Genomic DNA, 115343 nt, shown 5'->3' on the forward strand with positions numbered 1-115343 from the left:
GCGACTGACTGTGTTCGATACTTTCATAGCACGCAAGTGGCGCTACCTATCACGTGTCACGTGTGGTTTCGTGCAAGTAATTCTATCACAAGTGAGTCGGTTCGAACGGACTGCTGCACGGACGGTCTCGGACTGCTGCACGGACTGCTGCACAGGAATAAAGCTGATGCAGCGATGACACATTATCAGAACAGGCTCTCAGCACTGAGAGGTCTTTGAGTAGCCAAAAGCGGTAACGCGCGAACGGAAAAAATGTCGCTGCAGCGCAAAAATCAGGCCCGTAGCGACATTTTCGACACTTCAGCGGACGCGACAGGCCCATCAGCAGTCGATTAACGACGCTGGCGTCGTTACCGCTCGGGGTTTGTGTGTTTGCGGCCCTCGCGAACGCTGTTCGGCCAAGGCCCGCTATGGGGCGTGTTAGGGCTCGCTCCGCGAACTTAACATTCGTGGCCGACACTCGCCGGCAAAGTTAGATTGGCATTTCACTGAGATAAGAGAGGGGGGAGCGCGGTGCGCATGCGTCCCATCGGCACGGCTCTCGCGTTGGTTGTGAGCCTCACGCTCACGGGTTGCACGCAGACAGCGGGGGCGTCGAAGGTGATGGTAGTCAACGCGATCGACTCACACGTGAGTAACCGGGCGACGGCACCGTCCACAGCTGCGGGATTTGCGGTACCACATGTCCCGGGTGCTTCGGGTGCTTCGGGACAGCGGGCATTCCACGCAACCGCTGTTGGCATGGGTGGACCGTTCGCGGTGACGTCAGGTAGCGCACATGTGGGGACAACGTACGCGCGGATGTTGTTGCGCCCCGGTGGCCTACCGGGATCTCGTCTAAGTGGGGACGCCACGTTCGTACTGTCAAGCAAAACTCACGACCTTACCGTCACACTTCGCTTGTCTGGGCTCGTTCCCGGAGTGCGGTACCGCGCTGCTATTACCGACCCTTCGGGGCGAGTGCTCAGCAATTTGGCTCCGGTTGCGGCCGCCCGTGGCAAACCTGACCAGGGCTCCTCAGTCACACTGATTCGCCATGTGGTCGTGATTCAACCGTCCTGGCGAGTCGTGATCGACCAAGTGTGAGTGGAGAAACGGATGCGGATTGTCCAAATTCGTATGTGAAGTTGCCCGCGTGTGGGCGAAACCCACGGGTGCGGCGACGTCGAGCATAAGGTTAGACAGGCGGGCGGAGGAGATTGTTGATGACCAAAGTTGGATAGGCGACACATCGAGGACCTGCAGCGGCTGTTGTCGGGCGTGGCGGTTAGCGTGACACAGTAAGGCCACGGGGGTGAGCGTGGAGGCCGGCTTTAGGCAGCAAAGGAGGGAAAGGACATGAATCCAATCATTGAGAGGTTGACGGGGCCGGCTGCGCTGACGGACGAGATCATCGTGACCGACTTACTGATGGCGGCAAAGACTGGCGTTCGCACCTACGCGCGGGCCTTGACCGAAACGGCAACACCTGCGGTCCGCGAGACTTTGCACAGGCATTTGGATGACGCTATCGCGGCACACGGGCAGATTTTTCAGTACATGCTCGACATGGAGTGGTACGACGCGTACGTCGTGTCGAAGCAGGTGGAGCTAGACATCCAAAACGCTCAGACCGCACTGGGGTTGCAGTAGGGCGCCGGGGGGTGCCGCGGCACCACGGAGATGACGCGTCCAGGCGTCCAGAAGGACTCGTAACGGAGGATCACGGTCGTCGGCAGCCGCGGACTTGGGCTTGGGATGGTCTTGGACGGCTGCAACCGGCCCGTTGCTTACGTCGATAAGGAAAATGTCGCTCCCGGCCCATGCGAGGGCGGAGCGACATTTTTGGCCTTCTCAGGACGTACAGCGGCGATGCAATCGTTGCGAGTTGCTCATCGACGCGAACTTAAATTGGCACGTGCCAGGAGAGCGGGATGAAGTCGAGGCCATCGGGATCGTTCAGATAACCCGTCTTCGAGCTAGCGACACCTTTGACACCGTACTGCCAGACGATTTTGCCGGTCTTCGGGTCGATGATGACGATGCGGTCGTTGAAGTCGTCATTCAAGACAATGTCGCCGTTTGGCAGCGGCATTGCAAGCGATGGGCTGTTCAGCGCGCCAGGGCCGGACGTCTGGTAGTAGTTGAAGACCACTTTACCCTGCGGTGTCACTTCAATGACGCGCCCCGGCGTGCTGTAGTCTGCGACGAGGAGGTTGCCGTTTGGAAGTAACTGCGTGTCGGATGGGTACGCGACAAGCGGGAGGTTCACGCTATAGCGCATCGTACCGTTCGGGTTAATGTAGTCGGCGTAGCCTTGGCCCGTGTAGCCCGAGCCGATCTCGGTGACGAGAGTACCGCCATTTGGCAGCGGGGTGTCGCCGTTTGGCGCTTCGAATGACTTCGGCGGGTTGTGGTAGCGATAGCCGGTGATGCCGTACTGTTTGACAATCTTGTTCGTCTTCGGGTTGATGAACAGGATGCGCTGGTTCTTGATGTCGGCGACGCTGACCAGGCCGTTTGGCAGCATGTAGGCGTCGTCAGGTGTATTCAGGTAGCCAGGTTGTGAGCCGGCGACACCCGGGTGTCCGTACGTCCAGACGATTTTTTTCGTTCTGATGTCGATGAGTGCGATCACGTTGTTGTTCTCTTCGTTGATGATAATGTGCCTGTGATCAGGTGTGATGAACGAGTCGTCCGGCCCGAGCGAGTTGACACCAAACACGCCACCTGGATTGATCGTCATCTGCCACAGCACTTTCTTCTGCGGATTGACGATGAGGAGACGGTCGTTGCCGCGATCGGCGATGAGCAAGTCACCCGGCAGTGGACCCTTCGGGACGGCGACGGGCTTTGTGTTGTTGGCGCCTGCGGAGTTCGATTTCGCTGCGTTCGACCCATTGGCACTGCCCGTCTTGTTCGAGTGGGTTGCGTTGGTCGAGCTGGTGTTCAACCCGGTGCTGCCAGAGGGTGCCTGGCCGCAGGCGACGAGTCCGATGCAAGCTGCGACGGTGGTGAGCGCGAGAAGGGGGCGACTCCAACGGTTTTTCATAACTTGGCCTCCAGTGGTGCGAAAAATTCTTACAGACTCAACTTCCACGCGGCGTTTGTCGCCTGTGTGTAGCTCGCGGTGGGCTCGCCTCCGGTTATGTAGCCGGTGTTGCCAGACTGCGCATAGCCCATGTCTGCGAGCGGCGACGGCAATTGACCGATGACCTGGACTTGCTTTGTCACCAGGTCGATCCCGTAAATTGTCGTGCTTGGCTGCCCGTTCGCGAGTAAGCCGCCCGCGACAAGCAGGTAGCGACTGCCGACGTGAAACGCTGCGGCTTTCTGCAATGCGTGCGGCAAGTGCGCAATCAGTTGGACACCGTGGCTTGGTGACCACAGGTACACAGTGTTTGTAATAGATCCGCTAGTTGTCAACCCCCCAGCGTACGCGACAGAATTGCCTAGTGCCGTCGCGGCGATGTAGCGCAGCCCGACGGGCATGGTAAACACGTCCTGCAACGTGAGACCGCTGCTGCCAACACTTGCGAAGCGGACGGTACGGTTAAAAGCCTGTCCATTGTACCCGCCAACTATGAGTAGACCGCTCTGTCCTTGCCAACGATAGGGCACGGCGGTTGCGTCAGACAGGTAGTCCGGCAGGGTGCCAGCGGAGGATACCTGGCCGTGGGAAACTTTTGTGATGGAGTTGTAAGAGGCGTTCTGGCCGCCGCCGAACACGTACAAGGCGGATCCGATGTAGCCTGCCGCGGCGTCGTGTGTCGGTTGTGGCAGGTTGGCGAGCACCACGGGGGCACCAGTCGGGTTGACGCGGACGACGCCAGTGAGCGAATACGCGCCTGTGTAGCCGCCGGAGATGACCGGGTTGCCGGCGGGATCGATAGCCAGGGCATCGCCGAGCATGTCGACGGGCAGGGTGTGCAGCGCTGTGAAGTGGACGGTGGGCCAGACGGGGGCCGTCGATGTGGCGGCGCCGGATTTCTTCGCCCCGCCACTGGCCGTCGATGCGCCATTAGACTTCCCGCTCTGACTGGTGTTGGTGGCCGCAGTGCCCGTTGTGTTGTTCGGGAAGACGGCCTGCCCACAACCGGACAACATGCCGGCGAAGGTGAGGGTGGTGAGCGACAAGAGAGAGGTTTTCAGCAAGGTGCCAGGTTTCATGTGGCAACCTCCTTCGTGTCATGGTCTACTTACAGTTTTGCTGTCGGGCGGCGCGGTACGACGACTGTAAACGTCGTCCCGACGCCCACGGTGCTTGCGACTTCAATGGTGCCGCCGTGCGCCTCGGCAAACCCTTTCGCAATCGCGAGGCCAAGACCCATGCCGCCAGTGGTGCGTGAGCGGTTGTTGTCTGCCCGGTAGAAGCGGTCGAACACGTGCGGTAGGTGCTCGGGCGCGATTCCTGGACCCGTATCAGAAACGGCGACGGTGACAGTGTTTGCGGCGGATGAGAGAGTGACGGTCACGCGGCCGCCGCTCGGTGTATGTGTGAGCGCGTTGTCGACTAGGTTTACCAAGACCTGCGTCATGCGGTGCGGGTCGCCGAGAATTTCTCCAGCGGGCTTGTCCAGGTCAGCGCTGTCCTCTACGTGCATAGCGAGATCGACCTGGCGAGACTCGGCTTCGAGTGAAAAGTTCTCGACCACGCGCTGCACGATGTCCGTGAGGTCGGTCCGCTGACGATTCAGCGTCAACTGGCCTGCGTCTGCCAAGGAAAGTTGATGCAGGTCCTCAACGAGCCCGGACAGGCGGATGACTTCGTCGAGCATCGGCACAAACGTTTCAGGCGAGGCGCTCTTCAGGCCTTGCTGAACAAGTTCGAGCTGACCCTCGAGAATTGTCAGCGGGGTCCGCAACTCGTGCGCGACGTCGGCGACCAACTGTTTGCGCACGTGTTCGCCTGTCCGCAGTTGATCTCGCATTTGGTGAAAGGCCTTCGCCAGTTGCCCGACTTCGTCGCGGCCGCTGATGTTCACTGGTACATCCCAGTCACCGCGGCCCATCTGCAGAATCGCTTGGGACAGGCGGTGCAGCGGGCTGGTGAGGCGCCTCGAGAGAAAGTAGCCGAGTGTGAGCGCAACGGCAGTCGCGAGGAGCATCCCCCAGACAATTGCGAACGTCATTGAGCGCATGACTTGGCTCTCCATGCCGAGCAAACCGCCCGGGCCGCTGTCGCCGATGTAAAGCGTTCCAGAAAACTGGTTGCCAATCTTGAGCGGGTAGCTGACCATGTGGACTGAATCGGCGTCGGCACTCTTCTTAGTGGCAGGGGTATCACTGTCGCCGCTGGTTACGTCGAGCACCTTGTGGCCGTTTGAGTCCACGATGACCAGACGGCTTACCTGTTCGTCCTGGTCAGCTGACTTGCTGTTTGTCGCAGGGTGGGCGCTCTGAACTGTCGGACCATCGGGAGGGGTGACGCCAGACCCGGATACAAACCCATTCCCGCTCACTTGAGCCCCCTTCGTAGCGCTTGCAGAGGGGCCCAAGTTAGCGACGGTTCCATCTGTGTGGTCCTCGCTGGAGCTTTGTTCCCGCAGCAAATCCTGCAAGAGCGGCGCGGTTTGGTTCCAACTGTTGCCGCTGCTTGTGTAGTAGAAGCGGATGACGCGTGCCCACTGCGCGGCTTCCTCTGACTCTGCAGTGGTCGCGTACTGGCGGAACTGGTGCACGAGGTAGCCGCGCGACAACGTGAAAAAGGCGCCTGCCATCAGCAGGACCAAGAGTGCCATCGATGCCAAAAGTTTTGTGCGAACCGTCACCGTGTTCACCCGCTCGCCTGTCCTGAGTCCGCTTGCGCTTTGCCGCTTAGCCCTCGCCAAACCGGTACCCGACACCGTACACAGTCTGGACGATGCGAGGGTCTGCCGGGTCGTCTTCCATTTTCCTGCGCAGGTGACTGATGTGTGTGTCTACTGTGCGCTCGTACTGCAAGTAGTCCGTGCCCATGGCTGCTCGTGAGAGCTGTAGTCGACTGTATATCACGCCCGGCCGCTCGGCTAGCGTCAACAAGATTTTAAACTCGGTCGGGGTCAACTGGATTTCTTGGTCGTTTCGCCAGACCTTAAACCGTTCGACGTCAATCGTCACGTCGCCGCGCCGCAAAACCTGTGGTTCTTCCTGCGTGTCTTGTGCACGCCGGAGCACGGCGCGCACCCTAGCCGTCAATTCGCGCAGACCGAAAGGCTTGACCAAGTAGTCGTCGGCGCCAATCTCGAGGCCGACGACGCGGTCGGCTTCATCGGAACGAGCTGTCAGCAGGATAATGGCGACCTTGGAATCCTTGCGCAGTTCCCGGCAGACGTCAAGTCCAGAAATTTCAGGGAGCATCCAGTCCAGGACAATCAGGTCCGGATCCCACTCTTTCGCCAGAACGAGCGCCCGTTTTCCGTCGACTGCGGTGCGCACCTGAAAGCCTTCCCGTTCCAAAAACGGTTGAATCACATCGAGTACTTTTCGTTCGTCATCGACGACCAGAATTCTTTGTGCCACGGAATGCACCTCCGTCAAGGCGAGACTGAAGATGTCGCGTTGCTCGCCGCTGCTACGTGAACGCCAAGGCCATGGTCGTACACCATCGATCCGCCGATAAACCCAGTCACACTGACCATCGCCATCGCACCAAGTGTCACGATAAAGGAGAGGAAAGACACATTTTGCAACCTCGCCAAGAACACTTGCAAGCCAAACGAGATCACAAGAAGTACTCCGGTCAGTTCTCCGTCACGCTTGTGAATTGCGAGTGTTCCCGCCACACCGTTCGCCTGCGGATTCACGTAGAATTCACTAATGACCCCGGCAACTCCGGCTGCGATGGTCGCGATGATCGAGAGAATCAGCAGCATAAAGTAGAGTTTCGAAAAAAAGTTGTCTCTACGCCAGAATAGGCCGATGAAACCTGCGAGTCCCGTCAAGTAAATGATGGCGATTGTAAAGTGAATCACCATTGGGTGAATCGTCGGAGGGAACAGGTGATAAAGAGTCGCGAGCAAGTTAATCTCCCACCTCATGCTGAGTTTGACGTGCCTTGTGTTCTGAGTCGAGACGACACGAGACTAGTCGTCTGGAGTCGAATCGAGTCGCAAGACAGGCAATGATACTTTCAAAGAGCAAGCATACTCGACTGCCGATTCGTTCGGGTGAACAAACATTGGACAATCCATGGAAAAGTTATGGAGGCTCCATGGCTGGGAATGAAGTCGAAAAGCAACGGGTGTTCGCTACCGCATGTCCTGTGTTATGTTCATTCTAAGGGATAAACAGGCTAGGTCCAACTACGGGAGCAATGCGACATCCTCTGAACTGACTGTTTCTGGTGCAAACGCGATGGTGACGGACTCCGGAACGATGACAGTGTCGCAGAAACGAGGTCTGTGAATTGTGGAAGGTCATAAGGCAGACGGCTGCGTACCGATGGATTGGACTGGCCGTTGCCTGTATCGTGTTTGGTGTTGACCGGACGTTAAAAATCCTGACGAACCAGGGTCGCCTGCACGGCACGTTTGGCCCGCTCCAGCTGATCCCGTTGCACAACACCGGCGCAATGGGGGGCTCGTTTGCCCACGCCACGCTGTTGCTTGGTTTGATTGGCCTTGTCGTCGTCGGTGGACTGCTTGTGCTGTTCGTGCGTTATCGCCCGCGGGCTACGCGCTCGCTGTACGGTGTGGCGTGGGGGTTTTTGTTCGGGGCTGCGGTCGGCAATACGTACGGGCGCATCGTCAACGGATACGTCACTGACATGTTTCACTTCCCAGGCAATCACGGTATTTTTAACTTTGCAGATGTATCGCTGCAGCTTGGCATCGTGCTGTTGCTGATACACGTCTTTTTTGGACAGCCAAAGGCTGTCGACGAGAAGCGGGAGTACCAGGAGCGTAAGAGCGGCTAAAGTTGGGCTATCACCCAAATGTGCGCTTAGTACGGGGCAAATACCGCCCCCGCAGCGCAGACGCGTACATATTTTGCAGCATGCCAGTGAGAAGGGAGTGCATGCAGAATGTACGGTGGAACATTTGGTGGCTACACCCGTTGGGCGGTCGTGTTTTTGATCATCTTCGTCCTGTTCTTCCTGCTCGTGCCGGGCTACTATGGCGGCGGAAGCTGTGCCGGAGGCGCAGTCGGTTATTGATCGACCCCCAAAGTGTGCAGGTGGACCGGCAACCGGTTCACCCGCACACGCTTGCCCCTCGATGATTTCCTCAAACTCCCTCTCTAGATAAAACAGCTTTCGATGGAAGTGGAATAGTATACTAGACTGCGTATGACCACGACTTCGGAAGAGATGCGAGGGGGGTCCGCGATGAAGCGGCGGCTTCGTCCGCGCTCCGGCGGCAGACGGTTATTTAAGCGCAACACTGCGAGAAGGATGCGAGCGCGCTCGGTCGAAAAGGCGAAACTTGAGAAGCAGCGTCGAAACCTGCAAGTATTTCGGTCGAGCACCGTGTTTGTGACGGTGTTCGTCGCGATGTCTGCTTTGGTGTTTCGACTTGGCTACATTCAGATCACGAAAGGCAGCGCCTTTCGTGCGAGTCAAAACGTGACGACTGTCCAGCGGATTCCAATCATCCCCGCCCGCGGACGCATCTACGACTCGACTGGGCAGTTGTTAGCGTACGATCAGCCGAGTTACAGCGTGTACTTTACACGCATTCAGAAGATCAACACGACGAATTCGGAAATCCAGAGCATGGCGACCCTGCTTGCGCCGCAGTTTCATCAGACAACAGCACAGGTAGTGCAGTTACTAAAGTCACAACAGCAGTATTCCACCATCACATTATTCAAGAATGTCACCGAGGCACAGTTGACGTTCGTGACTGAGCACCAGGGTAACCTGCCAGGTCTGAGCGTGCAGCTAGACAGTCAGCGGACATATCCGTATGGCGATCTGCTTGGACAGGTACTCGGTTATGTAGGGCCGATTACGCCTCAGAACGTCACCTACTACCTCAATCATGGATATATGGAGAATCAACAGGTTGGGGTTGCCGGCCTCGAGTTGCAGTATGAAAACCTGTTGCGCGGCAAAAACGGGTATCAAGAGGAGCAGTATAGCCTGACCAGTGCCGCGGCAACGCATGTTGGCACAGTTCCGCCCGTCGCTGGCAACAACCTTCAGTTGACGATTAACGGACGCGTGCAAGCCGTGACCCAGCAGCTGATGATGACGACGATTCAGAACTACGACCGACAAAACAACATCAAGATTCCGACGGCGGCCGCCGTGATGATGAACGTGCACACTGGCGCCATCCTCGCGATGGTCAGCTACCCGTACATGGACCCGAATTGGTTTGTACCTGGGAACAACTTCACAGCGCACGCGCAGTATCTGTCAACGTCCGGGGCGGAACAGAACAGTGCGATCCAAATGGCACTCCCGCCAGGGTCAACGGCAAAGCCGAGCAACCTAATTACAGCGCTCGACTACGGCATCGTCACGCCAAACACGACGTTTAACGACAACGCCCCGTACCAGATGATTGGTACGTACCTGATGCACGAGGACGCCAACTACGGTATTGTCAACGACGTCACGGCGCTCGCGGTGTCTGACGACCGCTTTTTCTACAACGTCGGGCTCAATTTTGGCAAGTGGCTTGGCAGTACGACGACCAACGGCGGTTATCCGATGGGCGGCCACTTGCAGAAGTGGCGCGACACGTACTTCATCCGCGGATTGACCGACATTGCGGCGGGAGAACTGCGGTTTGGGCTCGGGCGGATAACGGGCATCGACTTGCCGGGCGAAGTGGCGGGCGCTTTTTACATCGAAGACCAGCAGCAAAACAGCTCTAAGACTGTGCTGTTGACGCAGCAAGATATTGTAAACATTCGCGCGCAATTGAAGAAGACGGGGTCATACACGAACTACGGTTCTCCATACGACTTGGCGGCTATGGCGTTCGGCCAGGGGCAGCAGTTCACGCCGATTGAGCTCGCTCAGTATGTATCGACGATCGCGAACGGTGGCAAACGTCTGACCCCGCACCTGCTTGAGGCGATTTACCCGCCGGGTCTGCACCAGACCCTCGCTGGACAAACGCCGGTCAAGGTCATCCCGACACAGGTTCAGGCCAATCTTCATCTCAACCCGACCTACCTGAACTTGGACCACCAGGGCATGTATCAAGCGGCTCACTATCCGCTCGGTACCGTCTACGGCGGATTTGTCGGCGCACATTACGCCGTGGCTGGTAAGACGGGAACGGCCGGGATCTACCTGCCAGGCATCGGCAAAACCAACAACTCGGTGTTCATCGGTTTTGCACCGTACAACAACCCGCAGATCGCGGTGGCCATCATGGTCCCGGGCGCCGGCTATGGCGCCACAACTGCTGTGCCGCTCGGCCGCCAGATGATGGACGCCTACTTCAACAGCGTGCACGCGAGCTTCATGCCGAAGAGCGGCTGGACGAACCAAAATGTGCCGTCAAACTGGACAACGATGCCCGCCTACACGCAAGTGGAGCAGGCGAAGTAGGGCGCGGCGACGGGGCGACGGGGCGACGGGGCGACGGCAGTCCGGTGACGTCGAGCACCACAGGCGCAGCGGGGGACGGATGGCGCCAAGATGGCGGTATGACCGTCGCGATCGCGTTGGGTAGCGCCAGAATGACGTTATAGTCACGCACATTGCGCCATATTGGCGGTATCAGGTCCGGCTGGACCTCAATAGCGCCAAATTGGCCGCGTGAGGGTGTTGACGTGCTGCTGATAGCGTCAAATTGGCGCAAAGACGGTGAATAGCGCCAATATGGCCGCGTGAGGGTGTTGACGTGCTGTCGATAGCGCCAAATTGGCGAAAAGACGGTGAATAGCGCCAATATGGCGCAAAGCGAGCGGGATCATGTTGCGGATAGCGCCAAATTGGCGCAAAAGCGGTGAATAGCGCCATTCTGGCGCAAAGCGAGCGGGATCACGTTGCGGATAGCGCCAAATTGGCGCAAAGACGGTGAATAGCGCCAATTTGGCGCAAAGCGAGCGGGATCACGTTGCGGATAGCGCCAAATTGGCGCAAAAGCGGTGAATAGCGCCAAATTGGCGCAAAAGCGGTGAATAGCGCCAATTTGGCGCAAAGCGAGCGGGATCACGTTGCTGATAGCGCCAAATTGGCGCAAAAGCGGTGAATAGCGCCATTCTGGCGCAAAGCGAGCGGGATCATGTTGCTGATAGCGCCAAATTGGCGCAAAGACGGTGAATAGCGCCAATATGGCCGCGTGAGGGTGTTGACGTGCTGTCGATAGCGCCAAATTGGCGCAAAGGCGGTGAATAGCGCCATTCTGGCGCAAAGCGAGCGGGATCATGTTGCGGATAGCGCCAAATTGGCGCAAAGGCGGTGAATAGCGCCAATATGGCGCAAAGCGAGCGGGATCACGTTGCTGATAGCGCCAAATTGGCGCAAAAGCGGTGAATAGCGCCAATATGGCCGCGTGAGGGTGTTGACGTGCTGTCGATAGCGCCAAATTGGCCCTATAGTCACGCGCATTTGCGCCAAATTGGCGGAATTGTAGTATTATCGCTGTACCGATTGGCCACCAACGGACTCTTTACTACGCGGGAGTAATCTCAACATGGGCACACCGCCGAGCGTCACACCGCCGAGCGTCACACCGCCTGCCGAGCGCCCGACCCTGTGGCGGCATGTCGACTTTTTGAAGCTGTGGTTCGGCCAGACCGTGTCCGAGTTCGGGTCGCAGGTCACAGGACTGGCATTCTCCCTCACGGCCGTCACATGGCTCCATGCCAGCGCTCGCCAGATGGGTTATCTTGAGGCACTGCAAACTCTACCATTCCTGCTCATCGGGCTATTTGCAGGTGTCTTTGCCGATCGCGTCCGCCGTCGCCCAGTGCTCGTCAGCGCGGACATTGGCCGAGCGTTGTTGCTCGTCGTTGTGCCGACTCTCGCGATCGTTCACGGTCTGACCCTGTGGTGGCTGGCGGGCGTCGCCTTTGGCGTCGGCTGCTTGACCGTGCTGTTTGACGTCGCCTATCAAAGCTACCTGCCGAGTATCGTGACGAGCAGCGAACTCATCGAAGGCAATGGCAAACTTGAGGGGACGCGGGCGGTGAGCGGTATGGCCGGTCCTGCCATCGCAGGCGTGCTCGTGCAAGTGCTGACGGCTCCGGTGGCGCTGCTGGTCGATGCAGCATCGTACGTTGTGTCCGTGCTGTCTCTGCTCTCCATCCGGCGCATCGAACCGAGTCCTCAGCCAGCCAACGGGCAACACATCTGGCGGCAGATTGGCGAAGGTCTCTCGTATGTGCTGCGACACCCATTTTTGCGGTCCGTGATCGTCTCGACCGCGTTCTCCAACTTTTTTGCCGGTGTCACGAGTGCGGTGATGGTGTTGTTTGCGGTGCGCGATCTCGGCTTTACCGCGTCGCTGCTCGGCCTCGTCTACGCTGTCAACGCGGTCGGCGCAGCGATTGGCGCGATTGCGGCCGCTAAGATGGCAAAGCGCCTGGGGGTGGGCTGGGCGATTGTCACCGCATCGATGATCGCGATGCTCGGCACCTTCATTTTGCCGCTTGCGATAAGGCCGCTGCCGCTTGCGTTCGGGTTTTTCGTCGTCTCTGGCATGCTGACCAGCTTTGGCGCTGTCGCCTACAACGTCAACCAGGTGAGTGTCCGTCAGGCGATCACGCCGCCGCACATGCTCGGCCGCATGACCGCGAGTATCCGCTTTATCATCTGGGGAATCATGCCGTTCGGCGCGCTGACCGGTGGCTTACTCGGCTCGCATATCGGCCTGCGGCCTACCCTCATTACCGCTGCCGTCGGCAGCATCGCCCCAGTTGTGTGGTTGCTGTTCTCGCCGCTGCGTCCACTGAAGCGCGTCGATGGCAATCCTTCTTACGAAGCCGATTCCCTCTCGAAGGCGTCTCAAAGTGATGGCGCCGACACTCCCAATTGAGATCAACTCTCGTGAATCCTCCGTGCAATTACCAATTTTAGACCAGCGCTGGCGCGGGAATAGGGGGCGTATGCTGTATAATAATGAATCATAGTATTCAATCAACTCTGTCAAGTTGGAGGTGTTATGATGCCAAGCATTGGGGTCATCCTGGAACGCAATGCCAGACGGGTCCCGGACAGACTGGCCTTGGTCTGTGACGAACGGCGGTACAGCTACCGAGAGTTCGATAACGTCGTCAATCAAGCCGCGCGCGTGCTGAGTGACTTCGGGGTCCGTCACGGCGATTGCGTCGCAATCATGGGGGCGAACAGCGATACGCTCGTGATTGCCTACTACGGGTTGCTGAAGCTCGGCGCAATTACAGTACCGACTAACATGCGCCTTGCGCCGCCGGAGTTGGCCTATCAGCTGGAGGATGCGGCGGTGCGGTTGATTTTGCACGATCCCGAACTTACCCCGGTGGTGACGGCCGCGATCGATCTGGTCGAGACCCAGGCGGCGGCCGACGGCAAATCACCGCCCGTCGTGAAAGCGCTTGCGTTCGAGGAACGCGAGAACGCTGCTGCGGAAACTAGCGGGATGGCAGGCGCGATGACGGGTGGGATGGCAGGAGCGATGACGGGTGGGATGGCAAGCGCGATGACGGGTGGGACGACAGACGCGATGACTAGCGGGATGGCAGGCGCCGGGACCGATGGGGACCCAGCCGCCATCGCGGGGGTACATAGCCTGCGGACGCGGATGGCGCGCGAATCAACCGAATCGCTTGGCGTCGATGTGGGGGAAGACGATGACGCGCAAATTCTGTACACTTCTGGCACGACGGGGCGGCCCAAGGGAGTGCTGCTCGATCACCACCGGATTGTCTGGACCGGCATCAACGCCGCGATGGGCGTGGGTCTTCGGGAAGGCGACGTCCTGCTGCATGTGGCGCCGCTGTATCACTCAGCCGAACTCAACCTGTTTTTGATGGCGGGCACTTACCTCGCGGCAACGCATATCGTGGTCCGCACGTTTGATCCCGCTCTTGTCCTGCAAGCGATGTCGGAACACCGGGTGACAGCGTTTTTCGGCGTCCCGACGATGTACCAGTTCATGCTCCGCAATGAGAATCTGCTGCGGACGGACTTGTCCGCCTGGCGCATCGGCATGTTCGGCGCTGCCCCGATGGCGCCGTCCCTCGTGACAAAACTGGCAGAAACGCTGCCAGAGCTAGAACTCTATAACTTGTGCGGACTGACCGAGATGGGCCCTGGTGGCGTCTTCGTCGGTGGGGATGAACTGCGTGATCATCCGAGCGCTGCCGGTCGTCCGACCCTGAATACGGAGGCGCGGGTGGTCAACGACGACTTCGCGGACGTGGCACCCGGGGAAGTGGGCGAATTGCTGCTGCGCGGCGAGACACTCATGAAAGGCTACTGGAACAAGCCGGAGGCGACGGCCGACGCCATCCGCGATGGTTGGCTTTTTACTGGCGACCTCGCCACGGTGGACGATACGGGTCTGGTCTACCTTGTGGATCGGAAAAAGGACATGATTCTAACAGGCGGCATGAACGTCTATTCGGTGGAGGTGGAAAACGCCGTAATTACGCACCCGGCAGTCGCCGACTGCGCGGTCGTCGGCGTCCCACACCCGGACTATGGCGAGACGGTCACAGCCATCGTGTCGGTTGCCCCCGGCGCGACGCTGACGACTGAGGAATTGCGGGAACATTGTAAGGCGCTGATCGCCGACTACAAGGTTCCGCGCATCCTGGTTGTCGCCCCGATTCCACGCAACGCGTCCGGGAAAATTCTGAAGTACCAGATCCGCCAGCAACTTACCGAGGCGGCGGCGAACTAGGGCGCCGATTGGCGCGCGGCTGGCACAAGCGAACTACGGCTTCGATTGGCGCGCGGCTGGCACAAGCCGACTACGGCGCCGGCAGGCGCGCGCTGGACTAGGGTGCCGGTTGCCGGCAGGTGGACTGATTTCGGGGGCCTCAGGTCTCTTGGAACTAGGCGGGATGGAACTGGCGGCTTTGTTTCGCGAGGGGTATAGTACGAAGGGATACAGAGTCGCCAGGAGGTTCTTCATATGCAAGGTTCCGAAGGGACTCGCTGCCAGGCGTACGTTCGTGACAATCGGCTCGTAGCGCATGTAGGAGATTGGCTCTACCACTTTGATGAGACCGGGCGGCTACTGATGGCGGCTGGTCCGCGGCAGGTCGTTCGCCGCGGGTTTGACAACCGCCTGCTGCAAGTGACAACGCCGAGTTTTGCTGCGCAGCGTGAGTCTGTAGTGGCAGGGGCGGTTGGCGCTGCGCAGCGTGAGTCTGTAGTCGCAGGGGCGGTCGCTGCCGCGCAGCCCGGTGTTGGCGCTGATGAGACCGATGCAACCGCGGTCGGCGCTGCTGAACCAGGCGGGCTCATGCCCCGGGCGACGGCCGTGATCGACCCGACAGTGGGGGCGCTTGTCTACCGCGCGTATCACGAGTTAGACACAGGCGCGGCGGCTGATTTTTATCGCAGTGCCTACGGTGCCGCGCGTCGAACGCTGCAGACGATGATGTCCGCAGCCGATGGCGGCGTGGACCTAAACCATGAGCAGTGGGTGGAGTGGGCACGGCGGCTCGCGCAGTGGTCGCCCGAGGCCTTGGCAACAGATGCCGCAGCCTTTCGCACGGTGTACTCTCCGATCAGCATCCTGCCGCCCGATCAGTACCACTCCCTCGTAGTCCAAGTCACACTCGGCTGCTCGTATAACAAGTGTCTGTTTTGCGACTTCTACCGGGATCGCCGGTTTCACATTCGCTCTGAAATCGAACTCGAAGCGCATCTCGATCACCTCATGGCGTTTCTCGGCCCTCGTGTCGCTGACCGGAAGACTGTGTTTCTCGCGGACGGCAACGCCTTCGTGGTGCCGACCGAGCGCTTGATTCGGATGATCACGCAGATTCGCCGCCGCCTCTCTGCAACCGCGGGAGCTTCGGGATCGACCGGGAACGCGGGCACGGGGGGCTTGCTCGATGCGACCGGCGGCATCGAGTTTAATGCGTTTATGGACACCTTCACATTGGAGTACAAGACGCTGGACGACCTTCGGCGGATCTACGAAGCTGGACTGCACACGGTGTACTCTGGTTTGGAAACGGGATCGAATCGGCTACGCCAGTTCCTCGCGAAACCTGGATCTGCGGAGGAAGCGGTAGAGGCACTGAACACGCTGAAGGCAGGCGGCTTCCGCCTCGGCGTGATTTTGCTCGTCGGCGTAGGAGGGCCTGCGGCAGCGGATGAGCACCTTGCGGACACGCTCCAGGCCCTGCAGCAGATTAAGTTTACGGACGGCGACCTGATTTACCTGTCCCCCTTTGTCGATCCCGACGCCATCACGGGTTACCGCGCAACTCTCACGGCCGGTGGTTTCGACTCGTTCACGCAGGATGGGCTGGCGCAGGAACTCGTGCGTTGGCGGCGAGCGCTCGCCGCTATGCAGATGCCGGATGGCGACGCCCGGCCGCTGCCGGCCAAAGTAACGCTGTACTCCATCCTTGAGCACATCTACGGCTGAGCGTGACGGCTGAGCGTGACGGCTGAGCGTGACGGCTGAGCGTGACGGGTGAGGCGGGTGCAGGCAAACTGTCCACCATCCGTCCCTAATCCCATCGTCGCCTGTCCCAAGACATGAAAGGCCTGTAAACCACAGCTATCCCTAGGTTTCCGCCGCTTCCCAATTGGTGCCGAGATACTCGCCGATACAACCTGTGGCCGCCTGTACGTACCATAGCGGTGGGTGCATTCAGCCACTTGGGAAGGAGGTGGGCAGCGATGTATCATCCGCTGTACTATCAGGCGACTCGCTACATGGGCCGGCCGGTGTACGTTCATCACATGAATGGGCGCACGTACCATGGGACCATCACGGGCGTGAACTCAGGAGGGATCTACGTGGTGCAGCATCCCCCTGGCGCAAACCTGGCCGCAACCAATGCTAAACAGTTTGCATGCGATCACGCATTACACGACGGTGACCTCGCCCTAGACCTCGTCTACTCACCCGGCGCGTACTTTGGCTTCGGCGCACTGACGGGGCTTACGCTCGGGGCGATGGCGGGCGGCCTGTGGTGGTAGTGTAAGGTGGTCTTGACGCTTCGGCAATGATGGACGAATGAGGTCCACTTGCAGGCAGTAGCCAACCGACCATCCGCCGCCCATCTAGTCGGATAATCGCCGGCCCTGCGCCGGCGATTTCCATTTTCAGTGCGGGAAGCACGCGGTGCCGTAGCGGCAACCTCGACCTCAGCATGGGACCCTGGCAGACGGCTGACGCGATAGCACGGCAGGCACGCTAGCAGACGATGGCAGGCGATGCCGCGATAGCACGGCAGGCACGCTGGCAGGCACGCTGGCAGGCGATGCCGCGATAGCCGCGCTGAACGGCTTATCCTCGGATAATCCCGGCTCATCGCGTCGATTAGGCGGTTCGAAGCAGCTTATGACGCTATAAACGCCCCGAATTGAGCGGAAAAGTGGCCCATAGGCGGTTTTGGACCGTCTATGGATCGCTGATTGGGGTGTTTTTTGGCGGATAAGCGGTTCTCTGCGGTTATTCCGGCGCAACTCCGCCCGCCGCCATCCGCGGCCCATCTAGTCGGATAATCGCCGGCCCGGCGCCGGCGATTTCCATTTTCAGTGCGGGAAGCACGCGGTGCCGTAGCGGGAACTTCGGCTTCAGCATGGGACCCTGGCAGACGGCTGACGCGATAGCACGGCAGGCACCCTGGCAGACGATGCCGCGATAGCACGGCAGGCACCCTGGCAGACGATGCCGCGATAGCCGCGCTGAACGGCTTATCCTCGGATAATCCCGGCTCATCGCGTGGATTAGGCGGTTCGAAGCAGCTTATGACGCTATAAACGCCCCGAATTGAGCGAAAAAGTGGCCCATAGGCGGTTTTGGACCGTCTATGGACCGCTGATTGGGGTGTTTTTTGGCAGATAAGCGGTTCTCTGCGGCTATTCCGGCGCAACTCCGCCAGCTCCGCCCCCTGCGCCCGCCGCCATCCGCCGCCGCTCCGCCCGCCGCCATCCGCGGCCCATCTAGTCGGATAATCGCCGGCCCGGCGCCGGCGATTTCCATTTTCAGTGCGAGAAGCACGCGATGCCGTAGCGGCAACCTCGGCCTCAGCGTGGGACCCTGGCAGACGATGCGGCAATAGCCGCGCTGAACGGCTTATCCTCGGATAATCCCGGCTCATCGCGTCGATTAGGCGGTTCGAAGCAGCTTATGACGCTATAAACGCCCCGAATTGAGCGGAAAAGTGGCCCATAAGCGGTTTTTGACTGCCTATGGAGCGCTGATTGGGGTGTTTTTTGGCAGATAAGCTGTTCTGTGCGGCTATTCCGGCGCCAGCTCCGCCCCCTGCTCCCGCCGGCGCAACTCCGCCAGCTCCGCCCCCTGCGCCCGCCGACGCAACTCCGCTCCTCCGCCCCTCCGCCGCCCGCGGGCCCATCTAGTCGGATAATCGCCGGCCCGGTGCCGGCGATTTCCATTCAAGTTCCATTACAGCTCCGGGTTCTCGTGCTTCGCGCGCAGGCGGCGCCAGCGGCGGTCGACCTCGCCCTCGAAGTGCGCGAGCGTCTCGGCGTTCTCCGGCTTCAGCATGTGGCGCGTCTTGCCCATCGTCTGCAACCAGTCGGTAACCGGGATGCGCTCGTTTTTGGCTGCCGGGTCGTAGGTGATGTTCGTAACGCCGTGCTCGACCTCGTATAGCGGGAAGAAGTTGCACTTCACGGCCGCACCGACAATGTTGTTGCCCTGGTCGTCCGCCGATTTCCAATTTAAGGGGCAGGCAATCAAAATCTTGCCGTACACGAGGCCTTCGTGCGTCGCGTAGTACTGCGCCTTTGCAGCCTTCTTGATAAGGTCCTGCGCGAACGCCTCCGTGCCCGTAAAGACGTACGGGATGTTGGTCGCCGCCATAATCTGCGCCGTGTCCTTGTGCGGGAACGTCTTGCCGGCGCCTTTCGGGCCGACGCCAGACGTCGAGGTCATGTGACCTTCCGGCGTCGAGTACGAGAGCTGTGCACCTGTGTTCATGTAACCCTCGTTGTCGTACTCGAGGATAATCATCTTGTGGTTGCGCAGCGCAGCGCCAATTGCCGGGCCCATGCCGATGTCCATGCCGCCGTCACCGGTGACCATGACGAAGGTGATATCGTCGCCGATCTCGATTTCTCCGCGGCGCTTCTTCTCCCAGAACATCTCGACGAGGCCGGACAGCGTCGCCGCGCCATTTTGGAACAGGTTGTGCAAGTACGTCACGCGGTGCGACGTGTACGGGTAGCCGGTCGTCGTGACCATGCCGCAGCCGGTTTGGTAGAGTACGACGACGTCACCTTCGATGCCCTTCAAAAACGTCTCGACCCCTGGGAAGATCCCGCAGCCCGGGCACGCCCCGTGTCCCGGCGCGATGCGCCGTGGTTTCGCGGTCAAGGCACGCAGGTTCGGCACCTTCACCTGCAGCCCGCCGCCGTCTGGGGAAGGTGTCACCGACACGAACCCGCTCATCTCTTCTTTGGTCAGGGCCGGCAGCCCGCCTGCGAACACAGCGTTCGCTGCGGAGTCAGCACCGGAGTCAGCACCGGGATCGACACCGTAGTAGTCAAAGTCCGCGACCATCTCGCCGCGCAGCCAGGCGAGCGCGTGATCGAACAGGTGGAGCGCGTCTTGCGGGTAGAACTCCTTGCCGCCAAGGCCGAACACGCGGGACATGACATGCGCCCTCGAGTGCACATCCTGCAGCGCTGCCTTGACCTCGTGCGTTAGGTTCGGACCATGGCCGCCGTAGGAGTCGGCGCGCTCGGCCACGAGTACGACCGTCGCGTTCGCCAAAGCTGCCTGAATCGCTGCGGCCGGGAACGGTCGGATGATGTTCGGCGAGACGATACCAGCTTTGATGCCTTGGTCGCGCAGCTCATCGACCGCGTCGCGCGCGGTGTCGGCGGCGGAGTTGAGCACGAACAAGACGACGTCGGCGTCGTCCATCCGGTACAGGTCGAGTGCTTCGTAGCGGCGGCCGGAGACCTTTTCGTACGCCGCCGCGACTTGCTCAAACACCGCCGCCGCGTTGTACATCGCCTGCGACTGCTGGTACTTGTTGTTCATCTGGTCGGGATCATTCATATACGGGCCAATTGTCACCGGGTGGCGCGGGTCAAGCGCAGTCACCGGCGGCGTCGGCATCGGGCCGACAAAGCCCTGGACAGTTTCGCGATCGCGAAAGAAGTTCACCCGGCGCTTGGCGTGCGAGGTGAAAAAGCCGTCGTACGCGACCATCACCGGCAGCCGGACGTCGCTGTGTTCGGCGAGGCGGAGGGCCATCAGGTTCATGTCGTAGACAGCTTGCGGGTCGCGCGCGAGTAAAATTGGCCAGCCGATGTTGAGGCCGTAGTACAAGTCTGAGTGGTCGCCTTTGATGTCGAGCGGGCCGGACACAGCGCGCGTCACGAGGTTCAGCACCATTGGGAAGCGGGTGCCGGACTGGACCGGCAGGTTCTCGAGCATGTACAGGAAGCCTTGTGACGACGTCGCGTTGAAGACGCGGCCGCCGCCTGTCGAGGCGCCGAAGCAGATGCCGGCCGCCCCGTGTTCGCCGTCTGCCGGCACCATCGTGATGTTGTGCTCGCCCTTCACGCGCATCTCGTCGAGGTACTCGGCGACTTCGGTCGACGGTGTGATTGGGAAGTAGCCCATCAGGTGGTAGTCAATCTGCGCCGCCGCCCTCGCAGCCATCTCGTTGCCGGAGTGGAACTCCTCCATCTGCTGCGGCAGCTCGGTGTTCTGCGTCGGACTGGTCGCGCGGTTTGGCGCTGTATCCTCAGATGCGGATGGTCGTTCTACAACATTCATGCTCATCGTACTTCAACCTCCTTCGCAAAGTGGTGCACGACACGGTGTGCGAGCACGTACTCTTCATCGTCAGCAATCGTCGACAGCGCATCGGTCGGGCAGGCGACGACGCATTTTTGACAGCCCTTGCAGTATTGATAGTCGATCCCGGTCAGGTACTGGAACTGCCGCCCCTTGCCGTTGTCGCGCGTCTCCCAGACGAAGCAGGCGTCCGGGCAGACCTGTTCGCAAGCGGCGCAGTGGATACAGCTGTCGACGTTGAATGCTGGAATGAATCCGTTGCGCGAAGCGGTCAAGTCCTTGTGGTAGGAGTTTCCCGGCGTGGGAATGGTACCGCCGATGAACGCGGTGTCGTAGCCGAGTGCCCGGTGCTTATGCTTCTTGGGTGTCACGCCAGGGTGAATCGCGACGGCGTCTTCGCCGTCGACGTCGAGTTCGTGCAGCGGCGCTTGCTCGATGACTTCGTCGCGCCCGGCGTCAAAGGTGCGCAGGTTGGCGTCGAGCAGGTGCTGATACTTGGCGGAGAACGTCTGGGCGATGCCAGTGCGGACAGCTTCGACGTCGAGTAACGGAATGACGTGACACATCGCCCCGAGCATCGCCGTGTTGATACGCGTCTTTTCACGCACCGAGATACCGAGTGCATCCACACACGCGATGGTCACATCGTCGCGGCCGACTTGCGACCGAATTTGCGCGGGTGCGCGCTTGGTGTTGACGAGCAGCGTCCCGCCTTCGCGTAGCCCTGCCAGCGTCGACGGCTCGTGCAGCAGTTCCTCGTGGAAGACTGCGATGACGTCCGGTTCGTCGACTGGATAGGTTCCGCGGATCTCGATTTCTTTTGGCGCAAAGCGGATGAACGCTTTGACTGGTGAGCCCTTCTTCTCGGACCCGTAGGAAGCCGCGTACCAGCCGTTCAGACCTTGCCGGAGCACGCCTGACTCAGAGAGGATCTTGCCCGCGAGGTTTGCCCCGAGACCGCCGATGGACTCCATCCGGACCTCGAGGAATCTGTGTGATACAGTAGTGTGTTCGTGTTGCATAACAGCTTCACCCCCGAACCGATTTCCGTTCTGTCACAACAAACTATAGGTTGGTCTCTGTGTTAGTGAGAGTGGTGCACGATATTGCAACAGCTACACGTACAGCTTATATCTCTCGCATAAGTTTACAGAAGGTTCATATGCGTGATTCCGCCTAGTCTATTTGGATTAGTCCATCTCTACATGTGTAGAAGGACTCTTCAGACATCGTGTCGAAATGAGTGCGGAATTCATCAAAAGAAGAACGGATAGAGGGAATTCAGAAGGGTGATGGAGACTGTGGGGAAGACAATCTTGGCAATTGGAGCAATTGCTGGTGCTGCAGGTCTGCTCATGGCACCAGCGGCACCTGTAGCAGCCGCGGCTGGTGCAGTTACGAATGCCCCAATGATTCGCGCGAACACTGTGGTTGGCGTTTTTGGACGCAATTTCCGTCTAGGCGGACCGGGATATGGAAGAGGTGGACCCGGTGGCGGAGGACCGCCTGGCGGAAGACCACCTGGTGGAAGACCACCTGGTGGAAGACCACCTGGTGGAAGACCACCTGGTGGAAGACCACCCGGCGGAAGACCACCTGGTGGCAGACCGCCTGGTGGCAGACCGCCTGGTGGCAGACCGCCTGGTAGCGGAGGACCGGGATGGCCCATTTATACCAAACCCGTGCTCGGATGGGAGTCAAGCAACTGGTCAGGCTACGCTGTTACTTCTGGACACTACAGTGGGATCACGGGGAATTGGGTTGTACCTGCCGTACAGGCCAGTCGACAGACGCAATACTCTTCTACGTGGATTGGGATTGACGGGTTCAGTAACAGCAATCTAATTCAAACCGGCACTGAACAAGACGTTGTCAATGGCGTACCGCAGTACTACGCGTGGTGGGAAATACTTCCGAGTCCTGAAACGCCAATTATGGTCACTGACCAGAACACGCAAGCGACGGTACAACCAGGTGACCATATGTCAGCTTCGATTCAAAACCAAGGAAACGGCTACTGGAAGATCGAAATTGCGGATACAACTCGGGGGTGGACATATACAACTACGCAAGCCTACTCGGGTTCGGCCACGTCCGCAGAGTGGATTGAAGAAGCACCGATGGTTAACGGCATCATCACGCCTTTAGCGAATTACGGCAGCTTGACCATCAACCCGGGCACTGTGAACGTGAACGGGAACCCCCGGTTGGTTGTGGCCGACGCAGGGGGCCTTGTCCAAGGCAGGAGGTTAATTTCCGTGCCGAGTCGACCGGATACTGACACCGATGGCTTTGCGGCTCAATATGGTGCAAGCCAGCCACTTGCGCCACAGTCATAAATTCGTCTGATATGCATTAAAACAGCCCACTTCGCCTCCGTTCGAGGATGAAGTGGGCTGTTTTCGACATGCGTCCCGTCGGGCAAGACTAGGTCTCAGGTGTCTCGATATCGTGAAATAACGGCGGTATGTGGTTGGTCATGGACATCAGTCTCTCCTCCCAATGCGCAACAGTGGGACTGCGATGAAGATTGCGATGACAGCCAACACGATGCCGACAGCAAAAGGTGGAGACACACTTTGAGCGTATTGGAAATGGCGCCAAGGAGTCGATACCGGGATCATGAGGATAGCGGCAATGAACCCGACGATTAGGGAAAAGATATTCAGCGCAACTCGTCCGTTTCGTCCTGATACGTGGTAGCCGGGGCGCTTCGTTAAATCATGTGCCACCAGGCGGGGGACTTTGCGAAAATGGGCAAACACATGAACGGCGACAAGCGGGATCCATAGCGCGACACTAGCGGCGTGGATGTCAAAGAAAAGCCCCATCCGGCTTGGACCTAAGATCGCCAAGGCAAAGCCGCTGGCAAATACAATCAGGGTCAGAAGCACCATAAACGGAGCGACAAGACGAAGCAACCAATGCGGCGGTCCTTTCTCGACAAACACTGGCGAACCGGTGTAGTAGCGAGCAAAGCGGTACCCAGTACTCAACATCTTCACGGTGAGTGGGCCGGCTAAAACGATGCCGAGGAAGATGTGCACGGAGAGTAAAGTGTGTAATTTGGCGGTGACGACGAGTTCGACCAAGAGCAACACAAACAGTGCCAGACCAGCCATAGCAGTTAGCCGTTCGTTGCGCAAAATGGGCAAGTGTTTACGGCTGCGCGTCGCCCGACGACGTGTATACCTTTGTTCGAAATCGATCAATCCACTTCGCTCCACTCTTTCTATCTATGTTGGTGTGTTGTCGTATGGAGAATACCACGCCTAAGTCCAAGAAAAATTGAAAGGTCGTTGAGAAGTTGTGGTGATCCCTTTAAGGTTCGCCGTATAGCAGTTCATGGGCGTGCAGAAAATATCCGCCGGACATGCGAGGGAGGGCGTTTGTGGCACAGCTATTTGTTGGCGCATCGATTGTTTGTTTTGTACGTCATTCGCACAATCAGGCGCCGCGAGGCTCACTGAACCGTCGCGGCGCCTTTTTTGTTAGTCAATCGGCTTCAGGTTTGCCACAATTTCCTCGCGTTGCGGCTCGAGGAACGGTGCCAGTACGACTTTCTCGCCGAGCGTGTCGATGTCCTCGTCGACGCCAAAGCCAGGTTCGTCGGTCGCGATCTCGAACAGGATGCCGTTTGGCTCCCGGAAGTAGATGCTTCGAAACCAGAAGCGGTCAACTTCACCGCTGTTCGGGATTTTGTACGACCGCAGTCGTTGCAGCCAGTCGTTGTACTCGGCCATCGTCGTGCGGAACGCGACGTGATGCACACTGCCTGCGCCGGGCTGTGCCGGAGGCAAATCGGGTTGCTCAGCGACGTGCAATTCGGCGCCCGCCCCACCTTGGCCCATTTCGAATACGTAGATGGTGTCTGAAAGGCGCTGCGGGTGCGGGTACTGGCGGACGAGCCGCATGTTCAGCACTTCCGTCAGGACGGCGGCCGTGTAGTCAAGTTTCGGGACGCTGAGTTGAATGGGGCCCTCTCCGCGAATCTGGAACTCGGCAGGGACGGAGCTCTTTTCCCACGCGTTGAGCGGTTCCTTCGGACCGCCGGGTTCGGCGGTGCCGCCATCGTCGATGAGGGCGAGGCGCTGACCTTCCGGATCGTCGAAGAAAATCGTTGCACGTCCGTCGATCACGGCCGTCTCCGTATGCAGGACGCCTTGTTCGGTCAGCCATTTGTCCCACCACGCTAGCGCCTGTGCACCGTGAACGCGCAGGTAGGTGCGGGTGATGCTGTGGGTGCCGCGGCGCTCACTTGGCACGTTCCAGTCAAAGAATGTGAGGTCGTTGCCTGGCGCCCCACGTCGGTCGCCGCTGTAGAACAGGTGATACGCGCTGACGTCGTCCTGGTTTACGCTGCGTTTGACGAGGCGCAGACCGAGGACTTTCGTGTAGAATTGGTAATTATCGCGAATGCGTGCCGATACTGCCGTTAAGTGGTGGATCCCGATGAGGTCCATGCCACACCCCTCCTGACGTGTATGAAGCTTAGCTTACCCTAGCTGTTTGAAGACTTGTTCATACACATACTATAACACAGTTAGTGAAAAAAAGTAAGTATGATGGAGGTTGACTGATGGAGACTATGGATCTCGGCTTCGTACATAGGCTGGTGCAAGCGCCTGGACAAAGTCGGCGGACGTTGGTCCTGCTACACGGGACGGGCGGAGACGAGTCGGATTTGCTGCCGCTTGGCCGCGCGCTTGATTCAGACGCCACCTTGCTTGGCATCCGCGGCAAAGTGATGGAAGGGCCGATGCCGCGCTTCTTTCGCCGGCTGGAGGAAGGTGTGTTCGACGAGGAGGACCTCGTCTTTCGGACGCACGAGTTGGCTGATTTTCTGCGCAAAGCTGTTGCGGCGTACGACCTGGATGCCTTGGAGCTAGTCGCGGTCGGCTACTCGAACGGTGCGAACATCGCAGCGAGTCTGTTGTTGCTCGAGCCGAACGTGCTTGCACACGCGGTGCTGCTGCGGTCGATGGTGCCGGTCGTGCCCGCTCAACTACCAAATCTGGCAGGGCGTAAGGTGTTCATGGCGTCCGGGTTGCACGACCCGATTCTGCCTGCCGACAACGCGCAGCGTCTGGCAGATATGCTGAAGCAGGCGGGGGCAGAGGTGGACCTGCAGTGGAGCAACGCTGGCCACGGACTGCTGCAGCACGAGGTGGAGCAGGCTCGGTCATTTGTGGCGAGCCTCGGTTGAACGAATTCGCAACGGCCATTGTCCTTTATAGGTTGCTTCGGCTGAACAACCTGTCCAAGGTTTAAGCGGCCGAGCAACCGCGGATTGTGGTAGCATGGGTTGTGTGAAGGGTGTGATCAAAGAGCGTGAGTGCAGCACAGAAGACCAAGGAAGTGCTTAGCTGGATTTGGCCGATCCTCATTGGTGTCTTGATCGCACTTGGTATCCGGGAGTGGGTTGCGGAACCTGTTCGTGTCCCCTCCGCCTCCATGTATCCGACCATCCCGGCGCTTGATGCGCAGAAGCAGTCGTATGTGTTGGTCAACAAGATTCCGGTCGAGTTCGGACACCTCTACCGCGGAGAAGTTGTTGTGTTTCACTGGCCAGACAACCCGAAGAAGCTGTTCGTGAAGCGCATCGTGGGGATGCCAAATGACACCATCACGGTGACCGAACATGCGGTCTATATCAATGGAAAGAAACTCGTTGAGACCAACCCGGGGATTGCGAAGTCAAACGGACCGTACCTCGGGACGTGGCACGTGCCAGCGGGGCACTACTTTATGTTGGGCGACAATCGGCCGATTTCAGACGACAGCCGTCTGTGGGTACATAAGTACGTGGCGCGCAGCGCTATTGTCGGTGAAGCGGAGTTCGTGTTGCTGCCGATTAACAAGATGACGTTCATCAATCAGTCCTTGCAAGGGTGACGATGCGGATGCGAACGGGTGGCGTAGTGGTGCGGGAGTGGCTGGAGTCGAGCGGGATCGGCCACTTCTTCCACGTTCCGGGTGAGACGTTTTTGCCGATTCTCGACGCGCTTGTGGATTCGTCGGTGACACTGGTCACGTGTCGCCACGAGTCTGGCGCCTCGTTTGCCGCGACGGCCTATGCGCGCCACGGCCGTCAGCTTGGTGAGCGTCGGCCTGGTGTCTGCATGGGCACTCGCGGCCCTGGCGCGAGCAACCTCACGATTGGCTTACATACGGCGATGTATGAAGCGCTGCCGCTCGTAGTGCTGCTCGGCCAGGTGCCGACGACAGTTCTCGACAGCGGCGCTTTTCAGGAAGTCGACATGAAGTTTCTCTACGCGCCGGTCTCGAAGCAGGTGCTCTACGTGGCGGAGGCGGAATCGCTGCCAGGTGTGCTTCGGCAAGCAGAACTGACAGCACTCACCGATCGGCCGGGACCGGTCGTCGTGGTCTTGCCGCAAAACCTGCTCAGTCACGCGGTCGCTGCGCCTATGCCGCCGCGCGCCACGTTCGTGACGCCGGGCCATGTGTCGGCTGCTGACATAGCCCCTGTGATGGATGCACTTGTGTCCGCAGAGCGGCCGCTGGTTCTGTCCGCGGTTGACTGGAGCGATTCGGAGCAACACGTGTTGGCAGACGCTGTGTCACGGCTCGGCCTGCCGGTGATGAACGCCTGGCGCTACTACGCATCGTTTCCGAACCAACACGACAACTTCTGCGGCAATCTCGGGCTCGGCGCTCCGTCGGCGGTGGATGCCGCGCTGCGTGCGGCGGACGTCATTGTCGGGCTCGGCCCTGTCTTGGAGGACGTCAACTTGGGCGGCGGCGCTAAGCTGCACTCCGACGCGCACCTGACGGTGGTCTGCCCCTACACGGACGCGGCCGGTACGCGCCGCACAGGCAGTGCGGCCGTGCGCTTTGTCACGGTGCACCCGGCAGCATTTGTTGCGGGACTTGGGGGTTGGGTTGGGGCGAACCCGGTGGCCGCGCAGATGCTGCGCGACCGCTTCGCTGGGTACACGGCCTCGCTACATGAGGGGACTATGAGCGAGGGCGCGGGGGCTGGTGCGGTGGCTGGTGCGGGGGCTGGGAATGACGTGGCGGTCGGGAAGGCTGGCGGGCTTGGAGCGGTGGCGATGGATTTCGACGGCTCCGACGCGGGGGCTTCTCGGATTGGTTCTGATGGCCATGGCGAGAGTGAGGACGCCCATCATGGCGTCGAAATGGACGAGCTGTTCCGAAGGCTAGAGGTCGTGATCCCGAAACACGCCGTCGTCTCTAGCGACGCTGGCAACTTTGCGCAGTGGCTGCTGCGACACCTCCGCTTTGGTGAGCGCAAGTTTGTCGGCCCGGTCAACGGGGCGATGGGCTACGGGTTACCGGGGGCCATCGGCGTGAAGCTGGCTGACCCGTCACGCCCGGTCTGGTGTATCTCCGGGGACGGCGGATTTCTGATGACGGCCGCTGAGTTGAATACGGCGGTGCGACTGGGCTTGGATCTCGTCTGCGTCGTGGTCAACAACGGCGTCTACGGCACGATTCGCGCGCACCAGGAACGACAGTTCCCAGGGCGACCAGCGGGCACTGAACTCGGCGATGTCGACTACGCGGCAGTCGCCCGCGGCATGGGTTGGCAAGCCTGGACTGTATCGACTGCGGATGAGCTGGCGGCCGCGCTGAGAGTGGTCGCGGAAACGCCGGGGTGCCGGTTGATCGACGCGCGAGTGCGGCGCGACGTGCTCGCGGTCGGGCAGTAAGTAGGGGGGCCACGGGAGGTTTCGCGGGAGGCGCCATTCCGCCCACCTGGGCTATCAGGTAAAAATGTCGCTAATGCACGGATAAACCGCGATTAGCGACATTTCTTCATCTCAGAGGTCAAGGCGCTACCTCCGGCCTCGTATTCAGGTGGCCGAAGTCGCGCGCAGCTTACTCAGGCTGCTTGAGGACGTCGTGATCGACATACCGTGATCCGGCCAATTCACTCAACAGGTTAATCGCCACGCGTGCACCATCTCCGGCGGTGACGATGGTGTGAACGCTGACGCCTGCGACAGTGCCCGCAGCCCACACGCCCGGCACATTCGTGCGGCCCTCGGCGTCGACGTCGATGATCGTCTTCACACGCGGCTCCGTGCCGTCTTTCGTCTTGACGCCGAGGTTGTCGGCGAGGTCGGTCCAGAACCCTGTCGCGACAATCACGTTCGCCGCCTCGTACTCGCCGGACTCTGTCACGATTTTAAAGCCGTCACCGGACTTGCTCACGCTGGTGACCTTGGCTTCCACAGACTCTGTGCCAAACTGCTGAGCCTGCTGCTTGCCCGTCGCAACCAAGTTTGGCCCATCAACATCGACCACACCGTAGTGGTTGCGCACCCAGGCGCGCTTGGTCACACCCAAATCGCCGTCAAACATGACGGTTTTCTTGCCTGCTTTTGCCGTGAAGATCGCGGCACTTGCTCCTGCCGGACCGGATCCGATTACTGCTACGTCGTACATGTGCACCCTCCTCCACTCTTGCGTGATCGCACTCCCCATTGTACCAATTTACTGGTGTGATGCGAAAGCTTCCGGCAGGGCGGCGGTGACGGGGCTGGGGCTAGCAGGGCGCGTAGCAGGGCGGGTAGCAGGGCGGGTAGCAGGGCGGGTAGCAGGGCGGGTAGCAGGGCGGGTAGCAGGGCGGCGATGCGGACAGCGACCGGGATCAAATAATTCATGGGCGGATAACGGAAGGGATTACGATTCTCCGGAGAGTCATGGATGGGGAGCGCGATTGAGATTGCATTTGGAAGGACGGCACAACCAGCCTGCAGCCTAGTAGTGGGACGGTGTGACATGGACTTCGACGAAGCATATTCGGCGTTGCTGGAGGATACTGCGAGGGAGCGAGTCGGATTCTCAGCAGACCGGGTTGCCAATGGCCTCGGCCATGCGGAACGGTTGTTCCTGCAGACCGTTTGGTGGCCGGCCTTTGGCCAGTTTGACAACTTGTACCCAGAATACGAAGTGCACGACTTTGCGGACCGAGGTCGCTATATCGACTTTGCATACATCAGGCCGCACTATCGGATCGCGGTCGAGATCGACGGCAAAGGCACCCACTGGCAGAACATCACGTTGGAGCAGTTTAACGATCACGCTCGCCGCCAAAATGACCTGCTGATCGATGGGCGGCACGTCTTGCGCTTCACATACGACCAATTGACACGGTTGCCGAAATCGTGCCAGCAAACGGTTGTCCAGTTGATTGGCCGCCTCTCGGGAGACGTCCGTCAGGACTGGTTAGGGATCCCGGCGCTTAACCAAGGCACACTGGACCTCGCGGCCCATCTTGACCGCCCCATCCGAGCCAAAGACGTTGCAATTCGCTTCGGTGTCACGTCGCGAACCGCCACCCGGCATCTCCGGGAGTTGGCTGAATCTGGGTGGCTGGGTCCTGAGACGCGAGGGCGGCGCGTTCACGGATATCGGTTGGCGCGAAGGCGGCGCAGGTAGGGCCGCGCGGTAGCGACCGCGTGACTGCAAAAGCCTATCGGTAGCGACGCTGGCGTCGCAATCACTGTACTCCGTTCGCCCACCAATCTTGTCACTTTCTTCGGCTAGCTCTTCTTACAGTTTGTCTGAAGTCTACACGAGTCGCATGCCTTATGATTGCATGAGATGCGAACGTGGCCGATTGTAGCCTCGCCTACAAAACATACGTGGGGGCTTTTAATCGGGTGCGCCCAACTGACCCAGGCCAACGGCCCGCACCCGGCCAGTCGGTTGCACCCGACCTCACATTGCACCCGTTCGCTTGGTTCATCCATCTTAGGAGGTTGCTCATCGATGCACATTGGACTGCCGAAGGAAATTAAGGCACTAGAGTCGCGTGTCGGTCTGACGCCCGCAGGCGTCAAAGCCCTGGTGGATGCCGGGCACGCCGTACATGTCGAACACAACGCTGGCGATGGCAGCGGTTTCAGTGACGCTGACTACCAGGCTGCAGGCGGCATCATCACAGACGCCGCGACAGCGTGGGCGAGCGACATGGTGGTCAAGGTCAAGGAGCCGCAACCGGAGGAGTACCCATACTTCCGCGACGACCTTAACTTGTTCACCTACCTGCACCTCGCGGCAGACGAACAGCTCATGCGGGCGATGATGGCGTCGGGGATGACCGGCATTGCGTATGAGACCGTGCAGCTCCCAGATCGCAGCTTGCCGCTGCTCGCGCCGATGAGCGAAGTGGCCGGGCGGATGTCCGTGCAAGTCGGTGTGCACTTCCTTGAGAAGCCGCACGGCGGACCGGGTGTGCTGCTCGGTGGTGTGCCAGGCGTCCTGCCGGGGAAAGTCGTGATCCTCGGTGGAGGTATGGTCGGGACACAGGCGATGCGAATTGCCGTTGGACTTGGCGCGGATGTGACCGTGATTGATGTGAGCAGCGCGCGGTTGCGCTACCTCGACGATGTCTACGGCGGCCGCGTGAAGACGCTGATGTCGACAGCGTATGCGGTGGCGGAAGCGACACGGGATGCCGATCTCGTGATTGGTGCGGTGCTCATTCCGGGCGCGCGCGCGCCGAAGCTGCTCACCCGCGAGATGGTGGCGCAAATGAAGAAGGGCAGCGTGATTGTCGATGTCGCAGTCGACCAAGGCGGTTGCGTCGAGACGGCCGACCGCGTGACGACCCACGACACCCCGACCTATCTCGTCGACGGCGTGACGCACTACGCTGTGGCTAACATGCCGGGAGCCGTGCCGCGCACATCCACATTTGCACTAACGAACGCAACTCTACCCTATATATTGAAAGTTGCAAACCTCGGCGTAGTGAAAGCGGCGGAAGACCCTACCATCCGCGGTGGCCTCAACATCGTCAATGGCCAAGTCACCTTCCCGGGTGTTGCGCAGGCGTTTAACCTGCCATATGTCGATCCCGCTCGCGCCCTGCACCCGACCGTCGTCGCGTAATTCAATCTGCACGCCATCGGCCCGCGCATCTGTGCGCGGGGCCACAGCCTGACTTTCCGGAATTCTCTGTACTTGCCAGGTGATGGCGACCACATCCCACTCTTTGTGATAGGAGACGAAGACTATGTCTATCAGCGAACCGACTCAGACAACTGGCAGTGAATCGTGGCGCCAACGTGATCGCGAAACTGTCTGGCACGCGATGTCACCGTATTCCGCGAGCCAAAACCCGATGGTCGTCAGCCGTGGCGAGGGACCCTACATCGTCGACGAGGACGGCAACCGCTATCTTGACGCGATGTCAGGCCTGTGGTGCATGAACCTTGGTTACTCCGAACGTGAACTGGCCGATGCCGCCTTTGCGCAGATGACCGAGATGCCGTACTACCCGATGAGCCACACGAACAAGCCCGCCATTGCGCTCAGCGAGAAGCTGAACGAATGGCTTGGCGGCAAATACCGCATCTTTTACTCGAACAGCGGTTCCGACGCGAACGAGGTTGCGTTCAAAATCGCGCGGCAGTTCCACGCGCAAAACGGGCAGCCGCAGCGGTGGAAGGTCATCTCCCGCTACCGCGCCTACCACGGCAACTCGATGGGTGCGCTCGCTGCGACCGGGCAGTTCGAACGCAAGTACAAGTACGAGCCACTCGCACCGGGTTTTGTCCACGTACCACCCCCGGACTGCTACCACTGCCCGTTCGGGAAAAAGCCTGACGGCTGCGGGATGGAGTGCGCGGAAATCTACGACCAAGTGATCAACTGGGAGACTCCGGAGACGGTCGCGGCTGTCATTCTCGAACCCGTCATCACCGGCGGCGGCATGATTGTGCCACCAGACGGCTACCTGAACCGGGTGCGCGAAATCTGCGACAAATACGGCGTCCTGATGATTGTCGATGAAGTCATCTGCGGCTTCGGCCGGTCCGGCAAACCGTTTGGCTTCCAGCACTTCGACGTGGTGCCGGACATCGTCTCGATGGCAAAAGGCATTACAAGCGGTTACTTGCCACTCTCCGCCACCGCCGTGCGCGCCGAGCTGTTTGACGCCTTCCGCTCAGACGATGCGTACGCGCACTTCCGCCACGTCAACACCTTCGGCGGCAACGCCGTTTCTTGCGCCGTCGCGGTGCGGACGCTGGAAGTCATGGAAGAGCGCAACCTGGTCGACCGCGCCGCAGAACTCGGTGCACAGCTGCAGGCGAAACTGCTGCCACTGACCGCGCATCCAAACGTCGGCGACGTGCGTACCTTCGGGTTCCTCGCCGGCATTGAGCTAGTCAATGACAAAGCGACCCGCGAGCCGGCGGACGGGGCACTGCTGGCGAGCGTGATCGCAAAGTGTAAACAGATGGGCATCATCATCAGCAAAAACGGCGACACGGTGCGCGGACAGGGCAACGTGTTGACACTGTGCCCGCCGCTCGTGGTCACGGATGAAGAGCTTAGCCTGATTGTCGACACCGTTGTCGCGGCGATTGAGTCGGCGACGGCCGACGCGCAAGTCGCAGCAGGAGGCAACTGATAATGGCGGACTGGCGCGACAACCGACCGGCGCGCGAGTCAATGTGAGCGTGAGTCGATGTGAACGCGATCGACCACACGGAGATAATTTTCACCGAGAGGAGACGAACGAATGACGACATCCACGGACGTAAAGGTGTTGCAGAACTACATCGGTGGCCAGTGGGTTGACGCAGAGAGTGAGGAGCGCCTTCCGGTGCCCAATCCGGCCACGGATGAAGTGCTGGCGTACGTGCCTATCTCCAATCGAACTGACCTCGACAGCGCCGTGGCAGCGGCCAAAGCCGCATTCCCCGCTTGGAGCCAGACTGCTGTGCCAAAGCGCGCGCGTATTCTGTTCCGCTACCAACAGTTGCTCGTCGAGCACTGGGATGAACTAGCTCGGCTAATCACGCTGGAGAACGGCAAAAGCTTCAAAGAGGCGTACGGTGAGGTACAGCGCGGCATCGAGTGCGTCGAGTTCGCTGCCGGCGCGCCGACGCTGATGATGGGCACGCAGTTGCCAGACATCGCGACGGACATGGAGTCCGGCATGTATCGTTACCCGGTGGGGGTCGTTGGCGGCATCACACCGTTCAACTTCCCGATGATGGTGCCTGCGTGGATGTTCCCGCTCGCGATTGCGTGCGGCAACACGTTTGTGTTGAAACCGTCGGAGCGGACGCCGCTTTGCGCGATCCGTTTGGCGGAGTTGTTCTCGGAAGCAGGGCTGCCGGACGGCGTGCTGAACATTGTGCACGGCGCGCATGAGGTTGTAAACGGCATTCTGGAGCACCCGGACGTCACAGCGGTCTCGTTCGTCGGGTCGCAGCCGGTCGCAAAGCACGTCTACACGACTGCGGCGGCAAACGGCAAGCGCGTGCAGGCACTGGCGGGGGCGAAGAACCACACCATTGTCATGCCGGACGCTGACATGGACGCCGCCGTGAAGGAGATCATCGGCGCCGCGTTTGGCTCCGCGGGCGAGCGCTGTATGGCCTGCTCTGTCGTGGTTGCAGTCGGTGACGCAGCCGACGCACTGGTCGACCGCCTGGTCACTGCAGCAGACGACATTCGCATGGGCAACGGCCTCGACGAAGACGTCTTCCTTGGCCCGGTGATTCGTGCCGAGCACCGCCAGCGCACGATTGGCTATATCGAGGCAGGCGAGCAGGAAGGCGCGACGCTGGTCCGCGACGGCCGCTCGGACGACCTCGCGGCGGCGGGCAGCGGCTACTTTATCGGCCCGACGGTGTTCGATCACGTTCGCCCCGGCATGAAAATCTGGCGCGATGAAATTTTCGCCCCGGTGCTGTCTGTGGTGCGTGTGGAGAGTCTGACGGAGGCGATTGAGACCACGAACAAGTCGGAGTTCGCCAACGGGGCCTGCCTGTTCACGGACAGCGCGTCAGCCATCCGCCAGTTCCGTCAGACGATTGATGCCGGGATGCTCGGTGTCAACGTCGGCGTCCCGGCGCCGATGGCGTTCTTCCCGTTCTCGGGCTGGAAGAGTTCATTCTACGGTGATCTGCACGCCAACGGCCGCGACGGCGTCGAGTTCTACACGCGCCGCAAGATGCTGACCGCCCGCTACGCGCCGAAGGCGTAAGGGGCGGGGACCTGGCGCTGGCTGGCGCTGTCGGGCTGGCTAGCGGGTCGTCTGGCTAGCGGGTCGTCTGGCTAGCGGGTCGTCTGGCTATCGGGCTCGCTGGCTAGGCGGGTCGACGTCTGGAAGCGTGTGAACGTCTGAGAATGTTTGCACGTCTGAGCGTGTTTGAACGCTTCAGAGCTATCGCTTGGGAGAATATTTTATCGATAGGATAGGCCGGGGGCTGTTTTGTGCCCTCGGCCTTCCGAATGTTCTGGGGTGTGTCGGTGGTGTACAACGGGACGGCTCGGCTTAAGGAGCTTTTTGCCGCTGCAGCTACGCGGCAACCTGGCCAAACCACTTCGACCCGCCCGAAAGACCGACATTGACAGGAGAAAATCGCCTGGAGGCGATTTTCATCAACTGTAGGAGAACTGCAAAGGCGCGGTGCAGGAGCTCATTTCCCGCGCATAGCGCCGACTCGCGCTAAGCACTCATTCGCGCCAAGCACCCACGCGAGCCACCCGCGCGAACCACACCCACGCGAGCCACGCATCAACTCCCGGTCCCGCGTGAACCCAGCCCCATCTCAGCACCTACCTCAGCGCGACGCCGGTGATGAAACTCAGCACCAGCGTCGTCACGACGCGGACGGTGAGGTCGCGGAAGTCGCGTTCGGGATCGACACAGACAGTGTCCATCGCCAGCACATTCGGTTGCTGCCCGAGCCACTCAACCGCCTCAATCGCGTCCCACACGTTGAGGCCGCCTGTGCTTGGCGCAGGCACGCCTGGCACGAAACTCTGGTCGAGCCCGTCGATGTCGAAGCTCACGTAGACGCCGTCCGTGCCATCGCTCGCCATCGCAAACGCCTGCTCGACGAGCGGCACCAGGCCGCGCCGGTGCACCTCGCGCGCGGAGTAGACCGTCACGCCTTTGTCGCGTACGTACTCGAAGTACGGCTTCGAGTTGGCGAAGTCCTTCAGCCCAAGTTGCACGATGTTCCGACCGTCGACCGCGCCCGACTCGAGGATGGTCCGAAACGGCGTCCCGTTGTGCCGCCCGCCGTCCTCGAGGTTGCGGACGTCGTGGTGGGCGTCGAAGTGGACGATCCCGATTTTCCCCGACCGCCCTGCCGCGTGCCGTCCCGCAACCAGACCGAGCACCGATGCGCCGGTAATGCTGTGATCGCCGCCGAGCACCACGAGCGGTTTGTCGTGCGCCTGCCAGTACGACGTGGCTGCGTCTTCGATCGACTGTTGGCATGCCGCCAAATTGGTCAGGTGCATGCGCGCGTTGCCGATATCGACGAACCGCAGCTGCTCCGACAGGTCAAGCGCGTGGTGCACCGAAAACGGCGTGAACGTCTGAAACTGCGCGCGCACGCTGTCCGGCAGCCGAAACGCGGCCGAGTGGCTAATCGACGTCTTGCTCAGCGGCGCCCCAAGCAGCGCCACGTCAAACGGCTCGTCAGATTGATACGGCCGAATCCAGTCGGCGACTTTATTGTCCAGCCGATCGCGAAACCGTCCCCCAGGCTTCTCGACGCTCGTGATGTCTTGCCTTTGTATGGCGTTGTCACTCATGCTGCCACCTCCAAGTCGCTTCGCTCACCAAGACGCGGGCGGCCCTGGCTGCACGCAGAGCCGCCGCCGAGGTCACACGCGCCGCCGCACAAACTCTATCGGTACGCCTCGGCCGCCAACGGTTCTACTAGTTGGCCGCGCTGGACCACGAGCTGGCCGCGCTTCCAGACCGAGTGGATGTGGTTGATGCCGAAGTGATACACCAAATACGCCGGATTGGTCGCTTCGAACAGGCAGAAGTCCGCCTGTTTGCCGACTTCGATTGAGCCGACGACGTCGCCGCGACCGACCGCGTATGCCGCGTTTCGCGTGGCTGCGGTCAAAATCTCTTCTGGTGTCATACGCAGCTGGTTCGCGGCGAGCGCCATGATGAGCTGCAGCGACTCCGTTGGGCACGACCCCGGGTTGTAGTCGGTCGCAAGCGCCACCGGCGCCGCGACTTCGTCGATGAGGAAGCGGGCGTCGGCGTGCTCCGATGTGCGTAGATTCCACGATGTGCCCGGCAACAGAACCGTCACCGTTCCTGCGTCGGCCAAGGCGCGTAGGCCGTCCTTCGACGCCTGCAGCAGGTGGTCGGCCGACACCGCGTGCAGCTCTGCTGCAAGTTCAGCGCCGCCGAGCGGTTCAATCTCGTCAGCGTGGATTTTCAGGCCAAGGCCGTGATGGTTCGCCGCCTGCAAAAACCGCCGGCTCTGCTCGACCGTGAACACGCCAGTCTCGCAGAAGATGTCCGCAAACTCCGCGAGTTGCTCTGACTTTACTTCAGGGAGAAGCGTGATCATCAGGTCGATAAACGCGTCCGGGTCAGCTTTGTACTCCGGCGGAATCGCGTGTGGGCCGAGGAATGTCGACACGACGTCCATCGGCAGTTCGCTGCCGAGTCGCTTCGCGACGCGCAGTTGCCGGAGTTCGGTGTCGCGATCGAGCCCGTAGCCACTCTTCGCCTCCACCGTCGTCGTGCCGCAGAGTAGCATCCGCAAGGCGGACCGCTTCGCTTGGGCGAGGAGTTCGTCCTCCGACGCTGCGCGGGTCGAGCGGACCGTGGAGAGGATGCCGCCGCCTTCCGCTAAAATCTGCAGGTACGGCACGCCGGCCAACTTCTTCGCGAGTTCGTGTTCGCGCGACCCGGCATGGACGAGGTGCGTGTGCGGGTCGACGAGGCCCGGTGTCAGCAGCCGGCCGCCGGCATCGACCGTCTCGCGCGCCGTCACACCGGCGGCAGCGGCCTCACGTGCGCTGCCGACGTAAGCGATGTGGCCTGCTTGCACGCCGACGACCGCGTCCTCGAGCAGACCGATGTCTTGCATCTCGTGACCCCGTCGCGGGCCAGCAGGCCCTTGCATCGTGGCGATGTTCGCGTGCGTGATTAAAAGGTCGAGTTCCACCTCTGCCATCACTCCTTTGCGTCATGGATTACGTCATCAAATAGGAGCGCCCGGTCCCAGCCGGGCGCATCGAATCAGCGGCCGCTGGCGCATTGCTGCGCCGGGCGCTGCTATCGTTCCAATCGGAAACTCTACTCGCGCATCGGGATGTGCACGCCGCGCTCCTTGGCGACTTCAATCGCGCGGTCGTAGCCCGCGTCCGCGTGACGGATGATGCCCATGCCCGGGTCGCTGGTGAGCACGCGGCGGAGTTTGCGCTCTGCGCGCTCCGAGCCGTCTGCGACGACGACCATACCGGCGTGGATGGAGTAGCCCATGCCGACGCCGCCGCCGTGGTGCACGGAAATCCAACTGCCACCTGCGGCCGTGTTCACGAGCGCGTTCAGGATTGGCCAGTCCGCGACCGCGTCACTGCCATCTTGCATCGACTCTGTCTCGCGGTTCGGGCTGGCGACCGAGCCAGTATCAAGGTGATCACGGCCAATCACGATTGGCGCCGAAATTTCGCCTGTTCGCACCAACTCGTTAATCGCAAGGCCGAACTTGGCGCGCTCACCGTAGCCGAGCCAGCAGATGCGCGAGGGCAGGCCTTGGAACGCGACCTTCTCGCGGGCGAGCGTGCTCCACCTGCGCAAGTGCTCATCTTCAGGGAAGAGCTTCAGCACGAGCTCGTCGGTCTTGTAGATGTCTTCCGGATTGCCGGACAGAGCGGCCCAGCGGAACGGACCTTTGCCTTCGCAGAACAGGTTGCGGATGTAGGCGGGCACGAAGCCTGGGAAGTCGAATGCGTTGGTGACGCCTTCGTCGTAGGCGACTTGGCGGATGTTGTTGCCATAGTCGAACACGGTCGCGCCTTTCTGCTGCAAGTCGAGCATCGCTTGCACGTGCACCGCCATGCTCGCTTTCGAGCGCAGGACGTACTCAGCCGGGTCACGCTCGCGCAGTTCTGCCGCAGCTTCGAGCGAGAGCCCCGTCGGGACATAGCCGATGAGCGGGTCGTGTGCAGACGTCTGATCAGTCACGAAATCCGGCACGAGTCCACGTCGTACAATCTCCGGCAAGATCTCAGCGGCGTTGCCGAGGAGCGCGACGGACAGCGGCCGCCTGTCGTTGACCGCCGTCTCCGCGAGTTTGAGCGCCTCGTCGAGCGACTCGGCCTTGACGTCGCAGTAGCGGGTCTCGAGTCGGCGGTCGATGCGGTGCGGGTCAATCTCGATCGCGATGACCACCCCGTCGTTCATCGTGACAGCAAGCGGCTGCGCACCGCCCATGCCGCCAAGTCCTGCGGTCACGGTCAGCGTCCCGGCGAGCGACGGGAGTCCTTTCTGGCGCGCCGCCTCCGCGAACGTCTCATACGTCCCTTGCAAAATTCCCTGCGAGCCAATGTAGATCCACGACCCGGCTGTCATCTGCCCGTACATGATGAGGCCCTTCTGCTCGAGCTCACGGAAGTGCTCCCAGTTCGCCCACTTCGGCACGAGCATCGAGTTCGACAGGAGCACGCGCGGCGCGTCTTCATGCGTGACGAATTTACCGACCGGCTTGCCCGACTGAATGAGCAGCGTCTCGTTGGACTCGAGGTTCTCGAGGTTGCGCACGATGGCGTCAAAGGCTTCCCAGTTGCGTGCCGCCTTGCCGATCCCGCCGTACACCACCAACTCTTCCGGCTTCTCGGCCACAGCTGGGTCGAGGTTGTTCATGAGCATCCGCAAGGCCGCTTCTTGCTCCCAGCCTTTGCAGCGGAGTGTTGTCCCGTGTGGCGCGTGGATCTCGATGCCTGGCCGCCGCGTCGTCCCACGCGGATCATTCGTGGCAGACGTTGCTGCCGCTGCCACTGCCTCCGCCGTCTTGGCGTCCGGCGTATTTGTAGCCATTTGCTTCATCCCTCTCGTCGGGTTTTGCGCGTAAGCACTTTCATCTTCCTTTTCTTCATTATAGGGTCTTTGCGCCTTCCACCCAAGTGGACATTGAAGGAAGTAGCGCGACCGGGGTTGGCGGGTGCGGGGTGCGGCGGGTGGAAAAATCCTAAGTGGAGGTGCGGATATGCAACGGGATCGCCAAGGGGATTGGTTTTTCACCTAGACGTCATGGACGTTAATCCGGTCTGGAGATACGCTCGTCTCAGAGTGCTTTCTGAGAGGATGAGGCATGGTGCAAACAGTTGCTCCCGAAAGTGGCCTTCCCGATTTCGAACAAGCCTATGAAGCGTTTATTGATTTGCACTCACGGCAAGGGGTACCTGGCACTCGGGCGCGGGTGAAAGATGGAGTTGGGGCGGCTGAGAAGGCGTTTCTCGAGAGGGTGTGGTGGCCTGCGTTCCGCAACTTCAACTTGCTGTTCCCTGAATATGAGGTGGACGACTACTTTGATGGACACCGATATATCGATTTTGCATATATCCGTCCGGACTTTCGCATTGCAATCGAAATCGAAGGTTTCGGCCCGCACTGGAAGGACATCACGACTGACCAGTTCACAATCCAGTGCCATCGCGGGAATCACCTCGTGATTGATGAGTGGCGTATGCTCAGATTCTCTTATAAAGCTGTGACGGAGCGCCCACGTTTGTGTCAACAAACAGTGGAGCATCTGATCGGCCGTTTGACTGGACATCCGCCGGGAGAGTGGGGTGAGAAATTGCAGAAGCTTAAGCCGGTTGATCGCGACATCGTCCAGTACGCTTACCAACTCCGCCAGTCGTTCGGAATCGATGATGTGATGAAGCATCTGCACATTTCACGGTCCACTGCCATTCGACATCTGCATGCGCTGATCGAGTGGGGATGGCTACAACCGGCTGTAGAGCGTCAACGCGTTCACAAATTCCAGATTCACCAGCAATTGATACATCTGAACTTCTGAATTCGTCGGTGGGTTGGGTGCAGCGGTCCTGTAGGTGTCAAATTGACACTTAGCGGGGGTGCGCCTGTCCTGTAGGTGTCAAATTGACACTTAGCGGTGGTGCAGCGGTCCTGTAGGTGTCAAATTGACACTTAGCGGTGGTGCAGCGGTCCTGTAGGTGTCAAATTGACACCTAGCGGTGGCGTGTCGTTCCTGTAGGTGTCAAATTGACACTTAGCGGTGGCGTGTCGTTCCTGTAGGTGTCAAATTGACACTTAGCGGTGGGCTGCCTGTCCAGTAGGTGTCAAATTGACACTTAGCGGTAGGGTGCCTGTCCTGTAGGTGTCAAATTGACACTTAGCGGTGGTGCGGCGGTCCTGTAGGTGTCAAATTGACACTTAGCGGTGGGTGCCTGTCCTGTAGGTGTCAAACTGACACTTAGCGGTGGTGCAGCGGTCCTGTAGGTGTCAAATTGACACTTAGCGGTGGTGCAGCGGTCCTGTAGGTGTCAAATTGACACTTAGCGGTGGTGCGCCTGTCCAGTAGGTGTCAAATTGACACTTAGCGGGGGTGCGCCTGTCCTGTAGGTGTCAAATTGACACTTAGCGGTGGGCTGCCTGTCCAGTAGGTGTCAAATTGACACTTAGCGGTAGGGTGCCTGTCCTGTAGGTGTCAAAATGACACTTAGCGGTGGTGCGCCTGTCCAGTAGGTGTCAAATTGACACTTAGCGGGGGTGCGCCTGTCCAGTAGGTGTCAAATTGACACTTAGCGGTGGTGCAGCGGTCCTGTAGGTGTCAAATTGACACTTAGCGGTGGGCTGCCGACCCTGTAGGTGTCAAATTGACACTTAGCGGTGGGGTGCCTGTCCTGTAGGTGTCAAATTGACACTTAGCGGTGGTGCAGCGGTCCTGTAGGTGTCAAATTGACACTTAGCGGGGGTGCGCCTGTCCAGTAGGTGTCAAATTGACACTTAGCGGTAGGGTGCCTGTCCTGTAGGTGTCAAATTGACACTTAACGGTGGCTCGGTGGTCGGACACGTGGTTGTCAATCTCTAATCCGCCGCCCGAGTCCCAGGCATCCCTTGCCATAAAAAGGTTCGGCCCCGCACCAGGCGGGGCCATCCAATGTCATCCAATCAGTCATCAAGCTCTTTGCGCGACCTTCGTCTCATTTGCCATCGCCACGAACTTGTCGACGACCGTGTCGAGGAAAGTTAGGGTGGACTCATCCGTCAGGCGGTCGCCCGTGAATTTGTCTTTGGCGAACGTAATGAGGATCTCGTTCCCGCCCGCCGGCAGTGTTTTTGCCGCTATCCCGGGGCTCATCAGCACATCGCGCAGATGCTGTTGCGCGCGAAGCGTGCCCATCATGAAGGGGGAGACGCCAGCAGCCAAGGTAGGCTTGCCCGTCATTGGCCGATCATTACGCGACAGCCAGTCCAGCGCGTTTTTCACCACGGCTGAAAACGACCAGTTATACTCCGGGGTGACGATGATGACGCCGTCCGCTTCTCTAACCTGTGCGGCTAACTCTGCCACGGAAGACGGCGCTGACTCTTCTTCGTCTTGATCGTAGTGCGGCAGGCTGCGAATGTCCGCATATTCGATGGAGAATTTGTCCTTGTACCGCTCCTCCATTGTCTGCACCAAATGAAGGTTGTAGGAGTCTTTACGCAAGCTCCCGATGAGAGCTACCAGTTTCAACAACATTCTCCACCGTCCTTTTGCCTGTTGCTTGTAATATGTTAGTAACATTTTTATTGTAACGATTCGTCGCTTTGTGTCAATCGGTCGACGTCCTCTCCAAGCTTGCGCAATCCCCGCAATCTCATGCCAGAATCCAGGTATCCATAAAATCCAGTTTGGCAGATTTCTAGGTTCCTCGGCCAAACGTTGACTGACGGCTCATCTCTAATCCAGCTTAAACGCCTTGAGGTGCTCACAAGTTCCAACCGAATCCGAACCCGAATCTTCATCCCAATCTTAATCCAAATCTTAATCCAAATCCACGCGGAGAATCAGCCGCTGGTTGCTAGGTTGACCAACACGGTGAGGGCATGCTGGCGGCTCGAGTAGTTGACAGCGTGCAACTGCACCGAGTGTGTGGGTAGAGATGATAAGTCGATCTGTAGGGAGTCGGTACCGGGATCAAACTGCACATAGTGAGGCAACGGCAGAATCTGCACGATGTTGATGAGCGTAGATGTGACTGTGGTAGGGCCCATGGCAGCATTCGCGATGTGCAGGTCTAGGTTGCCGTTTGAGACGGTCGGAACAAAGGTGACGTTGAAGGGAACCACTTGAGTACCCACGCGGATCCCGATGTCTGCATTCCAGACGTGGTTGCCCATGGTGACGTCGGCGTTGGCGAGGATGCGGCCGACTTCCGGCTGATTCTTCAGCGCCTGTGCGAGAAAGGCGTTGACGGCTTGCTGACCGACTTGCACATCAATGCCGGAGGATGCGCTGGTGACGGGAGCGAGGGCTGGCAAACTCGAAGCGACGCTGTTCGCGCGGGGGAGGCGAACATACCAAGTTGCTGCAGCCGCTAGCATCAGCAGGTGCAGTGATAGTAGGACGCCAAACAGCCGCTTCCACATCCGAAGTACCTCCTCGTCCACGTTCTCTATCACTCTATTCACGAGTTCTTGTATTCAGTATGGCTGCAAGTAGGCCAAGGCAAACCCGATCTATCCGACATCGCAACACATAGTGCGCATCGCCCCAGCCATCGCCCCAGCCATTGCTCTGCACGTTGACGGTCCGGGCAAGTCCGCAGAAACTGCGACTTCAATGCCCGCCCAAACCTGCCCGCCCAAACCTGCCCGCGCAAAACCTGCCCGCGCAAAACTTGCCCACGCAAAACTTGCCCACGCAAAACTTGATTGAACACCAGTCTCGGTATAAATCACCCGTCTGTTCCGGACACTTTGGGCATCACTTGTCAAGGCGGGAGGTGAACGGCTATGCCAGATGCAACGAATCGCAGCGGACGTGGAAGTATCGGCCCAGTTGGTGTGCGCAGCGACAGCGGGGGCATTCCCAACAGTCGTTTTGATGGCGCGGTTGGACACATGGGTGGTGCCAAAAGTCATAACACTGGGCAAGGCTCGCTCGGAGTGGCTGGGCTCGTGTTGGTCGGGGTCGGCGGCATTATCGGCGCCGGCTTCTTCCTAGGCGCTGGGTTGCCCATTCACACTGCCGGACCGTCTGTACTCATCTCTTTCGTCATCGGCGCCCTCGTCACCGCGCAGGTGACCGGGGCACTCGCGTCCATCGCCTTGCGCGACAAAGGGCGGATTTCGTTTGTCGGCGCCGCAACGCGCTACATCGGTGAGTTTGCAGGATTTCTGCAGGGGTGGGCTTACTACATTTCGAGTATCATCACCGTTGCGAGCGAAGCCGTGGCGATGTCCATCTTTACCCGGCTATGGCTCCCCGCCATCCCCGCGTGGATGATGGCGGCTGCGTACGCTTTGGTGGTCATCGCCATTAACGCGTTTGGAGTCCGCAACTTCGGGCGTGTGGAGTCGCTGATGAGCGTGGTGAAGATTGGGGCGCTCGTTGGCTTCGTCGTGTTTCTCGGCTATGAAGTGATCGCGCTGCCTAGTGTATTTGGCGCACACAGCCCACACTTCGGTCCGCACATCGCTTCCGGCCTAGCTGCTACCACAGCGACGCATGGCACAGCAAGTGGCACAGCAGGCGGCACAGCAGGCGGCACAGCAGGCGGCACAGCAAGTGGCACAGCAGGCGGCACAGCAAGTGGCACAGCAGGCGGCACAGCAGGCGGCACAGCAAGTGGCACATACTCGTTCCACGGCTTGTTCCCACATGGCTGGGACGGCGTGTTTCAGTCGATGCTCATTGTCATCTTCTCGTACGCGGGCATTGGTGTGTTCGCGACAGCCACGACCGAGATGCGCCGGCCGTCAGACGTCAACAAGGCTGCGTGGTTGACGGTGCTGATTCTGGCAGTGCTGTACTTGCTCTCGGTAGGACTCCTGCTGTGGGTGCTGCCGTGGCAGGTTATGAGCACATCCGTCAGTCCGTTTGTGGCGGCGCTACACTTGACGACTCTGCCAGTGTTGGCGCAGGTGTTAAACGGAATCATCCTGGTGGCGTCGTTTAGCGTCATGGCGGGGGCGGTGTTCTCGGCGAACCTAATCCTTGAGGGACTTGGACGCGACGGAGACGCGCCAGGTTTCGTGCTCTGGTCAATCCGGAAACGGACGCCGGCGGGGGCGCTTGCCGTGACAACCTGCGTGATCGCGGTGGTCATGTTCGTTGCCCATGTATTGCCCGCCAACGTTTACAATTTTATGATCAGTGCATCGAGTTTTCTGACGTTTCTCAGTTGGTTCATCATTCTCTGGACGTTTCTCGCGTGGCGTCGGCGCGACAGGGAAGGGCATTGGGCCATCTCGTCGTTGGCGTTCGGGCAACCGTGGTCGAGTGTGCTGACGATGTTGTTCATTTTGTTTATGTCTGGTTACGCCCTCCGCCAGCACGACCAGCGGTTCGGTTTTTACGCGGCTGTGGTGATGTTGGTTGCCATCGCACTTGCGTATTTCGTGCGCGCGGTGGTGTACCCGCGGTCTCGAAAGCAACGACCACGGCTGCCCCAAGCAGGAGCAGAAAGCTGACGATGTAAATCCAGAAGGTCAGTAGCATAATGAACGACAGCGCCCCATACATCGCCTCGTAGTTGCGGAGGTGATGCGTATAAATGAGGAACAGGCTGCGACTGACAAAGATCCCGGCGGTTGCCACTGCGGCCCCAATGAGGCGAGCGAGCAGCGGTGGGACATGCGTGGGCAAGAGTGTGTAAATGACGAAACAGGTGCCGAACAGGAGCACGGGGAATCCGGCGACTGCCACGCCGTGTATGAACGGCAAGAGTGCGCGCAGTTCACCGCTCGTCAAGCCGATGGAGCGCAGAAGCAAAGCACTAGGCTGCGTCGCCAACAGCCGCACAGCTTCCGCTGCGAGGGCGCTGACCACAGTCAGGGCGGCAAGTACGGTCAGCATAATGAAGCCGACCAAGTACTGGCGCAGGAAAGACCGGCGCTTCTTGATGCCCCAGATTGTGTCGAGAATCCACTGCAGAGACACGAATCCGCCAATCGTGTTCCACGCGCTGGCTGCAATGCCGATGATGCTGATCTCCGGACCCACCTTATCCAACCGGTGTACGGTCGCACTCACGAGCGACATTTCTTGCGGGAGTGCGGGCACGTAAGCGTGCAGCAGGTCGGTCACTGCCCGCTCGACGTCTGTAGCCGGAACGAGGCGCGAAGCGGCGTAGACAAGCAGGAGTAAGACCGGGATCATTGAAGAAAATGCAAAGTAGGAGACAATTGCGGCGAGTCCCCCAAGGTTGTGTCGGACGACGGTGCGAAATAACTGGACAAGAAACGGTTTCATGGGTACAGTATTTCCATTTACGCCGTTGTCTACCACGCGCGTTTTCACGGTCTCGACTTCGTCGGTTTGACATTTGTCAACCGTTGCATTTTACTTCCCAGCGCTCTCGCGGAGCAGCGCTGACCTGCTTGAACCAAAACCCGACCCGCCGCGTCTGTATCATGAAAGTCGTGGTGGCGCCCTGCGGAGGTGGTGGCTTGGAGCCCGATGACTTAAAGCTCATCCGCGACGCCAAGCAGGGGGACGCGCAAGCGTTTACCAATCTGATTCGCAGCTATCAGAACTTCGCTTATAAGACAGTGCTCGGTGTTCTTAACAACGCTTCCGATGCGGACGACGCTTTGCAGGAGACGTTCATCAAGGTCCACCGGGCACTCCCAAACTTACGCGATGAACGGACGTTCCCGTCCTGGCTGGCGCGAATTGCGACACGAACGGCGCTAGACCTCGTCCGGTCGCGGGCACATGCCAGAACGAGTTATGACGACGAGATCGACAGGCACACATTTGTCGATCCCGGGCCACAAGTTGACCTTCGCCTCGACCTGCAGCAAGCGCTAGGACGCCTGAGCCCGGAACACCGAACCGTCCTGGTGCTGCGAGAGGTCCAGGGATTTGACTATGCGGCCATTGCGGACATCCTGCATATCCCGCTTGGTACAGTGCGGTCAAGACTGTTCAATGCGCGCGCACAGTTGCGGTCGCAGCTTGAAAGCGACGGCGCGAGCGAGAATGCAGGGCGTAGCACGAAAGGTAACAAAGGGGGAGCTCGAGATGACTGAACACACGAACTTCCACGGCGGTTGCGAGGTGAGCCAGTCGCCGACCCTATCCGTCTACTACGACGGGGAGTTGTCAAAAGCTGAGATGTCACGCATCGAAGCGCATGTCGCTAGTTGTGCAGACTGTCAGGCGGTGCTTGCCAGCATGCAGTCGGTGTCGGCGTGGACGAAGACAGGGTTTGCCAGTGTCTTCGCCCCTGCTGATACTGTTGATCGAGTACTGCGGCAGACTGCTGCACAGTGGCACGAACTAGGGCAGGCGCGGCGCGTGTCTGAACTCTACGCGGCCATCCTTTTGATTGGGTTGGCCGGCCTTGTATCGTTTGCCTTGTCACCATTTGGCATGGCCCTGCGGGCGCTTGGCCGCTTGCTGGTGGCGGTGCTGCGCGGCGGTTTTCACGTCTTGTCGACGTTTGGCAGCGGGTCGGCCGTGTGGGTGGTGGGTGTCGGTCTGTTTATCTGCGCCGTCAGCATTGTTGGAGCGTGGCGCGTCTTGCGAAGCACACTGGGTGAGGCCACAACATGAAAACTAAGCTTTCCACTTCTGCGTTTACGGCAAGTTTGGTGCAGAAGGCGACCTTTGTAGCCCTGCTGGCGCTGTTTCTCGCCTGGCTGTGGCCAGGCGTTTCAGCGTTCGCGGCGACGAAGCCGGTTCCTCGCGTGCATACTGTCGTCAGCGAACGAGCGACGTCAATCGCTTCCGATGAGACGTTCGAGGATGTCGTCGTGATTGGTCACAACGCGACGGTCGGTGGGCGCGTCAAGGAGATTCTGGTTGTCGTCAGCGGTGATTTGCACCTGCAACCATCGGCCAATGTCGGCACCGTGATTGACCTTGGCGGTAGTGTTCAGCGTGACCACGGCGCACGGGTGCACGCGCTCTACAGTATCTCCGTGCACTCTCCCTTCTGGGGCGGAGCGCTGTTTGGCGGTACGCTTGCGCTGCTCGCCTGGGCCGGTATGCTGGCTGTCGATGTGGCACTCGTCGTGCTGTCCCTGCTCATCACCTTTGCTCTGCGTAAACAACTGCACCGCGCATTAGCCCAAGTTGAACGGTCTGTTCGGCGCGTCGGTCTCGTGGGCGTGTTCACGACGCTCGGACTGCTGGCGGTTGTAGCCGTGCTTACGGTCACTGTGGTCGGAGTGCCGATCGCGGGCTTGCTGCTGCTTCTGTACGTGGTGACCGGTGTCGTTGGCTTCGCCATCTTGAGCCAGTGGCTCGGGAAACTGGCGCTCAGTCATACGCCGATTGACAGACCACCGTGGTTGCGTTCGCTCGTTGGCTCCATTTTGGCGCTCGCTTTCACCAACATTCCGTACGTAGGCTTGCTGCTCTTCCTGCTCTTGTGGTTCGCAGGAGTGGGCGCTGTAACGGCTTGGTTGTGGACGATCCGCAAGTCGCGACGCGCCAGTCACCCGCTTGAACGCTGATTGGCCAGTGGATGTGGTTCAAGCGTAGTCCCCCTGTTAGCTCAACTGTGCCTTTGAAGTGGTGACTGTGTATGGCATCATCAAGGTATAGTTCGGCCTATTCGAGGCATGAATAGAGTTGAGAGCGTTCTGTGAGGGAGGGGCATCGTGCACATCCACATTCAGGCTTTTATCCAACAGTACGGTTACTTCGGAGTATTCCTTATCTTGGTGATGGAGAACATCGGCATTCCGTTTCCGGCTGAGACGACGCTCACGATTTCCGGGATCGAGTGGACGCGCGGTGTGTTCCACCTGTTGCCGTTGCTATTGTCTGCCGCCATTGGCAACATCATTGGCTCGACTGTGGCCTACTTCATTGGTCGTCTGCTCGGTCGTCCGGTGATTGTGCGTTTTGGGCGCTATGTCGGGATTACCCATGAGCGCCTCGACAAGGCGAACGAGTTGTTCGCCCGCTACGAAGGCTTTGTCGTGCTGTTCGGTAAGTTTGTTGCAGGGGTGCGCGTAGTCATCCCGTATTTGGCTGGCATCAACAAGTTGCCGTTTGCCATCTTCACTGCCTACAACGCGGTCAGCGCGTTTTTGTGGGCCGCGTTTTTCATCATCATCGGCCGCTACATCGGGATTGAGTGGACGCGCTATCACGCGGTCATCCAGCGCTATCTAATCCCGCTTTTGATTGTGCTCGCGCTCGGCCTCATCGCCTACGTTCTCCTCCACATTCGCCGCCGACGAAAGTAACTCGCAGAGTCTCCCACGCCTACATATGTCCTGTTACCACACTTCGAAGAGTGGTGTTTTCTGCCGTTGACACCGATTCGCATTCACCCATTCGTTGCGTTAGACTCGGGGTGGAAGAGGCGCATGCGCGCCTCATAGCGCAAGGGAGGCTATGCGTATGACACTCATGCCGTATCGCAATGAACCCACCATTGATTGGACCGAGCAAAGCAGAAAGGCAGACCTCGAAGCCGCGCTTGCGTCCGTGAAGGCGCAATTTGGCAAGACGTATCCGCTCTATGTGGGCGGCCGCGACATCACCACAAACAACACCCTCGCATCGCAGAACCCGTCGAAGCACAGCGAAGTCGTAGGCTTCGTCAGCCAGGCGGACAAGGCTGTCATTGACGAGGCCATCACGGCGGCTGAACGTGCGTTTGACACGTGGCGGCTGACCTCGTTTCGCGAACGCGCGATGTACCTGGTGAAAGCCGCCGAGGTCATGCGCAAGCGCAAAGCTGAGCTTATGGCGTGGCAGATTTACGAGTCCGGCAAGAACTGGGCGGAGGCGGACGGAGACGTCAACGAGGCAATCGACTTCCTCGAGTTTTACGCGCGCTCTGCGCTCGAACTCGACAAAGGCCAAGAACTCTTTCCGTGGCCGGGCGAAGACAACCGGATGATGTACCTGCCGCTCGGGGTCGGCGTCATCATTCCGCCGTGGAACTTCCCGCTCGCCATTCTCACCGGCACGACCGTGGCCGCGATTGTCACGGGCAACACGGTGCTGGTCAAGCCCTCGCCGCTGTCGTCGGTGATGGCGGCGAAATTCGTCGAGATCATGAAAGAACTGAAGCTTCCGGACGGCGTGTTGAACTTCGTGCCGGGCCCGCCGGAGGACATCGGCGACTACATGACCACGCATCGCGACGTGCGCTTCATCTCGTTCACGGGCAGTAAAGCGGTTGGCGTGCATATCGACGAGGTGGCGCACCAGACGCAGGCTCGTCAGCGCTGGATAAAGCGGGTCGTCGCTGAAATGGGTGGCAAGGACGGAATCGTCGTCGACGAGACAGCCGACCTCGACGCAGCAGCCGCCGCCATTGTCGCGTCGGCATTCGGGTTCCAGGGGCAGAAGTGTTCTGCTGGCTCACGCGCTATCATCCACGAAGCGGTGTACGACGAAGTGGTCGCGAAGGTCGTCGCAGGCGCTTCCCGTCTCACGGTCGGTCCGGCCGACGAGAACCACAACCTCGGCCCGGTCATCGATGAAAAGGCTTTCGCGAAGATCACGAAGTACATCGGGATCGGCAAACAAGAAGCTAGACTCGCCCTTGGCGGTGAGACGGACGACTCGGTCGGCTACTTCGTCGAGCCGACAGTGTTTGTGGACGCGGACCCGCGCTCGCGTATTATGCAGGAGGAAATCTTCGGGCCGGTTCTGTCCGTCACGAAGGTCAAAGACTTCGAAGAAGGCATCGCGGTGTTCAACGATACGGAGTACGGCCTCACGGGAGCCGTCTTCAGCGCTCACCGTGACCGCCTCGAGTACGCGCGCTGGAACATGAACTGCGGCAACCTGTACTTCAACCGCAAGTGCACGGGCTCGCTCGTCGGTGTGCAGCCGTTCGGCGGCTTCAACATGTCCGGCACGGACGCAAAAGCTGGCTCGCGCGACTATCTGTTGAACTTCGTCCAGCCGAAAACAGTCACTGAGCAGCTGTAAGTTTCTCCGGGCACGCTGGCGCGGGGCGGGGCGGGGCGGGGCGGCCGCGCTGCCGCGGTTGCAGGGCGGTCGCGGTTGCAGGGCTGCGGTGGTGGCCGTGACGGTCTTACAAAACTTAAATCGGTGGCGGTGGCTGAGGCCACCGCTTTTCCAATTAGCAGTGTTCGGCCCGCCAATCGCCTTCTGGTCCACACCGGTGCTAGCCGCTTTGTAACCAATCCGGTAGAATGAAGCCAAATGGGTTGCGAGGAGCGTGAGCATGGGAAGCTATCTGATCTTCTTCGTCATCCTCAACCTCATCTTTCACAACCCGATTCTGGCGATCATCGTGCTGGGGATTGTCTACTACTTCGTCGATCGTCGGTTTATCGGGCTCACACCGAGTCTCACGAGGCCGTTTCGACGGCAGATGAGAATCTCACAGTTGCGCCGCGCGATTGCCGCGAACCCACACGATGCACCCGCAAGATACGACTTGGCGCGAACTTATCAGGAGCGAGGACGGTACGGGGACGCGCTGGACCTGATAAAATCGCTTCCTGCCTCACAGCAGGAAGCGGCAGACGTACAGGTGGACTGGGGCCTCTGTGAACTTGCCACCGGGCGCGCGGAGGACGGGGAAGCGAGGGTGCGCAAGGCACTTGAGGCGAACCCATCGCTGCGCCGGGGAGAACCGTATCTGCAGATGGCGACACTGTTGTCTGACTCGGCGCCTAATCGCGCACTCTCGTACCTTCGCACCTTTGAACAGTACAACGTCTCGTCGTGCGAATCGCAGTACCGCCTTGCCCTCTTGCTGTCGAAGTTTGGCGATGTGCGTGGGGCGCGCGACGCGCTGTACGAATGCCTGCGTACGTACTCCATGCTGCCGAAGTTTCGTCGGCGCGTTGAACGGCGGTGGGCGACACTGGCGCGGCTACGGCTCATCAGATTGCGCTGAGCAGTCCCAGGCCACACGGGTCCCAGGCCACGCGGGTCCCGGACCACGCGTGTGATCGACGCCGGCGGGTCCTAGGCCACACGGGCAGTCGGGGCGCTGCGGCGGGTTGTGCACAATTGTCGCGCCTAGGCCACACGAGTTCCAGGTCACCGCAGGAGTTCCTTGCCACCTCGACCGTTCGTGCTGTAAGGTGCTTGACCAACTGACTTTATCCGCCCCGTCTCGGGGTTGTAGTTTTGGAGGGACGTTTATGTTGTTTCGATCCCGGTCGCGAGTACCGAGCTCAGCATCTCGGCGCCGCCGTTCACTCATTCAAGCGACTGTTGGTGTCGTAGTCGCTGCTGTCGTCGTTGGGGCGCTTGTGGACGTGCTGTGGATCGCCCACGCCCCCGGGCCGCGCACCGTCACGATCGACGGGACTCCTGTGATGTCGGCGGACGGCATCAGCATTCGCTCGAACGTGTGGTTGTCTGAACCAGACATGCAAGTTCTGTTCGAACGCCTCGGCTTGTCGACTACCCCGCTCAAGGGATTGAACACGCGCGGGTATCACGGCACACCGTACGTGCGCGCGACGGAAGTGGCGACGCTGCTGTCCACTAAAACTGCCAGCACGCAGTTCGCAGCGAACAAACTGACGCTGCAGCTACGCACGAATCAGCACTACACTTACAAAACTGTGGGCGGTACAGTCCGTCTGCAGCAGATCACGGTGAACGACAAAGCGGTCGCCCATGTGCTTGGCTTGCAGCACGACGAAACAGCCTACGTGCCAGCTTCCGCAGTGGCAGCGGCGCTTGAAGGCGCCGGTCTGCACAGTGCGTGGACCGGACAAGCCCTCCAGATAGCCCAGACCAAGGCGCCAAGCAAGGCCGTAGCGGGCGGGATCCAAAACCTCGCGGCCGTTACGCCGATTCAGTTTGGCGCGGGTCAGGCGATCGCCGGACCGCAGTTTGTCTGGCAGGGCGCAGACTACGTCCCGGTGAACAGCGTAACGGCTGCTTTGCAGCAACTCGGTTGGACAGGCAGTATGGCGACATGGCAGTGGACTGTGGCTGTGGGGTCAAAAGGAACCACCGCAGCAGGTAATGCCGTGACGACTGCGCAGACACCGATGACGATGGCCTTCGTGCCGTTCTACTCAGGCAACCTCAGTGCGTACCAGGATGTCATGCAGCACAAGAGCGCATTTAACGCGATGGCCGCCGACGCCTGGGAGATTACGGGCGCTGGCACCATCACCGGTTCGGCGCCAGCAGGGACCAACAGCCAAGCGCTCGGGTCGGGCGAGCCTGTCTACGCGACCGTCGCGAACATCGGCGCGAGCGGCTTCAATGGCCAGTTAATGGCGGCGATTCTGAACTCGCCAAGCAAGAGCAAAAGCCTGCAGAGCGCCGTCGTGAATCTCGTCAACCGGCAGGGCGACACGGGCGCTGTGCTTGATATCGAGTCAATCCCGCCAGGAAGCCGCAACGCCTACACCCGCTTTGTCGCGACCTTGGCGCAGCAGCTGCATGCGGCCGGGAAGGAACTGTGGGTGGTCGTACCGCCCGACACGGGCTACAGCAACGAGAGCTGGAACGGCGCCTACGACGAGGCGATGCTTGGTCGGGTGGCGAACGGAATCATCGTGATGGCTTACGATTACTCCTACGCAGGCGGCAAACCAGGCCCCATCGCTCCGTTGCCGTGGGTGCAGCAGGTGCTGGCCTACGCGGTGTCGCAAGTCCCGGCAAACCGGGTGCTGCTTGGCGTTGATGTCTACGGCTACGACTGGGGGAACCAAGGCGGTGTCGCCGTCAGCCTGCCGAACGTCGACAGCTTTATTGCTACGCACCACATCAAGCCGAAGTGGGACGCGCGTGATGAGGCGCCCTGGTATACCTGGACGGACTCGGCTGGTGTCACGCACACCGTCTACTACGAGAACAAGCAGAGCACCAATGCAAAGCTTGCGTTGGCCACGATGTACGGGATCCGTGGAGTCGCCGTCTGGCGGGCTGGCCTTGAGAACGCCCCGGTGCTCAGTGCGCTACAGGCGTACGCGCATAAGCAGTGAGCTCCAGTCACGTGCCTCGCGGGCCATCGAGGGTGTACGCAGGCAGCTAGTGCGCCGAAATCAGGATGACCGATGCCTGCCTTGCGACCATTTCCGCGACAAAGGCCGGACATGCTATCATAAGAGCAACCATTTTCGAATTGGAGGGACTTGGATGCGCAAGGTCGGGTTGTGGGCGGCGTCTCTCGCTGCCGTGACATTCCTCACGGTAGGGTGCGGCGTTGCCAACTCTACAGGCAACACCAGCGGCGGGAAAGCTGCTGTAAATAGCACAGCGACAAGCGGAAATCAGACTGCTGGCACCGGAAACACCGCAAGCACTGCCGGAAACAGCACAGCGAACAACAGCACAACCACTGCGAACACGACCGGCGGTGTCTCCAACGGCAAGACTGGGCAGGCACAGCGCTGGACCGCCATGCCGAAGATGACGATTAACCCGAACAAGCAGTACACGGCGGTCGTACAGACGAACTACGGAACCTTCACGATGGACCTGTTCGCCAAAAAGTCGCCAATTACGGTGAACAACTTCGTGTTCCTCGCCAATCAAGGCTTCTACAATGGCGACACCTTCTTCCGCATCATCCAGAACTTCATGATTCAGACTGGCGACCCAAACAATAACGGTACGGGGGGGCCGGGATACACGATTCCGGACGAACTGCCGCCGTCCGTTCCTTACACAGCGGGCGTGGTCGCAATGGCGAATACCGGGCAACCGCATTCCGGAGGGAGCCAGTTCTTCATCTGCACCGTCAACGACACGCAGAAGTTGGCCCCGAACTACACGGAACTCGGCAAAGTCGTGAGCGGGATGTCTGTGATTGGGCAGATTGCAGCAATCCCCGTGACGGCCAACCCGCAGATGGGCGGAGAGATGAGCAAGCCGTTGAAGAAGGCCGTGATTGAGAAGGTCACAATTCAAGTAAAATAGTTTCTGTCGCAGCCCCGGGCAAATAAGCCCGGGGTTCGTTGACGAACCAGCTAGAGTGAGACTGATTGTTTGGGAAACCTGTAGTATAATAGGGTTGTGAATAAATCCGAGTAAGAAGGGATGATTTTATGGGAAATACGAAGATTGCACAAAGCATCCTGGAACTCGTCGGGCACACCCCACTTGTTCGTCTCAACAAAATCAGTGATGAGACTGGCGCAGAAGTGCTTGCCAAGCTCGAGTACTTTAACCCCATGAGCAGCGTCAAGGACCGCATTGGCAAGGCGATGATTGAAGCTGCTGAAGCTGCCGGGCAGATCAACAAAGATACGGTCATCATCGAGCCGACGAGCGGCAACACAGGCATTGCGCTGGCGTTTGTGTGCGCCGCCAAGGGGTACCGCTGCATTCTCACAATGCCGGAGACGATGAGTGTCGAGCGCCGTAAGCTCTTAAAGGCGCTTGGCGCAGAACTCGTCTTGACGGAAGGTGCGAAGGGCATGAAAGGCGCCATCGCAAAGGCCACGGAGTTGGTGGAGCAGACGCCAAACTCGTATATGCCGCAGCAGTTTGAGAATCCGGCGAACCCGGAGGTTCATCGCAAGACGACCGCAGAGGAAATCTGGACTGACACTGATGGCAACGTGGATATCTTTGTCAGCGGGATTGGCACGGGCGGCACCATCACCGGCATTGGCGAAGTGTTGAAGGAGCGCAGGCCCTCTCTGCGCGTGGTCGCGGTGGAACCGACTGACTCGCCCGTGTTGTCCGGGGGCAATCCTGGCCCGCACAAACTGCAGGGCATGGGCGCTGGTTTTGTGCCCGATGTGTTGAACACAAAAATTTACGACGAGGTCGTACAGGTGTCCGGCGACTCAGCGTTTGAGACAGTCCGTCGCGTGGCGCACGAAGAAGGAATTCTGCTCGGCATCTCGTCTGGAGCCGCCATCTATGCAGCGTATGAGGTGGCAAAGCGGCCGGAAAACAAAGGCAAGACGGTAGTCGTCATCGCGCCAGACACTGGTGAGCGCTACTTGTCCACGCCGCTCTTTGAGAGCTGAGCGAAACGTACGGGCAGTCCTCCGCAAACGAAGTGGAGGCAAACCCTCAAAGCTTCGTGAAATTACCCTTGCGAGCGAGGTGTCGGGGCAGATGCGCACATTCATTGGTTAGGGTGTGCGCATCACCCACGAGGTCCTGACGTTTTACCGAGATGCTCCGCTCGACCAAAGCGAACCAAGAGCGACGGGCGTCCGTCGAGCCCGACAATCTCGTCGTCACGAACGAGGATTTCGCGGTAAAACCGCTCTCGCAAGACGGATTTGTACCGAACGCGAATTTTCAGGTTCGGTGAACAGGAGTCGGCGTGAAGAGCAAGTTCCTCCGATTCGTTTGTGGCGATGTTGAGAAACGTCACACGCTGCTTGTCTTTGTAAGCCATATAGTAGGCCGGCCGACCGTGGACGTACAAGGTCAACTGGACGTCAATCGCTGGGCCCTGTCCGTAGTTGCGCAATTTGACGTATACTGTTTTGCCATCAACCTGTACATACTCCGGGTATACGAGAGGCTGCACAGAGTTGCGGCTACCTCTGCGAACTTGATAGAGTGTAATTGCAGCGATGGCAATGGTGCCGACGGTGGACAGCGCGCTAGAGATCTCGAGCAAGCTGAGTGTCTTCAAATCCAAGTGTCGACCTCCTTCAAGCCGTCAACAGTTATTCTATAGCGTAGTGGTTGAAAAATACGTCTGTATAGCGCCATCTCTTTTCGTTCACCTTAGAAGAACAGCCGAGGAGGGGGTGCGATTTGGTGTGGTTGCTTGCGCTGTACGCCGCCCACAGCGTGCTCGTCTTGGCGCTCGCCCTTCGTTCTGTGTATCGGCCGACCAACGCTCTTGCCTGGGTCATCTGTTGCATGTTTATTCCAGTCATCGGCCTTATCCTCTATGTTGTGCTGGCGCGACCCGTATCCATCCGCCGCGCGCGGCTCGCAGATGACTCAAGTGAAGAGTCCCTGGCGTTACTCTCGACCCCCGCGAACAGTGCGCTGCGCGGGTTAGTCGGGGTGGAACAAGCGATGTCAAAGTTGTCCGGAGGAACGGCTACTCATGGTACTGTCCGCATCCTACCGAACGGCGAAGAGACGTATGCCGCTCTGTTTGAAGCGCTAGAGTCTGCGGCTTCCTCAATTACCGCAGAGTACTACATTATTCGCAATGATCCCGTCGGTCAGACGTTCCTCTCCATCCTCGCCCGAAAAGCTGCCGCTGGCGTTAGTGTCCGTCTGCTTGTCGACGGCATTGGCAGCCTAGGTGTCGTCCGCAGTCAGCTACCGAAGTTGGCGGGCGTTGGTGTGGACTGCCGCGTGGTGTTTCCCTTGCAATTCCCATGGTTGCGACCGGGCATCAATCACCGCGACCACTGCAAAATTGTCGTGATCGACGGAAGTATCGGGTATATCGGCGGGATCAACATTGGGCTTGAGTACACCGGCCACAAACCGGGCGTCGGTGCTTGGCGCGACACGCATGCGCAAGTCACCGGACAGGCTGTGCAAGGACTTGCGCGCGTCTTCGAACTGAACTGGTCGGTCGGCAGGCAAGTGTCTGCGGGCCGCTCGTCTAACCGCACTCAGGCAGATAGAGTGCAGTTGTTAAACGGAATTCCAGACTACCGTCCGCCAACGTCGCGGCAAGCGGACGCGATTCCGGCTTTGATGCAAACTGTCGAAAGTGGCCCAGACAGGCCCGTGCGCACGGTTCAGGCGCTGTATTTCATGTGCCTCACACAGGCAAAGCGCACAGTGGATATGGTGACGCCGTACTTCGTGCCCGACACCGACCTGACGATGGCGATGAAGCTCGCGGTGGCGAGAGGGGTACGCGTGCGACTGCTTGTTCCGGAGCACTGTGACCATCGCGTAGTCGGTCTTGCTGCGCGGACGTTTTTCGCTGAACTGGCCAAAGCAGGCGTCGAACTGTGGCTGTACGGCGCACAACTTCTGCACGCGAAGGTTGTGGTGGTGGACGGAGCGTTATCTGTGCTTGGCGCATCAAATTTCGACCTGCGCAGCTTCCGTCTGAACTACGAAGTTTGCCAAGTCGTGTACGGTGAAGCAGCGGCGGAAGAACTGACGAAGCAGTTCGAGGCGGACTTGGCCGACGCACACCACGTAAGCGTCGAAGAGATTCAGGCGTTGCTTCCAGTTGGCATCCTCGAGCGCGGTGCGCGGCTGCTAGCGCCCCTGTTGTGAACCTGAGCAGTCAAGGCTAGGGCGAACCGGCCGGGCCAGCCCCGGCTCGGCTCGGCGCAGCGCAGCGCATCCCAGCCCAGCGCCCAGTGCATCACAGCCCAGCCCAGCGCATCACAGCGTAGCCCGGGACAAATTAGACAGATGCCCGTGCACATCAGCGCGATCTCGCATACCCTGACAGCACGACACCGGTATTGCCGCCAGGAAACGCGCGCACAGGCGGTCGGGGTCGTGGCACGACAAAACGGACGGTTTTGCAGAAGGTGGCTGGAAAGCGCACGATGTGTGCTGAAAGGTGTACCGAGCAAACTGCTCTCTCATAGCGGGTGATGGAGTTCACCTGAAAATGCCCTCGTGCTGAGTGGTTAATGACTCCTGTCTATCGCGGAAGCGGTTGGCAGGAGTTTTTTGATCTCCAGTCGCTAGGACGGGTTACTCGCGCTGAGCATGGACAGCTGTCCATTTTTGCACCCAAATGCCCCTGTGCACTTGTCCACACTGGACATGTGCCTTTTCCCATGTCTGTGAAGCCACGTACAGTAACGCACCGAGACGAGAGTGGTTCTCGCCGGACAATACGAAGCTTGGTGCAGGTGAAGGTGGGAGACACCGCGTCACACTATGCACCGACTCCTCGGGAGGGGGATGTTCATGTTTAGTTTGAGTGGGCCAGACCTCGCGCGCTTCTTCTTCGCTGTCGTCGCGCTGTTGGTGGCCAGCAACGTGCTCGGCTACGTCGCCGAGCGTCTGACTGTGCCGCGCATCATTGGTGAAGTGGCTGGTGGCCTGGTACTCGGGCCGACGTTGATGGGGTTCTTCTTTCCCCACGTGTTTCACTGGCTGTTTCTGGGGTTTGGGTCGGAAAGCAACTTGTTCGGATTTCTGTCGGAACTCGGGCTCATCATGCTGATGTTCAACTCGGGCCTCAAGTTCCAGTATCGATTTCAAAAGAGTGACGCGAAAATCGGGATCTCGATCATCGTCGCCTCCACTGTGATTCCGTTTCTCATCGGCTGGTTGTCGACGTACGTGTTCAATCCCGCGCAGTTCCTTGGCCCGGACAGCAGTGTGATGGCGCTCAAGATTGTCGTGGCAATTTCGATTGCTGTAACGTCCATTCCGGTCATCTCGAAGATCTTTGCGGACCTCGGCATTATGCACACGCGGTTCGCCAAGATTATCGTCGGAATTGCAGGCGTACACGACATCATCCTGTTCGTTGCCCTTGCGATTGCCTCCGGCATTGCGATGTCGCACCATGCAGTCAACGGTGCGGTACTTGGGCAGAGTCTCGGTATCACCTTCGCATTCCTGTTGGTTTGTCTCTTCATCGTGCCCTGGGTGCTCAAGAAGGTCACGTCGAAACGGGCCAACATCCTGTTCCGCGCATCGTTTCTCGGCTACTTCCTATTCGTATTGTTCGGACTCTCCGTCGTTGCAGGCTATCTGAATGTCGACATGATGTACGGATCGCTCTTGGCCGGCGTTGCGACCAAGTTGGCCCTGCCAGAGCGGTTGTGGAAGCGGGTGCAGAGCAGCGTACAGGAGATCTCGTTCGCGTTCTTCATACCGTTGTACTTCGGTATCGTCGGTCTGACGCTTAACCTCGCAACTAACTTCAGCGTCGGGTTTTTCGTACTCTACCTGCTGTTCGCGACGGTCGTCCAGACGGTTGTCGTGTACTTCACGTGTCGCGTCATCAAGAACGACAAGTTGACCAGCTTCAACCTTGCGGCGGCAATGAACGCTCGCGGCGGTCCTGGCATCGTGTTGTCGCAGATCGCCTATTCGGAAGGGATTATCAACCAGAATTTCTACGCCATCCTGGTCATGCTCGCACTGTTCACCTCCTGGATGGCTGGTTCGTGGATCCGCTATGCCTTGAAGCGCGGCTTGCGGCTCATGCCTGGCGACGAAAACCTCGTGATTCAACCTGTTCAGGAAGAAGTGGTCTGGGATACTCCAGCGATCCCGCAGACCGAATAAGGAGGCTGAGTAAGGAGGCTGAGTAAGGAGGCTGAGTAAGGAGGCTGAGTAAGGAGGCTGAGTAAGGAGGCTGAGTAAGGAGGCTGAGTAAGGAGGCTGAGTAAGGAGGCTGAGTAAGGAGACGCTCATTGGCTGCGAGGGGCAGCAACCGAATGGGCAGATGGTGTAGTGGAGTCTTGCTACCTGATGCGAGTAGCTAAGATGTAGGGGGTGCCGTCTTTGGCACCCCCTGAAATCATGGTACGTCACCTGTGGTCTGAGTAGCGACGGTCGTGAGGGTAGCTAGCAAGAACACGCCCCGTTCCGCTGGAATCCGACCAGCCAGCAAAGGTTGGCGGTCTTGTCGGGATAGACCATTGGGTAGGATGTGGTGCCGCAACTCCGGGGTCGACCTGCAGCGGAGCCAAAATGGTGTGACGAGGGCGATACCGCCAAAATGCCGCAAGGGGACCGTTCTCGCCACTGTCGGGTAAATAGACGTTTGTGCCATATTCATCATAATTTACGCTTCGCAGGAGCATGAAGGAATTATGGGCGTATTGGGGAATTTGACCGTGGTTAGCGCCAAATTGGCGCAATGTGTGAGATAGCGACGCCAGCGTCGCTATCGATAGGCTTTTGCGGTCATGCGGCCCGCGCGAACGGAAAAAATGTCGCTACAGCGCAAAAATCCGGCGTGAGCGACATTTTCGACACTTCCGCACCCAGCCAAGGCCCGCATCCTGTCCATTAGCGACGGCAGCAATCGCTGCCGCCGATACTAGAGTTTTCCCGCGGCTGCAATGCCGGACTGCATAGGGGACGAACCGTGCAATTCTGGCAGTAGGTGCTTCTTCACTTTACCAGTGGGTCCGACTGGCAGGCTGTCTACGATATGGAAGGTCGTCGGACATTTGAATTTCGCCAGTGATGCTCTGCAGCGCTGTTGGAGGTCTGCGACCAGTTCGTCCGGGCACACCGCAACGTCAGGTGCCGGAATCACCCAGGCAACAACCTGCTCGCCGTATGTCACATCAGGAATTCCGGCGACGGCGGCCTTCCCCACAGCCGGGTGTTCGTAGAGTACTTCTTCGACTTCGCGCGGGCTGAACTTTTCTCCAGCACGGTTAATGATTTCCTTCGCTCTGCCGGTAATGAACAGGTAGCCGTCCTCATCGAGGTAACCAATGTCGCCAGTCGGAAGCCACGGCTGCTGGTCCGAAGTTGCGCTGGGGTCAGCTGCGAGGGATTCCACTTCAACCGTTTCACTGCTGCCCTCGGCGCTTGGCTGCTGCAGTAGATAGGAGCGAATGATATTGTCGCCAAAGATCTCGATTTCGCCCGTCTGCCCAGCTTCGAGTGGACTCCTGTGCTCATCGACGATGCGCAGATGGAGTTTGTGCGCAAGCCCAGCCGACCCGGCTTTGCGGACACCAGGTGGGAGGGGATTAATGCATATTTGCCCGCCTGCTTCGGTCATACCGTACGACTCAATGACGGGTATATGAAACCGGGTTTCAAACTGCTTCAGAACAGCGGTCGGGAGCGGCGCTGAGGCACTGCGAATGAATCGGAGCTTGCGACTAGGCACCAAGGACTCCTCTGTTTTGCTGAGGATCGTGAGAATGGCAGGCACGGCGGACACCCACGTGATCCCGAAGCGTTCAATGGTCTGCCAAAACGTCGAGGCATGGAATCGCTCCGCCATGATGATGCGGCCGCGTGAGACCAAGGTAGCGAGCAGGACGATTACCTGTGCATTGATGTGGAACAGTGGCAGCATACAGAACGTCACGTCTCTTGCTGTCAACTCGTGGCTTGAGATCACGTTGTTCGCCGCGGCAAACAAGTGGCTGTGGCGAAGCATGACGCCCTTTGGTTCACCGGTGGTCCCAGACGTGAACATGAGCACTGCAGATTCGTCCTCGCTCGGCTGAGCGTCCTTGTCGCACAATGGGTACTGGTGGGCGTCTACAGTCCAGCCCGACTCCTTTCGCCAGACGGAGAGTTTGCCGAAGCGGTCTACAGGCAGCACCGCCGCGATACCCTGCTGAGCGTTGTGCATACCGTGTCTCAGCAATACGTCTTGCCACCCTTCGGATGCCGACTGTCTCATAAAGGCGGCTTTGGCGCGGTATCGGCGCATAGCGCGTTCAAGCTCGGGAGCCGGTGTATTTGGGTTAATAGGCACAGCCACGACTCCGCTAAACAGACAAGCAACGTAGATGACGGCGAACGCATACGAGTTCGGAAGCGCGATCAAGACGCGATCTGCTCGGCGTAACCGTAGGTCAGCGAACACTTGTCCCACAGTTTCTGTGTCTTGGAGCAGGTCTGTTGAGCTCAACCAGTGCTCTTGATCATGCATGTATTCCGGTACTGTGCGTTCCAGAGAACCTCGTATGGCCTCCGTCAGTCTAGACATCCAAACGCCTCCGTTTGACTAATGAGATGCTTGCAACTCCGCGCCCTTGACGGGGAAGACGGATTGAGTACCGGCTTGCTCCATCTGCATTCCTGCGGTCTCACGGGCGAACAGGAAATACGGCAGGTTAAACGCGATGAGCACGACCGCGATCCCGATGAAAATCACTGTGCTGCCGGACGCTGTTAGGACAAACGGGATGAAGTACGTGGTCACGATGCCACTCAGTGTGCGAGCCGTCATTTCGTTCAAATATACACCACGTCCGCGCAACTCCGTCGGATATTGTTCAGCTGAACTGAGCTTGGACACTGGAAAAATGCCAAGTCCGAAAAATGATGCCAAGAAGCCGGCGACCACCATCCAGGCAGGTACGCTCGACGCCGCAAACAGAATGCAACCGGTAGCCGCGAGTATCGCGTACACGATGAGTACGCGTTTGCGTCCCACGCGGTCAGACAAATACCCTTGCACGACAGAACCGACTCCGGCTGTCACCATCATCATGCCTGCGTATAAGATGCTGCTGCCGGTGCCAAACCCGCGCGTGAGGAACAGCGAAGGCCCGAATACCTGAACGATGTAGAACAAGATGAGTGCTGCAGTCAATTGCAGTATCACGAGAACACTGCGTGCAAAATAGGGTGCCCGAAGCATCGATTTTGCTACCATCCAACTCGTCGGCGGAAGTTCAGCCAAGGCTGCTGCAATTTGCTCATCGTATAACGTCGTGTCGTGCGGCAGGTGTGCTTGCGCCTCTAATTTGGAAACCATTGCTTCCACCTTGTCCTCAGCGCCATTTTTCAGTAAAAACCGCGGTGACTCCGGTAACCACAGATACAGCGGGATGAGCACCAGAAGTGGGATACCGCCGAGCAGGAAGGGAACGCGCCACGCCACATCTGGAGCAAACGTGTGCAAAGCCCACAGCGATGCGAGACTCGGCACTACGTACGCCGCCGTCAGAATACCGTTGGAGTAACCGACGGACGCAGCGCGGCGACCTCGGTTGACAAACTCAGACAAGAACAGGTACGGCATTGGCAAGACAGCGCCTTCACCGATGCCTGCAAGTACACGTACCCCTAGCAACATGCCGTAGTTCGCTGAAATGGCGCCGAGGAGCGTCAGCACTGAGAACCACAGGATGCCCCACAGAACGACCTGGCGCCTGCCGATTCGGTCAGCGAGCCACCCTGCAGGGATCATCCCAATGACAACACCGAGTGTGGACGCCACAGCTAGAAGGCCAGATTGCCAATTTTGCAGCGACCACGCCTTCTCCAGCGTTGATAACACTGGTCCAACAATACCAATATCGAAAGCTTCAGCCAGCCAAACCAAGGCAAGCAGTGTAATCAGTCCCAGGACACTTTTCGTCAATGGGATCCGGTCGAGGCGTGTCAACAAATTCACTTGTGTTTGTTCTCGTTTCACCACGAGACCAACACCTCCAATGTGTGTGGAAGGCGCAGACAACGAAGGACATTATACGCTTCCCATAACGTTACGTCAGGATTATTGAAGACTAGTCGAAATCAGAGTTGGTTCATATGTTGTGCCGCAAAAATCGATGCCTGCCTCGGTCTCTCGATTGCGGTTAAAGTCCTGCACGCTGTTTTTAGTGTTTTTCAATGTTCATCGGGTATACCGTAGATAAGACTTGGCATGCAGCCAATAGGCAGATGACGCAGTTCCTGCTATGAGTGCGATGCCGAAACAAAAGTGAGGAGGAGCGGGCCATGGGAGTGGAGTTCGATGGCCAAAAGCCAACCAAACCAAGAAGGAATGCTGTACCGTGGCGTTTGCTTGGTGTCGTGGTGCTCTCAGCACTCGTCGGATCCGGTGCAACCTTAGCAGCACTGCCGATCCTGCAGCAGCACACTGGGTACCTAGCGTCACCGAGTGGACTTGCACCGTCGTCTGGAGTTAGCCAAACGTCGTCGGGTGCTCAAAACGTGAGCGTCAACGTCAACAGTCAGATCACTTCGGTGGTTAAACAAGTCGAACCCGACGTGGTGGCTGTGGTGAACTATACTTCGGCAAGTAACTATTTTAACTCGCAACCACAGCTACAGGAATCGGATATTGGTTCCGGTGTCTACTTCGCCAATAATGCCAACTACGCGTACATTGTGACGAACAACCACGTCGTGGCTGGCGGCTCCAAAGTCGAGGTTGTCCTGCAGAGCGGGAAACACGTGAATGCCACTGTCGTCGGAACCGACGAGTTTACAGACCTTGCCGTATTGAAGGTCCCCATTTCAAACTTTAAAGGGGCTCCGCCGGTACAGTTCACAAACAGCATCCAGGTTGGTGAGCCCGCCATCGCGATTGGTAATCCGATGGGTCTCGATTTCGCAGACTCAGTGACGAGCGGGATTATCAGCGGTGAAAAGCGCTTGATGCCTGTGGAGACGCCAAGCGGCACACAGACGCTGGACTACCAGCCGGTCCTGCAGACGGACGCTGCGATTAACCCCGGCAACAGCGGCGGACCGCTCTTGAACATTCAAGGCCAGGTGATGGGAATCAACAGCAGCAAAATTGTTGCCACAGGTTTTGAAGGCATGGGTTTTGCCATCCCAGCATCGGAAGTGCAGACGATTACCTCTGAAATTATCAAAACCGGCCACGCTGTACACCCTGCAATCGGCATCGGTGCTGAATCTCTGACCAGTCTTCCGCAAGGGATGTGGCCGAACGTACCGGTTAGCTACGGAGTGTATGTCGCGCAGGTGGACTCCGCAAACGCGAAGGCCAGCGGCTTAAAGGCCGGTGACGTGATTGTGTCCTTGAACGGTCAGACCGTTCAAAGCGCTGCAGATTTGCGCACAGACCTATTCAAACTGCAACCGGGTCAAACAGTTCAACTAGTCGTGTACCGCGGTCCGAAAAAGCTGACGTTGCATGTTACGATTGGAACGGAAAAGACTGCAAATACGACAGGGAGCAATGCTAGCTCATCTTCATCTAGCACAGTTCCTAGCTTCGGGAACGGCTCTAGTGGCGGAAGTGGAAGTTCTAGTGGCGGCTACGGAAGCGGAAGTTCCGGAAGTGGCTTGTTTAACGGACTTGCTCCGTAAGTGGCTTGTTTAACGGACTTGCTTCATAATCGCTAGGGGCTTGACACAGGCGCCGCGGGCACGACTGCCCGGTGGCGCCTGTTTTCTTGGTCAGCACTTGCAGCATCACTGTGCGCCGGAGTCATGTCTGGTACAAGTCAAAACATCCGCTTCACGCTTGTCAGGTGTTTTCCCCAGTAACTCCCGGGGCCAATCGACAAGTAGCCGCATTTGCCGAGACCGCCTCCCTCCTGAATCATCCGTTGGTTGCCCGCGTAGATGCCACAGTGTTTGCCGGACTCAAAAATGAGCAGGTCTCCGACGCGCATATCCGCTGTCGGTACGCGAACCCCCACATGCAAGGCCTGGCCGCGGCTGCTACCAGTCATGCTGTAGCCTAGCGCGTGGTGGTAAACGTACGAGGTATAGTTGCTGCAGTCAAAGCCGTACTGTCCACGGTCCTCGTTGTGGCCCCAGATGTATGGCGTGCCTAGTTTGCTGCGTGCGACGCTGATGACCGCGTTTTCTTTGCTGGTCACTGACGCGGTCGCACCCGCGCTCCAGGAAATGCTGTGGTCAAAGGATGTCCCAGGCGGGGGCAATGGAACGGACCCTGAGCGAGCCGACCCCGGGGGTAAACTAGACCCAGCTAATGCCGGTACAGCGCTGTCGCCAAGAGTCACTGCAGCCCCTTGGGCTGTGGCGTCCGATGGGGGTTCGACCAAATCCTTTGGCATTGTATACTTCCGGTTTGCTCCAGCGGAGGTCTGGGGGGCGAGGCGGACCAGATTGGGATTGGCTGTCACATAACCGGTCTGTCCGCCAATCGACACCTGGTACCACGAACGGTTCACGCGTGTCACAAGTTGTGCATCTTCACCGAGTTCAAGCTGCCGAACCACCCGGCTTTGCGCGTTCGCCTGCTGATAGATCGGCACCGAATGGCGTGTGGCCGTAACGACTCGGGCGCCGACTTGTGCGTCCTGGCGAGGGGCCTGATTGGCGCCGATGTAGATCAGGTGGACTGATCGGATACTCTTACGCGGGTACTCGGAGACGGCGTAGTTGGTGACCCCGTGTTCCGTGGATGTGTCGATCACGCTCTCACCCGCTGGCCCGTTGTGACTGAAAAATTGTTTCCAGCCGATCACGCGAACCGGGTTCACCCACAGACTCACCGACTCCGTTGCGGGGTCATAGGCGCTGCGTTGAACTGTCACATATATACCTTTGACCGCTGCCTGTGCGGCGAAGCCTGCTGACTGAGCTGTCTTCTGAGGCGCACTGTGGTTGGTTTGAGTCCCACAACCTACGGTTGTAAAAGCGATGGCGCAGCACAGGGTTGCGAGTAAGACGGACGGTGACACAGGTTTCCACGAGCGCATGGCAGATGGCCTCCCGGTTTTTTGAAGCTAGCGTGATCGAACCCGAGATTCGCTATACGCAGTCGCCTTTCCATCTTTTACTGCTGTACGGAGACAGGTCATAACTGCCATACGAAACAGGTCATAACTGCGGTACGAAACAGGTCATTACTGCTGTACGAAACAGGTCTTCTGCGTCCTTCGCGACCTCAGTTATAATAAAAGCGTCTTATGGAAGGAGCCAGATGGGGATGAACTTTCGAACGGTGGACGGAGGCGTGACTGCGCCGCGCGGCTACCGCGCTGCAGGTGTAGCGGCCGGGATCAAGCGAGAAGGTCTAGACGTAGCTGTGTTGGTGAGCGCCTCGCCGGCGGTGTGCGCAGGGGTGTTTACGCGCAATCTCGTGCAAGCTGCGCCGGTTGTATACTCACGAACTGTGGTGGAAGCGGACCGGCCAGTGCGCGCCGTGGTGGTGAACAGTGGCAACGCGAACGCCTGCACCGGAGCAGAGGGAGCCGACGATACCGAACGGACGGCCGCGAAGGTGGCAAGTCGAATTGGTGTGGCGCGAAACGAGGTGCTGGTCGCGTCCACGGGCGTCATTGGCGTTCCGCTGCCAATGGAGAAAGTACTGCGCGGAGTGGATGAAGCTTGTCTCCGTTTGTCCGACGGCCTCGACGCTGGCCGTTTTGCGGCAACAGCAATCATGACGACTGACACGTATTTGAAGCAGACGGCTGTGACGCTAGATGTCGATGGCAAACCGGTTACGATTGGCGGTATGGCCAAAGGGTCAGGAATGATTCACCCAGACATGGCGACAATGCTCAGCTTTGTTACGACGGATGCCACGATTAAGCCTGAACTCTTACAAAAACTACTCAGAGAGAGCGCTGAAGACACCTATAACATGATCTCAGTTGACGGTGACACCAGCACCAACGACATGGTTCTGGTGCTTGCAAACGGACAGGCGGGAGCGCCGGAGATCACAGAATCAAGCCCTTCGTTCGCAACTTTTCGCGACGCGTTACACAACGTACATGCGCACCTCGCAAAGCAAATTGTGCGGGACGGGGAAGGCGCGACGAAACTCGTTGAAGTCACGGTAGTGGGCGCCAAGTCTGAGCTGGATGCTCGTCGACTGGTGAAGACCGTGTTGACTTCCAACTTGGTCAAAACTGCATTCTTTGGCGAAGACGCAAACTGGGGGAGAATTCTCGCAGCGATGGGGCGTTCGGGTGCAGAGTTCAACCCGGCGCACGTGTCGATCGCGTTTTCAAGCGATGGCGGTTCAATCGACCTGATGCGGGAAGCTGAGCCACTGCAGTTTGACGAGGACGAGGCGAAGGAGGTCCTGCAACCGAGCGAGATACAAGTTTTGATCACGCTATGCGACGGCTCTGCAACAGCGACGGGCTGGGGCTGTGACCTCAGTTACGAATATGTCCGCATCAACGGCGATTACCGGACGTAGAAAGGGACATAAAACGGCCCTGCGGACCCTTCGGGATCGCAGGGCTCAGCGTCTCTTATTGCAACAAAGAGCCGACAGTGCCTAAGACGTTGCCGACCGTACCTGTGACAGCGTTCACTGTACCGCTGCTTGAGGATGTAGTGTTCGTAGGGCCATTGGTCCCATTCGTGACACCGCCGAGTAAACCTCCGGTGGTGTTGGACAGAGTGTTGGTCAAATTTTGCGCCGTTGAGCCCACACTGTTTGTCACGCCGCCCACAACGTTGCCTAGCCCCGTCCCGCTTGTTGCGTTCGTCAGTGTCTGTGTCGCGCTGCCGAGCACTGAACCAACGCTTCCAAGCAGGCCACCGCCAGTGGAACTCCCGGTGCCGGCAGATGACGCGCCTGACCCGGACGGTTGACTGTCCGATCCCGTTGTTTTACCGCTACTGCCCGCCGAACCGCTTTGGCCCCCGCGCGACAGACTTCCGCCACCTGAACCGTTGGTGGCATGACCGGTCCCGGACAACGTTTGCAGACTCCCCGCCACTGCCCCGTCGGAACCCGCGAGGTAACTTGCGCTTGTTCCTTGCGAGGGACCCGGACTCAGGGGCGGACTTCCGCTATTGGTTGCGCCACCGCCGACATTGAAACTCGTAACCGATGTCCTGCCGCTTGCCGGAGACCGATGTAAATGAAGAGTAATGAAGTATGCGCTTACACCAACAGCAACGACAAGTGCTGCGGGTAGGATGACGCGGCGCACGTGCCCGATGGCTATCGCCATCCAAAACACCCCCTCGAGCTTGAGTTGCCACTCACCTTTACTACATTGTAATCAGTGGGGGGTAAAAAAGATGTCGAATTTTGCGCAGGACCAACCGACCGGCCGATTTATTACATGATCTCGGTTTGCATCTCGGTTTGCATCTCGGTTTGCATCTCGGTTTGCATCTCGGTTTGCATCTCGGTTTGCATCTCGGTTTGCATCTCGGTTTGCATCTCGGTTTGCATCTCGGTTTGCATCTCGGTTTGCATCTCGGTTTGCATCTCGGTGTGCATCCGCCCTGCGCCGCCAGGTGTCTGCCTGAAGAGGACAAGGGTACGTTGCGGCTTTGCCTGTCCGCCGCCTATAATGCCGCTATTGGTATGGAAGGGAGCGGATCTGGAGTTGACAAGCCTGGGAAAAGGTCCATGGAAAGCGGTAATTGGCTCATCCCTCTGCCTCGCGTCTGTTCCGGCGCTGGCTTTTGCACCGAATCACATGGTCGATAAGCGAGCACGCGCGGCGTCGTTCCGATTACAACCTGCCTTCAAACCCGTTCTCTCGATTCGCCCCCGAACTGCCAAATTAGAGGTGCGCGCAGCCCGTGCGACCTCCAACAGTCGAACAAGTGATGCATTGATGCGACAGATGCCACGCGTGCAAACACTGCGTCAGGCGTATCTCAACCAGAAACCGCGACTGCGCTATGTGACCATCCACTCTGGCGATAGTTTGTGGGCGCTGTCCCGGCGGTATCATGTGTCTCTGACCCACCTTGAACGGTGGAACCACCTCACAGTCAACAGTGTTCTGCCAATTGACGAGCGCCTGACCGTCAACGGTCCGAATCCGTCACCGCCGCGGGTTCACAACATGCCTGTGCAGGCCCCGGCAAGCAACAGCGGCAGTTCTTCACGGTTAAGCAGTCGCAGCAGCAATGGGCCAACGGGTGTGGTAGCGGGCGTCGTAGCGGGTGTGGTAGCGGCAGGGGTACGGGGCCTTTCGGTCGTGGACTATGCAAAGGAGTTCATCGGCACGCCGTACGTATGGGGCGGCGTTGGACCGAGCGGGTTTGACTGCAGTGGATATGTCGAATTTGTCTACGCGCACTTTGGGGTCCTCTTGGGACGTACTTCATATGAACAGTTTGACGAAGGGACGCCTATCTATGTGGCTGACTTACTCCCGGGAGATTTGGTCTTCTTCAGCACCTATGGACCGGGGGCATCGCACGTCGGAATTTATATAGGACGTGGGCGGTTCATCAGTGCATCAGGTTCTGCGGTACAGATACTTGCGATGGACGCACCCTATTGGTCGAGTCACTACATTGGGGCCCGCCGAGTCTGAAACGGTGGGTTCTGTGGGACGCTTACCCTCGTGAAGGCAGGAGAAAATACTCTAGCTGTCGAATAGATTCTGCGAACAACATGGGCCTCTGTTGGTTTCTGCCCAACCGCCAGGAGGTGGCAGCCACCCATGGACAAGTTCCGGACTGTGCCGCTCTCTCCCCTGAATCGCACCAATTTGCGTAATGTTTTGGAACTTCAACGGACACTAGGCGTGTATCGCTCGCTCGTTGACTACAACCCAGCTGCCATTTACTTGCTCAATTTAGACGGGCGAATCGTTCGTGCCAACCAAGTTGTTGCACAAATGCTCGAATATACTGTGGACGAACTGCTGCAGATGCATCTTCGTGATGTGGTCACGGAGCAATCTTGGAAAGATGCGGAAGTTTGGTTGCAGAAGTGCTCGAACAGGCGTCTGTTTCCAGATGTGCGATTTTACGTAACACTGCGGACGAAAAACGGCAGAGAGACAAACTTCGGCGTTAAGGCTGTACCGGCGTACAGTGGTGCGAATCTCGCAGGTATATTTATCATCGGTCGGGATATCGACGTCAGTCGGCGGACTGAAGAACTCATTATGAAGTCCGAAAAACTCGCTGTAATTGGCCAGTTGGCTGCAGGAGTTGCTCATGAGATCCGCAACCCACTGACATCGCTTAAAGGGTTTGTTCAACTGTTTTCATCGACCGTCGCCGTCCCCCCCGAGTACGCAAGCATTATGCTCTCGGAACTCGAACGGATTGAATCGATCATTCAGGAGTTTCTCGTATTCGCGAAGCCGCAGGCCGTCAACTATGGGTACAAGCACCCTAAAGAGATGCTTGAACATGTCATCGCGATTGTCCAAACGGAAGCGACCATCCACGGCGTCCTGGTAATGGCGCGCTGGCCGGAGGAGCTGCCTGACATTTGGTGCGACGACAACCAGATTAAGCAAGTGTTTCTCAACGTCTTGAAGAACGCTGTCGAGGCCATGCCGAACGGTGGGACGATCGATGTCGAGGTGACACACTCGGCGGTCAATGAGGTGCTCGTGCGCATCCGGGATCAGGGTGTCGGTATTCCTCCAGAGCGCATTCCGAAACTTGGGGAACCGTTCTACACGACCAAAGAGAAGGGTACGGGACTTGGTTTGATGGTTAGCCAACGCATTCTCGAGGCCCATCGGGCAACGATGGACATTCAGAGTCAGGTCGGCGCTGGGACCACAGTTGAGGTGCGAATCCCGATTAAACCGCGGGATGTCGTTGCTGGAATGGACGAAGCGGCGCCGACACGGAGTCGGTGAAGCGGCGCGCGTGAGGGCGCGGTCAGGTGGTGTAGATGTCAAATTGACACCTAGCGCGGGCGGTCAGTCGGTGTAGATGTCAAATTGACACCTAGCGCGGGCAGTCAGGTGGTGTAGATGTCAAATTGACACTTACCGCGGGCGGTCAGTCGGTGTAGATGTCAAATTGACACTTACCGCGGGCGGTCAGTCGGTGTAGATGTCAAATTGACACTTACCGGGCGCGGTCAGGTGGTGTAGATGTCAAATTGACACCTAGCGCGGGCGGCAGGGTGGTGTAGATGTCAAATTGACACTTACCGGGCACGGTCAGTCGGCGTAGATGTCAAATTGACACCTACCGGGCGCGGTCAGGTGGTTTAGATGTCAAATTGACACCTACCGCAGGCGGTCAGGTGGTGTAGATGTCAAATTGACACTTAGCGCGGGCGGCAGGGTGGTTTAGATGTCAAATTGACACCTGGCGTGGGAGGTTAGTCGGTGTAGATGTCAAATTGACACCTAGCGCGGGCAGTCAGGTGGTGTAGATGTCAAATTGACACCTGGCGTGGGAGGTTAGTCGGTTTAGATGTCAAATTGACACCTAGCGCGGGAGGTCAGTCGGTTTAGATGTCAAATTGACACCTAGCGCGGGCAGTCAGGTGGTGTAGATGTCAAATTGACACCTACCGGGCGCGGTCAGGTGGTGTAGATGTCAAATTGACACCTACCGGGCGCAGATGTCCAGCCTTGCACGTGACAGTCTTGCACGTGAACACGGGTGGAGGGGCTAGCTCGGTTTTCCAACTACCTTGTGCGATCCCGATGATCAGCCACCGACCCGGCAAATGCTGCGCAGTGTGAAGCCTCCGCCGTAGCGGCAGACAATGCGCACTCCTCGACAAATCGCTTCCCACGCGCTCTGCCAGAACGAGCCCGCACGAAAAAAATAGGCCCTCACGGCGTGTATCTGCCGAAAGGGCCACTTTCTGTCTGTCTAGTGCCTCCGCCATGAGTGCGGAATCTCCATCAATCCCCATCCACCCAGGCAATCCTCATGAATCCCCATCAACCCCAACCGCGGCTCAGATGCTGACGAACTGCTCTTCTTCGGTGGAGCCAGTTAGAGCCGTCGTAGACGAGGTCCCACCAGTGACGGCCATCGAGACTTCATCGAAGTAGCCTGTTCCAACTTCGCGTTGGTGCCGCGTAGCGGTGTATCCGTGCGTTTCGCTCGCAAACTCCGCCTGCTGCAGTTCCGAGTAGGCAGCCATCCCGCGTTGACTGTATTCGCGTGCCAGTTCGAACATGCTGTGGTTGAGAGCGTGGAAACCCGCTAATGTGACAAATTGGAACTTGTATCCCATGTCTCCGAGTTCGTCTTGGAACTTCGCAATCGTCTGCGCGTCGAGTTTCTTCTGCCAATTGAACGAAGGCGAGCAGTTGTAGGCGAGGAGTTTGCCGGGGAACTTCGCGTGAATCGCCTCGGCGAAGCGGCGTGCCTCTTCCAAGTTCGGTTCGGATGTTTCGCACCAAATCATGTCCGCGTATGGGGCGTACGACAGACCGCGAGCAATCGCCGCGTCAAGGCCGCCCTGCATCCGGAAGAAGCCCTCTGCGGTGCGTTCGCCTGTCAGAAACTCTTGATCACGCGGGTCAATGTCACTGGTGATGAGGTGCGCGCCGTTTGCGTCTGTGCGAGCAACGACCAAAGTTGGCACACCGCTGACGTCAGCTGCGAGACGGGCGGAGATAAGGTTGCGAACAGCGTTTACAGTGGGGATCAAAACCTTGCCGCCCATGTGGCCGCATTTCTTCTCGGAAGACAGCTGGTCTTCGAAGTGAACGGCCGCAGCCCCCGCTTCAATCATCGACTTCATCAGTTCGAACACGTTGAGTGGTCCACCGAATCCGGCTTCGGCGTCGGCGACAATTGGCGCGAACCAGTCGATGTCGTCGTTGCCTTCCATGTGGTGAATCTGGTCCGCACGCTGTAGCGCTTGGTTAATACGTTGTACCACGTGCGGGACACTGTTGGCCGGGTAGAGACTTTGGTCAGGGTACATGTGACCGGACAGGTTGGCATCGGCAGCCACTTGCCAGCCGCTCAGGTAAATGGCCTTCAGCCCGCCCTTCACCTGCTGAACCGCTTGATTGCCAGTCAGGGCACCGAGTGCTTTAAGGTGATGCTCTTGGTGGAGTAAGTTCCACAGGCGTTCGGCGCCACGCCGAGCCAGAGTGTGCTCAATGAGTACAGAACCGCGCAGGCGAACGACGTCTTCCGCTGAGTACGTGCGGGTAATCCCTTGCCAGCGCGCGTCCGCTTCCCAATTTTCTTGAATAGCCTGAATGTCTGCTGAGAAATCTCTCCGTGTCATCGTGACATCCTCCTCTTGTCTCCACGCGGAGCCTTGTAGGCTCGTAGTGTCATTGTTTTATAACAACACTGTATGTCGTTGGTCTGTATTATAACACGACAAACAGGGTTGAACAGACCCTGAAATGCCCGATTTGGGCTCTAATTTGAATTTTCTATGACGTGAGTAGAATCTGACTAAGGTGCTAGACTGGTTGAGTCGCTGAGCTGTTGCTGCATCTGAGTGATGTCCGACGCTTGCGACATTAGTGGAATGATTGATTTTGAGGGTAGCAGAGGGTTATTTCAGACGACGGCAGGTTGAACGGTTCAACTACAGTACGGTTGCAGTACGCGGAAAAGGTGACCAGCCGACTCAAATGCGTAGACACGCTCCACTACTTTCAGGCGCTCCACGACAAGCAGGCAGGGAACGCTGCTGATCTGCCAGTCCTGTGCCCAGTGTGGCATTGCGTTCAGGTTGCAGGCGACTGACGGGACCTCCGGCAGAGCAGCGAGGGCAACGGTCAGCATCTTTCGTCCGACCTTACATGTGCCGCATAGAGGTGTGTGGAAAAATACGACAAGCGGTCCATCTGTCTTCCACAGGCGTTCCTGAAGTTCGGAGTCTTCGACCTCTTCGAGCATCAACGTATGAGCCTCCATCCTCGCACCAACAGTACTTCCTTTATAACTATACCACAGAGCGGGAAATGGACCGGTCCAATGGGGTTCACTACAGGTGGCCAAGGTGTGGGAAAGCGGGTGACCGTCCTGCTCTGTCCGCCACCGGCACAACCACGTCATGCATCTGATGATCACGATGATTCAGCGGACGTAAGGTAACCCAGGGGGATACCACCCTGGGTTACCTTACGGTGTCGAACGGAGGTGCTGAGCAGATGCCTTAGGTCGGCGGTCTAGTCGCACTCATCAATCAATTAGAAGATAAACGGCCAGCCACCCATCCTACCCCCGTAGCCACCGCTGCCATAACCGCCGCCATAACCCTCCATGCCTGCGCCATATCCAGGACCGCCACCATAGCCTGCGCCATAACCGCCAGCATAGCCGCCCATACCACCAGAAAAACCACGAAACCCACCAAATGGGCCATAGCCAGCACCGTAACCTGCCCCATACTGTCCGTATCCACGCCGCCTAGCCGCCCAACCACCAGCGCCCAGACCGAACAGCAGGAAGAGCGGCAGAAAACACTGTTCTGTGTCCGCTGCTGCTCGGTCCCGTGGTGTTGCAGGGGAGAGTGCCACGCCTGCGGGAGCAGGTCGCAGCACGCGTTTCCGAGCTTTAGCGGCTGTTGATTTGACGTGCCCGTGAGCCATCTGCGTATCCTCCTCTCTGCGTCACTCTTGTCACTCCATGACGCGGCCTGACAGGATGGGTGGACAGGTGTCAGTTACGCAGGCGAGAAAGGGCTCTCTGACAAGCCGCGTCGGTCGGTTCAGGCCGGTCATCCGCGTTGACAGCAGACGACATTCTATGAATAATAGGACTAATCAATTTTGACCAGCTGCGAGAGCGGCTGGCCCGCCAGAGAGGAGGCGGCCGACGTCGCGCACGTAGACCGAAGTACAGAGAGATGGAGTGGGATTCTTAATCGTTACGCAGACTGGCTGCCGTTAAATGACCAAACCCCGCGCTTGTCCCTGTGTGAAGGAAACACGCCTTTGATTCCATCGGTGCGCCTCAGTGAACGTTTGGGAGCGGATGTCTACCTCAAGTACGAGGGGGCGAACCCGACCGGATCGTTCAAAGACCGCGGCATGGTTCTAGCCGTCGCGAAAGCGGCTGAGGAGGGGTCGAAAACCGTCATCTGTGCATCGACAGGAAACACGTCGGCCGCAGCGGCAGCGTATGCCGGGCGTGCAGGCTTACAGGCTGTCATTTTGATCCCGGACGGCTACGTCGCGCTTGGAAAACTCGCGCAGGCGATGATGTACGGAGCGAAGATTATCGCAATCCGCGGCAACTTTGACGAGGCGCTCACCCTCGTCCGCGAGCTCAGTGAGACCATGCCCGTAACTGTCGTGAACTCGATTAACCCGTATCGATTAGACGGTCAGCAGACCGCGGCCTTCGAGGTGTGCGACGCACTCGGACAGGCGCCGGACCTGCTGTGCATCCCTGTCGGAAATGCAGGGAATATCAGTGCGTACTGGAAAGGCTTTTGCGCCTACCGCGACGGAGGCAAAGTCGAGAATACCCCACGCATGTTCGGCTTCGAGGCCGAGGGGGCGGCCGCAATTGTCAGAGGTGAGCCGATCGACCACCCAGAGACCTTCGCCACAGCCATCCGCATTGGCAAGCCAGCCTCCTGGGAACTCGCGGTCGCAGCAGCACGCGACTCCGGAGGGGCCATCGAGTCGGTGACTGACGACCAGATTCGCGAGGCTTACCAGTTGATCGCCACAGAAGGGGTGTTAGCGGAACCAGCTTCCGCTGCCTCCGTCGCAGGTCTCTTGCAACTTGCAGAGGCTGGCCGCATCGAGCGCGGGCAGACGATTGTCTGCGTACTGACCGGCAACGGTTTGAAAGACCCAGACAGCGCCATGAAGTTGAGCCGGTCTCAGACAGAGGTCGTCGACGCCAACATGCACGCCGTGTCACAAGTACTGGAGTCTTCTTTATGAAGTATTACGTTCGTGTCCCAGCTACGTCCGCGAACCTGGGGCCGGGCTTTGACTGTATGGGCTTGGCCCTTGATGTCTACAACGAGATGTCGGTCGAGACAGGGCATCCGTTTTCGATTGAGATCACGGGCGAGTCCGCGAATCTCTTGCCAACCACTCGGGAGAACGCTGTGGTGCAGGCAATGGAGGTCTTGTTCGAGCGGGCAGGGAACCCCGCCGTCGAACGGGAGTGGAAACTCACCCTCGAAAACCACATTCCGGTTGCTTCGGGACTTGGCTCTAGCGCTTCGGCCATCGTCGGCGGCCTGTTGCTCGCCAACGAACTGGTTATTGAGGCAGGAGGACAGGCCCTGTCGCACAGAGAACTACTCGATTTGGCGGTCGAGCTTGAGGGCCACCCGGACAACGTTGCGCCAGCCCTGACGGGTGGCGCTAGTCTCAGTTATGTCGACGACCACGGCACGCACACGTTCGCCATCCCAGTCCCGGACAATCTGTACTTCGTCGTCGCTGTGCCGTACTTCACCCTGCACACCGAGCAGTCGCGCACGGTGGTACCTCCCACCGTCACGCGGGCGGACGCGGTTTTTAACATCGCCCAGGCCTCGCGGTTGACACTCGCTCTCTGCACTGGCAACCTAGAATTACTGCGGGGTGGGTTCTCCGACAGGTTGCATGAGCCGTATCGACGCTCCTTGGTTCCGGGATATGATGACGTACGGCATGCGGCACTGCGCAGCGGCGCACTGGCACTGACGCTGAGCGGGGCTGGGCCATCGCTTCTCGCCTGGTGTACGGATGAAGTCGCCGCTTGGCAGGTCGCGGACCAAATGACGCTCTCCTGGCGTGAAAACGGCATTCCGTGCCGTACAGAGGTGTACCGGCCGTGCCTCACGCAGACAGTGGCTGTTCGGGAGGACGTGTAGGAGGCATCCGCTTGTTCAAGGTCGAACCTGTCGGTGAAAAGGTGCTGATTGTCGAAGGGAAAACCGATCGCGAGAGGCTCGAGCAGGTGCTGCGCGAGCCCGTTTCATTTGTTTGCACGCGCGGGACGATTGGTTACGAGGAATTACTAGAAATAGCCGAACGGCTCGAAGACGAGGACGTGTACGTATTTGTAGATGCTGACGAGTCCGGGATGAAGCTGCGCAAGCAACTGCGACGGGAGTTGCCGCGCGCTAAGCACGTGTATACACAGAAGATGTACCGTGAAGTTGCGCGCACACCGTTGCATGTGCTGGCCAAAGCGCTCGCAAACGCGCATTTCGATGTAGACCCCAAATGGTTAACGGAGGTGGACCACCGCCCGTGATGCAGGGAAATCAGGCATATCTGATCAAAACGCTGAAAGAGAACTGGCGTCGTGAAATGATGGCAGTACAACTTTATCAGGCGGCCGCAGACATGGAGAGCGACGACCGTCGCCGGCAAATCCTCAGTCAACTCGTTGACGTAGAACGCAAGCACGCTCGCTTGTGGGAGGAGCGCTTGCAGGCCCAGGGCGTCGACATCACAGACTTGCAGAGCACGATACCGGCTGCCGCAACCGCGATGCGCAACCGCAAAGGCGTACCTCAGGCAATTCTGTTGCAGCAGATTGAGGAGGTTGAGAACGGTAACGCGGCCTGGTATCAATCGCAGCGTAACGTGATCGACGACCCGGAAATCGTGCAGGTGCTCGACGTGATCGACAAAGATGAAGCCGATCACGATTCCGTTGTGACCGACTTGGCTAAGCGGCCTGCCGGGTCAGCGAAGAGCAGGCTCCACGGCCTGTGGGGCGAGGAGCGGCACCGTGGCAACAGCGGTGACTGGGTCGGGGATGCCATCTACGGCGTCAACGATGGACTCGGGGCTATCTTCGGCATCATCTCGGGTGTCGCCGGCTTTACAGGCGGCAAATACGTGCTGATGAGCGGTCTGTTTGGCGCGCTTGCCAGCACGCTGTCGATGGGCGCCGGAGCCTGGCTTGCAACGAAATCGGAAAATGAACTGATGGAGAGCGAGCTTGCGCGGGAGCGGCAGGAAATTGCGGAGGACCCCGCGCACGAGGCGGAAGAGCTTGCGCTGTTGTACGAATTGAAGGGCTTCTCGACTGCAGAGGCGAAGGACATTGCGGACCGTATTGCGAGTGACCCCGATGAGTTGCTCAAGACGATGGCTGCGGAGGAACTTGGCATTCACGAGACCAGCACGGGCAGCCCGTGGCGTTCAGCCCTGTTCGGCAGTGGATCGACGCTGGTCGGCGGTATCATTCCGCTGATCCCGTTTTTCTTTATGAAGGGTATTCCTGCGATGATCGCTGCGGCCATCATCAGCATCGCGGCACACTTTGCGGTCGGCGCCGCAAAGTCGCTCATTACCGTGCGCAGTTGGTGGGCGAGTGGCTTGGAGATGACGGCGGTTGGGGTCATCGTAGGTGTTGTGTCGTACGCACTCGGCTTGGTCGGTGCCAGCCTGCACTTGTAAGGCGACCCGTGATACGGGCCGCCTCGCAAACGGCTCGGTCTATCACTGGCGCTGCGATGCCCATTCGTGATTACAACTGGGTCAAGATTTCGGGCCCGTTGTCGGTGATGTAGAGTGTGTGCTCGTACTGCGTGCTGAGGCTCCCGTCGACGGTACGAGCAGTCCACCCGTCAGCGTCAACCGTAGTCTCATAGCTGCCGGTGTTCACCATCGGCTCAATCGTGAACGTCATGCCGCGGCGGATGCGCGGGCCTTTGTGCGGCGGCCCGTAATGCAGCACTTCTGGACTCTCGTGCATGTCGCGGCCAATGCCGTGGCCGATAAAATCGCGGACAACGGACAGTCCTTCAGCTTCTACATAAGTTTGAATGGCGTGCCCAATGTCTGAGATTTGGTTTCCGACGACTGCTTGCTCAATGCCCACAAACAGCGACTTCTTCGTCACCTCGAGCAGCCGCATCGCTTCCGGTGAAACGTTCCCGACCGCGTAGCTCCACGCAGAGTCGGCGTGCAGACCCTTGTGCAGTGCCACCATATCGACGGTAATGATGTCGCCGTCCTTGAGTACATAGTCGCCCGGGAAGCCATGGCAAATCACGTCGTTCACTGACGTGCACGCTGCGTACGGGTAGCCTTTGTAACCTTTTTGCGCCGGGGTCATGCCGTGGCGCTCGATGAACGACTCGACAAAAGTGTCAATTTGTCCGGTTGTGACTCCCGGCTTAATGAAATCCGCAAGTCCAGCGTGACAGGCGGCTACGACTTTTCCTGCTTCGCGCATCAGGTCAATTTCGTAGCGGCTCTTCATAATGATCAAGTGCGGTTCCTCCTTGAATGTCTGCATGTCAGGGCGGTATGATGCTTCAAGGTTCACTGTATCATAATCCGCAGGAAGGTCGCACACCGAGAGTTATTCAGTTGCGGTCTGGCAACGCATTGTCAATTTTATTTGGCAATCGAATTGTTATCCGATAAAATGATTGCTGGGGATTCGCGACGCGGGCCCTCAAGGTCAAGGTAAGGGAGCGCGAGTGATGGAACACGCACACCACGAATATGAAATCAGCCGAATGAAGTCGCCTGGCTTGCAGGTGTTTATCATTGTACTTGGCGTGTTCATGGCAGTGCTCGACACCAGCGTGGTCAACGTCGCCATTCCTACCATGGAAAATGCCTTCAACGCCTCGACGACGCAAATCCAATGGGTGCTGACCGGCTACATGCTGATGATGGGCGTGATGATTCCCATCTCCGGCTGGCTCACTGACCGGTTCGGCGCTAAACACTTGTTTCTGTTTGCTCTCACTGTTTTTACCCTCGGTTCTGCACTCTGTGGAGCTTCGTGGAGCACAGGCTCGATTATTATGTTCCGGCTCATCCAGGCCATTGGCGGCGGCCTGATGATGCCTGTGGCACAGGCGATGATTTTTCGCATCTTTCCGCCCGACCGTCGCGGTTCTGTCATGGGCATCTTCGGGATCTCAATCATGGTTGCACCAGCCATTGGGCCGACACTGAGCGGTTACTTGGTCGAGTATGCGAGCTGGCGCCTGATTTTCTACCTGAACGTGCCGATTGGCATCATTGAGATGTTGCTTGGGCTCATGTTTATGCACGAGTTTGCTCACCACACCTCACACCGCTTCGACAAGTGGGGGTTTACACTGTCCACAGTCGGGTTTTTTAGTTTGCTGTACGGTCTGAACAATGTCGCTTCAGACGGCTGGAGTTCGCCGACGGTGTTTGGATTTGTGTCACTTGGAGTCATCTGCGTGGTGTCTCTGGTGATTGTTGAGCTGAACGTAGAGCATCCGATGATCGACTTCCGAGTCTTCGGGGACTATCTGTTCACCATGAGCACAATCATCGGTGCACTCATTCAAATTGCGCTCTTTACGGGGATTTTCTTTCTGCCGATCTACCTGCAAAACATTGTCGGGTTGTCGGCCATGCGCACTGGGCTGTTGATGATGCCTGCAGCGCTCGGCAGCGCCGTCATGATGCCAATCGCTGGGCGACTGTTCGACCGCATCGGCGCGCGGCCGCTTGGCATTGTCGGACTTGCGGGGATGACAATCGTCACCATCGGCTTCACGCGACTGTCACCGGCTACCTCTGTCGGGCACGTGCAGTGGTTGTACTTTTTTCGACAGGTCGCGATGGGACTGACGATGATGCCGATTATGACGGCTGGCATGAACTTGCTGCCGCCACGGTTGATCAGCCAAGGGTCGGCAGTCTCTAACACCTCTCGCCAGGTCGCGTCTTCTCTCGGGGTCGCGGTTTTGACGAGTATTCTCGACCAGCGTGAGAAGTTTCACTTCGCGGTCATGGCGCAGAACGTCACGCCGTTTACACCGCAGGGACAGGACATCGCCAGAATTGTGCAGGCCTTCGAAGCGCAAGGGATGTCACCAGCGAACGCCCAGACTGCAGCAGTCACTGAGATGTCCGGTGTCCTGCAGGCGCACGCCTTCGTGATGGGAATGAACGACGCGTTCTGGGTCGCCGCGGGCCTGACGACGGTAGCGTTTGTCCTCGTACTGTTCTTTGGCAACAAAAAAGAGGCCGCTATCCGCGCCAGCCGCAGGCTCAAACCAAAGGGCGCAACTGCTGTCCCGGTCATGGAGTAAAACACTCCGTGCAGTCCCTGCACGTGTGCGTTCGGATTGACGCGGTAGGGAATGAAGAAGAAAATGAAGGAAATGGAACTGAGGGGGCTGTCTATGCCATCGGCTATTTGTCCACACTGCAATGAGCCAGCGTACTCCAGTGCAGAGTTCAACCGCCCTTGGAATTGCCCGACATGCGGTCGCTTGGTCATTCCGTTTACGATCAACAACCCGCGCCCGAGCGTGAGTTTAGGCAAAGACGTGATCATTGAACAGTACAGCCGGTTTTGGACTGTCGAGGAGCCGGATTAGACAGCTTAGCTGCGCACTGCAGGCGCAAAGGCATAAAAACACCCTAGCCCGTGAGCAGCACTGCTGCTCACGGGCTAGGGTGTTTTTCGTGTTCAGGCCAACGTTTTAGGCAATGCGTACATGGACTGTGCTGTCCAGAACACGACGCCGATGACGGCGCCGACCACGAACAGTGCGACCACCCGCTTGACCGTGTAGTGAGCGGGAGCGCCAGGACGCTTCGTGACTAGTAGAGTAAACAGCACAGCGGTTCCCAAAATCAAGAAGGCACGCACCGCGAGATGAATCACCTCATGCAATCCGGTTCTCCTCACCTTCCGGCCAGCACCTTGCCCACAGCGGCCGCATATCCTGATTCTACACGCAAACTAACACGTACAATCTGTACGCCCTATTGTGCCACAAAACGGGCGCTGTTGCACTGTCAGAGTGACGACCAAAACGGTTTGCCCTGGGCTGAGTCGGAGAGAGGGGTTAGTGACAGTGACGGAAAAGCACCAAGCGGTGCGTTTGCAGGTGGGTATCTGGAGTGGAGCGGAGGCGCGCAGTGGACTGCTTTTGTATCGCCGCCTACTCGCGCAAGCGATGCGCAGTGGACTGCCGGGCGCCACGGTCGTGACGCAGGTCGAAGGTGGACAGCGTGCGCGTGGATTTCGGAGCGTAGAAAGTGAAATTGAGTCGAACGAACTGCCCGTATGGCTGGAATTCGTGGACGACACCGGACGGTGGCCAGAGTTTGTGGAAGATGCGAAGCGGACCATCGGTCGCCACGGAATTGTCGTTGCGAGCGATGTTGAGCAGTTCCATCCCGAACAGCGCAAGGAGGGGAAGCGAGTGAACCGTCCCACATATGCGTTTGCCGACCGCTCAAGGGCTGGCCTGCAGGTGCAGGTGTACACGCTGGAAGGCAACAAGGTGGATGGAAAACCTGTCTATCAGGCAGCAGCCGAGTTCCTGCGAGCGCGAAATATCTTTTGGATCTCGACCGCACGCGGTCTTTGTGGCTTCGGCGACGGCCGACGGATTCACAAAGCGCGCTGGTTCTCGCGCAACTCCGACATCCCCGTCGTCATGACAGTCGTCGATTTTCGCGAGCAGCTCGAACCCCATGTGGAAGACCTGGCGGCCTTGGTCGGCGACCAGGGGGTTGTCTCCGTCACAGATGTGACGTGGCTTCATCCAGACGGGTAGTGGACCACTGGGAGTTCCCGAGGCAGGGCTGCGGTGGTGCGGTGCCAAAGCCACGTCATGGTGTGAACACCAATGACGCTGGCTTCGACAACGGCACGCGATTGAGGTACAAGTAAAACTAGGACAAGCAGGCAATCGCTGCGACCAGAGGGCGGACGTTGTTCGTGAAGTTGGAATGGAGGGCGCTGATGATTCGGGGACTCGGAACGGATGTTGTGGAAGTGGCGCGCGTGGAGGAACTGTGGCGGCGCCAAGGCGACAAGTTGCTGACGCGTGTGCTAGCACCTTTAGAACTGGCTAGCATCCACCAGTTGCCACAGCGGCGGCAGGCAGAATACCTCGCGGGCCGGTTTGCGGCCAAGGAAGCAATCGCGAAGGCGCTCGGGCGCGGGCTTGGGCACCTGCACATGGCGCGAGTCGCTGTAACACCAAACGAATGGGGCAGACCGACCGTGGTCTGGACGCCGCACGGACAAGCGGACACAGAGTGGCTAGAGGCAGCAGCCGGGGTGTGGCACGTGTCCATCTCGCACACCGCCGAGGTAGCGCTTGCCGCGGCGGTCTGGGAACAACCGGAGGGCTCGTCAGGCTTGGCAGGTTTGTACTAACAGTGGGACGGGCGGAATATACGTATATCAATCCTCGGGGAGGGTACCCGGTGATTCTTGTGACGAGTGAACGCATGCAGGAGCTCGACAGGCAAACGATGGAGAGGCGCTGTGTACCCGGGTTGGTGTTGATGGACCACGCAGGGAAAGCCATTGCTGACCGTGTCCTCGCCAAAGCACCCAAGCGCGTCGTAGTGCTCTGCGGCAAGGGCAACAACGGTGGGGATGGCTGGGCAGCGGCACGCTGGCTTGCCCACAAAGGCGTACCAGAGGTCGATGTGGTGTCGCTGATTGACGCCACTTCACTTCAGGGAGACGCCCTTGCTGCGGCGCAGGGCGCTGTGGCGTTCGGCGTGCGCGTGCAGGTATTCGACCCGGCAAAGCCGTTACCGCCTGCAGATGTCTACGTCGACGCGCTGTTAGGCACGGGAGCGACGAGGCCGCTGAGCGGTCGGCTGGCTGAGCTTGTCGAAGTGTTGGGCCGCGCGCCTGGCTACGTCATCGCGGCAGATGTTCCGACGGGCGTGAACGCAACCACTGGCGAAGTGCCTGGCGTTGCGGTACACGCTGACGAGACCGTCGCGATGGCAGCTCAGAAACTCGGGACCGCCGTCACACCAGGGTGTCTGTACGCTGGCGAAGTCGTTGTGGCGGACATCGGTATTTACCTGCCGCAGGAGGCTGCCGAGGCGTTTGTGACAGCAGAGGTAGTGCGAAGTTCGCTGTCACGGCGAAGAGAGGACAGCCACAAAGGGTCATTTGGCCGCCTCGGTGTAGTCGTCGGTGAGATGTCTGGCGCAGCGCAGCTTGCGGGACTCGGCGCCGCCCGTGTGGGTGCCGGACTGGTGGTGCTCGGCTGGCAGGACGCTCCCGTCCCTGGGGCAGCGCTGGAATTTGTGCAGCGTGCAGCTTCGGATGGGGCTGCATTTGCCGACTGCCAAGCGCTGGTGCTCGGCCCGGGTCTCGGCCGCACCACTTCAGCAGTATCGTCCTGGTGGCACACGTTCAAGGGACCGCTCGTGCTCGATGCTGACGGTTTGCGCCTCTGTGTCGGCGAAGGTAACCCCTGTGCGCTGGACCAACCGCGGGTGTTGACGCCACATCCCAAAGAGTGTGCCAGACTCCTTGGCTGGACGGTGCCGCAAGTACAGGCGCGCCGCGTTGAGGCAGCTCGAGCCGCTGCTCTGCAGACGGGGAGCATCGTCGTGCTCAAAGGCTACCGGTCCATCATCGCGCACCCGGACGGACGCCTCCGTGTGAATCCCACTGGTGACGCGTCACTCGCGACAGCGGGCACGGGAGATGTGCTAGCTGGCGTCATCGGGGGCTTGCTCGCGCAAGGCGCCGAACCGTTTGCTGCAGCTAGTGCAGGTGCCTGGCTGCACGGTCGGGCCGGTGAACTCGCTGGCGCTCTGTACTCCGAGCACAGTGTTATGGCCACCGATGTGACGAACCAGCTTGCACGCGCCATCCGCCTGGCTGAACAGTCAGGACCCGACAGCTCCTCGTTGTGATCTCGCTTGTCGAAGAAAGGCGAGGTGGAGTATGCGCAAAGTGATTGGCTTGATTGCGGCAGCAGGACTGACTGTCGCGTTGGTCGCGGGCTGTGGGGCCCCCTCTCAAGACACGATGGTCAACAAGTTGAAGTCAGAGACACAGACACTGTCCCAGCAGAACTACACCAGCACTGCCATGATGACGGTGCAGACCGACAACACTTCGCAGACCTATTACATCCACACTAACTACGAAGGGCCGAATCAGTACCGTATTGAACTTGGCGACAGCAGCAAGAACGTCAACCAGATTATCGTCAAGAACAACAACGGTATGTACATCGTCAGCCCGTCGCTGCAAAAGGTGTTTCGTTTTAATGGGAACTGGGCGCAGAATCAGGGTCACATCTACCTGTACGACCAGATTCTTCAGCAGGTCATCCAGAGTGCCAGCCAAAAGCAGGCGAAGATGACGGAGGCGAATGGCACATACACGTTCGAACTGCCAATCACACCGGCAAACGACGTGGTCGCCAAAGAGAAGGTCGAGATCAGCAGTAAGACGATGAAGCCGACGCAGGTCGTTCTCTACGACAAACAGGGTACGGCAGTCGTTCTGATCAAGTTCACATCGTTCCAGACCGGTGTGACGTTCCAGAACGCAGACTTTGACCCGTACAAGCTTGCATCGAGCGGAACAGCTAAAACGACGGCGGTCAGCCAGTCCGAGTTTGGCTATGTCCTGCCGACGACGACCTTCCAAGACAAGTTGGACGTGGCAGAACCAATGGCGCAAAACGACTACTTGTTGCGTTATACGGGGCCGGACGGATTTACGCTGTCTGAGTTCCGCCCTGGTCCGGGAGCAGCCGGGCTGCCAAACGCCAGTCTTGTCGACCTGTACGGCGTGCCAGCACTGGAGACAACTGCAGGGAAGACGCATCAGTTGATGTGGTTGCAAAACGGCGTTGAGTTTTCACTGACGTCTTCGAGCTTGAGCCCCACGGAGATGGAAGCTGTTGCAATATCGACCTTTGGCCAAATTGGCAAGTAAGGTCGCGCCCTTCGCAACTCCCATAGAGCGCGCCGGTTCGAAGGCCAAGGCCTCGAGCGGCGCGCTCGTTTTGGGGACAAATGACTGGTCACTCCATCGGCAAGGCGTGATAAGATAACTGACAGTACGCGTTTCCGTACTTGCGGGAACTGTCTTGTCCACGATCGGTACACGCCAGAAGAGGTGACCGCGTTGTTTCGACCTACCTTTGCCGTCGTTGATGCCCCTGCCATTCGCACCAATGTCGCTGCCGTTCGCAGCCTGTTGGAATCACATAAACGCCTCCTCGTCGCCGTCAAGGCCGATGGGTACGGACACGGCGCAGCAGCGGCTGCAGAGGCGGCCCTAGCTGGCGGCGCCACAGACCTCGGCGTCGCTAGTGTGGAAGAAGCGGTCGCGTTGCGAGAAGCTGATGTGACCGCGCCGATTCTGGTTCTCGGCGTGAGTTCAGCGGTTGGTGTGCGCCAAGCAGCAGAGTTTGGTGTGACCGTGACCCTCGGCCGGCTCGAGGAGGTCGATGAGATTGACAAAATTCCGTGGCCGACTCCATCGCTGATACCTACAGGTGCGTGTGTGGAATCCCCCGGACAGAGCTTGCGGGCGAAAGTCCACCTCAAAATTGACACCGGCATGAGCCGCCTTGGCGTCCGCTCGGCCGCCGACGCTGTCCTCCTCGCGAAGCGGATAGTGTCTTCTGAACGACTAGAACTCTCAGGTGTGTTCACGCACCTCGCTTGTGCGGACGCGTCGTCGCTGGCGCACGCAGAGGCGCAAATTGAGCGCTTCCAGGAGGCACTCTCGGCACTTCGGGAGGCAGGCATCGACCCGGGGGTTGTGCATGCAGCCAACAGTGCTGCCGCCCTGCGGCGTCCGGACTGGCACTTTGACATGGTGCGCGTCGGCATTGCGGCGTACGGCTACGGACCGGCAGGAGCGTTTGACAGTCCTGTGCCCCTAGTCCCGGCGCTCAACTTGTACAGTTGTGTGACGCGCGTCGCGACGCTACAGGCAGGCGACACGGTCGGCTACGGGGCGACATTTACGGCGCCTCGAGAGATGCGCATCGCCACGCTGCCAGTTGGGTACGCAGACGGATACTTTCGCATTCTGTCCAACCGCGCATCGGTCCTGTTCCAAGGGCGACGTGCAGCTGTCGTTGGGAACGTCTGCATGGATCAATTGATGGTTGACGTCACCGCTCTGCCCGAGGTTACCGTCGGGGACTGCGCAACACTGTATGGCCGCAGTGCGCCGGAAGACTGGACGGCCGAGCGTCTGTCAGCGGCGGCTGCGACCGACTTGAACGCTTTTGTCGGCCCGGCTTTTTTCGCCGGAAATTCGGCATCTATCCTGTCACTGGACGAATTGGCCGACCTAGCTGGGACTATCTCGTATGAGCTAATGTGCGCCTTGTCACCGCGCGTTCCAAGAGTGGTCGTAGCACTTTGACACTGGCAAATGCCCATCGGTATAATGAGTAAGAAAAGTGACCGTATCGTTGTGGGGGTGCCGCACGTGTCTGACAGCAAGCGAATTGTCGTCTACCTGCCGATGCAGTTGGTGGAACAAGTAGATGACTTGGTCGAACGGGCGAGATCGAATCGGAGCGAGCTCATTCGGGAGGCCATGCGGCAGTATCTGACCGAGCAACGCAAGTTCGAGATCCGCAACTCGATGCAGCAGGGGTACTTGGAAATGGCACGGATTAACCTGCGCATCGCATCTGAGTCATTTCCTTTGGAGCAAGAGGCAGGAGGAACGGTTGAGCGACTGGTAAGTGGGGTGTGACAGCTTGAATGTCAAGCGAGGGGATGTTTTTTTTGCCGACTTGTCGCCCGTTGTTGGTTCGGAGCAGGGCGGGTTTCGACCTGTCCTCGTGATTCAGAACAACATTGGCAATCGGTTCAGCCCCACGGTCATCGTCGCTGCTATCACTGCGCAGATTCAGAAGGCCAAACTGCCGACGCACGTCGAGATTATGGCGGAGGAATACGGCCTTGACCGCGACTCGGTGATTCTGCTTGAGCAGATTCGGACGATCGACAAACAGCGCTTGACAGACAAAATCACCCACTTAGACGAGCGGATGATGAAACTGGTGAACGAGGCACTGCAGATCAGTCTTGGACTGGTCGATTTCTAAGACTGGTCGATTTCGAACCGTATCGCTCCGCGCGGTCGTCTGGTGGTCGCCAGTGCAAAGGGAGGGAGACGCTGCGTACAAGCCGACGTCTCTATTTTTATGCCATTAGGGAGTGTGAACACATGGACAAGCCTGAGACGACACAGGTCCGTACAGGGAACTCAGTTGCGGATTCGCTGATTCGCGACATTGCTTTGGCACCAGTTGGACACCTCAAGATTGACTGGGTAGGGGCCCATATGCCGCTGCTCAATCGACTGCGTGAGCAGTTCATGCAGGAGCGGCCGTTTGCGGGTAAGCGCATCGCGATCTGCCTTCACCTTGAAGCAAAGACAGCGTATCTCGCCCTTGCCATTCAAGCAGGCGGAGCCGAAGTCGCCGTTGCCGCGAGCAACCCGCTGTCCACCCAAGACGACGTAGTGGCAGCACTTGTCGACCGCGGTGTGACCGCTTACGCCTGGCATGGGGCCACCGACGAAGAGTACAAGATGCACCTCGACCACTTACTCGACTTCCACCCGGACGCAATCATTGATGACGGCGGGGACTTGGTCGCAACCCTGCACCGTGAGAGGCCCGAGCAGACGAGCGAAATCATCGGCGGCTGTGAAGAGACGACTACCGGCATTTTACGCCTGCGCGCGATGGCCGCGGAGGGTAGTCTGAAGTTCCCAATGATGGCCGTCAACGACGCGCTCTGCAAGTACCTGTTTGACAACCGCTATGGCACAGGTCAGTCGGTGTGGGACGGCATTATGCGCACGACGAACCTCGTCGTCGCAGGCAAGACGGCGGTTGTCGTCGGCTACGGCTGGTGTGGCAAAGGTGTCGCGATGCGCGCCAAAGGGCTTGGAGCGCGCGTTGTGGTGTGTGAAGTCGACCCAGTGAAGGCGCTCGAGGCCGTCATGGACGGGTTTGAAGCGATGCCGATTGTCGAAGCTGCGAAGGTCGGGGACTTCTTCGTCACGGTCACTGGTGATCGCGACTGCATTACCCGCCCGGCGTTTGAGGTCATGAAGGACGGCGCGGTGCTGGCCAACGCCGGGCACTTTGACGTCGAGATCTCGAAGCCAGACCTGAACGCGCTCGCCTCTTCGGTGCGCACGGTGCGCAAGAACGTCGAGGAGTTTCGCTTTCAGGATGGGCGTCGCGTCTACCTGCTTGCTGAGGGCCGCCTAGTCAACCTCGCTTCTGGCGACGGTCACCCTGTTGAAGTGATGGACATGACGTTTGCGCTGCAGGCGCTCGGTCTGCGGGCAGTCGTCGAGAACACCCTCCCGCCTGGCGTGCATACGATCCCGAAGGACATCGACGCGCAGGTCGCTCGTATGCGGCTTGAGGCGTGGGGCGTCCGGGTGGATGAACTGTCTCCGACACAAGAGGCCTACATGGCAAGCTGGCACGAGGATTGAGGCCACGAACGCAGACGTTGATTGTGCCCGTTTGCGCGGCGCTCAAGTTCGAATAGCGTTCCTCTTTGCGCGGGTATTTGCGCGGGCGCTGCCTAGCTGATGACGACACAACCCCACCCGACGCCCTAGGCGGAAGGTGGGGTTTTTGTTGAAGCCATTGATTGGACTGACGTGTTATCGCCACAACTTAAACCTGTCGACCCCGGGGCCGGACTTACTCGGGGCACAGCTCTCTGACGACTACAGTCAAGGTGTGGAAGCAGCGGGCGGTGTACCCCTGCTCATCCCGTATCTGGCGACCAAGGACGCAGTCCGGGCGGTGGCAGAGCGCATCGACGGATTGTTGTTGACGGGAGGCAATGATGTCGATCCCGCTACCTACGGCAGCGAACCGGAAGTTGGACTTGGCGTCGTCTATCCGCAACGGGATCGACTTGAGATTCGCCTGCTGCGAGAGGTGATGCGGATGGGCAAACCGGTGTTTGGTATCTGCCGCGGACTGCAACTGATGAACGCCGCTTTCGGTGGAACGCTGGTTCAAGACTTGGGGCGCACCAAGCAGAGCAAAATCCAGCACAGTCAGAAGGCACCGCGACACCACATGAGTCACACCGTGCACATTGATCCCGACAGCCGCATCTACACGCTGCTCGGTCAGAAGAGAAAACTTCGGACGAACTCCTATCATCACCAGGCAGTACAGCAACTCGCGCCGTCGCTGCGCGCGGTTGCTTGGGATGACGACGGTTTGATTGAAGCAGTCGAGTTTCAGGTCGAGTTGCAGGTCGCGGGCGACCGACGCAAGCGTGCAGGCACGCTCGAGTTGGGCTCGAATGCCGGACAACCGTTTGTTGTCGCCGTCCAATGGCATCCGGAGAACCTGTGGCGAACGGCACCGGAGTTTCTCGGTTTGTTTCGAGGGCTGGTGGAAGCAGCGGGCAGCGTCCCCTATTGCGCGGAGTAGCTACATCTCTTCCAATGCGCGGGCGAAAGACAACCTGCCGCGCAGGAGGAGGGGAAGGCACAATGGCAACAGTCACTGCATTGTCGCGTCACCTGCAGCTTCAGTTTCAGAACGGAACTACGGCGACCGGGCAGCCCAAAGTGAAGAACCAGACCTACGCCAACGTCTCGCCAACTTCGGCGGACGATGACGTCCTCGCAGTCGGACAGGCCCTCGCTGGCTTGTCGAGCCAAACACTGCTGGGGATTGCGCGCGTCGACCAAAACGGTCTGGTGTAATCAGGTTAGTGCATTCACGAGCTAGTGGATTTGCGAGCTACGAGAGGGAGGTGACAGACATGGCCGAGAAGACAGTCCTGCAGATGCAGTTCATGACGGACCAAAACAAGAAGGTGCACATTGATGTGCCGACCCCAGTGCAACCCGTCGATAACTCGAAGGTGGACGCTGCGATGGCTCTCATCGTATCGAAAAACATCTTCGCGCTACCACAAGGCAGTATTGTGAAGTCGATTGGCGCAAGCCTGATCGACACGTCGACGACTACGGTTGGCTAACGTCCGGAGTCACAGACAGGCAAACGTTCGGCGTTGAGTCGCGCAGGCTGTCCTCGGGATGCAAGCAGAGGGCAGCCTGCTGCTGTCTATCGTCTGCTGTCTATCGTCTGCCACCTTCTGCTATTCGCCGGGCTGACTTAACAAGTGGCACACTTTTTCGTACAACGCATCTGCGTCATCCGAAATCACATAGGAAACCCCGTTGACGAGCAGGAACGGCCGCTTTGCGCAGTGCTCGCAAGGACCGAGACGCGCCCACTGACGGATCGCGGCCTGCGGTTGCTCCGCTACAACCCGCTGTGCGACGCTGCGTGATCCGAGTGGGGCATTTTTCGTACATAGTTCGAGTTTGACGAGTTTCATGCTACCTCCTCGGGCCATGAAGGACTGGTGGCTGGACCTGCTCGTGAGCACGGGCGTGATTGGCTGAACGCGCAGGGCGTGTGACGTCATCATCGGGGCACCCGGACTGCTGCGCACCTCCACTGCTGCGCCCCCAGGTCATCGGCGCGAGGCGGCCGTTCGCGGGCCGCTTGCTAGCGGCGCGGGGGGCTCCTGCTCGGTGCGGAGCGGCTGCTATCGATTTGGACGGTCGTGATCGACTGTAGCAGTCCGGCCCGGTCACCGCGAAGGGGCGCCGCTGTACCGCGCTAGCCACCATACGATTAGGCCAAAAATGACAACCCCCGCGATGTAGGCGAAATACGTTTGTAGCGTGTGCATCATCAGTTGGGCGTTTTCGCCGAACCAGTATCCTGCTGCGACCCAACCACCGCACCAGAGTATCGCGCTGATGCCAGTGTAGATGAGAAATGGCCGGAAATCCATGCGTCCGAAGCCTGCGACGTACGAACTGACGGACCGGATCCCGGGCAAAAAACGCCCTGGGATGAGCAACAGGGCACCGTATCGATCGATGAGCCGGGTGGTGCGCATCATGGTGCGCTTGTTGAACACAGGAAAGTGATTGACGAAGCGACCGAGTTCGGGGCCAAAGTGGTAGCTGACCCAGTACGCGACGCCCGTGCCGATGAGATACCCGGCCACGCAACACGCCACCGTGCCCACGAAGGTAAAGTGGCCTTGGGCGGCGGCGTATCCGTACAGAACCATGACGGCGTCACCTGGAAACGGGAGGCCTAGACCTTCGATCACGAGGGCAAGCGCGATTCCCGGGTAGCCAAGCGCGAAGACGTGGTGGGTGAACGTTCCAAACCATTGCAGCACCAGGCGTCCCTCCGTATCCCAGCACAGTTCGCAGACTCTCGTCCGCGTCGATCTATGCTTACGACAGGAACGTGGCGGACATGTCTGCGATGCTGGTTCGGAATGCGTCGGTGAGTTGGGATGGTGAGTGGGATGGTGAGTGGGATGGTGAGTGGGATGGTGAGTGGGCGAGCGCCAAATTGGGGGTATTGGCAGCGCGATCCCGTTCGCATTGCGCCAAATTGGCGGTAATTATGGGTGGGGTGCAGCGGCATAGCGCCAAAATGGCGCAACGGTGGCCAATAGCGCCATTTTGGCGGTATTACGGGCGGGGGTGTGGCGGCATAGCGCCAAAATGGCGCAATGGTGGCCAATAGCGCCAAATTGGCGGTAATTACGGGTGGGATGTGGCCGCATAGCGCCAAAATGGCGCAATGGGGGTCAATAGCGCCAAATTGGCGGTAATTATGGGCGGGGTGTGGCGGCATAGCGCCAAAATGGCGCAATGGTGATCAATAGCGCCAAAATGGCGGTAATTATGGGCGGGGTGTGGCGGCATAGCGCCAAAATGGCGCATTGGTGGTCAATAGCGCCATTTTGGCGGTAATTATGGGCGGGGTGTGGCGGCATAGCGCCAAAATGGCGCAATGGTGGTCAATAGCGCCAAAATGGCGGTATTACGGGCGGGGTGTGGCGGCATAGCGCCAAAATGGCGCAATGGTGGCCAATAGCGCCAAAATGGCGGTAATTATGGGCGGGGTGTGGCCGCATAGCGCCAAAATGGCGCAATGGTGGTCAATAGCGCCAAAATGGCGGTATTATGGGCGGGGTGTGGCCGCATAGCGCCAAAATGGCGCAATGGTGGCCAATAGCGCCATTTTGGCGGTAATTACGGGCGGGGTGTGGCCGCATAGCGCCAAAATGGCGCAATAGGGGTCAATAGCGCCAAATTGGCGGTAATTATGGGCGGGGTGTGGCCGCATAGCGCCAAAATGGCGCAATGGTAGTCAATAGCGCCAATTTGGCGGTAATTACGGGCGGGTGTGGCTGTATAGCACCAACCTCATGCTCCTACGGAGCACAAATTGTGATGAAAATAGCCGCAGACGGCTATTTTCCCATCAATAGAGTAATAGGAGCGATAGCGCCCTCGTACAGGAGGCAGCTAAGCCGTCGCGGTTCAGCAGGCGGACCGGGAGCCCAATAAAAAGGGGGGTATCTCCTGGCCAATGGCCTGAGAAATACCCCCGGACTTCCAGCTACAGCCAGCTACAGCCAGCTACAGCCAGCTACAGATGCGAGCGGCTCGCCTACTTAATCATCTGGCGCGCGCCGAGGTACTTGGGTCCCCAGTACGAGTTGTGGATGTTGTCGATCACGAGGCCCATGTCCTCGGAGTCGAGCATCATGCCGTTGCCAACGTAGATGCCGACGTGTGACGCTCCTGGTGCGTAGGTGCTGAAGAACACCAGATCGCCCGGCTGCAGGTTCGCCTCAGAGACTGGCACACCAACTGCGTACTGCTCCTCAGATGTGCGCGGTATGTTAATGCCAAAGTGGGCGAAGACGAACTGCGTAAAGCCGGAGCAATCGAAGCCTGGATTCGGGCTTGTCCCGCCCCAGACGTACGGGGTGCCCATGAACTGTTCGCCGAACTGAATGATGGCCTGCGCGTTTCCGGTCGGCAGGCTTCCAGAGGTGTGGTGCTGCGCTGCCTTGGCAGCCAACTGCGTTTCGTATTCAATCTGTGAAATCTGCTGAGCAGTCAAGTGAATCTGACTCTCAAGCAGGGTGCGGCGGCGAGTCTGTTGGCCGATGTTCGCTTTGACTGCCGCGAGCATTTGTTGGTGCTGTGTTTGCAATACCTGCTCCGCGTGTTGGAAGCTCTGCAGTTGAGCCCGCTTGGTCGACAAGGTCGCGTACTGCAGTTGCTGCTGTTTCTGCTGTGTCAGGATGACCTGCTGCAGGGCCGTCACCTGATCGACCAGTTTCTTTTGGGCTTTGGTAATCTGCTCAAGCATGTAGAGGCGCGACAGCAAGTTGTCAAAACTAGTCGACTGCATCAGTACGCTCAAGTACGACACGTGACCGTTCTCGTACATTGAGCGAATTTGTCCAATTAAGTCGGTCTTGTCCGTTTGCAGCTTGGCCTGATTCGCCTTCAGTTTTACATTCAACGCTGCGATGTGTGCGTTCACCTGTGCCATCTGTTGTTGGTTCTGGGAGATTGCTGACATGACGTTAGAGAGCGAATACTGTTCTTGTTGGACCGTGCTCTGCAAGGTCGTCATCTGCAGTTTTTCCTGCGAAATTTGCGCGTAGGTTTGGTTGGACTCCGACTTCAACTTACTCATCAACTGCTGTTCAGACGCGAGTGAAGCAGCTTGCGTCGGCGTGACCGTCGTGGCTGCCAGCGCCGCAACAGCCACCAATCCCGCGAGAGCAGTTCGTGTGGCGCGCAACAATAGCCACTCCTCCTGCCTGAAGAGATGATTCGACTCCGCAACAAATCGCGGTAGATCGTCGACATAACAATGCGACATACGCCTTCTTCAGATTCGACACGACCCGGCAAAATCCTCTCTCTGCAGCAAAAATTCGTGGCTTCAATCAATCGGATTAGCTGCGTGACGCAGTCCTTTCGTAGAAGCCGGGACGACCGCTGCTTGTGACCTTTTGGGACTGTTCGTCAATCCTGATATCATAGAGGGAAATCAAGCCATCGGAGGGAATGCGCGTGTGGCTCTTGACCGGTGCCAACGGCTATTGCTTTGACCATGAGAACACGCGCTTTGACGCTGTGGTTGTAGATGGGGCGTCAATTGCTGCGGTCGGAACAGCGACTGAGCTGCGCCTGCAGTTTGCCGGCCACATCGAGAGAACGCTCGATGTCGGCGGTGCAACGGTCATACCAGGGCTCGTCGACAGCCACTTGCATGTTGCCGCGCTTGGAGAGCAGTCTCTCGCACTCGACCTCACCGGAGTCGGGAGTCGCGGTGAACTGCTTGCGCGGGTGACTCGCCATGCTAGCAAACTCGCACCGGGAGCATGGGTGCAGGGCAGTGGATGGGACGACAACCGCATGCAAGGCGGTGTGCCGACGATCGACGAACTTGATCACGCTGCGGGCGGCCGGCCGGTTCTTCTCACGCGAGTGTGTCGACACGCCTACCTCGCCAATCGTGTGGCGTTCGAACGGGCTGGTCTGTCGGCCAGTTTACCCGATCCCGTTGATGGCAGGTACGGCCGCGACGCCTCAGGGAAATTGAACGGTTGGGTGTACGAAAACGCTGCACGCCCGTTCCTTCGCGCCATTCCCAGTTGGACCGAAGTGGACTGGGAGCACGCGCTTGAGGTGGGAATGCGTTCAGCGCTTGCCGTCGGCGTCACGGCCGTACACACAGACGACACGCGCAACCTCGGCGGATTCGCGCCTACGTGGCGCCTGTACCGTCGTCTGCTTGAGCGAGGCGTTAGGCTTCGTGTGCATGAATTGGTCGACTGGCATGTTCTGTCCGAGGCCCGCATGGTGCTGCTAGGCGGCGAGGGGCACACAACCGCCGCGCAAGCGCACGACACACGCCAGCGCAGCGGGCAGACCGGCAGCTCGAGCGAGGGCTTGACGCACAACGGCGGCATGCGCTTGAGCGGTCGAAACGACCTTGACCTCGCGGACTGGCTGGAAGTGGGCGCAGCGAAGTTGTTCTCTGACGGCGCGTTCGGCGGTCGCACTGCTTGGCTGTCCGCCCCATACAGCGATGCCTCAGAGACCGCTGGCACGCCGATGTACACCGTCGAGGAACTGACCGAGCGGGTGCAACAGGCACGCCGCCTCGGGTTTCCGGTCGCGATCCACTGCATTGGCGACGCCGCGCTCGACGCGGTCTTGACTGCACTGGAGCGGGCTGGCAGGCCCACTAGGGCGATCACGCCCGTCGCCCGCGACCGGATCATCCATGCGGAACTTGTCCGGCCCGACCTGTTGCACAGGATGGCGAGGCTTGGCGAGAGTGCCGTGATTGATGTGCAGCCGCGGTTTGTGCCAAGCGACTTTCCCTGGGTGGCAGACCGGCTTGGCCCAGAGCGGGCGGCTTCTGTCGGCGCGTGGCGCACCATGCGTGCGCGCGGGCTACACTTGGCTGGCGGGTCGGACGCGCCGATTGAGCCCGTCTCGCCGCTCCTTGGCGTGCATGCAGCTGTGACGAGGCGACAGCCTGACGGAACTGAACCGGGTTACAACTTGGCGGAAGCATTGACACCTGTTGAGGCAATTCAACTGTTTACGTCCGATGCATGCTTTGCGAACGGTTCGGAAGGCCGCAAGGGCCGAATTGTTGCGGGCACTCTCGCCGATTTTACCGTGATCGACCGAGATGTGGTCGAACCGCGACACCCGGACGACATCCGCGACGCCAAAGTCCTTCGCACCATCGTCGGCGGCGAGACGGCGTTCGAAGTGTAGAGCGTTCCACGCCAGAGGTTTTCCAGCGTCGCTGTATCGAGACGTAGGTGTATCGAGACATAGGTGTACCGAGACGTAGCGGTTTCAACCGTAGAGGAGGTCTGGCCTGTGGCACAACTAGGCGGGCTCGAAGAGTTTGGGCTAATCGCGCATTTGACTGACTGCTACCGTTCCCGGTTGCAGACTCGCACACAGAGCAGTGGCGCCGAGGCTCTGCCAGTTGCTGGCGAGGTGCCAGGCGTTCGCGTCGACATCGGCGACGACGCGGCCGTGTTGACAGTCAGTTCGGGCGAAGACCTCGTCTTGACGACAGACACGATGGTGGAAGGCGTGCACTTCCTGCCGGAAACGATGGATTGGTCGGATGTGGGCTACAAGGCGGTCGCAGCATCGGTCAGTGACGTGGCGGCGATGGGCGGGAGGGCGCGGCATGTGGTGCTCGCCATCGCCATCCCGGAACATGTAGAACTCGCATCGCTCGAGGCACTTTACGAGGGCGTGGCAGACGTCTGTGCAGACACTGGCTGTCGGCTCGTCGGCGGCGACGTAGTCGGTACGAGCGGACCGTTTGTCGTCACGAGCACCGTCCAAGGCGTCGTCGCAGCCGGGCAGGCCGTTTTGCGCAGCGGGGCGCAGCCAGGGGACGTGGTGTTTGTGACCGGTACAGTCGGCGACTCCGGGGCCGGACTCGCGCTGCAGCAGCCAACTGTCAGTCAAGAGGCGGCCAACCGCATGATGCCAAACCGGCCGACTGCGGGCGTGACGTCCGCCAACACCGCGCACACCCCCGGGATGGACGTGCCGCGGACGATGCCCTCCTATGTGCCTGCAGACGAGGCGTACGCGTTGCGCCAGCGTCACCGCAGACCACGGCCGCAAGTGGAGGCTGGCCCTATTCTGCTCGAGAGCGGTGCGACGTCCATGGACGACATCAGCGATGGACTAGCGAGTGAACTCAACGAGATCGCGAAGGCTAGCGGCGTCCGCTTGCGCATCGAAGCGGCGCGCGTCCCGCTCTCGCCCGCGGTGCAAAACTTCGCCCGCGGCAGGCGGGAAGACCCACTGACCTACGCGTGGTACGGCGGTGAGGACTATCAATTGGTTGGCACAGCCCCGCCGTTCGCGTTTGCGCGCATTCTCGCGCGCTTTGACGGGGTGGGTGTCCGCGTTACGCAGATCGGTCGTGTGGAACCGGGGGATGGCGAAGTCGTCGCTGTTTTGCCAAACGGGATCATCGACCTCGTGGAAGCGAGAGGGTACAATCACTTTAAGGAATCGCGCGGGAACGGGCCGTTGCAGCCGTGACGTGACGGCGGCGCTGAACAGGTCCGGTCCGAAGGGCGCGCGGGCGAGGGGTTTTGCGGACCGATGGTGAATCAGATGTCGATTTCCACATACTCGGGAGCACAGACCAGAAAGCTCGGCGCAGCGCTCGGAGCGCTGCTTGAGGCTGGCGATGTGGTGCTGCTCTACGGCGAGCTTGGGTCTGGCAAGACGACGTTTGCGCAAGGGGTCGCGTCTGGCCTTGGGATTGCGGGAGATGTGACGAGCCCGACGTTTACGCTGCTGACGGAGTACGAAGGTGGACGCATGCCACTCCTGCATGCGGACCTCTACCGACTCGACGGCGATCACGAAGCCGCCTGGTCAACTGGCCTCGAAGACTACTTCGACAGCGATGCAGCTGTGCTCATCGAGTGGCCGGAGGCTGTGGCGGACGACATTGCAGACGCACTGCACGTGGGCATTGAACGGGCGCCGTTGCCGCGCGTGGATGAGCGGGACCTGATTTGCCGAGCGACCGGGCCGCGCAGTTTCACACTCTTGGACGAGTGGGTGAAAAAGTGGCTGTTTTAGCGATGGATACGGCGACCGATGCGCTGGCAGTCGCAGTTGGCTCGCGCGGTGACAGCTTGGCAAGCGCGTGTCTCCGTGTACCGCGCGGCCATTCCAGACTGCTGCAGCCGACAGTAGCCCAACTGCTCACTGCCGCTGGTATTGCGCCTGCGGACCTGACTGGAATTTGCGTCGGGGTGGGACCCGGATCGTACACGGGTGTCCGCATGGCAGTGAGCACAGCGAAGGCGATGGCCACGGCTCTCGGCGTGCCGCTTTACACAGTGTCGACGCTGGTTGCGATTGCGAATGCCGCTGTGGTTGCAGAGCAAGGCCGTGTTGCCGTGTTGCCGCTGTTGTACGCGAGGCGAGAGCGCGCGTTTGGGGCGGTGTACACGCAGGTAGGGGCGGACACCAGTGTGGACGAGGCAGGTGCTACCCTGATTGGGGACGGAGGCACCGACGCTCTGCATTCGGCCGCCACGGTTGCCGCACCGCCACAAGTCAAATCCTTGGCAGAGTGGGCGGAGGTTGCCACTTCACTTCGGCAGGCGAACTGGCGAATAGTCACCGTACACGACCTTCGCAGTCAAAAACCGCAAGTGCAAACGCAGTTGGCAGAGGTCATTGCAGTCCTTCACGAAGCATCGGACGCTGTCGCAGACCTTGCCGACGTCGCACCAGGCATTGGACCCGCGCTGTTGCGGCTCACGGCGGCAGGGGCAGCCGAGATGGTCAGCGGCGACGCTGTTCACGATGTCGCCCCAGACTATGCGCTGGCCGTAGAGGCAGAAGTCAAACTGGCCGAGAGGAGCGATCCACATGGCAATCGGTGAAGTGGACGTCAAACAGGCAGAGTCGGAAGTCACACTGCGCCGGATGACATTGCGCGATGTCGATCACGTTCTGTTGGTGGAACGCCGGTCGTTTACCGCACCGTGGTCCCGGCAAGCCTTTATGACAGAACTGCTGGACAACCAGTTCGCGCGTTACATCGTCGCGGAGCACGCCGGGCGCATTGTCGGCTACGCCGGCATCTGGTTGATCGTGGACGAAGGACACGTCACCAACATCGCGGTTGATCCGGATTATCGCGGTCAGCACCTCGGTGAAATGATGCTGCGCATGCTGATGGCAATCTGTGTGCGCAACGGCGGCCGGCGCATCACCCTCGAAGTCCGGGTGACCAACGACGTCGCGCAAAACCTGTACCGGAAGCTCGGCTTTGCAGGCGCCGGGGTCCGCAAAGGATACTACACGGACAACCGCGAAGATGCGCTCATCATGTGGGCGGACCTACCGCCGGCAGAGACGTTGCCACCAGCAGAGACGCTGTTGTAGGCACCCACGTATCAGGAGCGAGCAACTGTGCACGCAGTCCGAGAGACAAGTCTGGAGGGAATACGCGGTAGGATGAACATCTTGGCGATTGAGACAAGCTGTGACGAGACGGCGGCGGCGATTGTCGCGGACGGTCGGCGCATCGTCGCGCAGACGATCGCGTCTCAGATGCAGGTCCACGCCCGCTTTGGCGGTGTCGTGCCGGAAGTCGCATCGCGCAGGCACGTAGAGTCAATTACGGCGGTCGTAGCCGAAACGTTTACGGACGCCGGACTGACATGGGCAGATATGGACGCCATCGCGGTGACTTGCGGCCCCGGCCTCCTCGGGGCCCTTTTGGTTGGCCTGTCGGCTGCGAAAGGGTATGCCTTGGCGACGGGACTGCCACTCATCGGCGTGCACCACATCGCGGGCCACGTCGCGGCGGCGTTCCTTGAGACGGATTTGGAGCCACCGTTCTTGGCACTCGTTGTCTCAGGCGGCCACACCGAGTTGTTGGTGGTCGACGAGGCCTTTCGCTTCCGCAAACTCGGGGGCACGAAAGATGACGCCGCGGGTGAGGCGTACGACAAGGTCGCGCGAATGCTCGGGCTACCGTACCCTGGTGGACCGCGTGTGGACGAGTTGGCGCAGCAAGGACGCCCGGACGCCTACGCCTTCCCACGCTCCCTCATTGACGAGGACAGCTTCGACTTCAGCTACAGTGGGCTGAAGTCAGCGGTGAACAACGAGATCACGAAGCGTCGCCAGCGCGCACAAGAGGTCATGCCTGCGGATGTATGCGCCAGCTTTCAGGCGGCGGTTGTCGATGTACTCGTCGAAAAGACGGCGCAGGCCGTCGCAGCCACGGGGCTCCGGACGGTCGTCGTCGCCGGAGGCGTGGCAGCCAATTCCGGACTGCGGAGTGCTCTCACGGCCCAAGCGCATCACGACGGTTTCTCGCTACGTATGCCGCCGCTCGCGCTTTGCACGGACAACGCCGCGATGATCGGGGCGGCTGCCTATTGGCGCGCGGTGGCCGGCAACGTCGCCGCGGCCGGCGCTGGCGTGGCGGGCGGCACTGGCGCCGGGAACATGCTGGTCCGCGGACACGACCTCACCCTAAACGCTTCGGCCACGCTGTCACTCGACGCTTGGCAGGACAGCTTAAACTGCTTGCGCTCCATCCCGGTGCGCCCTGGCTGACCCTTGTTCTTGGCTGCGCGGCTTGGCTGGCTACCTAGCTGGCTAGCCGTGCGGCATGTTGGTTGCCGCGGTAGTGGCGCAGCAGGGTCGCGATTTTACGGGCGGACTTGCACGCATCGTCGCGGCCGAAATGGCGCAATGGGTGCGATGGCGCCAAATGGGTGTTCCAATGGACGGGATCCGTCGAGTCTCTCTGCAATTTGACTCTACTGGTGCGTATGGCACAGCACTCGTTGCGGCGGTAGTGCATGGTCTCAGCAATCCACACGTTTGTGGACAAGATGTGACGAACTTTGTGGAAACACGTCGAAATTCTCGCGGTGGCAGGCTTTATCCTGTGGATAACCCTGTGGACAGTGTGGATAACTGACAGATTCCCGTTTTCAGACGGTTCAAGAGAGCCACAATCTCGCGACGCACTTCGAGGCGCATCCACGTGCTGAGAGGTCCGCTCACCCGCCGATGCGTTCCATTTCCTCCAACTCGGCCGCTGCCTCTTCCCACGCCGACATGGTGGCCGTACAGGCTGAGTTTGCTGCATCCAAATCTCGCTCCAGCTGCGCTCCGCGCTCAAAGTCCTGCGCCAGTCCAGCATCAACCATCGCCTGTTCGATCTCTGCTTTGCGTTCCTCCGCCTCTATCACCGCAGCCTCCAGCTTCTCTACCTTCGCGCGCAACTTTCGCAGGTCAGCCGACCGCACGCGAACCGGCGCCGTCGGGCGCTCATCAGGGCGCGCACTCGGGGCTCCGTTTGTAGGGGTGACGGCCGCCCACTTCGCCGACTCGTCCATCGACCGTGCCGGCCCAGCGCCGCCGGATGATGGGGCCAATTCCGGCGAGATCGTCCTGCCGATCCCGTTGCCCGCCGCGCCCGCGTTCCCCGCGCCCCCAGCCCCAGCGTTGCGAACCTCGGACGTCCGCGCGCCAACGTTGCCCGCGTTCCCCGCAGATCCGCCCGTGGCCTCACGCGCGGCTTCGAGGGCTTCCTGCTGGCGCTTCCAGCGGTAATCGCTGTAGTTGCCGATGAAGACGCGGCATGAGGTGGGATCGACCTGGAGCAAGTGTGTCGCGATGGCGTCGATAAAGTAGCGGTCGTGTGAGACGAACAGAATTGTGCCCTCGTAGTCCTGCAGCGCGTCTTCGAGGACTTCCTTTGCAGGCAGGTCGAGGTGGTTGGTCGGCTCGTCGAACAACAGCACGTTCGCCTGTTGCAGCATCAATCGGCAGAGTGCGAGGCGGCTGCGCTCGCCGCCAGAGAGAGCCGCGACCGGTTTGTCGACGTCGTTGCCGCGAAACAGGAAGCGGCCAAGCGCCGTGCGAATGGTCGTCTGGTCGAGGCGCGGGTGTTCGTCCCAGACCTGGTCCAGCACAGTTTTTTTCAGGTCGAGATCGGCCTGCTCCTGGTCGTAGTAGCCAATCTGCACGTGACTGCCCCACGTGACCGTGCCCGCGAGCGCGGCGTGCCGGCCGATCAAAGTCCGTAGCAGGGTCGTTTTTCCGATCCCGTTTGGCCCCAGGATAGCCACGCGCTGACCGCGGGCCACCTGCAGGTTGATTGGCCCGGCGAGGCGGTTGTCCGGGTAGCCGACGACGAGGTCGCGCAGATTCAGCACGTCTTTGCCCGACGCCCGCTCCGCGTGAAATGACAGCGCGAGGCGCGCGCTCGAAGTGCGCGGGGCGTCGATTCGTTCCAGTTTCTCGAGCCACTTGCGCCGACTCTGTGCGCGCTTTGTCGTCGAGGCGCGGACGATGTTTTTGGCGACGAACTGTTCAATTCGCGCAATTTCGGCCTGTTGCGCCTCGTAGCGCTCGACATCCTGTGCCATCCGCTCTGCCGCAGTTTCGACGTAGTCACTGTAGTTGCCGATGTAGCGGGTCGTGCGGCCGCGATCGAGTTCATAGGTCACGTTCGCAATCTGGTCGAGGAAATAGCGGTCGTGCGAAACGACCAGCACGGCGCCACGGTAGCTGCGAAGTTCATCTTCCAACCAACTGAGTGTCTCGACGTCGAGGTAGTTGGTCGGTTCGTCGAGCACCAGCAAGTCGGGAGTCGTAGCGAGCAGGCGCGCGAGCGAGAGGCGAGTCTTCTGGCCACCGCTGAGACTGCCGACGGTCTGGGTGTGCATCTCGACGGGAAACTGCATGCCGGTCAGAACGCGGCGGATCTGCGCCTCGACGGCGTACCCGCCCTGCTCCTCAAAGCTCCTCTGCAGGCGGTCGTACTCAGCCGACACCGCTGTGAAACGCGCTTCGTCTTGGTACACTTCCGGACTTGCCATGGCGTGCTCAAGCTCATGCAGGCGGGTCTCCATCTGGTATAGCTCAGCAAACCCGTGCTGCATGAACGCCTCCAGCGTAGTGTCTGGAGACGCGTCGAGGAACTGTGAGACGAAGCCGAGTGAGACACCTTTGCCGAGGCTGATGTCACCGGTATCCGCTGTCTCGTCACCGACCAGGATATGCAAAAACGTCGTCTTGCCAGCGCCGTTTGCGCCGACGAGCGCCACGCGCTCGCCAGTCTGCACGACAATGCTGGCATCCGTTAGGACGACATGTCCGTCAAACTGCTTTTCCACATGATTTGCTGAAAGAACAATCATAGCCAGTCCCCTTGCACTCATACAATGCGTTAGACAACCCTGTTCGGGCGTGTACTGCCCTTCAGTGTACCGGAGCAGACACGGGCATGACAACGCGAGGTGTGCACCACAGGTGTCTGTCAGGATGGGGTCTGACAAGGAGGGAAGCGCACACAATGAGCGGTCCGAATTTTTCAATGCCCGCCGGGTACGTCTGGCAGTACCATCTAATCGTCTGGATGCAGGCGTACGAGGCGCCGTGGTTGACACGCCTCGTCGACATCTTCGCGCGCTACGGTACGGAGGGTGTGTACCTGCTTGTGTTGCCAGTCATCTTCTGGTCGATTCACCGACGTTTCGGGCTGAGGCTCGGTTTCGTGTTGCTCGCTTCGATGTACGTGAACAACTGGCTGAAAGTGGCCATATCCGTGGTGCGACCGGCGGGGGTGCCCGGCATCCGCACGATGGCACAGGCGACCGGCCCTGGGTACTCGCTGCCAAGCGCGCATACGCAAGAAGCGCTGACATTCTTTGGCGCGCTCGCGATGGCACTGCGCAAGGCCCGGGGGTGGGCGTGGGTTGGCGCTTTTCTGCTCGCGACAGTCGTTGGTGTGTCACGCATTTACGCGGGGTTGCACTGGCCTGTCGACGTCTTGCTCGGACTCGCGCTCGGCGTAGTGTTTTCGACTCTTGGCTGGCTTGTCGGAAAGTGGTGGACGTATCGCAACTACCCGTTCTCAGTGCGGGCGACGATTGGTCTACTGCTCGGCATCATTCTGCTCGTTTTTCACCGCGGCGTTGTGTCTCTGGAGTACGCTTCTTGGATGCTTGGTGGCACGATTGGCCTTCTGTTCGAGGAGCGTTTTGTCGGCAGCGACTTGTTGCCAAATTTGTGGCGGCGAGTGTGCACGGCTCTGATCGGCATGGCAGGTCTGATTGCGCTACAATGGGTAATACAGTGGCCGACAGACATAGTGTGGTCGCTCATCGCACGGGGCATGCTCGTTGGCGCTTGGTGCACACTTGGAGCTCCATACGTGTTTGTGCAATGTGGGTTGTATCAGCGCACTGGAACTACAGAAGGCGTACACTAGAGGTCAGAAAACACTGTGGCGTTCGCGAGACGCAAGACGACCAAAGGGGGCGTGAGCGGCTTGGCACATGAAAAGCCAGCGCTGCGGGAGCGATACCTGAGGTTGCGTGGGGGAATTTCGAAAGCCGCGCACAAAAAGTGGGATGCGGCGATCGCAGAACGCCTCGAAGAGCACCTGCGGCTGATGGCGGGGCGTGCCTCCGAAACACCGGTGGTTGCGGCGTACATGAGTCACGCAGGGGAACCAGACATCACGAGTTGTCTCGACAAGCTCTCACGTGCAGGCTGGAAGGTCGTTTTCCCGAAGACTGAGCGGGGAACGCACAGCCTGTATTTCTACGAGGTGAAACTACCTGCGGAATCAGGGGTGTTTGGGCGGGGACCGTTCGGGATCAGAGAACCTGTACCTGATGAAACAACTCTCGTCGATGCCGCAGACATCGACTTTGTGCTCTTGCCGGGCGTAGCATTTAGTGAGGCGGGAGTTCGGCTCGGTTACGGTGGTGGGTACTACGACCGCTGGCTTGCAGGGGACGGTGCCAAACCGGTGCGCATCGGGATTGTCTACAACATGCTCGTCATGGATGAACTTCCGCGCGCGAGCCATGACATCTTGGTGCATCAAATTGTCACCGAGACCGGGGTGCGTGTATGTCAAGCGCAGCACTAATCGTCGCGGGCGGCGCCAGTCGCAGAATGGGCCGGAACAAACTGACGCTGCCTTGGAGCCGTGGCAGCGCCAGCACCGTACTCGATGCAGTGCTCGTTGCAACGGGTGTAGTTGTGGACCGGGTCGTTGTGCTGTTGCCGCCAGAACCAGGAGCCGACGTGCTGCGTGTCGTAGCTCAACTTCCGCGCGTGACAGCAGTGACGGACGCATTGTGGCGGGCCGGACCGCTCCAGGCCATCGCGCACGGCTGGCCCGACGTTGCAGACTGTAACGAGGTGTTTGTGACGGCTGGAGACTTACCTGGACTTCAACCGGGTGCGTTGCTCGCGTGCCAAGCGGCGCTTGCAGCGGCGGGACCAAACTGCGATGGCGCAACGGTAGTGCGCGAAGGACGGTTGCAACCGCTCCTTGCTTGTTATCGCCAGAGGGCGGGACAAGCCTTCATGGAGGTTGCAGATAGCGGTGAAGCTCGTCTGCAGCCTGCGCTCGAGAGACTGCAGTTGGCGAGGGTCGACGCGCAATCAGCGGGTTGGCCAGAGTGGTGGACAAGACCCGTGCATACGCCCGATGACTACGAAGCGTGGCTGCGTTATGTGGAGACATCGCTAGACAAGAGGGAGGCTTGTGTCGATGAAGGCACGTGAAGTACCAGTGGAACAAGCTGTAGGACTGACGCTTGCTCATGACATGACGCGGATTGTCCCTGGTGAATTTAAGGGCCGAGCGTTTGCCAAAGGGCACGTGGTGACAGAAGCGGACATTCCGCTGTTGCTCGACATCGGCAAACGGCATATCTACATCCTCGAGATTGACGACGGTGAGTTGCACGAAAACGATGGTGCCGTGCGTATGGCGAATGCAGTGGCGGGCCCCGGTGTGTCGCAGTCTGACGTGCACGAGGGGAAAGTCATTTTGAAGGCGCGCGCCGACGGCATGTTGTGGGTAGACGAGTCTCGGCTGTTTGAGATGAACCGCATCGCGGACATTTCCATCGCGACCCGTCGACCGAACAGCCACGTAACTGCCGGAACGTCTGTAGCAGGCGTCCGCCCCATCCCGCTTGTCGTCGCCCGCGACAAAGTCGAGACGGTTGAACGCATTGGACAATCTGCAGAGCAGCCGGTCATCGACGTGATTCCCTATCAGGCTCACAAGGTCGCACTCGTGACGACAGGAAGCGAGATCCAGTCGGGCCGCATTGAAGACAAAGCGGGCCCCGTCTTGCGCGAGAAGTTTGCTAAGTTTGGCGCGGAGGTTGTCAGTCAGTCGTTTCCTGGGGACGATTTGCCGGACGTTGTCGCGGCGATTGGAGACGCGTGCGCAGGTGGCGCGACGCTCGTGTGCGTCACGGGTGGTATGTCCGTCGATCCCGATGACCGCTCGCCGGCCGCCATCCGCAGCGCAGCGACAGAGGTTGTCACCTATGGCACACCGATGCTGCCCGGCTCTATGCTGATGTTGGCGTACAAACAGGACACGGCGGTGTTTGGGCTGCCAGGAGCCGTGATCTACGACCGTGTCACTTCCTTTGACCTCTTGCTGCCACGTGTTCTCGCCGGGGTGCGCTGGACTCCTGACGACATCGCACGCTATGGAGCTGGCGGGTGGCTGAATGACTGACAGTTTTCGCCGCGTCTGTGTCGTCGGCGGACACAACTCCGGCAAAACGCTGCTGCTAGAGCGCCTCGTCGCGTTGTGGGCAGAGCGGGGCATGCGAGTGGTCGTGTTAAAGCACGACGGACACGCGGATTTGTCGCCAGGCACCGACGACTGGGAAAAGCCAAACGGCGACACAGTTCGGTTGCGCCACGCCGGCGCCGCTGTCACTGCCGTGGCGGGTGGCGGGCAGTCGCTGCTTCGTCTGACGGAGGACCTGGATGTCCAAAATGTGGATGACTTTGCGCGCCGGACAGTGAATGTCGCGCGGTCTGCTGGCAACGTCGTTGACCTGGTCGCGGCAGAAGGTTGGAAACACAGCGAGTGGCCGAAGCTTGTGGTTGTTCGGAACGATGAAGAAGTAGAGTGGTTGAGCAGCCAAAATCTGCTCGACGTTCGCGCTGTCTACGCCGCAAAGCCTGTAAGGAAGGTTGCCGCTTTTGCGCGACAGGTGTATCATGGTGCAGACATAGAGCGCTTGGCCGCAGATGTCCTCGCATGGACTTGACAGCGCCCAACGTTTCATAGGATTGAAACTTTCGGGGAGGTGACGGGGATGCTCAGTAATATTGGTTGGTCTGGACTGATTCTAATTTTGATTGCGCTGTTGCTGGTTTTTGGCCCGAGCAAACTGCCGGAGATCGGCAAGGCGTTTGGCAAATCTTTACGTGAGTTCCGAAGTGCTACACGGGATATGACGGACGAAATGAAGAGTGCTGTGTCTGATTCTCCTCAAACGTCTGCAGCGCCGACGGCGCCAGCCGTGGAGCCAATCGTGTTGAAGGACGAAGCTGACGTACAAGAGCGCAAGACGCAAGGTTGATTCTAATCGAACCGTAAGGTGCGCTCGGCTCAAGTTTGAGTTGGACTGGGTTGCGAGCGGGGGGCCCCTGTGAATATGACTGCTGTCGATCACCTGTCCGAACTGCGCAGGCGCATCATTTATGTGCTCGTTGTTTTTGTCATTTTGTTGTTCGCCTGCCTCGGCTTTGTTTCACACATCTACTCATATTTGGTATCGCCACTGCAGCAGGACGGTTTTAAGCTGATGGTGATCGGTCCTGGTGAAGTGATTACCGTCTATTTCACCATCGCAGGCATCGTCGCAACAGGGCTCTCCGTTCCGTTCGCTTTGTACCAGACCTGGCTGTTCGTGCGCCCGGGCCTGCGAACGGTCGAACGTCGTTACACTTTGCAATTGTTGCCCTTTACGCTGGCCTTGTTTGTGTCTGGCGTGCTGTTTGCGTGGTTCGTGATCTTCCCGACCATTTTGCACTTTCTTCTCCGCATCGCTTCAGCCCAGTTTGTCGTGAACATCCGCGCGGAACTGTACTTCTCGTTCTTGTCGATGATCTGCGTGCCGTTTGGCTTCATCTTTGAACTTCCTCTGGTGGTCGTCTTTCTGACACGCATCGGGGTGATTTCTGCACGGTTTTTGCAGCGCATCCGCCGCTATGCGTACCTCGTGATTGTCCTCATTGGCGTACTCATCAGCCCACCGGAATTAATCTCGCACTTGAGTGTGACGATTCCAATGGCTGTTTTGTACGAGATTAGCATCGTTCTCTCCAGGTTGGTGGAGCGCCGTAAGCTGGCCGCCGAGCGACGCAAGGCCGCTGCCGAGGCAGTGTCGGAACAACACCGCACGAATGGCGATGCGTCCGGGCCGCAGAACTGATTTTACATCGACCTCCGCAGTTTGACCGGAAGTTTAATCCGGAAATTTAATCCGGAGTTTAATCCGCAGCAGCGGTAAAATCCCGCAAAAAACTTTCAGCACTTCCTTGCAAAGCCCTTGTTCACCGATTATTATAGGTTGTGGTGTTAGCACTCAATGCGGTTGAGTGCTAACAGAAACGCACATCCTCAACGGTCCAAGGAGGTTATTCCATGCTGAAACCACTCGCAGATCGCGTCGTGGTCCGCCTCGTAGAGCGCGAGGAGAAAACGGCGAGCGGAATCGTGCTGCCGGACACTGCGAAAGAGAAGCCGCAGGAGGGCGAAATCGTGGCTGTCGGCGAAGGCCGCTACGAAGATGGCAAGCGCATTGCGCTCGACGTCAAGGTTGGCGATCGGGTCATCTACTCCAAGTATGCAGGCACCGAGGTCAAGGTCGACAACGAAGAGTTGCTCATCCTCCGCGAGAGCGACATCCTGGCCATCGTTGAAAAGTAAGCCGAACTTGCTTCGGCTACATATCTCGATTAGGAGGGACTCCTGAACATGGCGAAAGAGATTAAGTTCGGCGAAGACGCCCGTCGCGCGATGCTGCGCGGTGTCGACGCGCTCGCAGACGCTGTGAAAGTCACACTCGGCCCCAAAGGCCGCAACGTAGTGCTGGAGAAAAAGTTTGGTTCACCGCTCATCACGAATGACGGTGTGACGATCGCGAAAGAGATCGAACTCGAGGACACCTTCGAGAACATGGGCGCGCAACTGGTGAAGGAAGTCGCGACAAAGACGAACGACGTCGCTGGCGACGGTACCACCACCGCTACAGTGCTCGCGCAGGCAATGGTCCGCGAGGGTCTGAAGAACGTGGCAGCTGGCGCGAACCCGATGGTTCTGCGTAAGGGCATTGAAAAGGCTGTGAACGCGGCTGTTGAGGAAATCAAGACGATCGCGAAGCCAGTCGAGGGCCGCGACAACATCGCGCAGGTCGCCGCGATTTCTGCGGGCGACGACGAGATTGGCGTTCTGATTGCCGATGCGTTTGAAAAGGTCGGCAAAGATGGCGTCATCACGGTCGAAGAGTCGAAGGGCTTCACCACGGAGCTCGAAGTCGTGGAAGGCATGCAGTTCGACCGCGGCTACATCTCGCCGTACATGGTGACGGACACCGACAAGATGGAAGCTGTGCTCGATGAGCCATACATCCTCATCACGGACAAGAAGATCGGCAACATTCAGGAAGTGCTGCCGGTCCTCGAGCGCGTTGTGCAGTCCGGCCGTCCTCTGCTGATCGTGGCGGAAGACGTGGAAGGCGAAGCACTTGCGACCTTGGTCGTGAATAAGCTGCGCGGTACCTTCACGGCCGTCGCCGTTAAGGCGCCTGGCTTTGGCGATCGCCGCAAGGCGATGCTGCAGGACATCAGCATCCTGACCGGTGGCCAGGTAATCAGCGAGGAACTCGGCCTCGAGCTGAAGAACACCTCGATTGATCAACTCGGCCGTGCGCGTCAAATTCGAGTCAGCAAGGAAAACACCATTGTCGTCGACGGCACCGGTGAGAAGAGTGATATCGAAGCGCGCATCAAGCAGATTAAGGCACAAATCGAAGACACAACCTCCGATTTCGACAAGGAGAAGCTGCAAGAGCGCTTGGCGAAGTTGGCTGGGGGCGTCGCCGTGATCAAAGTCGGCGCTGCAACTGAGACAGAGCTGAAAGAGAAGAAGCTGCGCATCGAGGACGCGCTGAACGCAACGCGCGCCGGTGTGGAAGAAGGCATCGTCTCCGGTGGCGGTACGGCGCTCGTGAACGCACTGGCTGCACTCGACAAGCTCAACCTGACAGGCGACGAGCTGACCGGTCTCAACCTGGTCCGCAAGGCCCTCGAAGCGCCGGTGCGTCAGATTGCTGACAATGCGGGCGTGGAAGGCTCCGTAATCGTCGAGCGTTTGAAGAAGGAGAAAGTAGGCTTCGGCTACAACGCTGCGACGGGCGACTGGGTTGACATGATTCAGGCTGGTATCGTTGACCCGGCGAAGGTGACCCGCAGCGCGCTGCAGAACGCAGCGAGTGTCGCGAGCATGTTCCTGACCACCGAAGCTGTTGTCGCCGACAAGCCGGAGAAGGATAAGGCTCCGGCAATGCCTGGCGGCATGGGCGGCATGGACGGCATGATGTAAGACTGTGTGTTGATGTGTCGAGCTGGGTGGACTTGGTTGTCCGCCGACTCGACGGATCGGCTGGAAGGCGTCATCCCTTCGGGGGTGGCGCCTTTTTGCGCTACGCACCGCCTTGCCGGTGCACGATGATGGCTGCGGATGATTCGCGGTGCCGGTTCAGCCCCGAATATCAAGCGGTAGCGACGCTGGTGCCGCCTCATCCATCAGCGATGGCCAAATCGGAGGTTCCTCTTATCTCAGTCGGCCCGTTTCCTGTTTTTTGATCATTTAGTAGTTTGAAATCCTATCTTTGTCACGTTTTGAGGGCTACAATCGTCAATAGTAGAGCATTTTTGCGTCCACGTAGCTGTTTATGCTTTGAATTTTCCCGGAAAGGGGCAACCGCATGCAACAGTCTCCACACACCCTTCGTTTTGACGGGTGGCATGAAGAAATCAAAGCCGTCGTCGACAACATCGCAGAGGTCATCGTTGGCAAGGAAGAGGTGGTTCGCCTTTTACTTGTCGCACTTTTGGCCAATGGTCACTGCCTGCTCGAGGACGTCCCCGGTGTGGGGAAGACGATGTTAGTGCGGGCTACCGCCGTTACACTTGGATGTGAGTTCAAACGCATTCAATTTACGCCAGATTTATTGCCGTCCGACGTTTCTGGAATCAGCGTTTACAACCAGAAGTCGGAGGCTTTTGAGTTTCGCCCAGGGCCGATTTTTGGACAGATCGTGCTTGCTGACGAGATCAACCGCACATCACCCAAGACACAGTCCGCACTGCTCGAAGCGCTTGAAGAGCACAGCGTGTCGGCAGACGGTGTGACCTATAGCTTACCGCAGCCTTTCTTTGTCCTTGCGACAGAAAATCCGATTGAGTTCGAAGGCACGTTCCCGCTTCCAGAAGCGCAACTTGACCGATTTTTGATGAAACTGAGCATGGGGTACCCGAGCGCAGCAGACGAGGTGGACATCCTTGGTAAGCAACAGGTTGCGCACCCCATCACGACTCTCCGTCCCGTGACGACGCCTGCGCAGGTGCTCGAGTGGCAGAGACAAGTCGCGGACGTGCGTGTCGATGCGTCCGTGCGCCAGTACATCGTGTCACTTGTGCGAAGCACGCGCGACCACCATAGTGTTTATCTTGGCGCGAGCCCACGGGCGAGCATCGCATTGTTTAAGGCATCTCAGTCACTTGCCTTTATCGTCGGCAGAGACTACGTCGTGCCAGACGACGTTCGCGCACTCGCGCCGCATGTCCTTGCGCACCGCATTCTGCTCTCCGCAGACGCGCGTCTGTCTGGAGTCGACGTCGATCGACTGATCTCGGAACTCGTAGCCAACACGCCTGTGCCGGTACTGCACGGGGTGCGCAACTGATGCGTGGACGGCGACTTCTGACCCTGTCCGGAGTCATCCTCTTTTGGATACTGTTGTTTGTCTTCACCCGTATCCAAGGAGCGTTCTTTGCCTGGTTTCTGTTCTACTTCATGACTGCTGTACTACTCTATGAAATCGCTGTGGCGTGGTACGGGTTGCGCCATGTGGACGTGGAGCGGCAACTGTCTGCAGACCGGCTGTCTGCAGGGCAAAAGCTCGAGATCAAAGTGACGCTTCGCCGCAGCGGCTGGTGGCCGCACTTCTGGGTGCGCATTCGCGACGACCTACCCGAGCGCTGGCTGCGCGACGAAAGCGATGCCGAGCGTGTGCTCTTGCCGCTGTGGCAGCAGACGCGGACGTTTGTGTACGACATTCGCAACCTGCAGCGTGGAGTTTATCGTATTGGTGAAACCAGGCTGGAGACAGGGGATGTGCTCGGGCTTGTGCGCAGCGTCAGGCACTACGAGCGCACGAACGAGGTGCTCGTCTACCCACGGGTCGTGCCAGTGCGCGGGTGGTCCGGATATCACCCGGAGGAACTCGGTCTGCGCCAGCCGACTCGGCGTCGCGCCGAGGAGTCGACAACTGTCCTTGGTGTGCGAGACTACATCCCAGGTGACCGGCTGAGTCGAATCCACTGGCCAGCGAGCGCCAGACGCGGCCAACTCCAGGCAAAAGAGTTTGAACTGCACGTGACGAGTGAGCTGCTGTTCATCATCGATGCGGCGAAGTCGAGTTTCCCAACAGGGTCACGAGACCGGTTCGAACTTGAAATGACCATCGCGGCGTCGCTCATGAGGCACGCCTTTGACTTGAAACGTCAGTTTGCGATGACGATGCACAGTACACGAGTCGTGTCGCTTCCTGCCGGCAGCACCCAGGCGCTGTTGTTTCGCGCGCTTCAGGAGTTAGCCATGGCCGAGCCGGACGGGCGCACCAACTTTGCGCAATCCTTCGCACGCATGGCCCAAGAGGCGCCACAGGGGACGACGCTCGTCGTCATTTCGCCGACAGTGACTCGCGATACCGCTGCGGTGGCAGGGACCGTCCGCAACCGCGTAACGGTCGAGTGGTTTATGCCAGTGGGCGGTCCGAAGGTGACGGAGACCGAACGACAAGGGTTGCAGATGTTGACGACCGCCGGCGTACACGTCTATTTGATCCCGTCGTCCGACCAACTGGAATCTCTGCAACGGGGAGGGATACAGCGTGCCACGAGTGTCTAACCCATGGCAAGGCGCGAGGATGCGGTTATTCACGGGTGTTGCTGGCGGCCTTTGGCTGTGGGTGTTCCTTGGACCGGTTGCGAAACTGGGACTGCTCTATCAACCGCAATCCCTCTTGCCAGTTTTCGTTGTCCTCGTGCTGGCGCAACTCGTCCCTTACAAATGGGTGCGAGTGCTCGCAGCGTTTGCCGTGACCACGTGGTACATGCGTCGCTACCACAGCCCTGCAAACGTGACAGCCTTGCGGGGAATCGCCATCGTGTTCCGTGGGGACGCGCATGACTTGGTCGGTCTTCTCGAACATCGAGTGCCGTTTTCGGACCCACTTCAGACGCACATGTTTCTCGCTGCCCTTTGTCTCATCTTCTGGCTCTTGTTGTACGCAGCCGTCAGACCACGGCTGTGGGTGTTTTACAACGCGCTCGGCGTGTTGGTGCTCGGCGTCATCGACGCCAACACCAAAGTCCATCCGAACGTGGCGCTGGTGGTCATGTTGCTGATCTTTGTCGCCGTCCGCAGCATCTCGCAGTTCCAGTCCATCCACGACCGCCTAGTCGGCGCAAGGAACCCGGCGTTTCGCTACTTTGCGCCTGTCGCAGCAATCTTTGGCGTCGTCTGTGGGCTGGCCCTGCTGCTGCCGAAGCAGCAAGCCGTGTGGGCAAACCCGTTTGTGGCTGTTGGCAACGGTTCTGGTGTTGGACTCGCAGGGCTCGGACTGCCGGCCCGCAAGGTGATCGGTTACGAGCAGGACGACTCGTCGCTTGGTGGTTCGTTTGTCATGAGCAAAACGCCTGTTCTCGAGGTGGTAGAACCGTATCCCACTTACCTCCAAGGGCAGATCTTGAACACGTACACAGGCCACGGCTGGATTGCGAACAACCTCAACCCACAGGCAGTTGTGCCAGGACAGAACTTCGCAAGTCCTAGCGCGACGTTTACGAATAATGTCCCCGCGAACACAGTGACTCAGCAGGTGACGGTTCTGAACGCCTCCTTGCACTCGAACAACCTGTTCGCGGGCTACGCTGCGCAACAGCTCGTCTCCGCTCGCTTGCGGCGACCAGGCATCATCGAGGAGGACCAAAACACCGGCACACTCATTTCTGGGCTCTTGCAACCGGGTGATACGTATACGGTTGTGAGTCGGCAAATGTCCGATCCGACGACGATGCTGTTCAATCAATCGGCTAACCCCAGCTCATTTCCTGCGAGTGTGCAGTCGGATTTACGACTCCCGTCGACACTCCCTGCGCGTGTCCGGCAATTGGCGCAACAACTGGCGGTTGGCACGAACTCGGAACTCGGCAAGGTGCAAAGTGTCGAGACGTATCTGGACAATAACGAACAATACGCCACTCAAGGGATCCCGGTGCCTGGGCCGCATCAGGACTACGTCGATCAGTTTCTGTTTGAAACACACAAGGGCTACTGTAACAACTTCTCCACCGCCATGGCCGTGCTGTTGCGCGCCGAGGGCATTCCGACGCGGTGGGTGACCGG

General features: G+C 59.1%; 101 protein-coding genes, 2 pseudogenes and 1 riboswitch (1 of these 104 only partly in view). Of the genes and pseudogenes, 71 read left to right on the forward strand and 32 right to left on the reverse strand.

Annotated elements, in window-relative coordinates; all coding sequences use genetic code 11:
* Positions 1-513: 513 nt before the first annotated feature.
* Positions 514-1086 carry a hypothetical protein gene (locus tag JC200_RS13305; RefSeq protein WP_274432185.1) on the forward strand — a complete coding sequence of 191 codons (573 nt, stop codon included), beginning with the start codon at positions 514-516 and terminating at the stop codon, positions 1084-1086.
* Between the two features lie 252 nt (positions 1087-1338).
* Positions 1339-1632 carry a spore coat protein gene (locus tag JC200_RS13310; RefSeq protein ID WP_274432187.1) on the forward strand — a complete coding sequence of 98 codons (294 nt, stop codon included), beginning with the start codon at positions 1339-1341 and terminating at the stop codon, positions 1630-1632.
* A gap of 253 nt (positions 1633-1885) precedes the next feature.
* Here JC200_RS13310 and JC200_RS13315 read toward each other — a convergent pair whose 3' ends face one another.
* The 5 genes from JC200_RS13315 to JC200_RS13335 are packed head-to-tail and all read right to left on the reverse strand — an operon-like array spanning position 1886 to position 6980.
* Positions 1886-3031, reverse strand: coding sequence for an NHL repeat-containing protein (locus JC200_RS13315; protein WP_274432188.1), 1146 nt, complete (start codon positions 3029-3031; stop codon positions 1886-1888).
* A 29-nt stretch (positions 3032-3060) separates the two neighbouring features.
* The gene (locus JC200_RS13320; protein ID WP_274432189.1) at positions 3061-4149 is read right to left on the reverse strand and encodes a Kelch repeat-containing protein; all 1089 of its coding nucleotides are present in this window, start codon (positions 4147-4149) and stop codon (positions 3061-3063) included.
* A 29-nt stretch (positions 4150-4178) separates the two neighbouring features.
* Positions 4179-5750 carry a sensor histidine kinase gene (locus JC200_RS13325; protein ID WP_274432190.1) on the reverse strand — a complete coding sequence of 524 codons (1572 nt, stop codon included), beginning with the start codon at positions 5748-5750 and terminating at the stop codon, positions 4179-4181.
* A gap of 46 nt (positions 5751-5796) precedes the next feature.
* A complete protein-coding gene (locus JC200_RS13330) occupies positions 5797-6480 on the reverse strand; it encodes a response regulator transcription factor (protein ID WP_274432191.1) in 684 nt (227 codons plus the stop codon).
* 14 nt (positions 6481-6494) lie between these two features.
* Positions 6495-6980: a DUF2231 domain-containing protein gene (locus JC200_RS13335; protein WP_274432192.1), complete on the reverse strand. Its 486-nt coding sequence runs from the start codon at positions 6978-6980 to the stop codon at positions 6495-6497.
* 386 nt (positions 6981-7366) lie between these two features.
* On the opposite strand from JC200_RS13335, the gene JC200_RS13340 reads away from it, so the two are divergent.
* The 3 genes from JC200_RS13340 to JC200_RS13350 all read left to right on the forward strand — a co-directional run bounded on the left by JC200_RS13340 (position 7367) and on the right by JC200_RS13350 (position 10471).
* The gene (locus JC200_RS13340; protein WP_274432193.1) at positions 7367-7876 is read left to right on the forward strand and encodes a signal peptidase II; all 510 of its coding nucleotides are present in this window, start codon (positions 7367-7369) and stop codon (positions 7874-7876) included.
* Between the two features lie 108 nt (positions 7877-7984).
* A complete protein-coding gene (locus JC200_RS13345) occupies positions 7985-8116 on the forward strand; it encodes a hypothetical protein (protein ID WP_274432194.1) in 132 nt (43 codons plus the stop codon).
* Between the two features lie 171 nt (positions 8117-8287).
* Positions 8288-10471 carry a peptidoglycan D,D-transpeptidase FtsI family protein gene (locus tag JC200_RS13350; RefSeq protein WP_274432195.1) on the forward strand — a complete coding sequence of 728 codons (2184 nt, stop codon included), beginning with the start codon at positions 8288-8290 and terminating at the stop codon, positions 10469-10471.
* 364 nt (positions 10472-10835) lie between these two features.
* Here the strand turns inward: JC200_RS13350 and JC200_RS13355 are convergent, their stop codons facing one another.
* Positions 10836-11411, reverse strand: a complete 576-nt coding sequence (locus JC200_RS13355; protein WP_274432196.1) for a hypothetical protein — start codon at positions 11409-11411, stop codon at positions 10836-10838.
* A 150-nt stretch (positions 11412-11561) separates the two neighbouring features.
* On the opposite strand from JC200_RS13355, the gene JC200_RS13360 reads away from it, so the two are divergent.
* The 4 genes from JC200_RS13360 to JC200_RS13375 all read left to right on the forward strand — a co-directional run bounded on the left by JC200_RS13360 (position 11562) and on the right by JC200_RS13375 (position 17020).
* A complete protein-coding gene (locus JC200_RS13360) occupies positions 11562-12905 on the forward strand; it encodes an MFS transporter (protein ID WP_274432197.1) in 1344 nt (447 codons plus the stop codon).
* Between the two features lie 129 nt (positions 12906-13034).
* Positions 13035-14753, forward strand: a complete 1719-nt coding sequence (locus JC200_RS13365; protein ID WP_274432198.1) for a long-chain-fatty-acid--CoA ligase — start codon at positions 13035-13037, stop codon at positions 14751-14753.
* A gap of 234 nt (positions 14754-14987) precedes the next feature.
* Positions 14988-16460 carry a radical SAM protein gene (locus JC200_RS13370; RefSeq protein ID WP_274432199.1) on the forward strand — a complete coding sequence of 491 codons (1473 nt, stop codon included), beginning with the start codon at positions 14988-14990 and terminating at the stop codon, positions 16458-16460.
* 257 nt (positions 16461-16717) lie between these two features.
* Complete coding sequence (locus JC200_RS13375; protein ID WP_274432200.1) at positions 16718-17020, forward strand: hypothetical protein; 303 nt, start codon at positions 16718-16720, stop codon at positions 17018-17020.
* A 1432-nt stretch (positions 17021-18452) separates the two neighbouring features.
* On the opposite strand, the gene JC200_RS13380 is transcribed toward JC200_RS13375, so the two are convergent.
* Both JC200_RS13380 and JC200_RS13385 read right to left on the reverse strand, forming a co-directional pair.
* Entirely contained in the window at positions 18453-20711 is a 2259-nt protein-coding gene (locus JC200_RS13380; RefSeq protein ID WP_274436540.1) for a thiamine pyrophosphate-dependent enzyme, read from the reverse strand.
* Between the two features lie 92 nt (positions 20712-20803).
* Positions 20804-21844: a 2-oxoacid:acceptor oxidoreductase family protein gene (locus JC200_RS13385; RefSeq protein WP_274432201.1), complete on the reverse strand. Its 1041-nt coding sequence runs from the start codon at positions 21842-21844 to the stop codon at positions 20804-20806.
* Between the two features lie 451 nt (positions 21845-22295).
* On the opposite strand from JC200_RS13385, the gene JC200_RS13390 reads away from it, so the two are divergent.
* Both JC200_RS13390 and JC200_RS13395 read left to right on the forward strand, forming a co-directional pair.
* Positions 22296-22667 (forward strand): hypothetical protein, encoded by a 372-nt coding sequence (locus tag JC200_RS13390; protein WP_274436656.1) that lies wholly within the window; start codon positions 22296-22298, stop codon positions 22665-22667.
* Positions 22568-23161 (forward strand): G1 family glutamic endopeptidase, encoded by a 594-nt coding sequence (locus JC200_RS13395; protein WP_274436541.1) that lies wholly within the window; start codon positions 22568-22570, stop codon positions 23159-23161. Before JC200_RS13390 ends, JC200_RS13395 begins: the two co-directional genes overlap by 100 nt.
* A gap of 147 nt (positions 23162-23308) precedes the next feature.
* On the opposite strand, the gene JC200_RS13400 is transcribed toward JC200_RS13395, so the two are convergent.
* Together JC200_RS13400 and JC200_RS13405 are read right to left on the reverse strand one after the other, a co-directional pair.
* On the reverse strand, positions 23309-24034 hold the full coding sequence (locus JC200_RS13400) for a hypothetical protein (RefSeq protein ID WP_274432202.1): 726 nt from the start codon (positions 24032-24034) through the stop codon (positions 23309-23311).
* A gap of 279 nt (positions 24035-24313) precedes the next feature.
* Positions 24314-25285: a ring-cleaving dioxygenase gene (locus tag JC200_RS13405; protein ID WP_274432203.1), complete on the reverse strand. Its 972-nt coding sequence runs from the start codon at positions 25283-25285 to the stop codon at positions 24314-24316.
* Positions 25286-25410: 125 nt separating this feature from the next.
* On the opposite strand from JC200_RS13405, the gene JC200_RS13410 reads away from it, so the two are divergent.
* The 3 genes from JC200_RS13410 (at position 25411) to JC200_RS13420 (ending at position 28516) form a co-directional block, all read left to right on the forward strand.
* Positions 25411-26028: an alpha/beta hydrolase gene (locus tag JC200_RS13410; protein WP_274436542.1), complete on the forward strand. Its 618-nt coding sequence runs from the start codon at positions 25411-25413 to the stop codon at positions 26026-26028.
* 125 nt (positions 26029-26153) lie between these two features.
* Complete coding sequence (gene lepB / locus JC200_RS13415; RefSeq protein ID WP_274432204.1) at positions 26154-26717, forward strand: signal peptidase I; 564 nt, start codon at positions 26154-26156, stop codon at positions 26715-26717.
* A gap of 8 nt (positions 26718-26725) precedes the next feature.
* Positions 26726-28516 (forward strand): thiamine pyrophosphate-dependent enzyme, encoded by a 1791-nt coding sequence (locus JC200_RS13420; RefSeq protein ID WP_274432205.1) that lies wholly within the window; start codon positions 26726-26728, stop codon positions 28514-28516.
* Between the two features lie 169 nt (positions 28517-28685).
* Here the strand turns inward: JC200_RS13420 and JC200_RS13425 are convergent, their stop codons facing one another.
* Positions 28686-29255, reverse strand: a complete 570-nt coding sequence (locus JC200_RS13425) for an FAD-dependent oxidoreductase (RefSeq protein WP_274432206.1) — start codon at positions 29253-29255, stop codon at positions 28686-28688.
* Between the two features lie 336 nt (positions 29256-29591).
* Here JC200_RS13425 and JC200_RS13430 point away from each other — a divergent pair, with 336 nt between their 5' ends.
* The 4 genes from JC200_RS13430 (at position 29592) to JC200_RS13445 (ending at position 34821) form a co-directional block, all read left to right on the forward strand.
* Positions 29592-30251 carry a DNA-binding response regulator gene (locus tag JC200_RS13430; protein WP_274432207.1) on the forward strand — a complete coding sequence of 220 codons (660 nt, stop codon included), beginning with the start codon at positions 29592-29594 and terminating at the stop codon, positions 30249-30251.
* A gap of 333 nt (positions 30252-30584) precedes the next feature.
* On the forward strand, positions 30585-31709 hold the full coding sequence (gene ald, locus JC200_RS13435) for an alanine dehydrogenase (RefSeq protein ID WP_274432208.1): 1125 nt from the start codon (positions 30585-30587) through the stop codon (positions 31707-31709).
* A 124-nt stretch (positions 31710-31833) separates the two neighbouring features.
* On the forward strand, positions 31834-33234 hold the full coding sequence (locus JC200_RS13440; RefSeq protein ID WP_274432209.1) for an aspartate aminotransferase family protein: 1401 nt from the start codon (positions 31834-31836) through the stop codon (positions 33232-33234).
* Between the two features lie 111 nt (positions 33235-33345).
* Complete coding sequence (locus JC200_RS13445) at positions 33346-34821, forward strand: CoA-acylating methylmalonate-semialdehyde dehydrogenase (RefSeq protein ID WP_274432210.1); 1476 nt, start codon at positions 33346-33348, stop codon at positions 34819-34821.
* A 575-nt stretch (positions 34822-35396) separates the two neighbouring features.
* Here the strand turns inward: JC200_RS13445 and JC200_RS13450 are convergent.
* The 3 genes from JC200_RS13450 to hutU form a co-directional block, all read right to left on the reverse strand.
* Positions 35397-36386: an agmatinase family protein gene (locus JC200_RS13450; protein ID WP_274432211.1), complete on the reverse strand. Its 990-nt coding sequence runs from the start codon at positions 36384-36386 to the stop codon at positions 35397-35399.
* Positions 36387-36481: 95 nt separating this feature from the next.
* Positions 36482-37780, reverse strand: a complete 1299-nt coding sequence (gene hutI, locus JC200_RS13455) for an imidazolonepropionase (protein WP_274432212.1) — start codon at positions 37778-37780, stop codon at positions 36482-36484.
* A gap of 122 nt (positions 37781-37902) precedes the next feature.
* Entirely contained in the window at positions 37903-39645 is a 1743-nt protein-coding gene (gene hutU / locus JC200_RS13460) for a urocanate hydratase (protein WP_274432213.1), read from the reverse strand.
* Between the two features lie 274 nt (positions 39646-39919).
* Between hutU and JC200_RS13465 the strand changes: the two genes are divergently transcribed.
* On the forward strand, positions 39920-40633 hold the full coding sequence (locus JC200_RS13465) for a helix-turn-helix domain-containing protein (RefSeq protein WP_274432214.1): 714 nt from the start codon (positions 39920-39922) through the stop codon (positions 40631-40633).
* 1122 nt (positions 40634-41755) lie between these two features.
* On the opposite strand, the gene JC200_RS13470 is transcribed toward JC200_RS13465, so the two are convergent.
* Positions 41756-42322 (reverse strand): NADPH-dependent FMN reductase, encoded by a 567-nt coding sequence (locus JC200_RS13470; RefSeq protein ID WP_338000173.1) that lies wholly within the window; start codon positions 42320-42322, stop codon positions 41756-41758.
* 308 nt (positions 42323-42630) lie between these two features.
* Positions 42631-43212 carry a DUF2140 family protein gene (locus JC200_RS13475; RefSeq protein ID WP_274432215.1) on the reverse strand — a complete coding sequence of 194 codons (582 nt, stop codon included), beginning with the start codon at positions 43210-43212 and terminating at the stop codon, positions 42631-42633.
* 366 nt (positions 43213-43578) lie between these two features.
* Between JC200_RS13475 and JC200_RS13480 the strand changes: the two genes are divergently transcribed.
* On the forward strand, positions 43579-45258 hold the full coding sequence (locus tag JC200_RS13480; RefSeq protein ID WP_274432216.1) for an amino acid permease: 1680 nt from the start codon (positions 43579-43581) through the stop codon (positions 45256-45258).
* A 13-nt stretch (positions 45259-45271) separates the two neighbouring features.
* On the opposite strand, the pseudogene JC200_RS13485 reads toward JC200_RS13480, so the two are convergent.
* Positions 45272-46039: pseudogene (locus tag JC200_RS13485) on the reverse strand (YihY/virulence factor BrkB family protein); the annotation flags it as partial.
* A gap of 197 nt (positions 46040-46236) precedes the next feature.
* On the opposite strand from JC200_RS13485, the gene JC200_RS13490 reads away from it, so the two are divergent.
* The 9 genes from JC200_RS13490 to cysK all read left to right on the forward strand — a co-directional run bounded on the left by JC200_RS13490 (position 46237) and on the right by cysK (position 55695).
* Positions 46237-46821: an RNA polymerase sigma factor gene (locus JC200_RS13490; RefSeq protein ID WP_274432217.1), complete on the forward strand. Its 585-nt coding sequence runs from the start codon at positions 46237-46239 to the stop codon at positions 46819-46821.
* A complete protein-coding gene (locus JC200_RS13495; protein ID WP_274432218.1) occupies positions 46814-47347 on the forward strand; it encodes an anti-sigma factor family protein in 534 nt (177 codons plus the stop codon). The genes JC200_RS13490 and JC200_RS13495 overlap by 8 nt, the downstream gene beginning before the upstream one ends.
* Positions 47344-48252, forward strand: coding sequence for a hypothetical protein (locus JC200_RS13500; RefSeq protein WP_274432219.1), 909 nt, complete (start codon positions 47344-47346; stop codon positions 48250-48252). The genes JC200_RS13495 and JC200_RS13500 overlap by 4 nt, the downstream gene beginning before the upstream one ends.
* A 147-nt stretch (positions 48253-48399) precedes the next feature.
* Positions 48400-48993, forward strand: a complete 594-nt coding sequence (locus JC200_RS13505) for a DedA family protein (RefSeq protein WP_274432220.1) — start codon at positions 48400-48402, stop codon at positions 48991-48993.
* 157 nt (positions 48994-49150) lie between these two features.
* Positions 49151-50698: an L-glutamate gamma-semialdehyde dehydrogenase gene (gene pruA, locus JC200_RS13510; RefSeq protein WP_274432221.1), complete on the forward strand. Its 1548-nt coding sequence runs from the start codon at positions 49151-49153 to the stop codon at positions 50696-50698.
* 259 nt (positions 50699-50957) lie between these two features.
* Positions 50958-51638, forward strand: a complete 681-nt coding sequence (locus tag JC200_RS13515) for a tetratricopeptide repeat protein (RefSeq protein ID WP_274432222.1) — start codon at positions 50958-50960, stop codon at positions 51636-51638.
* A 250-nt stretch (positions 51639-51888) separates the two neighbouring features.
* The gene (locus JC200_RS13520) at positions 51889-53697 is read left to right on the forward strand and encodes a glycosyl hydrolase family 18 protein (protein WP_274432223.1); all 1809 of its coding nucleotides are present in this window, start codon (positions 51889-51891) and stop codon (positions 53695-53697) included.
* Between the two features lie 154 nt (positions 53698-53851).
* Positions 53852-54634, forward strand: a complete 783-nt coding sequence (locus JC200_RS13525; RefSeq protein ID WP_274432224.1) for a peptidylprolyl isomerase — start codon at positions 53852-53854, stop codon at positions 54632-54634.
* A gap of 128 nt (positions 54635-54762) precedes the next feature.
* Entirely contained in the window at positions 54763-55695 is a 933-nt protein-coding gene (gene cysK / locus JC200_RS13530) for a cysteine synthase A (RefSeq protein ID WP_274432225.1), read from the forward strand.
* A 122-nt stretch (positions 55696-55817) separates the two neighbouring features.
* Here the strand turns inward: cysK and JC200_RS13535 are convergent, their stop codons facing one another.
* Positions 55818-56324, reverse strand: a complete 507-nt coding sequence (locus tag JC200_RS13535; RefSeq protein ID WP_274432226.1) for a hypothetical protein — start codon at positions 56322-56324, stop codon at positions 55818-55820.
* 122 nt (positions 56325-56446) lie between these two features.
* Between JC200_RS13535 and cls the strand changes: the two genes are divergently transcribed.
* Together cls and JC200_RS13545 are read left to right on the forward strand one after the other, a co-directional pair.
* Positions 56447-57889, forward strand: a complete 1443-nt coding sequence (gene cls, locus JC200_RS13540) for a cardiolipin synthase (RefSeq protein ID WP_274436544.1) — start codon at positions 56447-56449, stop codon at positions 57887-57889.
* Positions 57890-58205: 316 nt separating this feature from the next.
* A riboswitch (Fluoride riboswitch) is annotated at positions 58206-58274 on the forward strand.
* 266 nt (positions 58275-58540) lie between these two features.
* Entirely contained in the window at positions 58541-59875 is a 1335-nt protein-coding gene (locus JC200_RS13545) for a cation:proton antiporter (protein ID WP_274432227.1), read from the forward strand.
* Between the two features lie 760 nt (positions 59876-60635).
* Here the strand turns inward: JC200_RS13545 and JC200_RS13550 are convergent.
* The gene (locus JC200_RS13550) at positions 60636-62279 is read right to left on the reverse strand and encodes an AMP-binding protein (protein ID WP_274432228.1); all 1644 of its coding nucleotides are present in this window, start codon (positions 62277-62279) and stop codon (positions 60636-60638) included.
* An 18-nt stretch (positions 62280-62297) separates the two neighbouring features.
* Positions 62298-63719 (reverse strand): MFS transporter, encoded by a 1422-nt coding sequence (locus tag JC200_RS13555; RefSeq protein ID WP_274432229.1) that lies wholly within the window; start codon positions 63717-63719, stop codon positions 62298-62300.
* 302 nt (positions 63720-64021) lie between these two features.
* Here JC200_RS13555 and JC200_RS13560 point away from each other — a divergent pair, with 302 nt between their 5' ends.
* Positions 64022-65365 (forward strand): S1C family serine protease, encoded by a 1344-nt coding sequence (locus JC200_RS13560; protein WP_274432230.1) that lies wholly within the window; start codon positions 64022-64024, stop codon positions 65363-65365.
* Between the two features lie 137 nt (positions 65366-65502).
* Here the strand turns inward: JC200_RS13560 and JC200_RS13565 are convergent, their stop codons facing one another.
* Positions 65503-66729 carry a C40 family peptidase gene (locus JC200_RS13565; protein ID WP_274432231.1) on the reverse strand — a complete coding sequence of 409 codons (1227 nt, stop codon included), beginning with the start codon at positions 66727-66729 and terminating at the stop codon, positions 65503-65505.
* A 230-nt stretch (positions 66730-66959) separates the two neighbouring features.
* Between JC200_RS13565 and argJ the strand changes: the two genes are divergently transcribed.
* Entirely contained in the window at positions 66960-68186 is a 1227-nt protein-coding gene (gene argJ, locus JC200_RS13570) for a bifunctional glutamate N-acetyltransferase/amino-acid acetyltransferase ArgJ (protein WP_274432232.1), read from the forward strand.
* 55 nt (positions 68187-68241) lie between these two features.
* Here argJ and JC200_RS13575 read toward each other — a convergent pair whose 3' ends face one another.
* Together JC200_RS13575 and JC200_RS13580 are read right to left on the reverse strand one after the other, a co-directional pair.
* Positions 68242-68952, reverse strand: coding sequence for a hypothetical protein (locus JC200_RS13575; protein WP_274432233.1), 711 nt, complete (start codon positions 68950-68952; stop codon positions 68242-68244).
* A 110-nt stretch (positions 68953-69062) separates the two neighbouring features.
* Complete coding sequence (locus JC200_RS13580; protein ID WP_274432234.1) at positions 69063-69215, reverse strand: hypothetical protein; 153 nt, start codon at positions 69213-69215, stop codon at positions 69063-69065.
* A 355-nt stretch (positions 69216-69570) separates the two neighbouring features.
* Between JC200_RS13580 and JC200_RS13585 the strand changes: the two genes are divergently transcribed.
* Complete coding sequence (locus JC200_RS13585) at positions 69571-70281, forward strand: C40 family peptidase (RefSeq protein WP_274432235.1); 711 nt, start codon at positions 69571-69573, stop codon at positions 70279-70281.
* 129 nt (positions 70282-70410) lie between these two features.
* Positions 70411-71571 carry an ATP-binding protein gene (locus JC200_RS13590; RefSeq protein WP_274432236.1) on the forward strand — a complete coding sequence of 387 codons (1161 nt, stop codon included), beginning with the start codon at positions 70411-70413 and terminating at the stop codon, positions 71569-71571.
* A 1064-nt stretch (positions 71572-72635) separates the two neighbouring features.
* On the opposite strand, the gene aceA is transcribed toward JC200_RS13590, so the two are convergent.
* The 3 genes from aceA to JC200_RS13605 all read right to left on the reverse strand — a co-directional run bounded on the left by aceA (position 72636) and on the right by JC200_RS13605 (position 75249).
* The gene (gene aceA / locus JC200_RS13595) at positions 72636-73928 is read right to left on the reverse strand and encodes an isocitrate lyase (protein ID WP_274432237.1); all 1293 of its coding nucleotides are present in this window, start codon (positions 73926-73928) and stop codon (positions 72636-72638) included.
* Positions 73929-74236: 308 nt separating this feature from the next.
* Positions 74237-74554 (reverse strand): thioredoxin family protein, encoded by a 318-nt coding sequence (locus tag JC200_RS13600; protein WP_274436545.1) that lies wholly within the window; start codon positions 74552-74554, stop codon positions 74237-74239.
* A gap of 293 nt (positions 74555-74847) precedes the next feature.
* Positions 74848-75249 (reverse strand): hypothetical protein, encoded by a 402-nt coding sequence (locus JC200_RS13605; RefSeq protein WP_274432238.1) that lies wholly within the window; start codon positions 75247-75249, stop codon positions 74848-74850.
* Between the two features lie 267 nt (positions 75250-75516).
* Here JC200_RS13605 and thrC point away from each other — a divergent pair, with 267 nt between their 5' ends.
* From thrC to JC200_RS13625, 4 genes are read left to right on the forward strand one after another with little or no spacing between them, the layout of a single operon-like run.
* The gene (thrC, locus tag JC200_RS13610) at positions 75517-76557 is read left to right on the forward strand and encodes a threonine synthase (RefSeq protein ID WP_274436546.1); all 1041 of its coding nucleotides are present in this window, start codon (positions 75517-75519) and stop codon (positions 76555-76557) included.
* Complete coding sequence (thrB, locus tag JC200_RS13615) at positions 76554-77483, forward strand: homoserine kinase (RefSeq protein WP_274432239.1); 930 nt, start codon at positions 76554-76556, stop codon at positions 77481-77483. The genes thrC and thrB overlap by 4 nt, the downstream gene beginning before the upstream one ends.
* An 11-nt stretch (positions 77484-77494) precedes the next feature.
* Positions 77495-77869 carry a toprim domain-containing protein gene (locus tag JC200_RS13620; protein ID WP_274432240.1) on the forward strand — a complete coding sequence of 125 codons (375 nt, stop codon included), beginning with the start codon at positions 77495-77497 and terminating at the stop codon, positions 77867-77869.
* A complete protein-coding gene (locus tag JC200_RS13625; RefSeq protein WP_274436547.1) occupies positions 77869-79026 on the forward strand; it encodes a demethoxyubiquinone hydroxylase family protein in 1158 nt (385 codons plus the stop codon). Before JC200_RS13620 ends, JC200_RS13625 begins: the two co-directional genes overlap by 1 nt.
* Before the next feature lie 70 nt (positions 79027-79096).
* Here JC200_RS13625 and map read toward each other — a convergent pair whose 3' ends face one another.
* Positions 79097-79843, reverse strand: coding sequence for a type I methionyl aminopeptidase (gene map / locus JC200_RS13630; RefSeq protein WP_274432241.1), 747 nt, complete (start codon positions 79841-79843; stop codon positions 79097-79099).
* Between the two features lie 217 nt (positions 79844-80060).
* Between map and JC200_RS13635 the strand changes: the two genes are divergently transcribed.
* Both JC200_RS13635 and JC200_RS13640 read left to right on the forward strand, forming a co-directional pair.
* Positions 80061-81659 (forward strand): DHA2 family efflux MFS transporter permease subunit, encoded by a 1599-nt coding sequence (locus JC200_RS13635; protein WP_274432242.1) that lies wholly within the window; start codon positions 80061-80063, stop codon positions 81657-81659.
* Between the two features lie 93 nt (positions 81660-81752).
* Positions 81753-81950, forward strand: coding sequence for a hypothetical protein (locus JC200_RS13640; protein ID WP_274432243.1), 198 nt, complete (start codon positions 81753-81755; stop codon positions 81948-81950).
* 92 nt (positions 81951-82042) lie between these two features.
* Here JC200_RS13640 and JC200_RS13645 read toward each other — a convergent pair whose 3' ends face one another.
* Positions 82043-82249 carry a hypothetical protein gene (locus JC200_RS13645; RefSeq protein WP_274432244.1) on the reverse strand — a complete coding sequence of 69 codons (207 nt, stop codon included), beginning with the start codon at positions 82247-82249 and terminating at the stop codon, positions 82043-82045.
* 184 nt (positions 82250-82433) lie between these two features.
* On the opposite strand from JC200_RS13645, the gene JC200_RS13650 reads away from it, so the two are divergent.
* The 11 genes from JC200_RS13650 to JC200_RS13700 all read left to right on the forward strand — a co-directional run bounded on the left by JC200_RS13650 (position 82434) and on the right by JC200_RS13700 (position 91374).
* The gene (locus tag JC200_RS13650) at positions 82434-83141 is read left to right on the forward strand and encodes a DUF190 domain-containing protein (protein ID WP_274432245.1); all 708 of its coding nucleotides are present in this window, start codon (positions 82434-82436) and stop codon (positions 83139-83141) included.
* Positions 83142-83329: 188 nt separating this feature from the next.
* Complete coding sequence (acpS, locus tag JC200_RS13655; protein WP_274432246.1) at positions 83330-83749, forward strand: holo-ACP synthase; 420 nt, start codon at positions 83330-83332, stop codon at positions 83747-83749.
* 50 nt (positions 83750-83799) lie between these two features.
* A complete protein-coding gene (locus tag JC200_RS13660) occupies positions 83800-85263 on the forward strand; it encodes an NAD(P)H-hydrate dehydratase (protein ID WP_274432247.1) in 1464 nt (487 codons plus the stop codon).
* A gap of 31 nt (positions 85264-85294) precedes the next feature.
* Positions 85295-86299, forward strand: coding sequence for a LolA family protein (locus JC200_RS13665; RefSeq protein WP_274432248.1), 1005 nt, complete (start codon positions 85295-85297; stop codon positions 86297-86299).
* 192 nt (positions 86300-86491) lie between these two features.
* Positions 86492-87748, forward strand: a complete 1257-nt coding sequence (gene alr / locus JC200_RS13670; RefSeq protein WP_274432249.1) for an alanine racemase — start codon at positions 86492-86494, stop codon at positions 87746-87748.
* 24 nt (positions 87749-87772) lie between these two features.
* Positions 87773-88087 (forward strand): CopG family ribbon-helix-helix protein, encoded by a 315-nt coding sequence (locus tag JC200_RS13675; RefSeq protein ID WP_274432250.1) that lies wholly within the window; start codon positions 87773-87775, stop codon positions 88085-88087.
* Between the two features lie 4 nt (positions 88088-88091).
* Positions 88092-88442, forward strand: coding sequence for a type II toxin-antitoxin system PemK/MazF family toxin (locus tag JC200_RS13680; protein ID WP_274432251.1), 351 nt, complete (start codon positions 88092-88094; stop codon positions 88440-88442).
* Positions 88443-88564: 122 nt separating this feature from the next.
* Positions 88565-89854: an adenosylhomocysteinase gene (locus tag JC200_RS13685; RefSeq protein ID WP_274432252.1), complete on the forward strand. Its 1290-nt coding sequence runs from the start codon at positions 88565-88567 to the stop codon at positions 89852-89854.
* Between the two features lie 148 nt (positions 89855-90002).
* Complete coding sequence (locus JC200_RS13690; RefSeq protein ID WP_274432253.1) at positions 90003-90818, forward strand: gamma-glutamyl-gamma-aminobutyrate hydrolase family protein; 816 nt, start codon at positions 90003-90005, stop codon at positions 90816-90818.
* A 62-nt stretch (positions 90819-90880) separates the two neighbouring features.
* Positions 90881-91096, forward strand: coding sequence for a DUF1659 domain-containing protein (locus JC200_RS13695; protein ID WP_274432254.1), 216 nt, complete (start codon positions 90881-90883; stop codon positions 91094-91096).
* 59 nt (positions 91097-91155) lie between these two features.
* Positions 91156-91374 (forward strand): DUF2922 domain-containing protein, encoded by a 219-nt coding sequence (locus JC200_RS13700; RefSeq protein WP_274432255.1) that lies wholly within the window; start codon positions 91156-91158, stop codon positions 91372-91374.
* Positions 91375-91494: 120 nt separating this feature from the next.
* On the opposite strand, the gene JC200_RS13705 is transcribed toward JC200_RS13700, so the two are convergent.
* The 3 genes from JC200_RS13705 to JC200_RS13715 all read right to left on the reverse strand — a co-directional run bounded on the left by JC200_RS13705 (position 91495) and on the right by JC200_RS13715 (position 95045).
* On the reverse strand, positions 91495-91860 hold the full coding sequence (locus tag JC200_RS13705) for a DUF1450 domain-containing protein (RefSeq protein ID WP_274432256.1): 366 nt from the start codon (positions 91858-91860) through the stop codon (positions 91495-91497).
* A 135-nt stretch (positions 91861-91995) separates the two neighbouring features.
* Positions 91996-92601, reverse strand: coding sequence for a DedA family protein (locus JC200_RS13710; protein ID WP_274432257.1), 606 nt, complete (start codon positions 92599-92601; stop codon positions 91996-91998).
* 1289 nt (positions 92602-93890) lie between these two features.
* Complete coding sequence (locus JC200_RS13715; RefSeq protein WP_274432258.1) at positions 93891-95045, reverse strand: C40 family peptidase; 1155 nt, start codon at positions 95043-95045, stop codon at positions 93891-93893.
* 272 nt (positions 95046-95317) lie between these two features.
* On the opposite strand from JC200_RS13715, the gene JC200_RS13720 reads away from it, so the two are divergent.
* The 7 genes from JC200_RS13720 to JC200_RS13750 all read left to right on the forward strand — a co-directional run bounded on the left by JC200_RS13720 (position 95318) and on the right by JC200_RS13750 (position 101774).
* Positions 95318-97042 carry an amidohydrolase gene (locus tag JC200_RS13720; protein WP_274432259.1) on the forward strand — a complete coding sequence of 575 codons (1725 nt, stop codon included), beginning with the start codon at positions 95318-95320 and terminating at the stop codon, positions 97040-97042.
* Positions 97043-97150: 108 nt separating this feature from the next.
* Entirely contained in the window at positions 97151-98347 is a 1197-nt protein-coding gene (gene thiL / locus JC200_RS13725; RefSeq protein WP_274432261.1) for a thiamine-phosphate kinase, read from the forward strand.
* A 63-nt stretch (positions 98348-98410) separates the two neighbouring features.
* Entirely contained in the window at positions 98411-98899 is a 489-nt protein-coding gene (gene tsaE, locus JC200_RS13730) for a tRNA (adenosine(37)-N6)-threonylcarbamoyltransferase complex ATPase subunit type 1 TsaE (RefSeq protein ID WP_274432262.1), read from the forward strand.
* Complete coding sequence (tsaB, locus tag JC200_RS13735) at positions 98887-99714, forward strand: tRNA (adenosine(37)-N6)-threonylcarbamoyltransferase complex dimerization subunit type 1 TsaB (protein WP_274432263.1); 828 nt, start codon at positions 98887-98889, stop codon at positions 99712-99714. The genes tsaE and tsaB overlap by 13 nt, the downstream gene beginning before the upstream one ends.
* Positions 99701-100219, forward strand: coding sequence for a ribosomal protein S18-alanine N-acetyltransferase (rimI, locus tag JC200_RS13740; RefSeq protein WP_274432264.1), 519 nt, complete (start codon positions 99701-99703; stop codon positions 100217-100219). Before tsaB ends, rimI begins: the two co-directional genes overlap by 14 nt.
* A 72-nt stretch (positions 100220-100291) precedes the next feature.
* A complete protein-coding gene (gene tsaD, locus JC200_RS13745; RefSeq protein WP_274436548.1) occupies positions 100292-101404 on the forward strand; it encodes a tRNA (adenosine(37)-N6)-threonylcarbamoyltransferase complex transferase subunit TsaD in 1113 nt (370 codons plus the stop codon).
* 73 nt (positions 101405-101477) lie between these two features.
* The gene (locus JC200_RS13750; protein WP_274432265.1) at positions 101478-101774 is read left to right on the forward strand and encodes a hypothetical protein; all 297 of its coding nucleotides are present in this window, start codon (positions 101478-101480) and stop codon (positions 101772-101774) included.
* Positions 101775-101856: 82 nt separating this feature from the next.
* Here JC200_RS13750 and JC200_RS13755 read toward each other — a convergent pair whose 3' ends face one another.
* Complete coding sequence (locus tag JC200_RS13755) at positions 101857-104004, reverse strand: ABC-F family ATP-binding cassette domain-containing protein (protein ID WP_274432266.1); 2148 nt, start codon at positions 104002-104004, stop codon at positions 101857-101859.
* Positions 104005-104159: 155 nt separating this feature from the next.
* On the opposite strand from JC200_RS13755, the gene JC200_RS13760 reads away from it, so the two are divergent.
* The 12 genes and pseudogenes from JC200_RS13760 to JC200_RS13815 form a co-directional block, all read left to right on the forward strand.
* Positions 104160-105077: a phosphatase PAP2 family protein gene (locus tag JC200_RS13760; protein ID WP_274432267.1), complete on the forward strand. Its 918-nt coding sequence runs from the start codon at positions 104160-104162 to the stop codon at positions 105075-105077.
* Between the two features lie 60 nt (positions 105078-105137).
* The gene (locus tag JC200_RS13765; RefSeq protein ID WP_274432268.1) at positions 105138-105746 is read left to right on the forward strand and encodes a 5-formyltetrahydrofolate cyclo-ligase; all 609 of its coding nucleotides are present in this window, start codon (positions 105138-105140) and stop codon (positions 105744-105746) included.
* Positions 105728-106390 carry a molybdenum cofactor guanylyltransferase gene (mobA, locus tag JC200_RS13770; protein WP_274432269.1) on the forward strand — a complete coding sequence of 221 codons (663 nt, stop codon included), beginning with the start codon at positions 105728-105730 and terminating at the stop codon, positions 106388-106390. The genes JC200_RS13765 and mobA overlap by 19 nt, the downstream gene beginning before the upstream one ends.
* Positions 106377-107366 carry a molybdopterin-binding protein gene (locus JC200_RS13775; RefSeq protein WP_274432270.1) on the forward strand — a complete coding sequence of 330 codons (990 nt, stop codon included), beginning with the start codon at positions 106377-106379 and terminating at the stop codon, positions 107364-107366. The genes mobA and JC200_RS13775 overlap by 14 nt, the downstream gene beginning before the upstream one ends.
* Positions 107359-107910 carry a molybdopterin-guanine dinucleotide biosynthesis protein B gene (locus JC200_RS13780; RefSeq protein ID WP_274432271.1) on the forward strand — a complete coding sequence of 184 codons (552 nt, stop codon included), beginning with the start codon at positions 107359-107361 and terminating at the stop codon, positions 107908-107910. The genes JC200_RS13775 and JC200_RS13780 overlap by 8 nt, the downstream gene beginning before the upstream one ends.
* Before the next feature lie 48 nt (positions 107911-107958).
* A pseudogene (gene tatA, locus JC200_RS13785) lies at positions 107959-108108 on the forward strand (twin-arginine translocase TatA/TatE family subunit); the annotation flags it as partial.
* 192 nt (positions 108109-108300) lie between these two features.
* Entirely contained in the window at positions 108301-109080 is a 780-nt protein-coding gene (gene tatC / locus JC200_RS13790; protein ID WP_274436549.1) for a twin-arginine translocase subunit TatC, read from the forward strand.
* Positions 109081-109292: 212 nt separating this feature from the next.
* Positions 109293-109577 (forward strand): co-chaperone GroES, encoded by a 285-nt coding sequence (gene groES, locus JC200_RS13795; RefSeq protein WP_274432272.1) that lies wholly within the window; start codon positions 109293-109295, stop codon positions 109575-109577.
* A gap of 48 nt (positions 109578-109625) precedes the next feature.
* Positions 109626-111251, forward strand: coding sequence for a chaperonin GroEL (gene groL / locus JC200_RS13800; protein ID WP_274432273.1), 1626 nt, complete (start codon positions 109626-109628; stop codon positions 111249-111251).
* A gap of 385 nt (positions 111252-111636) precedes the next feature.
* Positions 111637-112617, forward strand: a complete 981-nt coding sequence (locus tag JC200_RS13805; protein WP_274432274.1) for an AAA family ATPase — start codon at positions 111637-111639, stop codon at positions 112615-112617.
* Positions 112617-113843 carry a DUF58 domain-containing protein gene (locus JC200_RS13810; RefSeq protein ID WP_274432275.1) on the forward strand — a complete coding sequence of 409 codons (1227 nt, stop codon included), beginning with the start codon at positions 112617-112619 and terminating at the stop codon, positions 113841-113843. Before JC200_RS13805 ends, JC200_RS13810 begins: the two co-directional genes overlap by 1 nt.
* Positions 113827-115343, forward strand: partial view of a DUF4129 domain-containing transglutaminase family protein gene (locus JC200_RS13815; RefSeq protein WP_274432276.1) — the 5' portion only. Its footprint extends 700 nt past the window's final position; the window shows 1517 of its 2217 coding nt (coding positions 1-1517); it begins with the start codon at positions 113827-113829; its stop codon lies beyond the right edge, outside the window. The genes JC200_RS13810 and JC200_RS13815 overlap by 17 nt, the downstream gene beginning before the upstream one ends.

Origin of the sequence: Alicyclobacillus sp. ALC3, assembly GCF_028751195.1 — a bacterium.
GTDB lineage: Bacteria > Bacillota > Bacilli > Alicyclobacillales > Alicyclobacillaceae > Alicyclobacillus_L.

Excerpts from the sequence above, each read along its gene's own strand:
- JC200_RS13310 (WP_274432187.1), top strand. The coding sequence starts at position 1,339 with ATGAATCCAATCATTGAGAGGTTGACGGGGCCGGCTGCGCTGACGGAC.
- JC200_RS13315 (WP_274432188.1), bottom strand. The coding sequence starts at position 3,031 with ATGAAAAACCGTTGGAGTCGCCCCCTTCTCGCGCTCACCACCGTCGCA.
- JC200_RS13320 (WP_274432189.1), bottom strand. The coding sequence starts at position 4,149 with ATGAAACCTGGCACCTTGCTGAAAACCTCTCTCTTGTCGCTCACCACC.
- JC200_RS13345 (WP_274432194.1), top strand. The coding sequence starts at position 7,985 with ATGTACGGTGGAACATTTGGTGGCTACACCCGTTGGGCGGTCGTGTTT.
- JC200_RS13350 (WP_274432195.1), top strand. The coding sequence starts at position 8,288 with ATGAAGCGGCGGCTTCGTCCGCGCTCCGGCGGCAGACGGTTATTTAAG.
- JC200_RS13360 (WP_274432197.1), top strand. The coding sequence starts at position 11,562 with ATGGGCACACCGCCGAGCGTCACACCGCCGAGCGTCACACCGCCTGCC.
- JC200_RS13365 (WP_274432198.1), top strand. The coding sequence starts at position 13,035 with ATGCCAAGCATTGGGGTCATCCTGGAACGCAATGCCAGACGGGTCCCG.
- JC200_RS13370 (WP_274432199.1), top strand. The coding sequence starts at position 14,988 with ATGCAAGGTTCCGAAGGGACTCGCTGCCAGGCGTACGTTCGTGACAAT.
- JC200_RS13375 (WP_274432200.1), top strand. The coding sequence starts at position 16,718 with ATGTATCATCCGCTGTACTATCAGGCGACTCGCTACATGGGCCGGCCG.
- JC200_RS13380 (WP_274436540.1), bottom strand. The coding sequence starts at position 20,711 with ATGGAGGAGTTCCACTCCGGCAACGAGATGGCTGCGAGGGCGGCGGCG.
- JC200_RS13385 (WP_274432201.1), bottom strand. The coding sequence starts at position 21,844 with ATGCAACACGAACACACTACTGTATCACACAGATTCCTCGAGGTCCGG.
- JC200_RS13390 (WP_274436656.1), top strand. The coding sequence starts at position 22,296 with ATGGAAGAGGTGGACCCGGTGGCGGAGGACCGCCTGGCGGAAGACCAC.
- JC200_RS13405 (WP_274432203.1), bottom strand. The coding sequence starts at position 25,285 with ATGGACCTCATCGGGATCCACCACTTAACGGCAGTATCGGCACGCATT.
- JC200_RS13410 (WP_274436542.1), top strand. The coding sequence starts at position 25,411 with ATGGATCTCGGCTTCGTACATAGGCTGGTGCAAGCGCCTGGACAAAGT.
- JC200_RS13420 (WP_274432205.1), top strand. The coding sequence starts at position 26,726 with ATGCGAACGGGTGGCGTAGTGGTGCGGGAGTGGCTGGAGTCGAGCGGG.
- JC200_RS13425 (WP_274432206.1), bottom strand. The coding sequence starts at position 29,255 with ATGTACGACGTAGCAGTAATCGGATCCGGTCCGGCAGGAGCAAGTGCC.
- JC200_RS13430 (WP_274432207.1), top strand. The coding sequence starts at position 29,592 with ATGGACTTCGACGAAGCATATTCGGCGTTGCTGGAGGATACTGCGAGG.
- ald (WP_274432208.1), top strand. The coding sequence starts at position 30,585 with ATGCACATTGGACTGCCGAAGGAAATTAAGGCACTAGAGTCGCGTGTC.
- JC200_RS13440 (WP_274432209.1), top strand. The coding sequence starts at position 31,834 with ATGTCTATCAGCGAACCGACTCAGACAACTGGCAGTGAATCGTGGCGC.
- JC200_RS13445 (WP_274432210.1), top strand. The coding sequence starts at position 33,346 with ATGACGACATCCACGGACGTAAAGGTGTTGCAGAACTACATCGGTGGC.
- JC200_RS13450 (WP_274432211.1), bottom strand. The coding sequence starts at position 36,386 with ATGAGTGACAACGCCATACAAAGGCAAGACATCACGAGCGTCGAGAAG.
- hutI (WP_274432212.1), bottom strand. The coding sequence starts at position 37,780 with ATGGCAGAGGTGGAACTCGACCTTTTAATCACGCACGCGAACATCGCC.
- hutU (WP_274432213.1), bottom strand. The coding sequence starts at position 39,645 with ATGGCTACAAATACGCCGGACGCCAAGACGGCGGAGGCAGTGGCAGCG.
- JC200_RS13465 (WP_274432214.1), top strand. The coding sequence starts at position 39,920 with ATGGTGCAAACAGTTGCTCCCGAAAGTGGCCTTCCCGATTTCGAACAA.
- JC200_RS13470 (WP_338000173.1), bottom strand. The coding sequence starts at position 42,322 with ATGTTGTTGAAACTGGTAGCTCTCATCGGGAGCTTGCGTAAAGACTCC.
- JC200_RS13475 (WP_274432215.1), bottom strand. The coding sequence starts at position 43,212 with ATGTGGAAGCGGCTGTTTGGCGTCCTACTATCACTGCACCTGCTGATG.
- JC200_RS13480 (WP_274432216.1), top strand. The coding sequence starts at position 43,579 with ATGCCAGATGCAACGAATCGCAGCGGACGTGGAAGTATCGGCCCAGTT.
- JC200_RS13495 (WP_274432218.1), top strand. The coding sequence starts at position 46,814 with ATGACTGAACACACGAACTTCCACGGCGGTTGCGAGGTGAGCCAGTCG.
- JC200_RS13500 (WP_274432219.1), top strand. The coding sequence starts at position 47,344 with ATGAAAACTAAGCTTTCCACTTCTGCGTTTACGGCAAGTTTGGTGCAG.
- pruA (WP_274432221.1), top strand. The coding sequence starts at position 49,151 with ATGACACTCATGCCGTATCGCAATGAACCCACCATTGATTGGACCGAG.
- JC200_RS13515 (WP_274432222.1), top strand. The coding sequence starts at position 50,958 with ATGGGAAGCTATCTGATCTTCTTCGTCATCCTCAACCTCATCTTTCAC.
- JC200_RS13520 (WP_274432223.1), top strand. The coding sequence starts at position 51,889 with ATGTTGTTTCGATCCCGGTCGCGAGTACCGAGCTCAGCATCTCGGCGC.
- JC200_RS13525 (WP_274432224.1), top strand. The coding sequence starts at position 53,852 with ATGCGCAAGGTCGGGTTGTGGGCGGCGTCTCTCGCTGCCGTGACATTC.
- cysK (WP_274432225.1), top strand. The coding sequence starts at position 54,763 with ATGGGAAATACGAAGATTGCACAAAGCATCCTGGAACTCGTCGGGCAC.
- JC200_RS13545 (WP_274432227.1), top strand. The coding sequence starts at position 58,541 with ATGTTTAGTTTGAGTGGGCCAGACCTCGCGCGCTTCTTCTTCGCTGTC.
- JC200_RS13550 (WP_274432228.1), bottom strand. The coding sequence starts at position 62,279 with ATGTCTAGACTGACGGAGGCCATACGAGGTTCTCTGGAACGCACAGTA.
- JC200_RS13560 (WP_274432230.1), top strand. The coding sequence starts at position 64,022 with ATGGGAGTGGAGTTCGATGGCCAAAAGCCAACCAAACCAAGAAGGAAT.
- JC200_RS13565 (WP_274432231.1), bottom strand. The coding sequence starts at position 66,729 with ATGCGCTCGTGGAAACCTGTGTCACCGTCCGTCTTACTCGCAACCCTG.
- argJ (WP_274432232.1), top strand. The coding sequence starts at position 66,960 with ATGAACTTTCGAACGGTGGACGGAGGCGTGACTGCGCCGCGCGGCTAC.
- JC200_RS13575 (WP_274432233.1), bottom strand. The coding sequence starts at position 68,952 with ATGGCGATAGCCATCGGGCACGTGCGCCGCGTCATCCTACCCGCAGCA.
- JC200_RS13580 (WP_274432234.1), bottom strand. The coding sequence starts at position 69,215 with ATGCAAACCGAGATGCAAACCGAGATGCAAACCGAGATGCAAACCGAG.
- JC200_RS13585 (WP_274432235.1), top strand. The coding sequence starts at position 69,571 with ATGCGACAGATGCCACGCGTGCAAACACTGCGTCAGGCGTATCTCAAC.
- JC200_RS13590 (WP_274432236.1), top strand. The coding sequence starts at position 70,411 with ATGGACAAGTTCCGGACTGTGCCGCTCTCTCCCCTGAATCGCACCAAT.
- aceA (WP_274432237.1), bottom strand. The coding sequence starts at position 73,928 with ATGACACGGAGAGATTTCTCAGCAGACATTCAGGCTATTCAAGAAAAT.
- JC200_RS13600 (WP_274436545.1), bottom strand. The coding sequence starts at position 74,554 with ATGCTCGAAGAGGTCGAAGACTCCGAACTTCAGGAACGCCTGTGGAAG.
- JC200_RS13605 (WP_274432238.1), bottom strand. The coding sequence starts at position 75,249 with ATGGCTCACGGGCACGTCAAATCAACAGCCGCTAAAGCTCGGAAACGC.
- thrB (WP_274432239.1), top strand. The coding sequence starts at position 76,554 with ATGAAGTATTACGTTCGTGTCCCAGCTACGTCCGCGAACCTGGGGCCG.
- JC200_RS13625 (WP_274436547.1), top strand. The coding sequence starts at position 77,869 with ATGCAGGGAAATCAGGCATATCTGATCAAAACGCTGAAAGAGAACTGG.
- JC200_RS13635 (WP_274432242.1), top strand. The coding sequence starts at position 80,061 with ATGGAACACGCACACCACGAATATGAAATCAGCCGAATGAAGTCGCCT.
- JC200_RS13640 (WP_274432243.1), top strand. The coding sequence starts at position 81,753 with ATGCCATCGGCTATTTGTCCACACTGCAATGAGCCAGCGTACTCCAGT.
- acpS (WP_274432246.1), top strand. The coding sequence starts at position 83,330 with ATGATTCGGGGACTCGGAACGGATGTTGTGGAAGTGGCGCGCGTGGAG.
- JC200_RS13665 (WP_274432248.1), top strand. The coding sequence starts at position 85,295 with ATGCGCAAAGTGATTGGCTTGATTGCGGCAGCAGGACTGACTGTCGCG.
- JC200_RS13675 (WP_274432250.1), top strand. The coding sequence starts at position 87,773 with ATGAGTAAGAAAAGTGACCGTATCGTTGTGGGGGTGCCGCACGTGTCT.
- JC200_RS13685 (WP_274432252.1), top strand. The coding sequence starts at position 88,565 with ATGGACAAGCCTGAGACGACACAGGTCCGTACAGGGAACTCAGTTGCG.
- JC200_RS13695 (WP_274432254.1), top strand. The coding sequence starts at position 90,881 with ATGGCAACAGTCACTGCATTGTCGCGTCACCTGCAGCTTCAGTTTCAG.
- JC200_RS13700 (WP_274432255.1), top strand. The coding sequence starts at position 91,156 with ATGGCCGAGAAGACAGTCCTGCAGATGCAGTTCATGACGGACCAAAAC.
- tsaE (WP_274432262.1), top strand. The coding sequence starts at position 98,411 with ATGGTGAATCAGATGTCGATTTCCACATACTCGGGAGCACAGACCAGA.
- rimI (WP_274432264.1), top strand. The coding sequence starts at position 99,701 with ATGGCAATCGGTGAAGTGGACGTCAAACAGGCAGAGTCGGAAGTCACA.
- tsaD (WP_274436548.1), top strand. The coding sequence starts at position 100,292 with ATGAACATCTTGGCGATTGAGACAAGCTGTGACGAGACGGCGGCGGCG.
- JC200_RS13755 (WP_274432266.1), bottom strand. The coding sequence starts at position 104,004 with ATGATTGTTCTTTCAGCAAATCATGTGGAAAAGCAGTTTGACGGACAT.
- JC200_RS13760 (WP_274432267.1), top strand. The coding sequence starts at position 104,160 with ATGAGCGGTCCGAATTTTTCAATGCCCGCCGGGTACGTCTGGCAGTAC.
- mobA (WP_274432269.1), top strand. The coding sequence starts at position 105,728 with ATGTCAAGCGCAGCACTAATCGTCGCGGGCGGCGCCAGTCGCAGAATG.
- JC200_RS13775 (WP_274432270.1), top strand. The coding sequence starts at position 106,377 with ATGAAGGCACGTGAAGTACCAGTGGAACAAGCTGTAGGACTGACGCTT.
- JC200_RS13780 (WP_274432271.1), top strand. The coding sequence starts at position 107,359 with ATGACTGACAGTTTTCGCCGCGTCTGTGTCGTCGGCGGACACAACTCC.
- tatC (WP_274436549.1), top strand. The coding sequence starts at position 108,301 with ATGACTGCTGTCGATCACCTGTCCGAACTGCGCAGGCGCATCATTTAT.
- groES (WP_274432272.1), top strand. The coding sequence starts at position 109,293 with ATGCTGAAACCACTCGCAGATCGCGTCGTGGTCCGCCTCGTAGAGCGC.
- groL (WP_274432273.1), top strand. The coding sequence starts at position 109,626 with ATGGCGAAAGAGATTAAGTTCGGCGAAGACGCCCGTCGCGCGATGCTG.
- JC200_RS13805 (WP_274432274.1), top strand. The coding sequence starts at position 111,637 with ATGCAACAGTCTCCACACACCCTTCGTTTTGACGGGTGGCATGAAGAA.
- JC200_RS13810 (WP_274432275.1), top strand. The coding sequence starts at position 112,617 with ATGCGTGGACGGCGACTTCTGACCCTGTCCGGAGTCATCCTCTTTTGG.